This window comes from Pseudomonas sp. TE6288 (genome assembly GCF_054062095.1).
In genome coordinates, this window is the sequence record NZ_JBSSEW010000003.1 from 218,971 (window position 1) to 311,273 (window position 92,303).

The 92,303-nt window shown below is 66.9% G+C and carries 64 protein-coding genes (1 of these 64 running past the window's edge); 34 read left to right on the plus strand and 30 right to left on the minus strand.

The genetic code is table 11. The annotated features are described in order from the left end of the window. A protein-coding gene (locus tag ACVWY1_RS04450) for a LysR family transcriptional regulator (protein ID WP_277504769.1) crosses the window boundary here: on the minus strand, positions 1–718 show its 5' portion. The gene continues 203 nt to the left of window position 1, outside the view; only the first 718 of its 921 coding nucleotides appear in the window; its start codon is at positions 716–718; its stop codon lies beyond the left edge, outside the window. Positions 719–821: 103 nt separating this feature from the next. Here ACVWY1_RS04450 and nfsB point away from each other — a divergent pair, with 103 nt between their 5' ends. Beyond that, positions 822–1,475, plus strand: coding sequence for an oxygen-insensitive NAD(P)H nitroreductase (gene nfsB, locus ACVWY1_RS04455; RefSeq protein WP_102682841.1), 654 nt, complete (start codon positions 822–824; stop codon positions 1,473–1,475). Positions 1,476–1,501: 26 nt separating this feature from the next. On the opposite strand, the gene ACVWY1_RS04460 is transcribed toward nfsB, so the two are convergent. After that, positions 1,502–2,422: a LysR family transcriptional regulator gene (locus ACVWY1_RS04460; protein ID WP_457377840.1), complete on the minus strand. Its 921-nt coding sequence runs from the start codon at positions 2,420–2,422 to the stop codon at positions 1,502–1,504. Between the two features lie 111 nt (positions 2,423–2,533). On the opposite strand from ACVWY1_RS04460, the gene ACVWY1_RS04465 reads away from it, so the two are divergent. Beyond that, positions 2,534–3,721 (plus strand): MFS transporter, encoded by a 1,188-nt coding sequence (locus ACVWY1_RS04465; RefSeq protein WP_457377841.1) that lies wholly within the window; start codon positions 2,534–2,536, stop codon positions 3,719–3,721. A gap of 3 nt (positions 3,722–3,724) precedes the next feature. Here ACVWY1_RS04465 and ACVWY1_RS04470 read toward each other — a convergent pair whose 3' ends face one another. The 3 genes from ACVWY1_RS04470 to ACVWY1_RS04480 form a co-directional block, all read right to left on the minus strand. Then, a complete protein-coding gene (locus ACVWY1_RS04470) occupies positions 3,725–4,357 on the minus strand; it encodes a LysE family translocator (protein WP_102682838.1) in 633 nt (210 codons plus the stop codon). A 115-nt stretch (positions 4,358–4,472) separates the two neighbouring features. After that, on the minus strand, positions 4,473–5,480 hold the full coding sequence (locus ACVWY1_RS04475) for an aldo/keto reductase (protein WP_110701497.1): 1,008 nt from the start codon (positions 5,478–5,480) through the stop codon (positions 4,473–4,475). Positions 5,481–5,589: 109 nt separating this feature from the next. After that, complete coding sequence (locus ACVWY1_RS04480) at positions 5,590–7,125, minus strand: FAD-dependent oxidoreductase (protein WP_457377842.1); 1,536 nt, start codon at positions 7,123–7,125, stop codon at positions 5,590–5,592. Between the two features lie 180 nt (positions 7,126–7,305). Between ACVWY1_RS04480 and ACVWY1_RS04485 the strand changes: the two genes are divergently transcribed. Genes ACVWY1_RS04485 through ACVWY1_RS04495 form a run of 3 tightly spaced genes read left to right on the plus strand, consistent with a single transcriptional unit; the run spans position 7,306 to position 12,995 of the window. After that, the gene (locus tag ACVWY1_RS04485) at positions 7,306–8,448 is read left to right on the plus strand and encodes a MexC family multidrug efflux RND transporter periplasmic adaptor subunit (protein WP_457377843.1); all 1,143 of its coding nucleotides are present in this window, start codon (positions 7,306–7,308) and stop codon (positions 8,446–8,448) included. Between the two features lie 15 nt (positions 8,449–8,463). Beyond that, complete coding sequence (locus ACVWY1_RS04490; protein WP_277504762.1) at positions 8,464–11,592, plus strand: efflux RND transporter permease subunit; 3,129 nt, start codon at positions 8,464–8,466, stop codon at positions 11,590–11,592. Then, complete coding sequence (locus tag ACVWY1_RS04495) at positions 11,592–12,995, plus strand: efflux transporter outer membrane subunit (protein ID WP_277504761.1); 1,404 nt, start codon at positions 11,592–11,594, stop codon at positions 12,993–12,995. Before ACVWY1_RS04490 ends, ACVWY1_RS04495 begins: the two co-directional genes overlap by 1 nt. Positions 12,996–13,092: 97 nt before the next feature. On the opposite strand, the gene mobA is transcribed toward ACVWY1_RS04495, so the two are convergent. The 3 genes from mobA to ACVWY1_RS04510 all read right to left on the minus strand — a co-directional run bounded on the left by mobA (position 13,093) and on the right by ACVWY1_RS04510 (position 18,039). After that, the gene (gene mobA / locus ACVWY1_RS04500) at positions 13,093–13,668 is read right to left on the minus strand and encodes a molybdenum cofactor guanylyltransferase MobA (protein ID WP_457377844.1); all 576 of its coding nucleotides are present in this window, start codon (positions 13,666–13,668) and stop codon (positions 13,093–13,095) included. A gap of 61 nt (positions 13,669–13,729) precedes the next feature. After that, positions 13,730–16,852, minus strand: coding sequence for an efflux RND transporter permease subunit (locus ACVWY1_RS04505; protein WP_277504759.1), 3,123 nt, complete (start codon positions 16,850–16,852; stop codon positions 13,730–13,732). A gap of 11 nt (positions 16,853–16,863) precedes the next feature. Next, entirely contained in the window at positions 16,864–18,039 is a 1,176-nt protein-coding gene (locus ACVWY1_RS04510; RefSeq protein WP_139670353.1) for an efflux RND transporter periplasmic adaptor subunit, read from the minus strand. 158 nt (positions 18,040–18,197) lie between these two features. Between ACVWY1_RS04510 and ACVWY1_RS04515 the strand changes: the two genes are divergently transcribed. Beyond that, complete coding sequence (locus ACVWY1_RS04515) at positions 18,198–18,899, plus strand: response regulator transcription factor (RefSeq protein WP_038706350.1); 702 nt, start codon at positions 18,198–18,200, stop codon at positions 18,897–18,899. A 6-nt stretch (positions 18,900–18,905) separates the two neighbouring features. Continuing rightward, positions 18,906–20,204: an ATP-binding protein gene (locus tag ACVWY1_RS04520; RefSeq protein WP_110701519.1), complete on the plus strand. Its 1,299-nt coding sequence runs from the start codon at positions 18,906–18,908 to the stop codon at positions 20,202–20,204. 90 nt (positions 20,205–20,294) lie between these two features. Here the strand turns inward: ACVWY1_RS04520 and ACVWY1_RS04525 are convergent, their stop codons facing one another. From ACVWY1_RS04525 to wecB, 5 genes are all read right to left on the minus strand, one after another. Next, the gene (locus ACVWY1_RS04525) at positions 20,295–21,380 is read right to left on the minus strand and encodes a GGDEF domain-containing protein (protein ID WP_277504755.1); all 1,086 of its coding nucleotides are present in this window, start codon (positions 21,378–21,380) and stop codon (positions 20,295–20,297) included. Between the two features lie 71 nt (positions 21,381–21,451). Next, positions 21,452–22,291, minus strand: a complete 840-nt coding sequence (locus tag ACVWY1_RS04530; protein WP_277504753.1) for a DUF4434 family protein — start codon at positions 22,289–22,291, stop codon at positions 21,452–21,454. Beyond that, positions 22,291–25,293 carry a phage receptor gene (locus ACVWY1_RS04535; RefSeq protein WP_457377845.1) on the minus strand — a complete coding sequence of 1,001 codons (3,003 nt, stop codon included), beginning with the start codon at positions 25,291–25,293 and terminating at the stop codon, positions 22,291–22,293. Before ACVWY1_RS04535 ends, ACVWY1_RS04530 begins: the two co-directional genes overlap by 1 nt. Continuing rightward, the gene (gene nfrB / locus ACVWY1_RS04540) at positions 25,290–27,464 is read right to left on the minus strand and encodes a cyclic di-3',5'-guanylate-activated glycosyltransferase NfrB (RefSeq protein WP_457377846.1); all 2,175 of its coding nucleotides are present in this window, start codon (positions 27,462–27,464) and stop codon (positions 25,290–25,292) included. Before nfrB ends, ACVWY1_RS04535 begins: the two co-directional genes overlap by 4 nt. Then, positions 27,461–28,615 (minus strand): non-hydrolyzing UDP-N-acetylglucosamine 2-epimerase, encoded by a 1,155-nt coding sequence (wecB, locus tag ACVWY1_RS04545; protein ID WP_198755128.1) that lies wholly within the window; start codon positions 28,613–28,615, stop codon positions 27,461–27,463. The genes nfrB and wecB overlap by 4 nt, the downstream gene beginning before the upstream one ends. Positions 28,616–28,930: 315 nt before the next feature. Here wecB and ACVWY1_RS04550 point away from each other — a divergent pair, with 315 nt between their 5' ends. After that, entirely contained in the window at positions 28,931–29,356 is a 426-nt protein-coding gene (locus ACVWY1_RS04550; RefSeq protein WP_102682822.1) for a PACE efflux transporter, read from the plus strand. An 87-nt stretch (positions 29,357–29,443) separates the two neighbouring features. Continuing rightward, entirely contained in the window at positions 29,444–30,196 is a 753-nt protein-coding gene (locus tag ACVWY1_RS04555; RefSeq protein ID WP_457377847.1) for an AraC family transcriptional regulator, read from the plus strand. On the opposite strand, the gene ACVWY1_RS04560 is transcribed toward ACVWY1_RS04555, so the two are convergent. Together ACVWY1_RS04560 and ACVWY1_RS04565 are read right to left on the minus strand one after the other, a co-directional pair. Then, a complete protein-coding gene (locus tag ACVWY1_RS04560) occupies positions 30,166–31,596 on the minus strand; it encodes an efflux transporter outer membrane subunit (RefSeq protein ID WP_457377848.1) in 1,431 nt (476 codons plus the stop codon). The two genes, ACVWY1_RS04555 and ACVWY1_RS04560, sit on opposite strands and share 31 nt — an antisense overlap. 16 nt (positions 31,597–31,612) lie before the next feature. After that, positions 31,613–32,365: a helix-turn-helix transcriptional regulator gene (locus ACVWY1_RS04565; RefSeq protein ID WP_139670367.1), complete on the minus strand. Its 753-nt coding sequence runs from the start codon at positions 32,363–32,365 to the stop codon at positions 31,613–31,615. A 419-nt stretch (positions 32,366–32,784) separates the two neighbouring features. On the opposite strand from ACVWY1_RS04565, the gene ACVWY1_RS04570 reads away from it, so the two are divergent. Beyond that, a complete protein-coding gene (locus ACVWY1_RS04570; protein WP_457377849.1) occupies positions 32,785–39,126 on the plus strand; it encodes an amino acid adenylation domain-containing protein in 6,342 nt (2,113 codons plus the stop codon). A 34-nt stretch (positions 39,127–39,160) separates the two neighbouring features. On the opposite strand, the gene ACVWY1_RS04575 is transcribed toward ACVWY1_RS04570, so the two are convergent. Then, positions 39,161–39,805 (minus strand): helix-turn-helix transcriptional regulator, encoded by a 645-nt coding sequence (locus ACVWY1_RS04575; protein ID WP_277504743.1) that lies wholly within the window; start codon positions 39,803–39,805, stop codon positions 39,161–39,163. Positions 39,806–40,117: 312 nt separating this feature from the next. On the opposite strand from ACVWY1_RS04575, the gene ACVWY1_RS04580 reads away from it, so the two are divergent. The 7 genes from ACVWY1_RS04580 to ribD all read left to right on the plus strand — a co-directional run bounded on the left by ACVWY1_RS04580 (position 40,118) and on the right by ribD (position 47,060). After that, complete coding sequence (locus ACVWY1_RS04580; protein ID WP_110701543.1) at positions 40,118–41,161, plus strand: methyltransferase; 1,044 nt, start codon at positions 40,118–40,120, stop codon at positions 41,159–41,161. Beyond that, the gene (locus tag ACVWY1_RS04585) at positions 41,161–42,054 is read left to right on the plus strand and encodes a VOC family protein (protein WP_102685060.1); all 894 of its coding nucleotides are present in this window, start codon (positions 41,161–41,163) and stop codon (positions 42,052–42,054) included. The genes ACVWY1_RS04580 and ACVWY1_RS04585 overlap by 1 nt, the downstream gene beginning before the upstream one ends. Before the next feature lie 65 nt (positions 42,055–42,119). Beyond that, positions 42,120–43,130 carry a formylglycine-generating enzyme family protein gene (locus ACVWY1_RS04590; RefSeq protein ID WP_139670375.1) on the plus strand — a complete coding sequence of 337 codons (1,011 nt, stop codon included), beginning with the start codon at positions 42,120–42,122 and terminating at the stop codon, positions 43,128–43,130. Positions 43,131–43,164: 34 nt separating this feature from the next. Next, on the plus strand, positions 43,165–43,761 hold the full coding sequence (ribA, locus tag ACVWY1_RS04595) for a GTP cyclohydrolase II RibA (RefSeq protein ID WP_102685058.1): 597 nt from the start codon (positions 43,165–43,167) through the stop codon (positions 43,759–43,761). A 24-nt stretch (positions 43,762–43,785) separates the two neighbouring features. Beyond that, complete coding sequence (locus ACVWY1_RS04600) at positions 43,786–45,477, plus strand: WD40 repeat domain-containing protein (RefSeq protein WP_102685057.1); 1,692 nt, start codon at positions 43,786–43,788, stop codon at positions 45,475–45,477. A gap of 12 nt (positions 45,478–45,489) precedes the next feature. Next, positions 45,490–46,149: an SAM-dependent methyltransferase gene (locus ACVWY1_RS04605; RefSeq protein WP_102685056.1), complete on the plus strand. Its 660-nt coding sequence runs from the start codon at positions 45,490–45,492 to the stop codon at positions 46,147–46,149. Next, positions 46,146–47,060 carry a bifunctional diaminohydroxyphosphoribosylaminopyrimidine deaminase/5-amino-6-(5-phosphoribosylamino)uracil reductase RibD gene (gene ribD / locus ACVWY1_RS04610; RefSeq protein WP_457377850.1) on the plus strand — a complete coding sequence of 305 codons (915 nt, stop codon included), beginning with the start codon at positions 46,146–46,148 and terminating at the stop codon, positions 47,058–47,060. The genes ACVWY1_RS04605 and ribD overlap by 4 nt, the downstream gene beginning before the upstream one ends. Positions 47,061–47,190: 130 nt before the next feature. On the opposite strand, the gene ACVWY1_RS04615 is transcribed toward ribD, so the two are convergent. Both ACVWY1_RS04615 and ACVWY1_RS04620 read right to left on the minus strand, forming a co-directional pair. Further along, complete coding sequence (locus ACVWY1_RS04615) at positions 47,191–47,919, minus strand: class I SAM-dependent methyltransferase (RefSeq protein WP_046855205.1); 729 nt, start codon at positions 47,917–47,919, stop codon at positions 47,191–47,193. A 2-nt stretch (positions 47,920–47,921) separates the two neighbouring features. Further along, positions 47,922–49,343 (minus strand): MFS transporter, encoded by a 1,422-nt coding sequence (locus ACVWY1_RS04620; protein ID WP_457377851.1) that lies wholly within the window; start codon positions 49,341–49,343, stop codon positions 47,922–47,924. 134 nt (positions 49,344–49,477) lie between these two features. Between ACVWY1_RS04620 and ACVWY1_RS04625 the strand changes: the two genes are divergently transcribed. From ACVWY1_RS04625 to ACVWY1_RS04635, 3 genes are all read left to right on the plus strand, one after another. Then, entirely contained in the window at positions 49,478–49,798 is a 321-nt protein-coding gene (locus ACVWY1_RS04625; protein ID WP_023632483.1) for a YbjQ family protein, read from the plus strand. 140 nt (positions 49,799–49,938) lie between these two features. Next, positions 49,939–50,127: a hypothetical protein gene (locus ACVWY1_RS04630; RefSeq protein ID WP_023632482.1), complete on the plus strand. Its 189-nt coding sequence runs from the start codon at positions 49,939–49,941 to the stop codon at positions 50,125–50,127. A gap of 225 nt (positions 50,128–50,352) precedes the next feature. After that, positions 50,353–50,658, plus strand: a complete 306-nt coding sequence (locus tag ACVWY1_RS04635; protein WP_139670384.1) for a hypothetical protein — start codon at positions 50,353–50,355, stop codon at positions 50,656–50,658. 53 nt (positions 50,659–50,711) lie between these two features. On the opposite strand, the gene ACVWY1_RS04640 is transcribed toward ACVWY1_RS04635, so the two are convergent. Then, the gene (locus ACVWY1_RS04640) at positions 50,712–51,044 is read right to left on the minus strand and encodes a hypothetical protein (RefSeq protein WP_046855208.1); all 333 of its coding nucleotides are present in this window, start codon (positions 51,042–51,044) and stop codon (positions 50,712–50,714) included. Positions 51,045–51,387: 343 nt separating this feature from the next. Next, on the minus strand, positions 51,388–52,527 hold the full coding sequence (ampC, locus tag ACVWY1_RS04645; protein ID WP_457377852.1) for a class C beta-lactamase: 1,140 nt from the start codon (positions 52,525–52,527) through the stop codon (positions 51,388–51,390). Between the two features lie 133 nt (positions 52,528–52,660). On the opposite strand from ampC, the gene ACVWY1_RS04650 reads away from it, so the two are divergent. Beyond that, positions 52,661–53,653, plus strand: a complete 993-nt coding sequence (locus ACVWY1_RS04650; RefSeq protein ID WP_102685049.1) for a bile acid:sodium symporter family protein — start codon at positions 52,661–52,663, stop codon at positions 53,651–53,653. Positions 53,654–53,687: 34 nt separating this feature from the next. On the opposite strand, the gene ACVWY1_RS04655 is transcribed toward ACVWY1_RS04650, so the two are convergent. Continuing rightward, positions 53,688–55,004: a hypothetical protein gene (locus ACVWY1_RS04655; RefSeq protein ID WP_258600547.1), complete on the minus strand. Its 1,317-nt coding sequence runs from the start codon at positions 55,002–55,004 to the stop codon at positions 53,688–53,690. Between the two features lie 219 nt (positions 55,005–55,223). Between ACVWY1_RS04655 and ACVWY1_RS04660 the strand changes: the two genes are divergently transcribed. The 9 genes from ACVWY1_RS04660 to ACVWY1_RS04700 all read left to right on the plus strand — a co-directional run bounded on the left by ACVWY1_RS04660 (position 55,224) and on the right by ACVWY1_RS04700 (position 66,505). Further along, positions 55,224–56,438, plus strand: coding sequence for a sugar transporter (locus tag ACVWY1_RS04660; RefSeq protein ID WP_102685047.1), 1,215 nt, complete (start codon positions 55,224–55,226; stop codon positions 56,436–56,438). A gap of 240 nt (positions 56,439–56,678) precedes the next feature. Further along, a complete protein-coding gene (locus ACVWY1_RS04665) occupies positions 56,679–57,164 on the plus strand; it encodes a DUF2165 family protein (RefSeq protein ID WP_110701571.1) in 486 nt (161 codons plus the stop codon). Positions 57,165–57,178: 14 nt separating this feature from the next. Further along, positions 57,179–58,273: an efflux RND transporter periplasmic adaptor subunit gene (locus ACVWY1_RS04670; protein WP_457377853.1), complete on the plus strand. Its 1,095-nt coding sequence runs from the start codon at positions 57,179–57,181 to the stop codon at positions 58,271–58,273. Positions 58,274–58,291: 18 nt separating this feature from the next. Then, positions 58,292–61,375 (plus strand): MexW/MexI family multidrug efflux RND transporter permease subunit, encoded by a 3,084-nt coding sequence (locus ACVWY1_RS04675; protein WP_457377854.1) that lies wholly within the window; start codon positions 58,292–58,294, stop codon positions 61,373–61,375. Then, the gene (locus ACVWY1_RS04680; protein ID WP_457377855.1) at positions 61,372–62,766 is read left to right on the plus strand and encodes an efflux transporter outer membrane subunit; all 1,395 of its coding nucleotides are present in this window, start codon (positions 61,372–61,374) and stop codon (positions 62,764–62,766) included. The genes ACVWY1_RS04675 and ACVWY1_RS04680 overlap by 4 nt, the downstream gene beginning before the upstream one ends. A gap of 163 nt (positions 62,767–62,929) precedes the next feature. Beyond that, a complete protein-coding gene (locus ACVWY1_RS04685; protein WP_023632740.1) occupies positions 62,930–63,151 on the plus strand; it encodes an MbtH family protein in 222 nt (73 codons plus the stop codon). Between the two features lie 4 nt (positions 63,152–63,155). Then, positions 63,156–63,875 (plus strand): thioesterase II family protein, encoded by a 720-nt coding sequence (locus ACVWY1_RS04690; RefSeq protein ID WP_277504713.1) that lies wholly within the window; start codon positions 63,156–63,158, stop codon positions 63,873–63,875. A 999-nt stretch (positions 63,876–64,874) separates the two neighbouring features. Further along, entirely contained in the window at positions 64,875–65,426 is a 552-nt protein-coding gene (locus tag ACVWY1_RS04695) for a hydrolase (protein ID WP_457377856.1), read from the plus strand. Positions 65,427–65,434: 8 nt separating this feature from the next. After that, on the plus strand, positions 65,435–66,505 hold the full coding sequence (locus ACVWY1_RS04700) for a DUF1615 domain-containing protein (RefSeq protein WP_457377863.1): 1,071 nt from the start codon (positions 65,435–65,437) through the stop codon (positions 66,503–66,505). Between the two features lie 42 nt (positions 66,506–66,547). On the opposite strand, the gene ACVWY1_RS04705 is transcribed toward ACVWY1_RS04700, so the two are convergent. The 9 genes from ACVWY1_RS04705 to ACVWY1_RS04745 all read right to left on the minus strand — a co-directional run bounded on the left by ACVWY1_RS04705 (position 66,548) and on the right by ACVWY1_RS04745 (position 73,883). Continuing rightward, positions 66,548–67,417, minus strand: coding sequence for a metal ABC transporter substrate-binding protein (locus ACVWY1_RS04705; RefSeq protein ID WP_457377857.1), 870 nt, complete (start codon positions 67,415–67,417; stop codon positions 66,548–66,550). Beyond that, a complete protein-coding gene (locus ACVWY1_RS04710; protein ID WP_102685288.1) occupies positions 67,414–68,313 on the minus strand; it encodes a metal ABC transporter permease in 900 nt (299 codons plus the stop codon). Before ACVWY1_RS04710 ends, ACVWY1_RS04705 begins: the two co-directional genes overlap by 4 nt. After that, positions 68,313–69,059: a metal ABC transporter ATP-binding protein gene (locus ACVWY1_RS04715; protein ID WP_110703810.1), complete on the minus strand. Its 747-nt coding sequence runs from the start codon at positions 69,057–69,059 to the stop codon at positions 68,313–68,315. Before ACVWY1_RS04715 ends, ACVWY1_RS04710 begins: the two co-directional genes overlap by 1 nt. Beyond that, positions 69,056–69,967, minus strand: coding sequence for a metal ABC transporter substrate-binding protein (locus ACVWY1_RS04720; RefSeq protein WP_038706328.1), 912 nt, complete (start codon positions 69,965–69,967; stop codon positions 69,056–69,058). The genes ACVWY1_RS04715 and ACVWY1_RS04720 overlap by 4 nt, the downstream gene beginning before the upstream one ends. Before the next feature lie 10 nt (positions 69,968–69,977). Beyond that, entirely contained in the window at positions 69,978–70,547 is a 570-nt protein-coding gene (locus ACVWY1_RS04725) for a DUF6162 family protein (RefSeq protein WP_367858728.1), read from the minus strand. Then, on the minus strand, positions 70,544–70,861 hold the full coding sequence (locus ACVWY1_RS04730) for a hypothetical protein (RefSeq protein WP_028692195.1): 318 nt from the start codon (positions 70,859–70,861) through the stop codon (positions 70,544–70,546). Before ACVWY1_RS04730 ends, ACVWY1_RS04725 begins: the two co-directional genes overlap by 4 nt. Then, on the minus strand, positions 70,858–71,394 hold the full coding sequence (locus ACVWY1_RS04735; protein WP_277504699.1) for a thiamine pyrophosphate-binding protein: 537 nt from the start codon (positions 71,392–71,394) through the stop codon (positions 70,858–70,860). The genes ACVWY1_RS04730 and ACVWY1_RS04735 overlap by 4 nt, the downstream gene beginning before the upstream one ends. After that, positions 71,391–72,575 (minus strand): PepSY-associated TM helix domain-containing protein, encoded by a 1,185-nt coding sequence (locus ACVWY1_RS04740; protein ID WP_277504697.1) that lies wholly within the window; start codon positions 72,573–72,575, stop codon positions 71,391–71,393. The genes ACVWY1_RS04735 and ACVWY1_RS04740 overlap by 4 nt, the downstream gene beginning before the upstream one ends. A gap of 114 nt (positions 72,576–72,689) precedes the next feature. Next, the gene (locus tag ACVWY1_RS04745) at positions 72,690–73,883 is read right to left on the minus strand and encodes a PepSY-associated TM helix domain-containing protein (protein ID WP_139670404.1); all 1,194 of its coding nucleotides are present in this window, start codon (positions 73,881–73,883) and stop codon (positions 72,690–72,692) included. Positions 73,884–74,129: 246 nt separating this feature from the next. Between ACVWY1_RS04745 and ACVWY1_RS04750 the strand changes: the two genes are divergently transcribed. From ACVWY1_RS04750 to ACVWY1_RS04765, 4 genes are all read left to right on the plus strand, one after another. Beyond that, positions 74,130–75,113, plus strand: a complete 984-nt coding sequence (locus tag ACVWY1_RS04750) for a TauD/TfdA family dioxygenase (RefSeq protein WP_457377858.1) — start codon at positions 74,130–74,132, stop codon at positions 75,111–75,113. A 163-nt stretch (positions 75,114–75,276) separates the two neighbouring features. After that, positions 75,277–78,681 (plus strand): amino acid adenylation domain-containing protein, encoded by a 3,405-nt coding sequence (locus ACVWY1_RS04755; protein WP_457377859.1) that lies wholly within the window; start codon positions 75,277–75,279, stop codon positions 78,679–78,681. Then, positions 78,678–89,630 (plus strand): amino acid adenylation domain-containing protein, encoded by a 10,953-nt coding sequence (locus ACVWY1_RS04760; RefSeq protein ID WP_457377860.1) that lies wholly within the window; start codon positions 78,678–78,680, stop codon positions 89,628–89,630. The genes ACVWY1_RS04755 and ACVWY1_RS04760 overlap by 4 nt, the downstream gene beginning before the upstream one ends. Positions 89,631–89,645: 15 nt before the next feature. Continuing rightward, positions 89,646–92,303, plus strand: a 2,658-nt coding sequence (locus tag ACVWY1_RS04765) for an amino acid adenylation domain-containing protein (RefSeq protein ID WP_457377861.1), incomplete at its 3' end; no start/stop codon positions are given.

Sequence of the window (92,303 nt, forward strand, 5' to 3'; positions counted from 1 at the left end):
GCCACGACTTGTAGACGATGCCTTCGCCTTCCAGCGCCCAGCGCCGCACCACGTCGGCATCGTCACTGAACAGCGGCCCGCGCACCTGCACGGTGCGGTTGCCCAGGCGCCATTTGTCGTACACCCGGCTTTGCTGCAGGTACAGCAGGCAGTCGTGTTGCTGCAGGTCCTCGGGGGTCAGCGGGCGACCATGGCGCGCCAGGTAGTCCGCAGAGGCCGCCAGCACCCGGCGGTTCCACGGCGCCAGGGGCAGGGCGATGTAGTTGGCGTCCTCGTTCTGGCCGTAGCGGATGGCGACATCCACCGGGTCGCGGTACAGGTCGGCCAACTGGTCGGAGAGGAAGAAGCGCAGGCCCAGCCCCGGGTGCTCGCGGCGAAATGCACTGAGCCAGGGCCGCAGCAGGTTGCGGCCCATGTCCGAGGGCGCCGCCACCTGCAACACACCGCGCAGGCAGCTGTGGCTGCCATGCAGGTCCTCGCGGCCCTGGCGCAGGGCATCGATCACGCGCTGGGCGGTGGGCAGGTACAGCTCGCCTTCGGCGGTCAGGCGCAGGCTGCGGGTGGTGCGGGCGAATAGGCGCACATCGAGCTCGCGCTCCAGGCGCTTGATCGCCGCGGCCACCTGGCCGGGCAGCAGGTCGGCCTCGTGGGCTGCGGCGGTGAAGCTGCCCAGGGCGCTGGCACGGGCGAACAGTTCGAGATCATTGATGCGCAGCATTTTCACTCCAAGGATGAAAGTGTTGCTGCATTGTGCTGGTTTTTCTTTGCGGTCGGGAAGATAAGATGCCATTCATTCACGACCCCTTGAGGAATTGCCGTAGATGGACACCGTTGCCCTCGCCAAACGCCGTTACACCACCAAGGCCTACGACGCCAACCGCAAAATCCCCCAGGCCACCATCGACGCGCTGCTCGAGCAGTTGCGCCACAGCCCGTCCTCGGTCAATTCGCAGCCCTGGCACTTCGTCGTGGCCGACAGCGCCGAAGGCAAGGCGCGCCTGGCCAAGGCTACCGATGCGCGATTCGCCTACAACAGCCCGAAAATCCGTGACGCCTCGCATGTGATCGTGTTCGCCGCCCGTACCAACATGACCGAAGCCCACTTGCAGGCCGTGCTGGGGCAGGAAGCCGCCGATGGCCGCTTCCGCAACGAACAGGCCCGCGAAGTCCAGGACCAGACCCGCCGCGGTTATGTCGACCTGCACCGCCATGACTTCAAGGACCTGCAGCACTGGATGGAGAAGCAGGTCTACCTGGCCCTGGGCACCGCGCTGCTGGGCGCTGCCGCCCACGGCCTGGACGCCACGCCGATCGAAGGCTTCGACGCCAAAGCTTTGGATGCCGAACTTGGCCTGCGCGAGCAGGGCTACACCAGCGTGGTGCTGCTCAGCCTGGGCTATCGCAGCGAGGAGGACTTCAACGCCGGGCTGAGCAAGTCGCGCTTGGCGGCGGGGCAGGTATTTACCTTCCTGTGAGTATCGGCAGTGGCGCTTGACTTGGGTCAGCCCTGGATCAGCGGCCCCAGGCGCTCGGCCAGGGCCTGGACCATCGCGCTCACCTTGGGCAGGTGCCCGCGGTTGCGGCGCCAGGCCAGGTTGATCGGCAATCCTTCCATGGCGTACGCCGGCAGTACCTGCTGCAGCGTCCCGTCATCGAGCTGACGCTGCACCAGCCAGGTTGGCAACTGGGCGATGCCGTGCCCGGCGCTGACAGCCAGCGCCTGGCCTTCGGCATCGCCGATGGCCAGGCGCCCGGGCATGCCGCGCAGCTGCGTCAGGCCCGGGCGGGCGCCGGCAAAGTGCAGGGCCGGCGTGCTGCCGTCTGCGCAGGCATAAAGCACGCAGCCCTGGGCCTGCAGTTGCTGCAGGTCGCGGGGTGTGCCGTGGCGGGCCAGGTAGGCGGGGGCGGCGCAAAACACCAGGCGCTGGCTGCCCAGGTAACGGTGCTCGATGCCTGGCTGCCAGGTCTGCGGTCCGCCGATGCGCACGACGATGTCGATGGCGTCCTCGATCAGGTCGACGAACCGATCGGAGAGGGTGATGTGCGGTTGCAGCCGTGGATGCCGCGCGGCGAAGTCCAGTACGGCGGGGAGGCCGTGCAGACGGCCGAAGGTGGCTGGCAGGTCGATGCGCAGCTTGCCGCAGGGCGTCTGGTGTTCATCGTTGAGGGCCAGCTCGGCTTCCTCGATGTCCGCCAGCACGCGCGTGCAGGCGCGGTAGTAGTCGGCGCCGCTGTCGGTCAGGGCCAGGCGCCGGGTGGTGCGTTCGAACAGGCGCACCTGCAGGCGTTTCTCCAGGCGCGCGACGCCCTTGCTCACGGCGGAACTGGTGAGGCTCATGCGTTCGGCGGCGGCGATGAAGCTGCCAGCGTTGGCCACGCTGACGAAGAAGTCGATGTCCTTGAGGCGTTCCGAGGCAGACATGGCGAGGCCTTTTATTAATGAATCTGATTCACTTGATAAAGGAATAACTACCAGTAATCGGAACATACTTCCAGATTAAGCTGGCCTGCCATTCACCAAGGATCGCAGCCGATGCCCACTTCCAGCCTGACCCACGCCACCCTCACGCGCCCAGGGCCGCGTACGGGGTTGTCCATCGGCCTGTTCGCCATCGGCGGCTTTGCGGTATTGACCACCGAATTTCTGATCCTCGGCCTCCTGCCGGCGCTGGCCCGTGACCTTGGCCTGTCGGTGGCGGGCGCGGGCCAGTTGGTCACGCTGTTCGCCGTGACCGTGATGCTGTTCGGGCCGCCGCTTACCGCCTGGCTGTCGGCAATGCCGCGCAAGGGACTGTTCATCGCCATCCTGCTGGTGTTCGCTGCGTCCAACGCGCTGTCGGCGCTGGCGCCAAACATCTGGGTGCTGGCATTGGCACGCTTCATCGCCGCGTTGGCCTTGCCGGTGTATTGGGGCACCGCCAGCGAAAGCGCCGGGCAATTGGCCGGGGCGGGGCGGGAGGGCTGGGCGGTGTCACGGGTGTACCTGGGCATCACTGCGGCATTTGTCTTCGGCATTCCATTGGGCACGCTGGCCGCCGGGCTGGTCGGCTGGCGTGGCAGTTTCGCGTTGCTCGCCGGACTGTGCCTGCTGGTGGCGCTGTTGATGTGGGCGTGGCTGCCGAGCGTGCCGGCGGCACCCGCCCGTGCGCCGGGGGAGCGGCAGACGGTGATCCTCAAGGACCGCCGCTTCATCGCCCATGTGCTGCTCTCGGCGCTGGTGTTCACCGCCATGTTCACTGCCTACACCTACCTGGCCGAGACCCTCGAACAGCTGGCCGCCGTGCCGGCCGGCGAAGTGGGCTGGTGGCTGATGGGCTTCGGCGTGGTCGGCATGCTCGGCAACGGCCTGGCCGGGCGCATCGTCGATCGCAGCCCGTTGCGGGCGACCCTGCTGCTGTTGGCGATGCTGGCGTTGGGCATGGGCGCGGTCACCCCGTTGCTCGGCACTGCATGGCTGCTGGGAGGCGCGCTGGTGCTATGGGGCATCGCCTACACGGCGCTGTTCCCGGTCTGTCAGGTGCGGGTGATGCAGGCCGGCGCCAAGGCCCAGGCCCTGGCCGGGACCTTGAATGTGTCGGCGGCCAATGCCGGTATCGCCGCCGGTGCGGCGTTGGGCGGCGCGGTGATCCAGGTCCTGGGCCTGAGCGCCCTGGGCTACGTGGCGTGTGGGTTCGCCGTGCTGGCGATGATCGCGACCCTGGCCATGCTGGCGAGCGAGTGAGGCCTACACCGCCCGGGTGTTGAGCAGACGCACGCCCAGGCCGATGAACAGCGCGCCGCTGGCGCGCTTGAACCAGGCCGCCAGGGGCGAAGCCTTCAGGCGCAGGCCGAAGCGCCAGGCCGTGAAGCAGTAGAAGGAGTGCACCAGGCAGACGATCAGCGAGCCGCTCAGGTACATGGCCGCGAACTGGCCGAAGATTGGCCGCCCAGGCTCGAGGAACTGCGGCAGGAAGGCGCAGAAAAATACCAGAGTCTTGGGGTTGCTCGCCGAGACCAGGAAGGCTTCCACGGCGATCCGCCATTGCGTCTGGGGCGGCGTCGCGACCACCTGCGCCGTCGACGCGGTGGGGGCGCCTTTACCCAGCAACTGGCGCAGGCCGAGGTAGATCAGGTAAGCGGCGCCGGCCAGCTTCAGCACCAGGAACGCCGTGGGCAACGAGATCAGCAGGGCACCCACGCCCATGGCCACGGCGGTTATCGTCAGCAGTTGCGCGGTGAGGTTGCCGAACAGGGTCATGCTCATGCCGGAAGGGCCATAGCGCAAGGCATTGCGCACGGTGAGCAGGACATTCGGGCCGGGCAGCAGCGAGGTGAGCAGGTAGGCGAAGGAGAACGTCAACCAGAGGTGCAGGGCCATGGAGCGCGTCCTTTGCGCTGGTAAAGACACACAATGCCAGTAATCGGCGCGGACCGCCATTGGGCTTCGCTGAGGGAGCGGCTTGCCCGCTCCCAGAGAAGGTGCCCAGGCCGGTTCAGCGCGCCAGGCGCCCGCTGACGAAGTGGGCGACATCGTTGAAACCGGGCGTCGAGGCATGGCCGGGCGTCACCAGCGAATCGATGAAGGCCTCGTCCTCCGCCGTGACCTTGACCTCCAGCGCACCGGCATAGGTGTCCCACTGCGCCTCGGTGCGCGGCCCGACGATGGCCGAGCTGACCAGGCGGTTGTTCAGCACCCAGGCGATGGCGAACTCGACGATGCCCACGCCCTTGGCCTCGGTATAGGCATGGATCTTCTGGGCGATGGTCAGCGATTCCTGGCGCCATTCCACTTCCATGATGCGCTTGTCCTGGCGGCCGGCGCGGCTGCCTTCGTCGGGAGTGGAGCCTGGCGCGTACTTGCCGCTGAGCACGCCACGGGCCAGCGGACTGAACGGCACCACGCCCAGGCCATGGTAGGCGGCGGCGGTGAGTTGTTCGGGCTCGGCCTGGCGGTTGACGATGTTGTACAGCGGCTGGCTGACCACCGGCTTGGCCACGCCGAGCCTTTGCGCCACGTTGCAGATCTCGGCGATGCGCCAGCCGCGGAAGTTGGACACGCCCCAGTAGCGGATCTTGCCTTGCGCCAGCAGGTCGCCGATGGCGCGCACGGTTTCTTCCAGCGGTACCGAATGGTCCTCGCGGTGCAGGTAGTAGATGTCCAGGTAGTCGGTGCCCATGCGCGTGAGGGTGGCCTCGATGGCATTGAACAGGTGCTTGCGCGACAGGCCGCTGCGGTTCGGCAGGCCATCGACCGGGCCATAGCCGGCCTTGGAGGCGATGATCCACTCGTGACGGTTGCGCGCCACCGCCTCGCCGACGATTTCCTCGGAGCGGCCGCCATTGTAGACATCGGCGGTGTCGACGAAGTTGATGCCCTGGTCCCAGGCCTTGTCGATGATGCGCAGCGAGTCTTCGGTGCTGGTCTGCTCGCCGAACATCATGCTGCCGAGGGTGAGGGCCGAGACTTGCAGGCCAGAATGGCCGAGAGGGCGGTAGATCATTACAGATAATCCTTTTCTGATGCCACGAGAGGGGTTTCCCTCTTTTACACAGTTCCGCCCTGCATTGAAAGCGCAGGCCAGGCACCGTTTCAAGGCGCTGGCGCGAGGCTCATCCATCCGCCCAGGCATCGATCAGCTCACGCGCCTCGCGGCTCGACAGCGGCCGCTTCAGGCGCTGCGACAGCACCGCCATGGCCCGTGAATAGCCCTTGGCAATCACTGCCTCGACCTGGTCGTCCAGGCATTGCAGGGCAACGAAGTCGCCTTGCTCCGGCGTGCCGACGTACTCGATCCGGTTCCAACTCGCGGCATGCCCGAGCACCTCGTAGGTGCGCCCGTGCTGGTAGGTCCAGAAAAACGGCACGTCGTCGTAGCGGCGCCGTTCGCCGAGCATGTTGGCGGCGGCGATCACGCCATGCTGCTGGGCCAGGCGCCAGTGCTCGATGCGCACCGGGCGGCCAGCAAGGGGGAAGGTGGCGATATCGCCCGCCGCCCACAGGCCGTCGGCGGCCTGCAGGTGCGCGTCCACCGTGAGCGAATGGTCTTCGGCCAGGGGCAGGCCCTGGACGAAGCGGGTGGCCGGGGTGACGCCGGTACCCAGCAGCACCAGCGCGGTCTCCAGGCGCTCGCCATTGGCCAGCAGCACGGCCTCGACGCGCTCGCGGCCCTCGAAGCCGACCACCTCGGTCGGCCCGTGGAACTGCACACCCTTGCGCTCATGCAGCTCGCGCAGGGTCTGGCCGATGCGCTCGCCCAACTGCCGGGCCAGCGGGATGGCGTGGCGCGTGACCACATGCACCTGCAGGCCGTACTTGCGCAGGGCGCTGGCGGCCTCCAGGCCGATGAAACCGTCGCCGACGATCACCACCGGCTGGCCCGGCTCGGCCAGGTCGAGCAACTGCGCGGCATCGGTGCGCGAGCGCAGTACGCAGATGCCGCGCAGTTGCACGCCGGGGAGCTGGGGGCGGTTGGGCTTGCCGCCGGTGGCCAGCAGGGCGGCGTCGTACTTCAACTGCTGGCCGTCGGCCAGGCTGATCACGCGCTTGCCGGCATCCAGCGCGCGTACCTTGCCGTGCATGCGCCGCAGCTGGCCTCGGCGCAGGTCGACTGGGGCGAGCAATGAGGCTACTTCGTCCACCGGCATCTGCCCGGCGATGACGAACTTGCTCAGCGCGGTGCGATCGTAGGCGTTCGGCTGTTCCTGGTCGATCCACAGCAGGCGCCCGGCAAAGCCATGGTCGAGCAAGGTGGCGATGGCGGCCGCCCCGGCGGCGCCGGCACCCACCACGACGAAGGTGCGCGCGTCGCTGTGGCGCGGCGCTTCGGCCTCGGGCAGTGGCTGGTCGTCCACCCATAGCTGGCCGTTCCTGACCTGCACGGCATGCCGGCGCAGACCGGCCAGCGCCGGGGGCTCGCACACCGCGCCCTCATCCACGGCGAAGGCAGCCTTGTGCCAGGGGCAGATCAGCAACCCACCACAGACCGCGCCTTGCTCCAGTGGCGCGCCCTCATGCGGGCAGTTGGCCTGGTAGGCACGCACACGCTCGCCCTGGCGTACCAGGACGAGGTCTTCGGTGCCGGCCTGGACGCGCAGGGGACGGTGTTCTTCGAGCTGGTCGAGGCTGGCCACGGCATGGAAGGTCATGGGGATCTCCTCAGCAGGTAGTGTTCATTTGACGCCTGCCATGGGCCCAGGCTGCGCTCAGCCGACGATCGGAAGGGTGATTACAATATTTCACAAAAACTTCAAATGAGACTAAATTGACTCAAAATCAATGTACAAGTACCATTCGCGCCAATTTTAGCTAACGGCTCGGGTGAGTTCATGAGCAATTTGCGTGCAATAGGGATGGTCAGCTGGCTGGCAGTGGCGGTAGCGCTGGCCGGTTGCGGAGTGCCTGAAGAACAGCAGGCCGTGACTGAAACGGCATTTCCGGTGGAGACCGTGACGCTGGCCAGCGAACAGTTGGCCCTTACCTCGACCTTGCCGGGCCGGGTCGAACCGATGCGGGTGGCCGAGGTGCGTGCCCGGGTGGCCGGCATTGTCCTGCACAAACGTTTCGAGGAAGGCGCCGACGTCAAGGCCGGCGATGTGCTGTTCCAGATTGACCCGGCACCGTTCAAGGCTGCCCTGGCGCGTGTCGAGGCCGACCTTGCGCGGGCCCAGGCGGTGCAGCAGGAGGCCCGGGCACGGGTCAAGCGCTATGAGCCGCTGGTCAAGATCGAGGCGGTCAGCCAGCAGGACTTCGACACCGCCAGCGCCGAGCTGCGCAGCGCCCAGGCGGCCGTGCGCTCGGCCCAGGCCGACGTGCAGACCGCGCGCCTGAACCTGGGCTATGCCACGGTCACCGCGCCGATCTCCGGCCGCATCGGCCGCGCCCTGGCCACCGAAGGTGCCCTGGTCGGGCAGGGCGACGCCACCTTGATGGCGCGCATCCAGCAGCTCGATCCGATCTACGTCGACTTCACCCAGTCCGCCGCCGAAGCCCTGCGTCTGCGTCAGGCCCTCAAGGACGGCGCGCTCGGTGGTGGCGACGACAAGGCGCTGACCGCCCAGGTGGAAGGCACCGACTACCAGCGCCAGGGCGCGCTGATGTTCACCGACGTGGCGGTCGACCGTGGCACCGGCCAGGTCACCTTGCGCGGTCGCTTCGACAATGCCGACGGCATCCTGCTGCCGGGCATGTACGTGCGCGTGCGCACCCCGCAGGGTATCGACCAGCAGGCCATCCTGGTGCCGCAGCGCGCGGTGCAGCGCGGCAGCGATGGCGAGGCGCGGGTGCTGGTGGTCGGCAACGGCAACCTGGCCGAGGCGCGCAGCGTGCGCACCGGCGCGATGCACGGCTCGCGCTGGCAGATCACCGAGGGCCTGCGCGCTGGTGACCAGGTCATCGTCGGCGGCCCGGCCGGCCTTGCGCCTGGCATGTCGGTGCAGCCGGCCCAGGCGCAACAGGCCGCGGCACACTAAGGCGAGGGTAGCGAGATGTCCAAGTTCTTCATCAATCGGCCGAACTTCGCCTGGGTCGTGGCGCTGTTCATTTCCCTGGCCGGCCTGCTGGTGATCCCGGCGCTGCCGGTGGCCCAGTACCCCAGCGTGGCACCGCCACAGATCTCCATCACCGCCTCCTACCCGGGCGCCTCGGCCAAGGTGCTGGTGGAGTCGGTGACCAGCATCATCGAGGAGTCGTTGAACGGCGCCAAGGGCCTGCTTTACTACGAGTCCACCAACAACTCCAACGGCGTGGCCGAAGTGCTGGTGACGTTCGAGCCCGGCACCCAGCCGGACATGGCCCAGGTCGATGTGCAGAACCGCCTGAAGAAGGCCGAGGCGCGCATGCCCCAGGCGGTGCTGACCCAGGGGCTCAAGGTCGAGCAGGCCAGTTCCGGCTTCCTGCTGATCTACGCCTTGACCAGCACGGCCGGTGATCAGGGTGATACCACGGCCTTGGCCGATTATGCCGCACGCAACATCAATAACGAGCTGTTGCGCGTGCCGGGTGTGGGCAAGCTGCAGTTCTTCTCTTCGGAGGCGGCCATGCGGGTCTGGGTTGATCCGCAGAAACTGGTGGGCTATGGCCTGTCCATCGACGATATCAACAACGCCATCCGTGGCCAGAACGTCCAGGTGCCTGCCGGCAGCTTCGGCAGCACGCCGGGGGCCAGCGAGCAGGAACTGACCGCGACGCTGGCTGTGCAAGGCACCCTGGAAACACCGGAGGCGTTCGCCGCCATCGTCCTGCGCGCCAACCCGGACGGCTCCAGCGTACGCCTGGGCGATGTGGCACGCATGGCCATCGGTAGCGAGAACTACAACCTGTCCTCGCGCCTGGATGGCAAACCGGCCGTGGCCGGCGCGGTGCAGCTGGCACCTGGCGCCAATGCCATCCAGACCGCGACGCTGGTCAAGGAGCGCCTGGCCGAGCTGTCGCAGTTCTTCCCGGAAGGCGTTGAATACTCGGTGCCGTACGACACCTCGCGCTTCGTCGATGTGGCCATCGAGAAGGTCATCCACACCTTGATCGAAGCCATGGTGCTGGTGTTCCTGGTGATGTTCCTGTTCCTGCAGAACGTGCGCTACACCCTGATCCCGTCGATCGTGGTGCCGGTGTGCCTGCTGGGTACGCTGATGGTCATGAAGCTGCTCGGTTTCTCGGTGAACATGATGACCATGTTCGGCATGGTGCTGGCCATCGGTATCCTGGTGGATGACGCCATCGTGGTGGTGGAGAACGTCGAGCGGTTGATGGCCGAGGAAGGCTTGTCGCCGGTGGAGGCCACCATCAAGGCGATGGGGCAGGTATCCGGGGCGATCATCGGCATCACTTTGGTGCTGGCCGCGGTGTTCCTGCCGTTGGCGTTCATGTCCGGATCGGTCGGGGTGATCTATCAGCAGTTTTCCGTATCGCTGGCGGTGTCGATCCTGTTCTCCGGCTTCCTCGCCCTGACCTTCACCCCGGCGCTGTGCGCCACCCTGCTCAAGCCGGTGCCCCATGGCCACCATGAAAAGGGTGGTTTTTTCGGTGCCTTCAACCGCGCCTTTGCCCGCGTCACCGAGCGCTACTCGGTGATGAACAGCGCCCTGGTGGCCCGTGCCGGGCGCTGGATGCTCGCCTACGTCGGGATCCTGGTGGTGCTCGGCTACTCCTACCTGCGCCTGCCGGAGGCCTTCGTGCCAGCAGAAGACCTGGGCTACAGCATCGTCGACGTGCAACTGCCGCCCGGCGCCAGCCGGGTACGCACCGACCACACCGCTGAGGCACTGGAAAAGTACCTGATGTCGCGCGACGCGTTGGCCAGCTCGTTCATCGTCAGCGGCTTCAGTTTCTCGGGCCAGGGCGACAACGCCGCGCTGGCGTTCCCCACCTACAAGGACTGGTCCGTGCGCGGCAAGGAGCAGTCGGCGGAGGCGGAAACCGCAGCCATCAACGCCCAGTTCGCGGCCAATGGCGATGGTGCCATCACCGCGGTCATGCCTCCGCCGATCGACGGCCTGGGCAACTCCGGCGGTTTCGCCCTGCGCCTGATGGACCGTGGCGGCCTGGGGCGCGATGCGCTGCTGGCGGCCCGTGACCAGCTGTTGGCCCGCGCCAACGGCAACCCGGTGATCCTCTACGCGATGATGGAGGGCCTGGCCGAGGCGCCGCAGCTACGCGTGCAGATCGACCGCGAGAAAGCCCGCACCCTGGGCGTGAGCTTCGAGGCCATCAACAGCACCCTGGCCACCGCCTTCGGTTCGGCGGTGATCAACGACTTCAGCAACGCCGGGCGCCAGCAGCGCGTGGTGGTGCAGGCCGAGCAGGGCGAGCGCATGACCCCGGAAAGCGTGCTACGCCTGTATGCACCCAATGTCAGCGGCGAGCAGGTGCCGTTCAGCGCTTTTGTCTCCACTCGCTGGGAGGAGGGGCCGGTACAACTGGTGCGCTACAACGGTTACCCGTCGATCCGCATCGCCGGTGACGCCGCGCCCGGCTACAGCACTGGCCAGGCGATGGCCGAGATGGAGCGTCTGGTCAGCGAGTTGCCACCTGGCATTGGTTATGCCTGGACCGGCCTTTCGTACCAGGAAAAGGTGTCCAGCGGCCAGGCTGCCGGCCTGTTCGCCCTGGCCATCCTGGTGGTGTTCCTGCTGCTGGTGGCGCTGTACGAGAGCTGGGCAATCCCGTTGACGGTGATGCTGATCGTGCCGATCGGCGCCTTGGGCGCGGTCTGGGCGGTACTGCTCACCGGCATGCCCAATGACGTGTACTTCAAGGTCGGCCTGATCACCATCATTGGCCTGGCGGCGAAGAACGCCATCCTGATCGTCGAGTTCGCCAAGGAGCTGTGGGAGAAGGGTTACAGCTTGAGCGACGCCGCCATCGAGGCCGCGCGCCTGCGTTTGCGCCCGATCGTGATGACCTCCATGGCCTTCATCCTCGGCGTGGTGCCCCTGGCCATCGCCACCGGCGCCGGTGCGGCCAGCCAGCGCGCCATCGGTACCGGGGTGATTGGCGGCATGCTCAGCGCCACCTTGCTGGGCGTAGTGTTCGTGCCGATCTGTTTCGTCTGGGTGCTGAAGCTGCTCAAGCGCAAGCCGGCCCCTGTGCAACACGCTGTCGAGGTGGCGAAGTGATGGTCATGGATAAATGTGCACTCCCGTTCGTGCTGGCCTTGACCCTGGTCGGCTGTTCCCTGGCGCCGACCTACCAGCGCCCGGAGGCGCCGGTGGCGGCTGCCTGGGGCGATGTCGCCGGCCATCATGGCAAGTCGGTGGAGCAGCTGGACTGGCAGGCGTTCATCGTCGATCCGGCCTTGCGCCAACTGGTCGCCACGGCACTCGACAACAACCGCTCTCTGCGTCAGACCCTGCTCGACATCGAGCAGGCCCGAGCGCAATACCGTATCCAGCGGGCCGATCGGGTACCAGGCCTGAACGCCGGTGCCTCCGGTAACCGCCAGCACCTGCCGGCGGACCTGTCGAACAGCGGCAGGGAAGGGGTCAGCAGCAGTTACCAGGTGGGGCTGTCGCTGCCAGAGTACGAAGTGGACCTGTTCGGTCGGGTCAAGAGCCTGAGCGATGCGGCGCTGGAGCAGTACCTGTCCACCGAGGAAGTCGGCCGTGCCGCGCGCATCGCGCTGATCGCTGATGTCAGCCAGGCCTACCTGACCCTGGACGGTGCCGAACGGCGCCTGACGCTGACTCGCCAGACCCTGGCCAGCCGCGAGGACTCGCTGGCCCTGGTCGGCCAGCGACGAGGCGCTGGCACGGCCACGGCGCTGGACCACCAGGAAGCGTTGGGGCTGGTCGAGCAGTCACGGGCTGAGCTGGAAGGCATCGTGCGCGAGCAGCGCCAGGCCTACAACGCCCTGGTACTGCTGCTGGGCAGCGCCGAGGCGGCCAAGTCGATTCCCGCCGAGCGGGCGCAGGCGCCGATGGTCCTGCAGGACATCGCCCCAGGCGCGCCGTCGGCGCTGATCGAGCGCCGCCCGGACATCCTCGCCGCCGAGCACCGGCTGCGGGCGCGCAATGCCGATATCGGCGCGGCGCGGGCGGCGTTCTTCCCGCGGATCAGCCTGACCGGCAGTTTCGGCACCTCCAGCGCGCAGATGTCCGGGTTGTTCGACGGTGGCTCGCGTAGCTGGACGTTCATGCCGCAACTGTCGCTGCCGCTGTTCGACGCCGGGCGCAACAAGGCCGGCCTGAACCTGGCCGAGGCGCGCAAGGATTCGGCGGTGGCCGCTTACGAAGGCACGATCCAGAGCGCCTTCCGCGAAGTGGCCGACGCCCTGGCCGCCACCGATACCTTGCGTCGCGAGGAAGCTGCGCGGCGTGCCCTGGCCGACACCAGCCGGGCGACCGTAACGCTGGCCAAGGCGCGCTATGAGGGCGGGGTGGACAACCACTTGCGCTACCTGGACGCGCAGCGCAGCGGCTATGTCAACGAAGCGGCGTTCATCGAGGCCAGCACCCAGCGCCAGCTGGCACTGGTCGATCTGTTCCGTGCCTTGGGCGGTGGCTGGCCGGCCCAAGGTTGAAATGCCTCCTTTGGTTGGGAAATCCAACCGCTTGGCCCCAGGTGTCCCTGCCTTGGGGCCTTTTTTTGCCCAGTGATAGGGGCCGAACAGGCGAGCGTTAATCGCGCAACAGATCCGGACTGTTGAAGTTACTCAATCGCGCATCGTCCTCGGCACACGCCAACCCCTGTAAACTCGCCTGCAGCAAAGCCTTCTGCAAACTCCGTTCGCCCACCTGCCAGGCTTGCTCCAGCAATGGCAACACGCGCCGGGGCAACACACTGAACATCGGCTGCCAATACCCACCCTGGCGCACCATGGCCGCACTGTCGTGCGCCACGGCCAGGCGCAGCAGGTCCTCGACCAGCGCCCGGTCGATGCGCGGCGCATCGCAGGCCAGCACTACCACCCATTCGTGCCGGGCTGCCCTGAGCCCGCTGATCACGCCGGCCAGCGGGCCGGGAAAGTCCGCTTCGGCGTCGGTGACGAGCTGGTCGGCGTAGATCGCGTAGGCTGTCTGGTTGCGGTTGCAGGAGATCACCAGGTCATCGCTCAGTGCCCGCACGGCGCGTTGCACATGCGCCACCAACGGCTCGCCGCGCCAGGGCACCAGCCCCTTGTCGCGCCCGCCCATGCGCTGGCCACGGCCGCCGGCAAGAATAAGGATGGAGCAGGGGGGGAGAACGTCGGGCATGAAAAAGGGTTCCGGGCAGTCAATGCCGGGAACCCTCCCATTTACCGCAGGGCTTGTCCAGTCAGCCCTGGTGGGTGGCCACCTGCGCCGCCTTGGTCTTGCCGCGCCCGGCCAGGCGCATCACCACGACGAAGAACACCGGCACGAACACCACGGCGAAGGTGGCGCTGAGCATGCCGCCGATCACTCCGGTGCCGATGGCTTGCTGGCTGGCCGAGCTGGCGCCGCTGGCGATGGCCAGCGGCACCACGCCGAGGATGAACGCCAGCGAAGTCATCACGATCGGGCGCAGACGCAGACGCGCGGCCTGGATCGCCGCGTCCGCCGCATCGACGCCCTGGTCCACCAGGTCCTTGGCGAACTCGATGATCAGGATGGCGTTCTTCGCCGACAGGCCGATCAGAGTGATCAGGCCGACCTTGAAGAACACGTCGTTGGGCAGGCCGCGCAGGGTCACCGCGAGCACCGCGCCGAGCACGCCTAGTGGCACCACCAGCAGCACCGCGGTGGGGATCGACCAGCTTTCGTACAGCGCGGCCAGGCACAGGAACACTACCAGCAGCGACAGCGCCATCAGCAGTGGCGCCTGGCTGCCGGACAGGCGTTCCTGCAGCGACAGGCCGGTCCACTCCAGGCCTGCACCTGCCGGCAGCTGCGCCACCAGGCGCTCGATCTCGGCCATGGCCTCGCCCGAGCTATAGCCGGCCGCCGGCTCGCCGGAAATCGACACCGCCGGGTAGCCGTTGTAACGGGTCAGCTGCACCGGGCCGGACTGCCAGCGGGCGCTGACGAAGGCGCCCAGGGGCACCATCTTGCCGCTGCTGTTGCGCACGTGGATTTTCAACAGATCTTCGACCTGGCTGCGCCGGTCGCCTTCGGCCTGCACCACCACCCGCTGCATGCGGCCCTGGTTGGGGAAGTCGTTGACGTAGTTCGACCCCACCGCGGTGTCGAGCACCGCGCCGATATCGGCAAACGACACGCCCAGGGCGTTGGCCTGGCGGCGGTCCACTTCCAGCTCGACCTGAGGGCTCTCCGCCAGCGATGCTTCGCGCACGTTGACCAGCACCTTGCTCTTGCGCGCCGCGTCCAGCAGTTGGTCACGAGCTTCCATCAGCCCGGTGTGGCCCATGCCGCCGCGGTCCTGCAGGCGGAACTCGAAACCGGTCGACTCGCCCAGGCCGTCCACCGGCGGCGGCAGCACCGCGTAGGCGATGGCGTCCTTGAGCTGGGTGAAGGCCATGGTGGCGCGTTCGGCGATCGACTGCGCGCTGTCGTCGCCACCGCGTTCGGACCAGTCCTTGAGCGTGGTGAAGGCCAGCGCCGCGTTCTGCCCGCTGCCGGAGAAACTGAAGCCGAGGATCAGCGTGGTGTTGGCCACGCCGGGTTCTTCGGCGTTGTGCGCCTCGATCTGCTGCCCGACCTCGATGGTGCGCGCCTGGCTGGCGCCTGGCGGCAGCTGGATGTCGGTGATGGTGTAGCCCTGGTCCTCGGTGGGCAGGAAGGCGGTGGGCAGTTGGCTGAAACCGTACACCAGCACGCCGACCAGCGCGGCGTACACCAGCAGGTAGCGACCGCTGCGGGCCAGGGCGTGGGTCACCCAGCGCTGGTAGCCGTTGCTCATGCCCTCGAAGCGGCGGTTGAACCAGCCGAAGAAGCCCTTGCGCTCATGGTGCTCGCCTTTCTCCAGCGGCTTGAGCAGGGTGGCGCACAGGGCCGGGGTCAGGCTCAGGGCGAGGAACGCCGAGAACAGGATCGACACCGCCATCGACACCGAGAACTGCTGGTAGATCACCCCCACCGAGCCTTGCATGAAGGCCATCGGCAGGAACACCGCCACCAGCACCAGGGTGATGCCGACGATGGCGCCGCTGATCTGGCCCATGGCCTTGCGCGTGGCTTCCTTGGGCGGCAGGCCTTCCTCGGCCATGATCCGCTCGACGTTTTCCACCACGACGATGGCGTCGTCCACCAGGATGCCGATGGCCAGCACCATGCCGAACAGGGTCAGTACGTTGACCGAGAAACCCAGCACGTTCATCACCGCGAAGGTGCCCATCAGCGCCACCGGCACCACCAGGGTCGGAATCAGCGTGTAACGGAAGTTCTGCAGGAACAGGAACATCACCGCGAACACCAGCACCATGGCCTCGAGCAGGGTGTTGATCACCTGCTTGATCGAGACCTTGACGAAGGGCGAGGTGTCGTAGGGGATGTCGTACTTCACCCCGGCCGGGAAGTAGCGCGCCAGCTCGTCGAGCTTCTGCTTGACCAGGGTCGCGGTTTCCATGGCGTTGGCGCCGGGCGACAGCTTGACGCTGAAGGCGCTGGTGGCCTTGCCGTTGAGGCGGGTGCCGTACTGGTACTCCTGGGCCCCGATCTCGACCCGCGCCACGTCACCGACAGTGACCGTGGAGCCGTCGGTGTTGGCGCGCAGGACGATGGCGGCGAACTCCTCGGGGGTGCTCAACTGGCCCTTGACCACCACGTTGGCGGTGATCTCCTGGGTCGGTCGGCTTGGCAGGTCGCCGATGCTGCCGGGGGCGACCTGGGCGTTCTGCGCGGCGATGGCCTCGGCCACGTCGTTGGGCGTGAGGTTGAAGCCAACCAGCTTGGCCGGGTCGATCCAGATGCGCATGGCCCGTTCTGAACCATACAGCTGCGCCTTGCCGACGCCCTTGAGGCGACGGATCTCGTTCATCACGTTGCGTGCGAGGATGTCCGACAGGGCGATCTCGTCGAGGCTGCCGTCCTCGGAGGTGAGGGTGGCCAGCAACAGGAAGCCGGTAGACACCTTCTCCACCTGCAGGCCTTGCTGGGTGACCGGGCGCGGCAGGCGCGACTCGATCACCTTGAGGCGGTTCTGCACGTCGACCTGGGCCATGTCCGGGTTGGTGCCGGGCTGGAAGCTGGCGGTGATGGTGGCGCTGCCCAGGCTGCTCTGGGATTCGAAATAGAGCAGGTTGTCGGCACCGTTGAGCTCCTGCTCGATGATGCTGACCACGCTCTCGTCCATGGTCGCCGCCGAGGCGCCGGGGTAGACGGCGTAGATTTCCACCTGCGGCGGTGCCACGTCGGGATACTGGGCCACCGGCAACTGCGGGATGGCCAGGGCGCCGACCAGGAGGATGAACAGGGCCACCACCCAGGCGAACACCGGGCGGTCGATGAAGAACTGCGGCATGGATCAGGCCCTCATTGGCCGTTGTGTTGGGCGACTGCGGTGGCGCCTGGTTGTTCGTCGACTTGCACCTGGTCGCCGGCCTTGACGTGTTGCAGGCCCTCGACCACCACGCGGTCACCCGGGGCCAGGCCCTCGCTGACGATCCAGCGGTCGCCCTGGGCGCTGCCCAGGGTCACCTGGCGTTCGCTGATACGGTCCTGCGGGTCGACCAGCAGCACCTTGGGCACACCGGCGCTATCGCGCAGGATGGCGCGTTGCGGCACGCTGATGCCCTGAGGCTGCACGGCCTGGTCCAGGCGCACGCGCACATAGCTGCCGGGCAGCAGGTCGAGGTCCGGGTTGGGGAACTCGCTGCGCAGGGTGATCTGGTTGGTGCTCGGGTCGACGCTGATATCGGAGAACAGCAGCTTGCCGGCCAGCGGGTAGGCGCTGCCATCGTCCTGGATCAGCGTGGCCTTGACCTGGTCGCGGCCCACCTGCTGCAGCTCGCCGGCACGCAGCGAGCGGCGCAGGGCGTTGAGTTCGCGGGTCGACTGGGTGACGTCGGCGTGGATCGGGTTCAACTGCTGGATGGTGGCCAGCGGCGTGGTCTCGCTCTGGCCGACCAGCGCGCCCTCGGTTACCAGGGCGCGGCCGATGCGCCCGGAGATCGGCGCGGTGACGGTGGCATAGCCCAGGTTCAGGCGCGCGCGTTCCAGCGCCGCCTTGGCTTCGCCGACCGCGGCGTCGGCCTGGAGGAAGGCGGCGCGGGCGTTGTCGTACTCCTGGCGGCTGACGGCCTTGTCCTCGACCAGTTCGCGGTAGCGCTGCTCCTGCAGGCGCGCCTGGTACAGCGTCGCCTCGGCCTTGGCCAGGGTGGCGCGGGCGCTGTCGAAGTCGGCCTTGAACGGCGCCGGGTCGATCAGGAACAGCACATCGCCTTGTTTCACGTCGCTGCCTTCGCGGTACACCCGCTTGAGCACCACGCCGGCCACCCGGGCGCGCACCTCGGCGGTGCGGGGGGCAAGGATGCGGCCGCTGAGTTCGGTGCTGATGGCCAGCGGCTGCACGGCAAGGGTTTCGACCCGGACCTGGGAGGGCGGGGCCTTTTCTTCCTGCTCGGCGGCGTCGTTGCAAGCGGCCAGGGAAAGGGTCATCAGCGCCAGCAGCGCCAGAGGGCGCAGGCGCAAAGCACGGAGCGTGGACATACGGATCTTCCAGGTTTGATCCAGCGTATGCTAAAGCAGCCGTTCGGGTGGCGGCTGTTAAGCTGTGTTGGGCGTGTGTGAAAAAGTGTTAACAATCGGCGGTGGCCCGCCCGGGATTCTATATCCTGCCTTACTTCAATCTTTCGTCAAATCCCCTTATGCCGAACATTCTCCTGGTCGAAGACGACAGCGCGTTGTCCGAACTGATCGCCAGCTACCTGCAACGCAACGATTTCCATGTCCGGGTAATTGCCCGCGGCGACCATGTGCTGGACGAATTCCGCCGGCAGAAACCGGACCTGGTGATCCTCGACCTGATGCTGCCGGGCCTGGACGGCCTGCAGGTATGCCGCCTGCTGCGCCAGGAGACGCAGAGCCTGCCGATCCTCATGCTGACCGCCCGCGACGACAGCCACGACCAGGTGCTGGGGCTGGAGATGGGCGCCGACGACTACGTCACCAAGCCGTGCGAGCCCCGCGTGCTGCTGGCCAGGGTGCGCACGTTGCTGCGCCGCAGCAGCGTCAACGAGCCGCGCCTGGATTGCGACCTGATCCAGATCGGCGGCCTGTGCATCGACCTGGCCGAGCGCACGGTCAACTGGCGCGGTGAAGAAGTGGAACTGTCCAGCGGCGAGTACAACCTGCTGGTGGTGCTGGCGCGCAACGCCGGCGAGGTGATGAGCCGTGACCGCATCCTCCAGCAATTGCGCGGCATCGAGTTCAACGGCACCGACCGTTCGGTGGACGTGGCCATCTCCAAGCTGCGCCGACGTTTCGACGACAGCGCAGGTGAAGCGCGCAAGATCAAGACCGTATGGGGCAAGGGCTACCTGTTCAGTCGCGTCGAGTGGGAGTACTGATACGCCATGCTGAAGATCCTGGTGCGGTTGTACCTGGTGATCATCGTCGCCTATGCCGGGGCGATCGCGCTGATTCCCGACACCATCGTCGGTTTGTTTCACGATCGCTTCATGGCCTACAACCTCGACCAGGCCAAGGGCGTGCAGACCCTGATCGTGCGCCAGTTCCAGCAGGCCCCGCGGGAGCAGTGGCCGACGGTGGAAAAGGAACTGGCCGCGGCGTTCAAGCCGTTGGAGGTGCGCTTGCTGCGCATGGACGACGCCGAGCTGAGCAGCGAGGAAAAGGCCCGGCTCGAGCATGGCCTGTATGTGGTGCGCATGGCCGACTGGGGCTATTACGAAACGGCGCTGGCGCCGTTGGACCAGGACTGGCTGGTACGCCTGCACTCGCCGGACGACCCGCTGGACATCAACGTGCTGTCCTGGGGCGTGACCGTGCTGATCGGCGCGGCCATGCTCGGCTGCCTGTTGCTGTGGGTATGGCCGCACTGGCGCGACCTCGAGCGCCTGAAGGACACCGCCCGGCGCCTGGGGCGCGGCGAGATGTCCGAGCGCACGCATATCTCGCCGCGCTCGAACATCGGCGAGCTGGCCGGGGTGTTCGACACCATGGCCAGCGACCTGGAGCGCCACGTCAATCAGCAGCGTGAACTGCTCAACGCGGTGTCCCACGAGCTGCGCACGCCATTGACCCGCCTGGACTTCGGCCTGGTGCTGCTGTTCGACGAGGTGCCGCCGGCCAGCCGCAAACGCCTGCTGGGGCTGGTGGGCCATGTGCGCGAGCTGGACGAGCTGGTGCTTGAGCTACTGTCCTACAGCCGCCTGGAAAGCGCCGACCAGGCCCGCGAGCGGGTCGAGGTGTCGTTGCTCGAGCTGGTGGACAGCGTGCTCGGTGGTTTCGCCGAAGAACTCGACGATCGCGGCATCCAGTGGGAGGTGCAATGCGACACCGACCTGCCACGCTTCGTCCTCGATCCGCGACTGACTGCTCGCGCGGTACAGAACCTGGTGCGCAACGCCATGCGCTACTGCGACGAAAGCCTGCTGCTGCGTTTGCGCCTGGAAGAGGATGGCGCCTGCCTGGTGACGGTCGAGGACGACGGCATCGGCATTCCAGTCGAGGAGCGTGAGCGGATCTTCCAGCCGTTCTACCGGCTGGACCGCAGCCGCGATCGCAACACGGGTGGTTTCGGCTTGGGCTTGGCGATCAGCCGGCGGGCCATCGAAGGGCAGGGCGGCACGCTCACAGTGGCGCAATCGGCGTTGGGTGGGGCGCAGTTCAGGATTCGCTTGCCAGCCGGTTGATGCAGCGCCTGGGCCGGCCTCATCGCGGGGCAAGCCCGCTCCCACGCTGATGATGGACACTGGTGTGGGAGCGGGCTTGTCCCGCGATGGTCATTGTCCTGACAAGCTTGCCGACCAGGTCACGAAACGGTCCTTGCCCGTGTGCTTGGCTTCGTACAGGGCCTGGTCAGCCCGGATCAGCGCCGTGCTCAGGGTATCGCCGCTATCGATCCGGGCCAGGCCGATACTGATGGTCACCGGGTGTGCCCCGAGGTCCTCGCGCACCCGCTGGCACAACCTCGCAACTTGCTGCTCGGCGCATGTTTCATCCAGCCCCTGGAAGAAGATCGCGAATTCCTCGCCGCCCAGCCGGGCGATCTCGTGGCCGATCATCGCCGCCTTTATGTGCGCCGCCACGCGCTTGAGCACCTCGTCGCCGATGTCATGGCCGAAGCGGTCGTTGACCTGCTTGAAATTATCGATGTCGATCATCGCCAGATACTGTTCGCCGGCCTGTTGCAGCTGCTTTTCGGCCTTGGCCATGAACGAGCGACGGTTGGGGATGTCGGTCAGCGCATCGATATAGGCCTGCTCCAGCAGTACCTTGGTCAGGTAGAAGTTGTGCAGCTTGGCCTGGCGGATGCGCAGGTAGCTGTAGATCACCAGGCCGCTTAGGCATACCGCGTAGCTAATCAGCATCGCGCCTTCGAGCTCCAGGGCTTCGATACGCGTGTGGAGGAAAGGATTGAGCATGATCCAGGTGATGCCCATGGCGCAGAAGAACGACCAGCGTCGCACCGGTAGCACCGACACGGTGTACAGCACGGTAGAGACTCCGAGCACCAGCCATACCGGGCGCAGGGCGATGGGGATGCCCTCGATCACCAGGCGCATGGCCAGGGTGATCACCGCCACGAACAGCAGGTTGAGTACGTCGAAATGCTGGCTCCTGCGGGTGAAGCCCAGGACCACGGTGAGGCTGCACAGCAGGGCGATGAACATCCCGGACAGCCAGGTGAAGCCCTGGCCGCCGAGGTAGCTGACGATCAGGTCGAAGACCAGCCAGATGGCGATGCCGATGCAGAAGATCAGCAGGCAGAAACGGCGCATGGCCTCGAATTCGTGCTGGCGGAACTCGGCGCGCAGGGCGGCGGGGGCGACCTGCTGGCGGATGTGGGCTTCGAGGGTCTTGTACATGCTGGAGGATGCCCTCGGTTATTGTGCTGTTCTTGTCGGCCCCGCGATGAGATTCGTTCAGGCGGCTGGTTTCAATCCCTGGAAAGCGTCCCTCTGGCCCAGGGCCGATAGCGCAGGGCGAACACGGCTTCGGCGTGACAACCTCCGCTCAGCGCCGGCTGCGCAGGTTCGGCGTGGAACGGTTGGCCAGGCTTGCTGACCTGACGAAATGCCTCGCGCACGATGCCCACCCGGCAGGGCAGGGCCTGTTCATAGCCTTGGCGTACCAGCGGCGTCAGGCGCCCCGTGCCGGCGCCGTCCTGCCACCAGACGTTCAGGCCAAGGCTGGCCAACTGCTCCAGCCACGCGCCATTGACTCGCGGCGACAGCTGCCCGGCGCTGAACGCGCTGATATGCAGGGGCTTGTCCAGTTGCCGGTTGAAAGCCTGCAATTGCGTGTGCAGCGCATCGCGCCTGGCCGGGTCGCGAAAGTGCAGGTCGTCCAGTTCCATGGGCAGGTACCAGCCGGCCACCGGCAGCGCCCAGTTGGCCTTGAGCTGCTGATACTGGGTGAGCGAGCGTCCCAGCTGCGCCTTGAAGTAACTGTTCAGGCCTTCGCCGTCGAGCTGTTCGAGGCGCTGGTAGTAGGCCGGATCCATGTACAGGCCCAGCACCAGCTCAAGGCCTTGGGCCCGCGCTTCGCGCAGGCTCCCGGCCAGCCAGCCCTCGGAGCCTCCAAAGTCGCTGTCGCCGTAGGCACTCCACTGCACGATCAGGGTCTTGCCGCCCTGGGCCACGGTGGCTCGCCACAGGTTTTGCCACTGCGCCGGGGTGACGTTCGCGTCACGGTTGAGCGGCTGGTAGAACAGGCGCTGGTCGGCCTGGGCGGGTAGCCACAGGATCAGCAGGCAGAGAGCCAGGAAGCTACGCATCAGAAGTTCATCTCCACACCCAGCAGTACGCCGTTGCTGCGCTCGTAGAGGTTGCCGCCCAGTGCCTGCTGGTACTCGGCGCGTACTTTCAGCGAACCGCGATAGGCGTTGTAGCGGTCATCGTCGAACCACCACTGCCAGCGCACCCCGACCCCGGCGCGGGCGTCCTGGCGCCAGTCGTTGCTCGGGTCCTGGCTGGAAAATTCGAGAAAGCCGTAGGGCATGATCGTCTGCGGCGACTGGCTGGGCAGTTTCCACGCATGGCCCTGCTGGAAGCGCGACAGCCAGGCATGGTCGCCGGCACGGGTCCACCAGGCGGCGTCGAGGTAGAGGAAGCGCTCGTCCCAGTCGTCCTCGTCGATACGCCAGTCGTTGCGGTACTTGCCCTGATCCAGGAACGAAGCCGTGGCGCGCAGCAGCAGGTCGTTGCTCGATTCGGCGTTGTGACGCAGGTCGCCCCAGTTGCCACCGACCTTGGCCGGGCTGAGCAGTTCGCCCAGGCTCAGGCCGCTGTAGTGCGTGCTGTCGATCTGGCGCTGGTGGTACAGCTCGGCGTACAGGTTGAGGTTGGCCTGACCGAGCGGCTTGTAGCGCAGGCCAACACCGGTGCCCATGCTCTGCGCATAGTCGGTGCGGCTCTGGCCACCGAACAGCACGCGGCCGTAGACCGACAGGGTGCTGCCATTGCGGCTGGGCTCCTCGCCCAGGGCGTGGTCCCACATCGCCAGCTGCACGTTCTGCGAGCGGGCCCGGCGCGAGGTGCCGCTGCGTTCGCCGCTGTCGAGGAACTTGTCGTTGGTCGAAGTGCCGGCGGGCGACCAGGTGCTGGCCAGGGTGATGCTGTCGCGGCGCGACAGGGCTTCATGGGCGCGGCGCTGGCGGTACTTGCGCGCCTCAAGGCTGCCGTACTCGTCGTCGCCGTCGACCAGGTTGCGCTCCACGTCCAGTACCCGGCGCAGCTCGCGGCGGGCCGAGGCACTGTCCTCGACCTCGTCGTAGCGCAGGGCCAGGGTTTCGCCCAGGCGGTAGTCCTCGGGGAAGTCGCGGCTGGCGCGCTCCAGGTAGGGTATGGACTGGCGGCGTTGCTGCTTGTCCGCCGAGCCCGCCAGGCGCATGCCGTAGTCGGCGCGGTAACGCGGCTGGTCCGGCGCCAGGCGCACGGCCTCGGCCAGCCAGGCGCTGCTCTGGGCGCTGTCGCCGGCCTGCTGGGCGGTGCCGGCGGCAGCGTAGTAGTGATCGGCGCGCGGGGCATGACGCAGCGCTTCGCGCTGAAAAGCCAGGGCCTGCTGCGAGTCGCCCTGGCGCTGGGCAATGGCGGCGCCCAGCGCCCAGTCGTCGGCACTCTGGTGCGCTGCCGCATCCCAGTGGCGGCGGGCGGCGTTGGCGTCACCGGCGTTCAGCGCACCACGGGCGGCGGTCAGGCGCGCATTGTCGGTCCAGGCGCTGGCCGGCAGGCTGTTCCAGATCGACAGCGCTGCCTCTGAGTCGCCGGAGGCTTCCAGGGCGTAGGCCAGGGGCAGGCGACTGCCGCTATCGCCCAGGCGTTCGGCGGCCTGGTAATAGACCACAGCTTCGCCGGGCTGATCAGGCATGGCGCAGCGCCCCAGGGCGCGATACTGCCCGGCTTCGACCGGGGTGGCCGGGATGGCCTTGCGCACGGCGTCGCACTGGCCGGCTTCGGCCAGGCGGCCCAGTAGCTGGCCACGGGTGACGGCATCGACCCGTGGCACCAGGGCGAGCATGCGTGGACCGTCCAGCGGGCCGTCGTTGCGCGCATAGAGATTGCCCAGGCGTTGCAGCAGCGAGGGCGTCAGCCTGCCCTGGCGATGCGCGTAGGCGTTGTCGAGCAACTGCCTGGCGCGCTCGCTCTGGCCGCTCTCGAGCAGCATGAAGCTGGCTTGTTCCAGGGCGGCCAGATCGCCAGTCTGTCGGTAGCGTTGCTCCCACTGCGCCGCGGTGCGCGGTTGCGCAGGCTGCGCGGGGTCGCCATACAGGCGTTGCCTGAGGATGGCATAGCTGCGCGGATTGTCGCGGGCCTGGCATTGGCCGAGCTGCTCGCGGGCCAGCTTCAGGTCCTTGTGGGACAGCCAGTCGACGGTCTCCAGGCACGGGCGTTGCAGTTCATTGCTCAGCTGGCGCACCAGCGGCGCATCATCGCCTTCACGGGCCAGCTCCCACAGCTGCTGGCGCTGCTCGGGGTGCTGCAGTTGCTCGGCGGGCAGGCTCTGCAGCCAGCGCTCGGCCTGCTGGTTATGGCCCATGGCGATGGCGCGGTTGGCCATGGCCAGGCGGGCGCGGGTCGCCGCTTCCTGGGAAGGTGCGCTGGCCAGGAGTGAGTTCAGGCCCTTTTCATCGACCTGCTGGATATACGCATTGGCCAGGCGCTGCCAGTCCTGCGGGGGCAGTTGGCCCTGGTCGGCCAGCGGCTGCAACTGGTCGATGGTCTCTCCCCAGTTGCGCAACTGCTCGGCGAAGTTGGCCCGGGTCATGCGCAGCACCATGCCATCGTCGCGCACCGGCAGATGGTTGAGCCACTCCAGGGCCTTGGCCGCGCCGCCGAACTTGGCCAGGCTGACGCTGTAGGCCTGCCACAGGCGCACGCGCTGCTGGCCCTGGCTGTCGGCGAGCCAGGCCTCCACCTGGCTCGCGGCCGGCGGGTCCTGTTCGATCCAGGTCAGGCGCAGTTCCAGCAGGGCATCGGCGTGTTCAGGATTGTCGTCGAGGTCTTCGGCAATGGCCTGGGCTTCCTTGTACCGACGTTGATGGGCCAGGGCTTCGGCCAGCAGGGCGCGGGCCTCGTTGTTGTTCGGCACGCGCCCCAGCACATGGCGGGTCAGGCGCTCGACCTCGGCCCAATTGTCTTTCTGCGCCTCCCGATAGCCACGCTCCATGAAGGGGTAGCTGGTGAAGCGCTGGAAGTCGGTCATCGGCTTGGTCGGTGCGGCCAGGGCGGAAGAACACAGCAACAGGCTGGCGATGGTCAGGGAAAGACGGGGCGTCATGCCACCTCCCGGCTCAGGTCGTAGGCGGCCTGCTGTTCGCTGGCCTGCTCGGCGAGGGCTTGCTGCAGCACCTCCTCGGTGATGATGCCGCGGGCGATCAGGTGCTCGCCCAGGCTCTGCTGCTCAGGGTTGAAGTCGATCAGGGCCTGGTTGAACAGGGTCACCGGCACCATGCCGCGCACTTGCAGCAGCGAACCGAGCATCACCTGGTGGGTACCGACCCTCTCCAGCAGCGCGGCATCGTCCTGGTGGCGTTCGAGTACCTCGAGCATTTCCCGGGTCTCGGGTTTCTGCCAAGGGCTCGGGTAGTGATAGCGCAGGCCCAGGGTAACGCGCCCCTGCGGCGCCAGGCGGGCACGCACCGGGCGTTTGAGCTGGCGGCTGATGACCCCCAGCGAGACCTGGCTGACCGGGCTTTCGCTGGCCAGCACCAGGGTGTCGCCGTCTTCATCCACCGGCAGCACGCCGTAGTGCGTGGCGAGCTTGCGCGGCAGCTTGGCGATCAGCGCCGGGGCGATCTTGAACGGATTGAGCGGTGCCCAGGGCAGGTCCAGTTGCTCGGCCAGGGTCTCGACCAGCTGTTCGCTGGTGAGCCAGCCGCGCAGCAGCAGCTCGCGGCCCAGGCGCCGGCGTACCGGGCTGGTGATGGCCTGCTCCAGCTGTTCTTCGCTGATCAGGCCTTTCTCCACCAGGCGATGGCCCAGCGGGGTGCGTGCCGGCGCGGCGAGGGCAGGGAACTCGTGGGTGGTCTTGTCCCAGGCCACCCGCCGCGAATCGCCCATCTCCATCACCTGGCGCAGGGCGCGCAGGTTGGCGAAGAAGTTGACGAAGTTGCTCCACATCATTCGTGGTGCCGAGAGCAAGCCTTCGAAGACGCCGTAGTAGCGGGTGACGAACCAGAACCGCTGGAACAGGCGATTGAACAGCAGCAGGCCGTTGAGCCACAGCAAGATGCTGAGCAGCGTGCTGTCGCTGAGGATCGACATGAACCGCCACGACTCCGGCGCGATCACCGTGACCAGCCACATGGCCAGCAGCACCAGCAGCAACAGGTTGACCAGGAAGCTCAGCAGGTAGGCGAACAGCCCGCGGCGGTCGCGCCAGAGGAAGTAGTTGAGCGCGCCCTTGCGGCTCCAGCCGAGGTTGCTGGTGCCCTGGAACACGATGCCGACGATCCACCGCGATTTCTGGCGGATGGCGTGCTGCCAGTCACGGGGGAAATGCTCGCGCACGCAGATCACCTGGGCGAACTCGCGGCTCATGCCGGGGCGCCACTCCTGCTTGAGGGCCAGCGCCGGGTCGGTGATGGAATAGCGGGCGAAGATGCACTTCATGCCCTTTTGCTTGAGGCGAAAACCGATGTCGTAGTCTTCGGTGAGGCTCTGCACATCGAAGGCGATGCCGTCGCCGTCCTCCAGCAGCGCGCTGATCGCCCGGCGGCTGAAGCAGGTGCCGACCCCGGCGCTGGGCACCTGGCCGGTGAGCGCCTCGCGCACGATGACGTCCTTGCCGTGGTTCTCGGCGAACTCGTCGACATAGTGGCCGGCGGTGAAGCCCTTCCATTCCGGGGCGTAGGGGTACACCGGGATCTGGATCATGTCCTTGTTCGGCAGCAGGTAGTTGAACAGGCGCAGTTCCATGGGCGAGATGACATCCTCGGCGTCATGCAGGATGAACCCGGCGAACTCGATGCGCGCGTCCTGCTGGAAACGCAGGATGGCGTCGATGATGTTGTTCAGGCAGTCGGCCTTGCTGGTGGGGCCGGGGCGGGCGCAGACCACCTTGTGCACGTTGGGGTAGTGCAGGCACACGGCGTCGACGTCGGCCTGGGTCTGCGGGTCGTTGGGGTAGGTGCCGACGAAGATCTGGTAGTTCTCGTAGTCGATGGTCGAGGCGGCCAGGCGCGCCATCTCGCCGACCACGCCGACCTCGTTCCAGGCCGGCACCATGATCGCCAGGGGCTTCTCCGGCACTTCGAACAGGCGCTTTTCGTCGGCCTTGTCGAACTTGTCGTAGATGCGGAAACGCCGGATCAGCTTGCGGCCCCAGTAGCACAGGTCGATGAACAGATCGTCCAGGCCCAGCAGGAACATCAGTGTCGCCAGGATGATGGCAAGGATCTTCAGGCCGAACAGGACATAGGTGAGGAAATCGATGAAGGCCAGGCTCATGCGTTGTCCCGTGCGGCGGATTGCTCGGCGAACCAGCGGCTCAGGCGTTCGGCGATGCGCTCGCTGGCATGGCCGTCACCGAAGGGGGTGTAGACCTGGGCCATACGCTCGTAGGCCGACGGGTCATCGAGCAACTGGCTGGTCTCCTGGACGATGCGCTCGGTGAGCGTGCCGACCAGCTTGACCGTGCCGCCCTTGAGCACGGCGGGTCGCTCGGTGACCTTGCGCAGCACCAGCACCGGCTTGCCCAACGCGGGGGCCTCTTCCTGCACGCCGCCCGAGTCGGTGAGGATGATATGGGCGCGGTTCATCAGCCAGACAAAGTGCGGGTAGTCCTGAGGCGCGACCAGATGGATGTTGTCGCGCCCCGAGAGCACGCTGTACACCGCGTGCTGCACCTGGGGGTTGAGGTGCACGGGGTAGAGGAACTGTACGTCGGGGTAGCGCAGGGCCAGTTCGGCCAGGGCCAGGCAGATGCGTTCGAAGCCGCTGCCGAAATTTTCCCGGCGGTGGCCGGTGATCAGCACCATGCGCTGGTCGTCGCGCAGCACATTGAGCGGGGAGTCGGCGGCGGGGCGCCAGTTGTCCTTGTTCAGCTTGTCGCGCATCCACAGCAGGGCGTCGATCACCGTGTTGCCGGTGACCTCGATGTGCTCGGGCGGCACGCCTTCGCGGATCAGGTTGGCGTCGGAGTCGCGGGTGGGGGTGAAGTGCAGGTCGGCGAGCACGCCGGTCAAGCGTCGGTTGGCCTCCTCGGGCCAGGGCTGCTGCAGGTTGCCGGTGCGCAAGCCGGCCTCGACATGGCCGATGGGAATGTGACGGTGGAAGGCGGCCAGCGAGGCGATGAAGCTGGTGGTGGTGTCGCCGTGGACCAGGACGATATCGGGCCTGACCTGTTCATAGGCCTGGTCGAGCTTGTCCAGCAGGTCGCGGGCCAGGCCGTTGAGGGTCTGGTTCTGGGTCATCACCTGCAGGTCCTGGTCGACCTCGAGGCCAAAGGCGGTGAGGACCTGTTCGAGCATTTCGCGGTGCTGGCCGGTGGAGCAGATCTGCAGGTCGACCTCGGGCCAGTCGCGCAGGACGCGGGCCAGCGGGGCCATCTTGATCGCTTCGGGGCGGGTACCGAATACCATCATCACGGTGTAAGCCATCGTGTAGTTCCTCGTTCGATTCCCTGGACGAAGGTGTACGACGTGTCGACGCTTGCCAGTCATAAATACAAGCAGTCGATCATGGGGTTGTCCAATGCGCGGCATGCCCCAAGACGTGCCGGGCAGGCCTTGGCCGAGAGGCTTCGAGGCATGGGTCGTGCCGGCGGAAGGTGGTGCCGGACGCCAGGGATGGGTGTTGCGGAAACGTTTATGCTAATTTTTCTTGATTGAACGGTCAGTCAATAAAGTATTTCTGACTTTTTCTTGAGGCTTACTTCTTGTAGCTTTGCGGGTCTTTTATTCAAGGAGTTGAACATGCAAGGCAAGGCGCGCAAGGTCGTCCAGGCCATCCTTTACGAGGCCATCGCCGTGGCTTGCGTGGCACCGGCGCTGGAGCTGGCGTTCGGCGCGGGCATGGCGCAGTCGACGGTATTGTCGGTCCTCATGTCGGGCATCGCGATGAGCTGGAACATGGCCTACAACTGGGCCTTCGAGCGCTGGGAGGCGCGCCAGCACAAGCGCAGCCGCACCTTGCTGCGGCGCCTGCTGCATGCCTTGGGTTTCGAGGGCGGGCTGGTGCTGATCCTGCTGCCGCTGGTGGCGTACTGGCTGGATATCGGCCTGTGGGCGGCGCTGGTCACCAACCTGGCGTTGTTCGTGTTCTTCTTTGTCTATGCGTTCGTATTCCAGTGGGGCTTCGACAAGGTTTTCGATGTGCCAGTCTCGGCGCAGGGCTGCTGATCGGGGCTTTTCGCACAAGCCCCTGGGATTCCCCTTTGAATCGTGCATCGCCAATAATCCGTATCCACCCTTGCCAGGCTCGCATCAATGCCGCGCCCTATCATCCTGCCGCTCGCCGAGAACTACCGCCATGGCGAGCACATCGCCCCGCATTGCCATGACCGCGCCCAGCTGATCCATGCCATCAGCGGCGTGGTCACGGTCAGTGCCCGCGAGGGCAACTGGGTGGTCCCCCCTGGGCGAGGTGTGTGGGTACCGGCGGCTGTCGAACATGAGCTACGCATGGCCGGCGTGGTGCGCATGCGCACCCTGTTCGTCGACCCGGGCGCGCGCCCGGACTTGCCGCGCCAATGCCAGGTGATCGAGATCTCGCCTTTGCTGCGCGAACTGATCATCCGCGCCATGGACGTCGCCCCCGATCATCCGGCGCAAGGCCGCGAGGCGCGGATCATGCAACTTATCCTCGACGAGATCCGCGTGCTGCCAGTGTTCGCCCTGCATGTGCCGAGCCCGCATTCGGCGCACCTGCAAAGACTGTGCGAAGCGCTGCGCCAGGCCCCGTCCGAGGACTGGAGCCTGGCCCGCGCCGCGGCCTACAGCGGCTTGAATGCGCGCACCCTGACTCGCGCCTTCCAGCGCGAGACCGGGTTGAGCCTGGTGCAATGGCTGCGGCGCATGCGCCTGTTGGCCAGCCTGGATGCCCTGGCGGCCGGACAGTCGGTGCTGGAGGTGGCGCTGGACATGGGCTATGACAGCCCCAGCGCGTTCAGCGCGATGTTCCGCCGTACCCTCGGGGTGTCGCCATCGGTCTACTTCGGCAGGACCGCCGAGCGCTGGTAGGCCAGCCCCGGTGCTTCGTCCCAGCCGCCGCCCAGCGCGGTGAACAGGTTCACCTCGGCCAGCAACTGCGCCAGGCGATCACTGATCAGGCCTTGCTGGGCGCTGAACAGCGAGCGCTGCGCATCGAGGAACGTCAGGCTGCTGTCGATGCCGTTGCGGTACCGATTCTCGGCCAGGTCGTGGTAGCGCTGGCTGGCCTCGACCAGGTCGCGTTGGGCCTGCAGCTGCTGCTGGTAGGTGGTGCGCGCCGCCAAGCCGTCGGCCACCTCCTGAAAGGCGGTCTGGATCGATTTTTCGTAGCGCGCCACCTGCATGTCCTTTTGCAGCTTGGCGTAATCGAGGCTCGCGCGCAGGCTGCCGGCATTGAACAGCGGCAGGTTCACTTGCGGCTGGAACAGCCAGCTGCCGGTGCCGGCATCGAACAGATCGGCCAGCTCGCGGCTGCTGCTGCCGGCGTTGGCGGTCAGGCTGATGCTTGGGAAGAACGCCGCCCGTGCCGCGCCGATGTTGGCGTTGGCGGCCTGCAACTGGTATTCGGCCTGGCGGATATCGGGCCGGCGCTGCAGCAGGTCGGCGGGCAGGCCGGCCGGCACCCGGGCGATCTGCTCGTTGGCCAGGGGCAGGGGCGGCAGGTGCTCATCGACCTGCGCGCCGACCAGGCGCTGTAACTGGTTGAGGTCTTGTGCGGCCAGGCGGGTATAGCGCGCGACGGCGGCGCGGGTGCTGTCGACCCGGGTGGTGGCCTGGATCTGGTCGAGCGCCGACAGCGTGCCGGTGCGGCGCTGGCGCTGGGTCAGGCGCAGGCTTTTCTCGTCGGCCTGCAAGGTCTGGCGCGACAGGGCCAGCAGTTCCTGGTCGGCGCGCCAGGTCAGGTAGGCGCCGGCAACGCTGCTGATCAGGCTGAGCTCGGCGCCACGCCGTGCCTCGTCGGTAGCCAGGTAACTGAGCAGGGCCTGGTCGCTGAGGCTGCGCAGGCGGCCGAACAGGTCCAGCTCATAGGCGCTGATGCCGATGGTGGCCGATTGCTGTGTGCTGATCACGCCTTCGCCACCGGTACGCCGCCGTGGCAGATACTGGCGTGTGCCTTGGGCATTGGCGGCGATCTTCGGCAGTAACTCGGCGCGCTGGATGCGGTATTGGGCGCGGTAGGCTTCGGCGTTGAGCACGGCCACGCGCAGGTCGCGGTTGTTGGCCAGCGCGGTGTCGAGCAGTTGGCGCAGCACCGGGTCGCGGAAGACCCCCTGCCAGTCGCGGGGCAGTGCCGTGGTGGACGGCCCGCCCCGATAGGCGGGGCCGCTGGGGTATTGCTCGGCGCTGGGCGAGGGGGGGCGCTGGTAGTCGGGGGCCAGGCTGCAGCCGGTCAGCACGAGGGCAAGCAAGGGTAGTGTGATTTGCCGCATGGCAGGGTCTCTGGGTTCAGGTGCCGGCCATCCAGCGGGCCAGGCCGTGGCGTCCGCTGACGCCGAGTTTGGCGGTGGCGCGTTTGAGGTAGGTCTCGATCGAGCTGCTCTTCACGTTCAGGCGCTGGGCCATCTGCGGCACGGTGCCACCGGTGAGCAGGCCGATGCACACCTCCTGCTCGCGGCTGGACAGGCGGATTGCGTCTTGCTCCAGGCGCTCGGTGAACACCTGGCGCAGCGACCCGGCCTCATCGGGCAGCAGGCCGCCCGGGCGGCGACTGGCCGACTGCAGGAACAGCTGGGCGTGATGCTCGACCAACGGCAGCAGTGTGTCGGACAGGCGCTTGAGCAGCGACAGCTCGGCCAGCGAGAACATTCCCTCGCTGCGCAGCCGTTGGCAGCAGATGACCCAGCGCCGGTTGCCGCTGCGCGATACCAGGTTGCACTGGTGCACGGGGGCGTTTATCTGGATCAGCAGCGGGTCTTCCATGCGCATGATGCTTTGCAGCAGGGGGTGGCGCAGAGGCTCCTGAACCGGTGTTTCCTCGGGGCGGCCGGCACTGCCCAGTGCCTTGACCTGGCGGATGCTGGCCTGGTCGCTGTCGAGGGTCCATTCGCTGAGGTCGAGGCGATGGAGCGGCACCTGATCACCGATCAACTGGAACATCTGTTCGGCGAAGGTGCCATCGCCGGTGCTGGCAACCAGTGCCCCCAGTTGCAGGTACAGGTGCGGGTCGTGGCAGTGTTCGAGGCTGTCGATCAGCTTCATGTGCTTGTCTTCCTTGATCCGGTAACGCGGCGGGGGCTCGCGGTCGAGTCCTCTCTGTGCTGGGGCTTGGCGCTATTGAATAGCAGGCTCCAAGCCTGCGTCTGTAGCGGAAAGCGGGGACAGGAAATGCCAATTAATCCGACAAGAAAAGTCGGTGTTTTTCCCCTGATGTACCTTGCGGATCGCAGGATTGTCGGACAATTGGCGCCAGTAAGCGGCGAGATCGGCGGCGTTTGCCACGCTCGCTCACAGGGGTAGGCCGCTGCCGGCTGCCCGCTAGCGTCAATGTCCTACAAAAGATTCCGCAGGTTCAGGCTGAGCAAAAAGGCCCTGCCATTGTCCGGGTTTGGGGGGCCATACAGGGGCCGGGGTGGGTGCTTGAATCCGCGAACGACCCCGTTTCAAGGAAGATCCACGCCATGTCCGCCGCCGACACCTTTCCCCTGACCTGCGCTCAGCGCGACATCTGGCTCGACCAGATCAGCCATGGCGATTCGCCGCTCTACAATGTCGGCGGTTATGTCGAGCTCGATGGCCGTGTGGACTGCGGGCTGTTGAGCCAGGCGCTTGACCATCTGGTCCGCGTGCACGACGGGTTGCGCACGGTGCTGGTGCGCCATGCCGGTGGCGATGGCCTGGCGCGCCAGCGCTTCGCCCGCGACGTGCGGGTCGCGCTGGACGAGCATGACCTGCGCGACCACAGCGCACCGTTCGAGGCGGCGCAGGGGCTGATCAAGACGTTGCTGCAACAGCGCTTCGCCCTCGAGCGCGGGCCACTGGTGCGCATGGCGCTGCTCCACCTGAGCGAGTGCCGCAGCCTGTTGGTCCTGCAAGGTCACCACCTGATCTTCGATGGTTGGGGCCTGGAGCAGTTCGTCTACCAGTTGGGCCAGTACTATGGTTGGCTTGAACAGGGCCTGGCGTTGCCGGACTCAGCGCCGTCCTACCAGGCCTTCATCGAGGACGACCTGGCGTATCAGGGCTCGGCACGCCAGCAGCGTGACCTCGCCTACTGGCTGGACAAGTACCGGACGCTGCCCGATGCGTTGCTCAGGCCACGTGACCAGGGGCTGCCCGCCACCGCCACGCCGAGCAATGCGCTGGAGTGCAGCTTCGACACCAGATTGCTGACGCGCATGCACCAGCTGGCCGCCGAGTTGCAGGGGTCGGCCCTGCATGTGTTGCTGGCGGCGCTGCATGTCTGCTGCGCCCGGGCCTGGCAGCGTGACGACTGGGTAATCGGCTTGCCAGTGCGCAACCGTGGCAATGCCCGGGCCAAGGCGACGCAAGGGATGTTCGCCCAGGTCAATGCGTTGCGCATGGACTTCGGCAGGACCTTGAGTTTTGCCGATCTGGTGCGGCGCATTGGCGACACCCTGAAGCGCGACCTGCGCCACCAGCGCTTGCCGCTGAGCGAGCTCAACCGTGCGCTGGGCCTGTCCCGCGAGGCCCGTGGGCAGTTGTTCGAGATCACCGTGTCCTACGAGGAAGAGGGTCACGACTTGCGTTACGGCAGCCTCGGCGCACACAGCGTCAAAGTGTGCAACGACCACGAGCCCACCCCGTTGTCGATTTACCTGCGCAGCAATCCGCACAATGGCAAGGCCTGGTTGCACCTGGTGTACAACCAGGCCTGGCTGGCGTCCGAGGAGGTCGAAGTGTTCAGCGCGCGCTTGCTTCATGTGCTGGCCCAAGGGCTCGAGCAACCGCAGGCGGGCATCGACAGCTACGACCTGTTGCTTGCCGAGGAACACCAGCGCCTGCGTCAGTGGAACGCCACCGCCCAAGGCCCCGAGGGCCCAGCCTTGGTTCACCGCCGTATCGAGGCCCAGGCCGCAACACGCGCCGAGGCGACGGCCGCCGTGCATCAGGGGCGCAGCCTGAGTTATGGAGAGTTGAATGACCGCGCCAACCAGCTGGCCGCGCAACTGCTGGCCATGGGCGTGCTGCCAGAGCAGCGGGTGGCGGTGCTCGCCCGGCGCGGCCTGGACACCCTGGTCGGCTTGCTCGCGGTGCTCAAGGCTGGCGCGGCCTATGTGCCGGTGGACCCGGCGCACCCGAGCGAGCGCCTGCAGTACCTGATCGATGACTGCGCGCCGAAGGTGGTGCTGACCCTCTCGGGCCTGCGTGACCGCCTGCCGGCCACGAGCGTGCCGGTGATCGAGCTGGACCGCTTGCCATCGGCCAGGGCAGGGCTGGCCAACCCCCAGGTCGCCCAGCTGTCCGGCGCCAACCTGGTCTACGTGATCTACACTTCCGGCTCCACCGGCCAACCCAAGGGCGTGATGGTCGAGCACCGCATGCTGGCCAATCTGGTCGACTGGCACTGTGCTGCCTTTGACCTGCACGCGGGCAGCCATGCCTCCAGCCTGGCCGGCTTCGGCTTCGATGCGATGGCCTGGGAAGTCTGGCCAGCCCTGTGCGCCGGCGCGACGTTGCACCTGGCGCCGGTGGGCGAAGGGGGCGAGGATATCGATGCGCTGTTGCGCTGGTGGCGCGCCCAGCCGTTGCAGGTCAGCTTCCTGCCCACGCCAGTGGCCGAGCACGCCTTCGCCCAGGGCGAGCCACACCCGACCTTGCAGACCTTGCTGGTCGGCGGCGACCGCCTGCGGCGCCTGGCCCGGGAGCGGGGTTGCCGGATCATCAACAACTACGGCCCGACCGAGGCCACGGTGGTCGCCAGCGCTGGCGAGGTGCACCCCGGGCAGGTGCTGCATATCGGCGCGCCGGTGGCCAATGCGCGCCTGTACGTGCTGGATGCCCAGGGGCGAGAACTGCCGGTGGGCGCCGTGGGCGAGTTGTACATTGGTGGCGCGGGGGTCGCCCGTGGTTACCTGAACCGCCCCGAGCTCACCGCCGAACGCTTCCTTGACGACCCTTTCGCCCAGCAGCTTGGCGCGCGGATGTACCGCACAGGGGATCTGGTGCGCTGGTTGCCCGAGGGCACCCTGGAGTATCTGGGCCGCAGTGACGACCAGGTGAAGATCCGCGGTGTGCGGGTGGAGCTGGGCGAGATCGAGAGTGCGCTGGCGAGCCACGCGGCCGTGCGTGAGGCCGTGGTACTGCTGCGTGACGGGCAGTTGGTGGCCTGGTATGTCGCCGGGCAGGTACTGACCCCGCTGGACCTGCATGAGCACCTGCGCGACCGCTTGCCCGCGGCAATGCTGCCTTCGGCCTATGTGGCGATGGCGGCCTGGCCGCTGACCGCCAATGGCAAGCTCGACCGTCGCGCCTTGCCGGCACCGGACAGCGAGGCCTCGGTGCGGCGTACCCACGAGCCGCCGCAGGGCGAGCTCGAGCAGCGCCTGGCCGCGCTATGGGCCGAGCTGCTGGAGGTAGAGCAGATCGGGCGGCATGATCACTTCTTCGAACTGGGTGGACATTCGCTGCTGGCGGTACGCCTGATCGAGCGCATGCGCCAGGCAGGGCTGCACGCCGATGCCCAGGTGCTGTTCGGCCAGCCGACCCTGGCCAGCCTCGCCGCGTCGCTCGGCAGCGCCCCCGCGCAAGCGGTACCGGCCAACCGCGTGGCGCCGGGTTGCCAGCGCGTCACCCCCGAGATGCTGGCCTTGACCCACCTCGACCAGGCCAGCATCGACCAGATCGTCGGCACGGTTCCGGGCGGCGCGGCCAATGTGCAGGAGATCTACCCCCTGGCGCCGTTGCAGGAAGGGCTGCTGTACCATCACCTCACCGACGAGCGCGATCCCTACCTGCAGCAGGCGCTCTTCGCCTTCGACAGCAGGGCGGCGCTGGAGGCGTTCAACCAGGCCCTGGCCCGGGTCATCGAGCGCCACGACATCCTGCGCACCAGCCTGGCCTGGGAAGGCCTGGCACAGCCCCAGCAGGTGGTGTGGCGCCAGGCTTGGCTGCCATTGAGCGTGCTTGGGCCCGGCCCGGGCGATGCGGCCACGCGGCTACGCGAACAGGGGCTGCGGCTTGACCTGCGCCAGGCACCGATGATGGCCCTGGCCTGTGTCGAGGACAGCGTGCAGGCGCGATGGCTGGGCCTGCTGCATTTCCACCATCTGGTCAACGACGCGGTCTCGGTGCAGGTGCTGCTCGCCGAGCTGGCGACGCTGATGGCAGGCGAAGGCCATGACCTGCCTGTTCCGGTGGCTTACCGCAACTATGTTGCGCTGAGCCGCGATGAGCGCCGGCAGGCCAGCCATGAACGGTACCTGCGCGAGGCCCTGGCCGGGGTGCTGGCGCCGCCCCGGCTGGCCGGCATGGCTGAAGGGCCGCAAGGGGGGGCGCAGGTCGAGACCTGCGCCATCAACGTGCCCGAGGCCCTGGCCGCCACCCTGCGCCAGCGCGCGCGCCAGCACGATGTCGGCCTTGGCAGCCTGATGCACCTGGCCTGGGCGCAGGTACTAGGGGCGCTGGGCGGCCGTGACGAGGTGGTCTTCGGCACCGTGCTGCTGGGCCGGGTGATGGCCGGCGAGGGCGCCGACCGGGCGCTGGGCATGTTCATCAACAGCCTGCCGCTGCGCGTGTCGCTGGCCGGGCGCAGCGTGGCCCAGGCCCTGGCCGGTACCCATAGCCAACTGGCGGCGCTGCTCGGGCACGAGGACGCGCCATTGGTCCTGGCCCAGCGTTGCAGCGGCCTGCCAGCCGGCGTGGCACTGTTCGACAGCCTGCTCAACTATCGGCATGGCGCGGCGCAGACTGTGTCGTTGCCGGGCGTGTCGCTGCTCGAGGCCAGCGAGGTGCACAGCCATGCCCTGGTGCTGACCGTGGACGAGGAGGGCGACACCTTGCGCCTGAGTGTGCGTGCGCCCCGTGAACTGGGCGCCGAGCGCGTGCTCGGGCATGTGTCGTGCGCGCTGCGGGGCTTGGCCGAGGCGCTGGCCGGCCAAGCCCCGGTGGCGCTCGAATCGCTGTCGACCTTGCCGGAGGATGAACGCCGCTACCTGCTGGAGACCGTCAACGCCACCGAGGTGGCGCTGGACCCTGGATACCCGCATCTGCCGGCCATGTTCGCCGCTCAGGTGAGGCGCGCGCCGGATGCCGTGGCGCTGCAGACCGAGCAGACGCAACTGACCTACCGCGAGCTCGATGCCAAGGCCAATCGCCTGGCGCACCACTTGATAGGCCTCGGCGTGCGGCCCGACACGCGGGTCGCCGTATGCCTCGAGCGTGGCGTGGCGCTGATCGTCGGCCTGCTGGGCGTGCTCAAGGCCGGTGGTGCCTATGTGCCGCTGGATCCTGACTACCCCGACGAGCGCCTGCACTACCTGCTCGCCGACAGCGCACCGCTGGCGCTGCTGGTGCAGGGCGCCACCCGCGGCCTGTTCGATGGCCAGCAAACACCGTTGGTGGACCTGGACCAGGGCGCCTGGCAGGCGCACAGCGACCAGGCGCCCGCGCTGGCGGAGCTTGGCGGCGGGCACCTGGCCTATGTCATGTATACCTCAGGCACCACCGGCACGCCGAAGGGCGTGATGGTCGAGCACCGCGGGCTGTGCAACCTGATGCGCTGGGGCAGCGACCTGTGCCCGCCGCAGGCCGATGACGGGTTGCTGCAACGGGCGCCGTTCAGCTTCGATGGCTCGGTATGGGAGCTGTTCTGGCCATTGTGCGCGGGGCTGCGCCTGGTACTGGCGCGCCCTGACGGGCACCGTGACCCGGCCTACCTGGTGCAACTGATCCAGGCCCGCCAGGTGACCACCGTAAAGTTCGTGCCGGCCTTGTTGCATGCCTTCCTCGACACCCCGGGCGTAGAGCGCTGCACCAGCCTGCGCGATCTGTTCTGCGGGGGCGGCGAACTGACCCTGGCACTGGCGCAGCGCGTGCGCGAGCGACTGCCCCGGGTGCGCCTGCACAATGTCTATGGCCCCACCGAGGCCACCGTCGACAGCACCGCCTGGACCTTGGAACCGCAGCAGCCACTGCCCGTCGTCGCCCCACCGATCGGGCGGCCAATCGGCAACACCCGCCTGTATGTGCTCGACGCCCATGACCGCCCGGTGCCCATGGGGTGCGCCGGCGAGCTGCACATCGGCGGTATCGGCGTGGCCCGTGGTTACCTGGGCTTGCCGGCACTGCAGGCCGAGCGCTTCATCGCCAGCCCGTTCGTGGCCGGTGATCGGCTGTATCGCACCGGCGACCTGGTGCGTTACCGCGCCGATGGCGAACTGGAGTTCCTTGGGCGCAACGATTTCCAGGTCAAGCTCAATGGCCTGCGTATCGAGCCAGGCGAGATCGAGGCTCTACTGGCGAGCCACCCGGCCCTTGGCCAGGCCGTGGTGCTGGTGCGCGAGGATCGCCTGGTGGCCTATGCCAGCTGCCGCGATAACCACGACGCGCCAACACCTGAGGCGTTGCGTGGCTACCTGCTGGCGCGCCTGCCGGCCTACATGGTGCCGTCGGCCTACGTGCTGCTGGCCGAGCTGCCGCTGAGCGCCAATGGCAAGGTCGATCGCAACGCCTTGCCGGTGCCAGGCGCTGCGGCGGTGATCAGCCGGGCCTACCAGGCACCGCGTGATGAGCTGGAGCAGGCCTTGGCGCAGATCTGGACCGAAGTGCTGAAGATCGAGCAGGTCGGTCGCGACGACAACTTCTTCGAGCTGGGCGGGCATTCACTGCTGGCGGTCAGCCTGGTGGCACGCATGCGCCAGGCCGGCTTGCACGCCGATGCGCGGTTGCTGTTCAGCCAGCCGACCTTGGCGGGCCTCGCGGCCAATACCCGCCGCGAGCAGGTACAGGTGGAGATCGCCCAGACCACCATCCCGGCGCTCAAGGGCAGGCGGCGGATCTGATGGAGCGGCGTGACGAGCACTGCCTGGGGGCGGGCTACCGCGGCGAGATGCGATAGACGCAACGCCGGTCCCCCGAGATCAGGTGCTCGCAGCGCTCCACCAGCCCTTGCTCACCGATTGCCGCCTGGAACACCTGCAGCTCGCTGCGGCAGAACCCTTGGCAACGGGTGGCGGCAATGCAGATCGGGCAGTGGTTCTCGACGATCAGCCAGTTGTCGCCGTCGGCCTGGATCTCGGCCATGTAGCCTGCGCGTTCACGCAATTGCACAAGGATGCGCACCTTGTCTTCCAGGCTTTCGGCTCCTGCGCAGGCTTGCTGATACTCGCGGCTGTTGCTGTCTTCCATGCGGCTGATCAGGCGGTCGACGCCATCGCTGCCGAACACCTGCTCGACGCTCTCGATCAGTTGCAGGGTTAGCACGCTGTGGGAATCGGGGAAGCGGCGCTGGGCGGTGGCGGTCAACGCCCATTTCTGCGAGGGCCGCCCGGCGCCCTTGGCCGGCACGCTGATGCCGCTGATCAGCTCGGCCGCCTGCAGTTTCTGCACCTGCTGGCGGGCGGCTTCGAAGGTGATGGCGAGCAATTGGGCAAGATCGGCGGTCTTGAGCGGCCCGCGGGTCTTGAGCAGGAACAGGATGCGGTCGGCGGTGCAGTTCGAATCTACGGTGGTCGAGGTCATGGAGCGCTGGAAACCGGGCGTGAATGAGCGGATCGGGCACTCTCCTGGGCCATCCTTTGCGCAGGCAAGTGGGCGAAGGATAGCCCGGATTCGCGGTGATTTGTGCAAGGGGGAACGATTATCGATGAGAAAATTTATATGCGATAAAAATATAAAAGGTATTAGTTGTATTTATTAGATCCGCGTCTAGGCTGATCTGCGGAGCCTGTGCTTGCCGGTCCCAGGGAGGGGTGCGTGCAAGTGCGTCAACACCTTGCTGGCAAATGCCGGGCATGGGCCCATCAAACAACAACTCGACAGGGATGTGAGTGCATGAATGCCCAGAAACCCGTGACCATCTATGAACACGCCGATGAAGTGAGCAGCCTGCAGGGCGTGGTCGACCTGGTGAAGCTCTCCGACCAGTACCGCCAGTCCGCCATCCTGCATTCGGCGCTGGCCCAGCGCGTGTTCGACCACACCCGCCAGCCAGTCGGTGCCGAGGCATTGAGCGATGCGCTGGGTTGGGTGCCGAACAAGGGCCGTATCTTCCTCAACGCGCTGGTGGCCATGGGCCTGCTCAAGCGCACCGCACAAGGCTTCGAGAACCTGCCGCTGAGCCAGCGTTTCCTGGTCAGCGACAGCGCCGAGTTCATCGGCCCGATCATCGACCATCAGCGCCTGCAGTGGCACAACTGGCCACGCCTGGACGAAGTCCTGCGCAGCCGCGATTCGCTGGACTTCCAGCAGGAAAATCGCTTCAAGCACGACCTGGCGGCCCGCGATGCCTTCAACGACGCCATGGTCCGTTTCAGCCAGCCGATGGTGGACGTGCTGCGTGACCTGCCGCTGTTCGACAAGGCCCGTCGGGTGATCGACCTCGCCGGCGGCCACGGCACCTACCTGGCCGAGATCGCCAGCCGCCATCCGCAGGTCAAAGGGGAGGTCTGGGACCTGGAACCCACCCGCGAGGCGGCCGCGGCCACCTTCGCCAAGTACCGACTCGACGAGCGCCTGGGTTTCCATGCCCGCAACCTGTTGGACCTGGCCCAGTACCAGGGCGAGCGCGCCGATGTGGTGATGCTCAACGACTGCCTGCACTACTTCACCCGCGAGCAGGTGCGCACCCTGATCGCTGGCGCCGCTGGCATGGTCGAGGGCGACGGCGCGCTGCTGGTGCTGAGCATGGCCCTGGAAGACGATGAGATTCATCCGGCCCTGTCGGCCGACTTCTCCCTGCACATGATGCTCAACACGGTCAACGGTGAACTGCACCCCAGCCGTTACCTGATCGACAGCATGGCAGCGGCGGGGCTCACGGTGGAGCAGGAACCGATCGGCCGCTACACCCTGCTGATCGGGCGGAGGGCTGCCTGATGTTGCGTCTATTGGCATTGCACGCCGCGCCGCTCGGTGACGCCGCTGCCCAGGCCCTGGACAGCCTGGGCAGCGCCGCGGCCGCAGCGGGTTTCAGCCTGCAGGTCAGCCAGAAGCCGGTCGGCCAGGGTCCGGTGGACGCGGTCTGCCTGTTGCTCGACAGCGCCACGCCCCCCACGGCGCTGAACACCCTGCTCAGTGAGGCCGCCGGGCTGTGCCGGAATACCGCGCTGGTGCTGGTGCGGGTGCAAGGCACGCTGGCGCAGCTGCCGTCCGCCACGGGGGTGATCGCCCAGTGGCAGCAGGCCAGCCAGGGCTTCCTCTACCCGTACCCGCTGGATATCGCCAGCGGGCAGGTACCCGGGGTGGCGATCAAGGACTGGCTGGCGGGCTTCGCCAAGTTCGCCGCGGCAACCAAACTGTGGCGTTCCCTCGACGGCCTGGAGCTGGACGAGGCGGCGCGGGCCAGGCAGCGTCCGGAAATGAACCACGTGAACATCCTGACCCGCGACCTGGAGGCGTCCAAGGCCTTCTACAGCGACATACTCGGCGCCAACTACTGCTACAACCTCGGCCCGCGCAAGGCAGTCATGGAGCTTAACGGCTTCGACTTCTTCATCGAACAGAGCGAGTCGTTCAGCTACCCGGCCGGCTACCACATCGGCATACGGGCACTGCCCGAGGATGTAAGGCGCATTGCCGACCAGGTCACCGCCGCCGGCACCATCAAGCTGGTCAAGGGCAACGGCCCGGCGCCGGGTTATCACCATGGGCCGGACAACGTGCGCAGCGCCGTCTACTTCGAAGACCCCGATGGGCTGGTGATCGAGGTGTACAGCGCCGAAGTGGAGATGATCGAAAGCAACCCGCGGTTGCTCCTCGACCGTCTCTGACCCCACGTCGTCACACGCCTGCCGTGCCTTTGCGCGCGCAGGTGTGTGCCCAGGCAGGTATTCGCATGAACAGCTACAAACAGTGGCATTGGCCACGGCTGCCCAGCCCGTTGCCCAAGGATGTCAGTGACCGGGCGTTGATGGGCTATTCCGAGCAGTACCAGGAGCATCCCCTGCAGGCCAAGGTCGGCGAAGCGTTCGCCGATCTGCTCCAGGCTCCGCTGGACGTCCTGCTCGCCATCCTGGAACAGCCGCGCCAGCCTTTGGCGCGTCGCATCGGCGCCGGCGAGGTGCTGGCGTTGCGCGGTGATCCACGCATCGACACCTTCGCCCCGGACATGATCGACATTCCCGCGGCACGGGTGCACATCGGCCTGGACCCAGGCGCGGTGGCGCAGGTGATGGACCAGTTCGACGGGCTGGGCCTGGACCGCAGCTGGATCGAAAAGGAGACCCCGCGCCATGCGGTCGAGCTGGCGGCGTTCCGCATCGCCCGCTTCCCGGTGACGCACCAGGAGTATCGCCAGTTCCTGCTCGACAGCGGTCATGCCGGCATCCCCGACGGCTGGGCCTTCGGCCGTTACCCACGACACCATGCCAACCACCCGGTGTACAGCGTCTCGGCCAGCGATGCCGATGCCTATGCCCGCTGGCTCAGCGAGCGTACCGGCCGGCGCTTCGCCCTGCCCACGGAGGCGCAGTGGGAGTATGCCGCCGCCGGTGCTGAAGGGCGCCAGTTCCCCTGGGGCGACGCCTACCAGGTCGAGCACGCCAACACTGCCGAGCTGGGCTATCTGGACAGCACGCCGGTCGGTGTGTTCATCGATGCGGCCTCGCCGTTCGGCGTGCTGGACATGGCCGGCAACGTGGAGGAGTACGTTGCCGAGGACTACCAGCCTTACCCCGGTGGCCCCCGCATCGAGGACGACCTGGTGCTCGATGTTGGCACCCACCGCGTGGCCCGTGGTGGCAGCTTCACCCGTTTCCGCGACCTGGCGCGTACCGCGCGCCGCCACGGGCGTTACCCGCGACCGATCTACGTCATGGGTTTGCGCCTGGTTGAAAACCACAACTGAGTTTTTCCGTCTTCCGTGCAAGAGGTCTGATTCCATGAACAAGGATGTTTCGCTTCACACCATCGTGCCGATTTCCATCCTCGGCGGCGATGTCGATGCTCATTTCTTCGGCTTCCACGGCTTCGAGCGTGACCAGGAGCATTTCGCCGTGGGTATCGGGCGCGATCAGTGCGACGTGCCGCTGGTGCGGGTGCATTCCGAATGCATCACCGGCGATGTGTTCGGCTCGCAGCGCTGCGATTGCGGCCCGCAGCTGCAGGAGGCCCTGCGCACCCTCAAGGAGGTCGGCGGCTACCTGATCTACCTGCGCCAGGAAGGGCGCGGTATCGGCCTGTACTCGAAGTTCGAGGCCTATCTGCTGCAGGACTCGGGCCTGGACACCTACGAAGCCAACCTGCGCCTCAACCACCTGGCCGACTCACGCTCCTTCGACCCTGCCGTGCAGATCCTGCGCGCCCTGGGCGTGGACCAGTGCCGGCTGCTGACCAACAACCCGGAGAAGGTCGCCCAGTTACGCGCCGGCGGCATCGATGTGATCGAGCAGGTACCCACCGGGGTGTTCCTGACCAACCACAACCGCAACTACCTGCAGGCGAAGGCCGTCAAGTCCGCCCATTCGATCAAGCTCTGACCCCCAGCGAAAAAGGATCTTTCGATGAAACACATTGGCCCTATCAGCGGTATCGCCGCCCATGCCGCGCACTTCGTCGCCACCGCAGGCTACGACAACCAGGTGATCCTGTGGAACGCGGCCACCGGCGAGCCGATCCACCGTGTGCACCATGACCACCTGGCCAACCAGTGCGCCTTCAGCAGCGACGGCAAGCACCTGGTCAGCGCCAGCAGCGACTACACCGCGCGTATCTGGGAAGTGCCGAGCATGCGCCTGAAGGCCGTGCTGCAAGGGCACAACGACGACGTCGAGATGGCGGTGTTCTCGCCCGACAGCCTGCGCGTGGCGACCTGTTCGCGCGACCACGTGCTGCGCATCTTCGACCTCGATGGCGTGCAGCTGCAGGCATTCCATGGCCACCAGGCCGACGTGATCTCGGTGGTCTGGTCGCCGGATGGCCAGCGCCTGATCTCCAGCAGCGATGACGGCACCGTGCGCCAGTGGGACACCCGCAGCGGCCAGCAATGCGACGAGGTGGACATCGGCGGCGTGGAAACCGATACCATCGCCATCACCCGCGAAGGCGTGGTGTTCGCCGGCGATGACGAGGGGCGCATCTCGATCATCGCCGACGGCCAGGTGCAGACCGTGGCGGCCCATGCCGCAGGGATCAAGCGCATTGTCTGGAACGACGACAAACGCCTGCTGGTGAGCCTGAGCTACGATCGCTCGGCGATACTCTGGACCTTCGACGCCGGGCGCAACCTGGTCAAGCGCCGCAGCACCGCGCTGCCGAGCATCGTCTGGCCACGCAGCTGCGCCTTCGTCGGCGACGAGCAACTGGTGTTCGCCACCTTCGGCTCGCGCTACGCCACCTGGAACTACGAGCAGGACCAGTGGCAGGTGTCGGGCATCGAGCCGGCGGTGAGCATCAATGCCGTGGTGCGCAGCGAAGAGCGCCAGTACAGCATCGGCGACGCCGGTATCCTGCACCGTGACGACCAGCCGGTGACCTGTGTCGGCAGCCTGTGCAACTTCCTCCTGCCGTTCGGGCCGCTGCTGCTGACCGGTGGTCAGATGGGTCAGGTGTTCGATGGCCTGTCCGGGCGCATGCTCTACCAGCACCGTTCGCCGCTCAACTGTGGCGCCACCTTCGTCAAGCAGGGCGAGGACCTGGCGCTGATCGGCACCTACACCGGCGAAGGCCTGGTGTTCGGCCATGACGGCAAGGGCGGCCTGCGCCTGGTGGCATCGATCCCCATGCACGACAACGCGATCAAGGGCGTGGCCGCCGACGAGCGTCACCTGTTCAGCGTCTGCGCCTCGGCCGACGCCGCGTTGCACAGCATCGCCGACTTCAGCTGCGTGCGGCACATCGAGGCGGCGCACACCCGCATTTCCAACGGCTGCTGCCCGATCACCGGCGGTTTCGCCAGCATCGGCCGCGACCTCAAGTTGCGCCTGTGGCTGGAGACCGGCGACGAGGTGTTCGATTCGCCGCACCAGCACTCGATCAAATGCATCGCTGCCTCCAGCGATGGCCGGGTGATCGCCACCGCTGCCTACAACGGTACCGTGGCGCTGTTCGACCTGGCCTCGCGGCGCTGGCTGCCGGTGCAGCGACCCACCGCCAGCGGCATTTCCTGCCTGACCCATGACGCGGCCAGCGATGCGTTCCTGGCCAGTTCCTATGACGGGCGCATCTACGGCATCGACGCCCGCCTGGCATCTTGAAGGAGCAGCACGATGAGCAAGCAAGCAAGCGACTTCATGCCCCAGGGCGACTACCGCAAGGCCCTCGACACCTCGTTCGTGCACCGCTACAGCCATGGCGAGGACGAGTGGTCGTGGGATGTCGGCATGATCCAGGCGGCCCAGGCCTTCCTTGAACGGCTCGACCCGCAGGGCGACCAGCATGTGCTGGATATCGGCGTGGGTCGCGGCCGCGACGCCTCCACCTTTATCCTCGCCGGGCACCGCGTCACCGGGCTGGATATCGTCGAGAACTCCAGCTGGCCGTTGCTGCGCAAGCGTTGGGGCGATCGCCTGGACCTGGTGAACAAGGCCATGCAGGACTGGCAGCCGGCGCCGGGAACGGTGTTCGACGCGGCCCTGGACAACGGCTGCTTCCACCACCAGCACCCGGATGAATGGGGCCCTTACCTGGCCCATGTGCGCCGGCTGCTGCGCCCCGGCGCCTTGGTGGGGCTGAACGTGTTCGGGGTTGATGATGCCCACCCCGAGGCGGGGTGGCGGGAAATGGACAACCAGCGCCAGGGCTATTTCTTCACCGACGATGGCATCCGCCAGACACTGGAGGCCCACGGCTTCACCTGGCAGGGCCTGGAGGTGATCGAGCGTCAGCATGGCGAGGCCCGCTATCTGCTGGCGCTGGTCCGCACGTGAGTGCGCTCGACCGCCACTACCTGGACATGGCCCTGGCGCTTGCCAACCAGGGCCTGTACAGCACCATGCCCAACCCGCGCGTCGGCTGCGTGATCGTCAACGATGGCCAGGTGGTGGGGCGCGGCTGGCACCAGCGCGCCGGCCACGCCCATGCCGAGGTACACGCCTTGCAGGAGGCAGGCCCGGCGGCGCGGGGGGCCACCGCCTATGTGACGCTCGAACCTTGTGGTCACCATGGGCGCACCCCGCCGTGTGCCGATGCCCTGGTGGCCGCCGGGGTGCGCCGGGTGGTCACGGCCAGTGCCGATGCGTCGCAGAGCATCGGTGCGCTTCGGCTGCGCGAAGCGGGCATCGCGGTCGAGGCCATGCCCTGTCCCACGGCGCGAGCGCTCAATCGCGGGTTTTTCTCGCGCATCGAGCGCCAGCGCCCCTGGGTGCGGGTGTTGCGGCCGGCGGCGCTGGCCATCGGCGCGATGGGTGAGGGCGCGATGCTCAGCCATTGCGACGAGCAGGCGCCGCTGGAGCACTGGCGGGGCAGGGCGTCGGCGTTGTTGACCACCTGTGACTGGGTCAAGGCCTGCGACCCGTCGCTGCTGGCGCAGGTACCGGCACAGCGAGTCGAGCCGGTGACTCCGTTGCGGGTGGTGGTCGATCAGGGGCTCGATTGCCCAGCCTCGGCCAAGGTGCTGGATGGCCTTGCACCGACGCTGGTGCTGCATGCGGCGCGGGCGATGCGTGACGGGCGCTATGCCCGGGCGCGCTGCCAGGTGATCGAGGAGGTCGATGCGCGGCGGGTGTTGCAAGCGTTGTACGAGCTCGACTGCAATGAAGTCCAGGTCGAGGCGCAGCCGGCGTGGTGCGAGGCTCTGGCGCGCCAAGGGCTGGTGGATGAGTGGCTGGTGCAGGTCTGAGCGGGGACGCCTTGTGCGTCCCATCGCTGGCAAGCCGGTTCCTACGGGATGGCGCATGGCTTGAGGTTGGCCGCGATCGGTGTGGGAGCCGGCTTGCCGGCGATGCGCCGCGTTAGCGGCGCCAGTGATCTCAGCGGCTGCAGATCAACCCGACTTGCAGGCTGTTCTGTTCGAACAGGTCCCAATACCCCGGCGGATGCGCCTTCTTGCGGATGCCGCTGATCAGCGGGGCGATCCAGCGCACATTGCGCAGGCCCACGTCATGGGCGGCCTGCTCGTAGACCGCCTTGTGCCAGCGGTAGTAGGTGAAGTCCGCCGGCGGCGTGCTCATGAACTGTCCCTGGCAGCGAAAGCCGCCTTCGACCGGCTGTTCGTCCAGTACGCGGATGCCGTACTCGGTGAAGTTGCCACGGGCCAGGTCGAAGGCCGGGTTGGCGGTGTAGGCAATCAATCGACCGGACGGCTTGAGATTGAGGGCGACGCTTTCGAACATGCGCCGCAGCTCCTCGACGCTGCCGGCGTAGTTGAACAACCATGCCGCAGTGACCTTGTCGAACTGGCCGATCTGGCCCATCTGCGCCACGTCGCGCACTTCGTAGGCGATGCCGTCGTTGGCCTGGCGCGCCTGATAGATCATGCTCGGCGAGATGTCCACCCCATGCACCCGCGCCGCGCCCCAGTCCTTCAGGCGGCGGCTGAAGAAACCATGGCCGCAGGCCAGGTCGAGGATCTCCTCGCCGATCACTTCGCCGGCCATGTAGCGAAAGGTGTCGACCTCGACCCCGCGCTGGCTGGCGTGGCTGGTGAAGTCTTCGAACTGCTCGCTGATGCGCTCGTAGACTTCCTTGGATTCCTTCATGGTCACTCCTTGCGTTCAGAGGTGAGGCGCAGCGCCAATGGCAGGGCCAGCAGCGGTGCGCAGGCGAATACGGCGAACAGCCACAATGCCGCCCGGCGCGCGCCCTCGACGCCACCGGGCTCGACCAGCCCGGCGCTGTTGGCTACCAGGCCGGCCAGGGCCGCGGCCAGCGCGGTGGCATACAGCTGCACGGTGGTGATCGAGGCCGAAGCGAGGTTTTCCTCGCCGGGGCGCGCCGCTTGCAGCACGCGGGTAAGCAAGTGCGGCCAGCCCAGGCCGATGCCCAGGCCCACGCCGGCCAGGGCCAGGGCAAACACGGCCAGGCCCGGCGTGCTGGCCACCCACGTCACGGCGGGTGTCAGCAGAGCCAGGGCCAGTAGCGCCAGGACCACCAGCAGCGGGCCGCAGCGGATCTGCCAGGCGCCGCCATCGCGGTCACGCCCGGCGCTGGCCAGGGCGCCGACCGTCCAGCCGGCGGCCATCACGGCCGTCAGGTAGCCCGCGGCCAGGGGGCCGAAGCCATGGATGCGCTGGAGGAAATAGGGCACATAGATCTCGGTGGTGATGGCCGCCACCAGCAGGCACATCATGGCGAACAGCGCGCCCATCGGTTGCCTGAGACTGTAGGCGCCGGTGGGCAGCAGGTGGTGACGGGCACGGGGATCGAGGCGGGCGATCAGCGCGGCGATGGCCAGCCCGGCGACGATCCCGGCCAGATTGACCCACAATGAGTCGGCCAGGCTGGCCGCGCAGATCGCCAACACCGAGGCCACCAGGCAGGCGATCAGGCCATAGGCCGGGCGTGCGCCATTGTCGTCCAGCGCCTGGCGCGCCGGCAGACGCAGGCAGACGATCAGCGCCAGGGCGGCGGCCACCGGCAGTAGCGACCAGAATGCCCAGCGCCAGTGCCCGCCCTCGGCGAACACGCCGCCCACGGCCGGGCCGCACAGCGTGGCCACCCCCCACATTGCCGAGACCAGGGCCATGGCGCGGGGCCACAGGCGGGTCTCGAACACCAGGTGGATCAGTGCATAGCTCAAGGCGAACAGGATGCCACCGCCCAGGCCCTGCACGCTGCGCCCGACCAGCAGCAGCGGCATGCTGGTGGCCATTGCGCACACTGCCGAACCGAGGGTGAACACCAGCAGTGCGAGCAGATAGGCGACCCGTGGCCCGCCGCGAGCGAGCAAACGGGTGGAAAGGGTCGAGCCGATGATCGAGGCCACCACGAACAAGGTGGTGTTCCAGGCATAGAAGGCCAACCCGCCGATTTCGTCGATCACCGTGGGCAGCAGCGTGGTGACGATATAGACATTGACGGCGTGCAGGGCGACCCCGCCGGCCAGGGCGATCGAGCGCAGCGCGTTGCCGCCGCTGAGCAGTTCGCTCCAGCGTGCGGGGGGCTGTTCGGGGATGGCGGTCATGAAGGCTCCTTGCGTGATCCTGCGTTGGGAGTCTAGGAGCCGGAAAATCATTATTCAAGAAGTTGCTTGTGTAATTTGGCTGCAGTGGATTTGTTAGGATCGTGCTCTTTTGTCTTGTTCCAGGAGCTTCACCCATGATCATCAGCACCACCAGCCAGCTCGAAGGCCGCCCCGTTGCCGAATACCTCGGTGTGGTCAGCGCCGAATCGGTGCAGGGGATCAACTTCGTGCGCGATTTCTTCGCACGCTTTCGCGACTTCTTCGGTGGCCGTTCGCAGACCCTGGAGAGTGCGCTGAAGCTGGCCCGCGAGCAGGCCACCGAGGAGCTTGTGGCGCGGGCACGGCAGTTGCAAGCCGATGCGGTGGTAGGCGTGGACTTCGAGATCAGCATGCCGTCGGTGCAGGGCGGCATGGTCGTGGTGTTCGCCACCGGTACGGCGGTGCGGTTGAAGTAAGGCCAGTTGCCACTGGTCGGGCAAGGAGGTTTTGTCCGGCTGGTCTGTAAATGACCGACTAGTCTCACTTCAACGGGCCGCTGCTTCACTAGGCAGGTGCATTGCCTGCCGGCACGGTCGCCATTGGAGGGAGTCAGGGCATGAGCGAATCTTTTTTTGAAGACCTGAACGATGCGTTTCCGATCAACAGCCAGGTGCGCTGCGGGCAAGCGGCCTTGCGCCTGGGCTTTGCCAACATGACCCTGGACGAATCGGAGCAACTGCAGCCGGCGCACCTGCAACGGGCCAAGAAGGGGCGGTTCACGCCGCGTGTCCCGTCGAAAAAGTGAAACAGCACATTAGCGGGGCAAGCCCGCTCCCACAGACCTTGCTAGAAATCTGTGGGGGCGGGCTTGCCCCGCGATCATGTTGGTCCGAACACTGCAAAACCGCCCAACGGCACGCATTTCCCGCCATTTCTTGATCCCGCTCATGGTATCGGCGCGTCCCCCTCGCCGCCGGCTCGAGGCTGTGCTTTTCTTGCGCGGCATGTCAGACACGGAGTATCGACTTCAATGCGAATCAGGGAAGAGACCTACTGGCAATGGGCCGATGCGCAGTTGCACAGCCGCAGCCATGACGAGGAGTTGAGCGACGGCACCAGCATCGATGTGCAGGTGCGCCTGTCCAGGGTTGGCGCCACGCAGCTGTTTCTCGGGCTGTACGCCCGCGACGGCAAGGCACTGCTGGAGGAGTACTACCCCTCGCGTCCGGGCGAAACCATGACACGGGCCCTGGTGTGGGGCGTTGACCGTGCCCGCGCCCTGGCCACGGGCGCCTTGCCGCTGCCCGAAGCGATGCCGCGCAGGCGCCAGGCATGAAAAAGCCCGGCCTTTGTCGGGCCGGGCTCAAGAAACGGTGTAAAGCCGCGGGATCAGTTCAACGCGTCGATCACCTTGATTGCCTGCCGCTCGCGGGCGGTCGGCCATTCTTGTTGCAGGGTCTCGAGTACGCGACCGACGAAGGAGGTGTCGGCGGCGGCCTTCTTGCCGACGTAGCCCTGGCCACGGCGGTAGACCTTGAAACGGGCGCGCATGCTGGGCATGTGCGATTCGAACTCGTCTTCGACCGTGTTCGGCGGCAGGCGATCCAGGCGGACCTCGCCGGATTGGCTGACCCACAGCAGGTGGTCGTCGAGGCTGTCCTTGCGCGCGGCGAACAGCTGGGCCAGTTGGTCGATGGTTGGATTGTTGTTCAAGTTCATCATAAAGCCCCCATTACTCACATTCGTTGGTGAAGTTCGTCTGAAGTTCACATTGGCGCCACACCATGTAGCGCGCTAACCAAGGCTGCTACAGCAGCTTCGCAACAGGGGCTTTCTCACGCTGCCTTCTGGGCAGTTTCCCTCTCCACGGACGGCCTGCGTTACCGCGCAGACCGTCTGGAACACCCTTGCCACCGCTCCCGATCAGGGAGACGGCCTCATCATGCCCAAGGCGCGGGAAGGGCGTCAACCGTTTTGTAGTGATTATTTTTAGTCACTACATCTTGTCGGACAATCCTCTTCGTTGTGTCTGTCGAGTCCGTTCGCCGGCGTCGGGAATCGGCCGTCATGGCTCCAGGCTTGAGAGGATGCGTTGCGCGACACGTACCCGCTCCTCGTTGGGGTAGTTGCGGTTGGCCAGCAGTACGATGCCCATCTGTTTCGACGGCACGAATGCCACGTAGGCGCCAAAACCGCTGGTTGCGCCGGTTTTGTTGTACCAGGCGGCGGGTTCGGCGGGCAGTGCCGGGGTCAGCGCGTGGGTGGCGTTGGGCTCGCGGACCAGCCTGGCGCCGTTGTAGTCCAGCAGGGTGTCGAGGGCGACCGGATAGGGATAGCGCTCCCAGCCCAGGCCCTGGGTCATGGCGCCGACCTGGAAGTAGCCGGCCTGGGTGATGGCGATGGCCTGGCGCAGGGCAGGGTCGAGCGCGGCCGGTTGCAGTTGCAACTGGACATAGCGCAACAGGTCGCTGGCGCTGGTCTTGATGCCGTAGGCCTGCTCGGCGTAAGGGCCCGGGCTGACTCGCACAGGCTTGTCCTTGGCGTCGTAGCCCTGGGCATAGAGGCCCCGGAGGTTGGCCGGTACTTCCAGGTAGGTATGCTCGAGGCCCAACCGAGGCAGCAGCCCCTGGGTCATCAGCTCGGCGAATGGCCGCTGTTGCGCACGCGCCGCCAGGTCGCCGAACAGGCCCAGGCTGGGGTTCGAGTAGCAGCGCTGGGTGCCGGGTTCGGCGCGGCGTTGCCAGTGCTGCAACCAGGCCAGGGTCTGTTCAGGCGTTTGCACCTCGTCGGGAAACTGCAGCGGCAGGCAGTCGCCGCTGTAGGCGCCCAGCTCAAGCACACTGGCGCTGCCGATCGGCGCCTTGGCCAGGGCGGGCTGGTAGCGGCTGGCGGGCGCCGCGAGGTCGAGCTTGCCCTCGGCGCTGGCCAGGGCGGCGAGGGTGGCGGTGTAGGTCTTGCTCACCGAGCCGACCTCGAACAACGTATCGCGGGTCACTGCCTGGCCGCGGGCCTTGTCGGCCAGGCCGTAGTTGAAATAATGCGATTGGCCATTGGCATACACTGCCACGGCCATGCCGGCGATGCCGTGCTCGCGCATCAGCGGCTGGATGACGCCATCGACGCTGTGCTGCAGGTCGCCTGCCAACAGTGGTGGCGCGGCCAGCGTCAGGGCAGTGGCCACCAGCAGGTGCGGGGGACGTTTCATGGTGCAAGGTTCCTTTTCGTGATTCAGCCGCCGGGTTGTCCGTTGGGCGACACTGACGGGGGTTCCGGCGTTAGCGGCTTAAAGGCCGAGACCTTATCGTCCAGGCTTGCACAAAGACAAGGCGGAATCTGTGATGAGATATTTGCGCATGCTGTTCGACAACTTCACCCTGGCCCTGCTCGGGGTGGTGTTCATCGCCACCGTGCTGCCGTGTTCCGGCGAGGGCGCGGTGCTGTTCGGCTGGCTGACCAACCTGGCCATCGGCCTGCTGTTCTTCCTGCACGGCGCCAAGCTGTCGCGCGAGGCGATCATCGCCGGTGCCGGCCACTGGCGCCTGCACCTGCTGGTGTTCTCCTGCACCTTCGTGCTGTTCCCGCTGCTGGGGCTGGCGTTCAAGCCGCTGTTCGTGCCGCTGGTGGGCAATGAGCTGTACCTGGGCGTGCTCTACCTGTGCGCCTTGCCGGCCACGGTGCAGTCGGCCATCGCCTTTACCTCGCTGGCCCGTGGCAACGTGCCTGCGGCGATCTGCAGCGCGGCGGCCTCGAGCCTGCTGGGGATCTTCCTCACGCCGCTGCTGGTGATGCTGTTGCTGGGCGCTTCGGGCGACACCGGCTCCGGGCTGGATGCGGTGCTGAAGATCACCCTGCAGTTGCTGGTGCCTTTCGTCGCCGGGCAGATCGCCCGCCGCTGGATTGGTGCCTGGGTCCAGCGCAATGCGCGCTGGCTGAAGCTGGTGGACCAGGGCTCGATCCTGCTGGTGGTGTACACCGCCTTCAGCGAGGCGGTGGTGACCGGGTTGTGGCACACGGTGTCGCCGCAGCACCTGGCGGGCCTGTTCGCCGTGTGCGGGATCCTGCTGGCGGTGGTGCTGCTCGGCACGCGGCTGCTCGGGCGGCTGCTGGGCTTCAATGTCGAGGACCGCATCACCATTCTCTTCGCAGGTTCCAAGAAGAGCCTGGCAACCGGCGTGCCCATGGCCCAGGTGCTGTTCGTCGGCGGTGGCATTGGGGCAATGATCCTGCCGTTGATGCTGTTCCACCAGATCCAGCTGATGGTCTGCGCGGTGCTGGCGCAGCGTTATGCGGCGCGGGTCGAGGAGGGCGGGCAGGCGACGGCGGCTTCCTGAGACGGATTCGTTGCCGCAGGCCCGCGCCAGCGATCTACCAGGCCAGCGGCCGGTCGAACCCTTTCCAGCACAACCAGCGGCGCACCTCGCCATGCGCCCCCGTGCCGATCTGCCACTGCGGTCGGCCACGGTCCAGGGCGATCTGCGAAATGAACCCGGCATGGCTGGCCACCACCAGGGTGCGGCCGTCGGCGCTGATGTCCATCGCGCTGATGGTCGAACCAAGATAGTGCTGCCAGTGCTCGTGGCCGTCCTCGCCGAAGGCGCGCAGGTAGCCATGGGCGTCACCGACGATGTATTCGCCATCGCGGGCCACCCCGGCGTAGACCCTTGCGCCGTCCTGCAGCAGTGGCGTGCGCGGATCATTGCTGTAGAAACCGGTATCCAGCCCCGGCAGGTCGGCCAACCGCACGCCGACGGTGCCACCCTGATAGAAGTGGCAGGCATTGAGGATCAGCTGGTCGCCCCGGCGGTTGAACAGCGCGAAGTGCGGGTACTCGCTGGCCGGGCCGACCTCTGCGATGCGCCTGAACTGCTCGTCGAGCACCAGGTGACGGCCGCATTGTTCGCCCAGGGCGACCAGCCTGCCGTCCGGTGACAGCGCGGCATGTGCCATCGTCAGGCCCAGGGCGATGTCGTCCGGGTCAGTGCCCTGGCGCAGCTCCTCGAGAATATCGTCCTCGCGTGGCAGCAGGCGCGTGGCACCAGCGGCGGCAAGCACGAAGATGCCGTCGCTGCTGACCAGCAGGACTCGCTGGCCATCGGGGAAGGGCAGCAGCGCAGTGGGCGTCGGCGGCAGGTCGAAGGGGTCGAACGGGTAACCCGCCGGTAACCCTTCCAGACCATGGGGCCAGGCCAGCCGGGCCACTTGCGGGCCACCCCAGCCATCGGTCACGCGTACCCCCTCGGCGTTGCCTAGGGCGAAGTAGCGCCGCCCTGGGCAGCGCCCGAAGTGCTCGACACCGATCACCGGGGTGACGCCCTGGTCGTCGAGGCGCAGCACCTGGCCGCGCTCGAACGGCATGCCGATGCGCACCAGCAGGCTGCCGTCGTCGAGCAGCAGCAGGTTGCCGATGCCCTGGGCCTGTTCGTCGAGCAATGGCAACAGCGGCAGATGCGCCGGGGGCCAGGCTTCGCGGAACAACTGGCGTTGCTGTTCGTCGGTGCCCGGGCGGTTTATGGCCAGCAGCGCCGCCTGCCAGGCGTCGAGCAGGTGCTCGGTGGCCGGCGCCTGTGGTTCCTCCAGATCGTCCCAGCCTTGCGCGCGGCCCTGCGCGACATAGCGGTTGATGGCCTCGGCATAGGCGATGACCGCCTCGCGCCATTGCTGCTGGGGGTGCTGCTTGTCCATGGGCGGATCGAACTCCTTGTTCCGCAGGGTAGGTGATGTGCGACAAAAGGGTGCACGCAGGCGCGCATGGTACTCCGTCCGCGCCCGCGGTTGTGAGGCTCGGCCTTGATGCGTACCATGCCGGACATCCTTTCAATAAGAAAACGTGCGTCACCGGCCTGGAACCTGGGCAGGCGATGCGCGTCCTGTTGCCTTGTCCGCGGAGAAAAACATCTTCACATGAATGGTCCCGTCCCCACCTCCATGCCTCCCACCGCCGGCAGCGGCAGTTGGCTGAGCGTCATCGCCCTGGCGCTGGCGGCGTTCATCTTCAATACCACCGAGTTCGTCCCGGTGGCGCTGCTCAGCGATATCGGCCGCAGCTTCGAGATGACTACCGCACAGGTCGGCCTGATGCTGACCATCTACGCCTGGGTGGTGGCACTGGCCTCGCTGCCGATGATGCTGGTGACCCGCAACATCGAACGCCGCCGCCTGCTGCTGCTGGTGTTCCTGGTGTTCATCGTCAGCCACCTGATGTCGTGGCTGTCGCAGAGCTTCGCCATGCTGCTGGTCAGCCGCATCGGCATCGCCCTGGCCCATGCCGTGTTCTGGGCCATCACCGCGTCGCTGGCGGTGCGCGTGGCGCCGCCCGGCCAGCAGGCCAAGGCGCTGGGCCTGCTGGCCACCGGCACCACCCTGGCGATGGTCATGGGCATCCCGCTGGGGCGTGTGGTGGGTGAGGCGCTGGGCTGGCGCATTACCTTCCTGTGTATCGCCGGGGTGGCGCTGGCGACCATGCTCTGCCTGATGAAGTCGCTGCCGCTGCTGCCGAGCCAGAACTCCGGCTCGCTGCGCAGCCTGCCGGTGCTGTTCAAGCGTCCGGCGCTGGTGATCACCTACATGCTGGTAACCCTGGTGATTACCGCGCAGTTCACTGCCTACAGCTACATCGAACCCTTCGCCCTGCACGTGGCACGGATCAGTGGCGAACACACCACGTTGCTGCTGTTGCTGTACGGCGGTGCCGGCGTGTTCGGCTCGGTGTTGTTCAGCCGCTACAGCGAGCGTTTCCCCCATGGCTTCCTGGTGGGCGCCATCGGCGCGCTTGCCGCGTGCCTGCTGCTGCTGTTGCCGCTGTCGGGCAATTTCCAGGTGTTCGCCGCCCTGAGCATGGTCTGGGGCGTGGCGATCCTGAGCTTCAGCCTGGCCTTGCAGTCCAAGACCCTCAAGCTTGCCTCGGATGCCACCGACGTGGCCATGGCGTTGTTCTCCGGTATCTACAACATCGGTATCGGTGGCGGTGCGTTGCTTGGCAGCATTGTCAGCAGCCAGGTGGGCGTGGCGCATATCGGCCTGGTGGGGGGCGGCGTGGCGGTTGTCGGCCTGGTGCTGGCGCTGGCCAGTACCCAGCGCTTTCGCGAAGCCCTGACTCGGGTGCCTGGGCAGGCGTGAACCACGCCTTCTGCAGGAGCGGTCAAAGCCGCTCTTGCAGGCATTCCATTGACCAAGAATCCCGGTTCCTGGCACCTCCAGCCCTGCAAATGTCTCCCGACTGATCCGCATCAACTTCCCTGTCAACACGCGCCCCTGTAATAGGGGCGCTTGTGTATCGGCAAGGCTGCCTCTAATATCCAAGCGTTTTCTTGTGTAATTGCCTGGCGTCCCGCCCAGGCCATCAATACGGACGTTGATATGGATTTGCACACCTCCCTGTGGCTGTTCCAGGCCATCCAGGCCGTGGGCCTGGCGTTGTGGCTGAGCATCGCGGTATTGAACAACCTGCAGGCCTTCGCCAGCTCCGTCGGCGCCATTGGCGCCACCTTGGCCATGGCGCCACTGCGCCAGCCGCCGGCCATCGAATTCCCCTTGTTGCGCAGGGCCTGTCATTCGGCAGGCTTGGCCCGCGCCGCGCTGCTGGTGATCCTGCTGCTGCAGATCGTCGCCAGCCTGGCGGCCTGGGTCGGCACCTATGGGCTGATCGTCGCCCAGGATCCGCTCCTGGCCCGGGCCTGGTTGAACCTGGCACTTGGCGCCTTCCTCGCCTTCACTTTCGCCATGCTGCTCGGGGGCCTGTGGTTCGGCTACTGGATACGCCAGGAAGGCCTGCAGCTCACCCACCTGGTGCTGGTGCTGTGGGCGACCCTGGCGTTCTTCCTGTTCAACCTGGATTGGGCCTGAGGCGAGGACGCGCAATGAATAGCAAGGCAATACTTGGCAGTGCCCTGGTGCTGGCCCTGGCCACCGCCGGTGGCCTGGCCTGGCGCCACACCGGGCAGGCCCAGGCCACGGCAGCCGCGCCGCGGCACCTGGTCAAGGTGGCCCTGGCCACGGTACAGAAAGCACCGCAGAAACGCGCCTTCGCCGGCGTCGGCGAGCTGGAGGCGGTGCACCAGGTGCTGGTGTCGGCCGAGATCGGCGGGCGGGTGACGGCGATCAACTTCAGCTCCGGCCAGCAGGTGCGCAAGGGTGATGTGCTGGTCACCCTCAACGATGCCCCGGAGCAGGCCGAGCGCCTGCGCCTGAAGGCCCAGCTGGACAATGCGCGGACCAACTACCGGCGCGTCAAGGACCTGCTGCGCGAGAACGCCGCCACCCAGGAACAGCTGGACAACGCCCTGGCGGCCCGCGACATGGCCCAGGGCGAGCTGGCCCGTACCGAGGCGGTGATCGCCCAGAAGGCGGTGCGCGCACCCTTCGACGGGCGCCTGGGTATCCGCCGGGTGAACCAGGGCCAGTACCTCAATGTCGGCGACCCGGTGGTCAGCCTGATCGACACCCGCAGCCTGTACGTCAACTTCTCCCTCGAGGAGCAGCTCAGCGCCCAGCTGCGCACCGGCCAGGCGGTCGAGGTGCGGTTGGATGCGTTCCCCGATAAGGCCTTCACCGCGCACATCACCGCCATCGACCCCTTGATCGGCCGTTCGCGCACGGTGCAGGTGCAGGCCACCCTGGCCAAGCCCGATGCGCGCCTGTCGGCCGGCATGTATGCCAGCGTGCAGGTTGCCAGCCCCGATGACGGCCAGGTGCTGACCGTCCCGGAAACCGCCGTTGCCTACACCGCTTACGGCGACACGGTGTTCATCGCCCGCCACGATGCCGCCGCCGATGCCCTGGTGGTACAGCGCGTGGCAGTGCGTACCGGTGAACGCCAGGCCGGGCGGGTGGTGATCGAGCAGGGCTTGCGCGAGGACGACCAGGTAGTGGTGTCCGGGCAGTTGCGCCTGAGCGACGGCGCCGCCGTGCAAGCCACCGAAGACACCCTGCAGGCCCCGGCCAGCGGCGCCTGACCCCAGCGAGAAAACGCCATGACATTCACCGACCTGTTCGTGCGCCGGCCTGTGCTGGCGCTGGTGGTCAGCACCTTGATCCTGCTGCTGGGGCTGCTGTCGCTGCTGCAGTTGCCGATCCGCCAGTACCCCTTGCTGGAAAGCTCGACCATCACCGTGACCACCGAGTACCCCGGCGCCCCCGCCGAGCTGATGCAGGGTTTCGTCACCCAGCCGATCGCCCAGGCGGTGTCGTCGGTGGAAGGTATCGACTACCTGTCGTCCTCGTCGGTGCAGGGCCGTAGCCTGGTGACCGTGCGCATGGAGCTGAACCGCGACTCGACCCAGGCCCTCACCGAGGTGATGGCCAAGGTCAACCAGGTGCGCTTCCGCCTGCCGGAGCGGGCCTACGATCCGGTGATCGAGCGCTCGGCGGGCGAGTCCACGGCGGTGGCCTACATCGGCTTCGCCAGCGCGAGCCTGCCGATCCCGGCCATGACCGACTACCTCACCCGGGTGGTCGAGCCGCTGCTCAGCACCATCGAGGGCGTGGCCAAGGTCCAGGTGTTCGGCGGCCAGACCCTGTCCATGCGCCTGTGGATCGACCCGGCGCGCCTGGCCGCCCGGGGCCTGACCGCGGCCGACGTGGCCGAGGCGGTGCGCCGCAACAACTACCAGGCGGCGCCGGGCAAGGTGAAGGGCCAGTACGTGATCGCCAACATCCGCGTCGACACCGACCTGACCTCGGTCGGCGATTTCCGCGAGCTGGTGATCCGCAACGACGGCAACGGCCTGGTGCGCATCCGCGATATCGGCACGGTCGAGCTGGGCGCGGCTTCGGCCGAGACCAGCGCCAGCATGGACGGCGTAGCGGCGGTGCATCTGGGGCTGTTCGCCACCCCGGGCGGCAACCCGCTGGTGATCGTCGACGGCATCCGCCAATTGCTGCCGCAGATTCGCCAGACCCTGCCGCCGGACGTCAAGGCCGAGCTTGCCTTCGAGACGGCGCGCTTCATCCAGGCCTCCATCGACGAGGTCACCAAGACCTTGCTTGAGGCCCTGGCAATCGTCGTGGTGGTGATCTACCTGTGCCTGGGCTCGCTGCGCACGGTGCTGATTCCGGTGGTGACCATCCCGCTGTCGATGCTCGGGGCCGCGGCGCTGATGCTGGCCTTCGGTTTCAGCGTCAATCTGCTCACCCTGCTGGCCATGGTGCTCGCGGTGGGGCTGGTGGTGGACGACGCCATTGTCGTGGTGGAGAACGTCCACCGCCATATCGAGGAAGGGCGCACGCCGGTGGCGGCGGCATTGATCGGCGCCCGTGAGGTGGCCGGGCCGGTGATCGCCATGACCATCACCCTGGCGGCGGTGTACGCGCCGATCGGCATGATGGGCGGCCTGACCGGCGCGCTGTTCCGCGAGTTCGCCCTGACCCTGGCCGGGGCGGTGGTGGTCTCCGGCGTGGTGGCCCTGACCCTGTCGCCAGTGATGAGCTCGTTCCTGCTCGACGCCCGCCAGTCCGAGGGGCGCATGGCCCATGCGGCCAACCGTTTCTTCGACTGGCTGGCCGAGCGCTACGCCCATGTGCTGGGCTTCTCGCTGAAACACCGCTGGATCAGCGTCGGTTTCGCCTTGCTGGTGCTGGTCAGCCTGCCGCTGCTGTACGCCTTGCCGCAGCGCGAGCTGGCGCCGACCGAGGACCAGGCCGGGCTGCTCACCGCGATCAAGGCGCCGCAGCACGCCAACCTGGCCTATGTGGAGCGCTTCGCCGACAAGCTCGATGCGGTCTACCGGACCCTGCCGGAAACCGTCAGCACCTGGATCATCAACGGCAGCGACGGCATCGCCTCGGGCATCGGCGGCATCAACCTGCAGCCATGGGGCGAGCGCGAACGCAATGCCTCGCAGATCCAGCTCGACCTGCAGGCGGCGGTGAACGATGTCGAGGGCACCAGCATCTTCGCCTTCCAGCTGCCCGCGCTGCCGGGCTCCACCGGTGGCCTGCCGGTGCAGATGGTGCTGCGCAGCTCGCAGGACTACCGGGTGCTGTTCGACACCATGGAGCAGGTCAAGGCCAAGGCGCGGCAGAGCGGCCTGTTCGCCGTGGTCGACAGCGACCTGGACTACAACAACCCGGTGGTGCAGGTGCGGGTCGACCGGGCCAAGGCCAACAGCATGGGTATCCGCATGCAGGACATCGGCGAGTCGCTGGCGGTGCTGGTGGGCGAGAACTACCTCAACCGCTTCGGCCTGGATGGCCGCTCCTATGATGTGATCGCGCAGAGCCCGCGTGACCAGCGCCTGACCCCGCAGGCCCTGACCCGGCAGTACGTGCGCAGCGAGGAGGGCCGGCTGGTGCCGCTGTCCACCGTGGTGCAGGTCAGCGAGCAGGTCGAGCCCAACCGCCTGACCCAGTTCAACCAGCAGAACGCCGCGACCTTCCAGGGTATTCCGGCGGCTGGCGTCACCCTGGGCGACACCGTGGCCTTCCTCGAGCAGGCCGCCGCCGAACTGCCGGCGGGCTTCAGCATCGACTGGCAGTCCGACGCGCGCCAGTACCAGCAGGAGGGCAACGCCCTGATGCTGGCCTTCCTCGCCGCCGTGGTGGTGATCTACCTGGTGCTGGCGGCGCAGTACGAAAGCCTGGTCGATCCGCTGATCATCCTGATCACCGTGCCGCTGTCGATCAGCGGTGCCCTGCTACCGCTGGCGCTGGGGGTGGCCACGGTGAACATCTACACGCAGATCGGCCTGGTGACGCTGATCGGTCTGATCAGCAAGCACGGCATCCTCATGGTCGAATTTGCCAACACCTTGCAGGCCGAGCAGCACCTGGACCGGCGCACGGCCATCGGCAAGGCAGCGCAGATCCGCTTGCGGCCGATCCTGATGACCACGGCGGCCATGGTGGTGGGGCTGATCCCGCTGTTGTTCGCCTCCGGTGCCGGTGCTGCCAGCCGCTTCGGGCTCGGCGTGGTGATTGTCACCGGGATGCTGGTCGGCACTTTGTTCACCCTGTTCGTGCTGCCGACCATCTACAGCCTGCTGGCCCGTGACCATGCCAGCACGGCGCGTTCGGCACGGGCCCGATCGTTGGCCGATACCCTGGAGGGGCAGCCATGAAGCCGGTATTCATCGTATCCCTGCTGGCCCTGGCCTTGTCGGCCTGCAGCGTCGGCCCCGACTACCGCAAGCCCGAGGCACCTGCCAGTGGCCTGCACAGTCCGCAGCGCGCCGCCTTCGCCGCCCGTGGCGAGATGCCGGAGCAGTGGTGGCGGTTCTTCGACGATCCGCAGCTGGTGCGTCTGGTCGACCAGGCCCTGGTCAACAACCACGATATCCGCCAGGCCCATGCCAACCTGCTGGCGGCGCGGGCGCTGTTCGACGACCGCAGCCTCGACCGCTACCCCTGGGTCACCGCCCGCGCTGGCTACAACCAGAGCCTGGAGCAGCAGCAACCGGTCGATGGCAGCGACCCGCGGCGCATGCGCACCGAGCAGTACCGCGCCGGATTCGACGTGCAGTGGGAGATCGACCTGTTCGGCCGCCTGCAGCGCCTGACCGACGCCGCCGAGGCGCGTGCCGACGCGGCGGCGGCTGACCTGCGCCAGGTGCGCTTGAGCATCGCCGCCGAGGTGGCGCGCAATTACTACCTCAAGCTCGGGCTCAAACGCAGCCTGGTGGTGGCCGAGGATCAGGTCGAGGCCTGGCGCGAGACCCTGCAACTGACCAGCGCCCAGGTGCGCGCCGGCAGTGGCCAGTACGAAGACCAGCAGAACGCCCATGCCAACCTGCTGCTCAGCGAGGCGGCGGTACCGCCGTTGCAGGCGGCCATCGAGCAGGCCAGCTATCGCCTCGATGTGTTGACCGGGCAGGTGCCGGGCAGCCAGGAGCAGGGCGCCGCGCCGTTCCTGCCGCCGTTGGCGCGCCAGTTGCCGCTGGGTGACGTTGATGCGCTGATTGGCCAGCGACCTGATGTGGTCAGTGCCGAGCGTGAGCTGGCGGCCAGCACCGAGGATGTCGGCGCGGCCACCGCCGAGCTGTACCCACGGTTGGACCTGGGCGGTTTCATTGGTTTCTTCGCCTTGCGCAGCGGCGACCTGGGCAGCGCGGCCCGTGCTTATGAGCTGGCGCCGATGGTCACCTGGCCGGCCTTGCGCCTGGGCAATGCCCGTGCGCGCCTGCGGGTGCGCGAGGCGCTGGCCGAGGGCAGCCAGGCGCGCTACCAGCAGGCGGTGCTGTTGGCCCGCGAGGAAGTGGAGAACGCCGTCACGCAGTTGGTGCGCAACCAGGCACGGCTGCAAAGCCTGGTGGCCTCCGCCGGGCACGGCAGCGAGGCCATCGATATCGCCAACAAGCGCTATCGGCGCGGCGCCGGCACCTACCTGGCGGTGCTCGAGAACCAGCGTGCGCTGTTCTCGATCAAGCGCGAGGTGGCGGAGGCGGAGACGGCCTCGTATCTGGATGCGATTGCGCTGTACAAGGCCTTGGGGTGGGGGAGCGAGGCGATGTAGCCTGTGTTGCCAGGTACGCTGTGGCAGCCCGGCAAGACATGCGGGCTTCCCTCCTTTGGCAAGGCCACGAGCAATGGCCTAATTTTCCCCGCGCGCCTTTCGTTTTCATGGAAGCCGCCCTGCGCCCGGCGCGTTCGGCCCTCATCATTCAAGGAGACAGGCAATGACTTCCGTTTTCGACCGCGACGATATCCAGTTCCAGGTAGTGGTCAACCACGAAGAGCAGTATTCCATCTGGCCCGACTACAAGGCGATCCCCAATGGCTGGCGCGCGGTGGGCAAGAGCGGCCTGAAGAAGGACTGCCTGGCCTACATCGACGAAGTCTGGACCGACATGCGGCCCCTGAGCCTGCGCCAGAAAATGGCCGAAGTCGCGGCGCAGTAAGGCGGTGTCGACCCTGAACCTGTTGTGCCTGCCGTATTCCGGTGCCAGTGCGATGGTCTACAGCCGCTGGCGGCGCAAGCTGCCGGCCTGGCTGCAGGTGCGCCCGGTGGAGCTGCCCGGGCGCGGCGCGCGCATGGCTGACCCGCTGCATACCGACCTGCGGGCCCTGGCCCGGCAGTTGGCCCATGAGCAGCGCGCCGTCACCCATGCGCCTTACGCCGTGCTCGGCCACAGCCTGGGGGCGCTGGTCGCCTTCGAGCTGGCCCATGAGTTGCGTGCACTCGGCTGCCCGCCGCCTGTGGCCTTGTTCGCCTGCGGCACCGCAGCGCCGACCCGGCGCGAGGATTACGCCGGTGGCAAATGGACCGAGCCGCGTGGCGATGCCGAATTGATCGCCGAATTGCGCAAGTTGGGTGGTACCTCCGAGGAGGTGCTGGCCAACGAAGAGCTCATGAGCCTGGCCTTGCCGATCGTGCAGGCGGATTTCCTGCTTTGCGGCCGTTATGCGTATGAGCAGCGCCTGCCATTGCAATGTCCCTTGCATGTATTCGCCGGCGAGAACGATCGCGCCAATGATGAACAATTGCAGGCCTGGGGGCGGGAGACGGTTGGCGAGTATTCGCTGGCGAAGTTTCCGGGAGGGCATTTCTTTATACATGAGCATGAAGATCGTGTGCTTGATGTGCTGTGCAGGACGTTGGAGCCATTGCGGCTTTGTGCGTGATGGACAGGGCGGTTTATAGAATTCTCTTACAGTTTGATAATTCTGCAGTGGCCTCATGCCTGGTTATCGGCGAGAGGCCTGACTGCATATAAGAACTTTCAACTCCCAATCCAAAACATATTTTCTTGCTCTTGCTCTTGCTCTTGCTCTTGCTCTTGCTCTTGCTCTTGCTTCTAAGTGCGCGATAGTTCAGGCGACACAAATTGCGACTTCAGGAGGCCGAACGGAGGTCTTGCGGAGGGAGGTGACGGGCATGGATGCCCGTCAAGCGCTGCGCCCCAGGATGGGGCGTTCAGCGCGGTCCTCCCGGGAGCAAGGCCGGAGTGAGGGGACCCCGGAGCGAAGCGTAGGGGCCGGATGAATGGAGCGAGGATTTTTTGGTTCCTTTTTGATCCTTCAAAAAGGGACCCGCCGTAAGGGCGGAAAGGTGATTATGCGTCACCATCGCAACTGAATGCGCATATATCATTCAAAACACACACTGTGAAAGTCAAAGTCAAAGTCAAAGTCAAAGTCAAAGTCAAAGTCAATCGGCATTGGTTTCTATAGTTGTAAGTACATTCATTTACGATGTCGACGCGCACTCACCTTTTCGCCCTTACGGCGAGTCACTTTTTGTCAAACGCGACAAAAAGTAACCAAAAAACGCTGCGCTCCATTCATCCGGCCCTCCGCTTCGCTCCGGGTTCCCTCACTCCGGCCTTGCTCCCGGGAGGACCGCGCTGAACGCCCCATCCTGGGGCGCAGCGCTTGACGGGCATCCATGCCCGTCACCTCCCTCCGCAAGACCTCCGTTCGGCCTCCTGAAGTCGCGAAGTTACGGGCGGCGCCTGGGATGACGCAGCTGTCGCTAGTTGGGTATGGCGCTAGACTCCTGATCGGCAACGGCAACGGCAACGGCAACGGCAACGGTAACGGCAACTTGCCCAGGTGCTGCTTTGATTGACGTCATCCCGCGCCTGGGTAAGGCTAGCCTTTTTCCCAGGCATGAGGCTGACAATGCTGATCGATCCTCGCAAGGCCACGCTGTTGGTCGTCGATATCCAGGAAAAGCTCATCGGCGCGATGAGCGATCCTGAGGGCACGGCGGCCCGCGCCCGCTGGCTGCTGGCGGCAACCGCCGAACTCGAGCTGCCCACCGTGATCTCCGAGCAGTATCCCAAGGGTCTGGGCCACACCCTGGCCACCCTCAAGGCCGCGGCGCCAGCCGCTGAGATTGTCGAGAAAATGCACTTCTCCTGCGTCGCCGCCGAGTGCCTGCCGCCCAGCCTGCTGGCGCGCGAGCAGGTGATCGTCTGTGGCATGGAGACCCATGTCTGCGTGCTGCAGACCGTGCTCGGCCTGCTGGCCCTGGGCAAGCAGGTGTTCGTGGTCGAGGATGCCTGCGACAGCCGCACCCCGGCCAGCAAGGCGGCGGGCCTGGCGCGCATGCGCGATGCCGGGGCGCAGGTGGTCACCCGCGAGATGGTGCTGTTCGAATTGCTGGGCAGCTCCAGCCATCCGCTGTTCCGCCAGATCAGCAAGACCTACCTGGTGGGGGAGCAACCCTGAACGGGCGTCTGTTGGCCTTCGGGCTGCTGGCACTGGGCCTGCTGCAGGGCTGCGCGGGGCGCCGCGAAGAGGCGCCGGAGGCCGACCCGGCCAAGGTCCGCGCCCAGCTCATGCGCCTGCTGCCGGCCCAGGTCAAGGACCGCCAGGGTTGGGCCGAGGATATCCAGGTGGCCTTTCAGGCCCAGGGCATCAGCCCGAGCAAGAGCAACCTGTGCGCCGTGCTGGCGGTGACCGAGCAGGAGTCCACCTTCAATGCCGACCCTCAAGTGCCAAACCTGGGCCGCATCGCCCGGGAGGAGATCGACCGCCGGGCGGCTCGGCTGCATGTGCCCCGGCTGCTGGTCGATGGCGCCTTGAACACGCCTTCGGCCAACGGCAAGACCTACCAGCAACGCCTGCTCGCCGTGCGCAGTGAAAAGCAGTTGAGCGCCCTGTACGACGAGGTGATCGGTGGCCTGCCGCTGGGGCGTTCGCTGCTGGGCGGGCTGAACCCGGTGCGCACCGGCGGGCCGATGCAGGTCAGCGTGGATTTTGCCGAACAACACGCCAAAGGCTATCCCTACGACCACCCGGGCAGCATTCGCCAGGAAGTGTTCAGCCGCCGTGGCGGGATGTACTTCGGTATCGCCCATCTGCTGGGCTACCCCACCCATTACCCGCGCCAGCTGTACCGCTTCGCCGACTTCAACGCGGGTTGGTACGCCAGCCGCAACGCCGCGTTCCAGGCGGCGCTGAGCCGGGCCAGTGGGGTGCCGCTGGCGCTCGACGGCGACCTGATCGCCCCCGGTGCGATCATGCCCGGCACCACCGAGCAGGCGGCGCGCAAGCTGGGGGCGAAGCTGGGGCTGCGTAATCCGCAGATCAGGGCGCAGTTGGAGAAAGAGAACGACTTGGCGCTGGAGGAGACCGAGCTGTACCGCAAGGTCTTTGCCCTGGCTGAAGCAAAGGCCGGCAAGCCCTTGCCAAGGGCGGTGCTGCCGGGGATCGAGCTGAAAAGTCCGAAGATCACTCGCAAGCTGACCACGGCGTGGTTTGCCGGAAGGGTGGATGAGCGTTATCAGCGTTGCATGAAGCGTTGACGTGGTTCATGCAGGAGCGGCACCGCCGCTCCTGCAAAAGCTTCAACTGTTGCCAAGCGCCTTGACCACCTGCTCGACACTGGCCTTGAGCCCGGCGACGGTATCGTCCGCGTCGCTCTCCACCACCAGCAGCTTCGCCCCGGCGGCGGCGATCACTTCGGCTACCTTGGCATCTGGCTGGCGATGGTGCAGCACCAGCGCGACGTCCTGCGCCTTGAGGTTGTCTTCAAGCGCCTTGAGCGCCGCTTCATCCCACTTGTCGTCGGCCGGCAGCGCCTGCTCGACCACGTCCAGGTTCAGCCCGCTGGCCAGGTAGCCCAGGCGTTCGGACAGGCTGACTACGGTCAGGTTGTCGACCTCGGCCAGGCGCGTCTGGCTGTTGGCGGTCAGCTCCAGCATCTGCCGCTTGATGCCGGCCAGGTTGGCCTGGATCTTCGCTTTGTCCGCTGGCGAGAGGCGCTCCAGGTCATTGGCCACGACATCGGCCATGCGCCCCAGGTTGGTCGGGTTGAGCCACGGGTAGGCGGCGAAGGCTTCGTCGCCCTTGACCGCGATGCCGGGCAGGGCGCCGTCCACCGGGCGCGCGGCGTCGATCTCGACGATCCGGATGTTGCTGCGCCGGGCCATGGGGTAGAGCGGGTCGTCGCGCCAGATCGAGCGCACGCCGATCACCGCGTCGGCCTGTTGCGCCACCTTGTGCAGGCTGGCGCCGCCGCGGCCGCTGAAGTACGAGGGCTGGCGGCTGGCCGGAAGGTTGGCCGGTGCGGCGCGCTTGAGCTGCACCGAGGTGCCGTCGAGCAAGGCGCTGGCCAGGCTGTGGGTCACCGGCAGGGTGGTCAGTACTTCGGTGGCGCCCGCCAGCAGCGGCAGGCCGCTCAGGGCCAGGGCCAGGGTGAGTTTTTTCAGGTTCATGCCGGGTTTCCTTGCAGGCGTGGGACGAGGGCGCGGGCCAGGGCGGCGAGGGCGAAGCAGATCCCGGCGACCAGGATGATCGCCGCGCCCGAGGGCACCGGCAGGTCGAAGACGATCGGCAGCAGGATGCCGAGCAACGTACTGAGGGTGGCGATGATCACCGAGACGAAGAAGAAGCCCTTGAGCGACTGGCTGACCAGCCGTGCCGCCGCCGCCGGGATCACCAGCAGGGCGCCGACCAGGATCGCGCCGATTACCTTGACCGAGGCCACGGTGACCAGGGTCACCAGCACCACGAACAGGTAGTCCAGGGTCTTCACCGCCACCCCGCGCACCGCCGCCAGCTGCGGGTTGAAACTGGCCAGCATGATGCGGTTGTACAACGGCAGTGCCAGCGCCAGCACCAGCACCGCGACGATGCCCAGCACCAGCAGGTCGTGGGCGCTGACGGTAAGCACCGAGCCGAACAGCACGTTTTCGAGGATGTGCACGTTGATCTTGCCGGCCAGCATCAGCAACAGGCTCGCGCCCAGGGCCAGCGACACCGAGAGGAACACGCCGATCAGGGTGTCCGGCGACAGGCCGGTACGGTTGCGCAGGAAGTTGAGCAGGATGCCGAACAGCAGGCAGTAGCCGAACAGGCTGCCGTACGGGCCGGTGTAGGGCTCGCCGAGCAGGATGCCGATGGCTACTCCGGTGAGCGCCGCGTGGCCGACCGCCTCGGAGAAGAAGGCGAAGCGCTTGACCACCACCAGGGTGCCCAGGCCGCCGAGTACCGGGCCGATCATCAGGCCCGCCAGCAGGGCGTTGACCACGAAGCCGTAGGCCAGTGCCTCGGGCAGATAGCCAGCCGTGGCCCAGTCCTGGACCAGTTGGCGCAAGGTTTCGAAACTCATCAGGCAAGGCTCTCGCTGCGCGGGTGAACGGAGAACAGTCCGAGCAGGCGCTCGGGAGTCAAGGCCTGGGCCGGCGGGGCGTCGAACAGCACCTGGCGGCTCAGCCCGGTGACGCGGTCGGCCAGGCGCAGCACCGCTTCGAGGTCGTGCTCGATCCACAGCACGGTGGTGCCGGCCTGGCGCCAGCCGTGCAGCAGTTGCTCGAACACCTGGATACCGGCCTCGTCGAGGGCCGACATCGGCTCGTCCAGCACCAGCAACTGCGGTTCCGGGATCAGCCCCTGGGCCAGCAGCACGCGCTGGCGCTCGCCGCCGGAGAGCGCGCCCATGCGCCGCTTGCGCTTGTCGAGCATGCCCACCCGTTGCAGCGCCGCGTCGATTTCCGGGCGCACACGCCGCGACAGGCCGAGGAACGCCGGGCGGCGCTGGCACATGGCGGCCATGAAGTCGTCCACGGTCATCGGCAGTCCGCGGTCGAACTCCAGGGCCTGGGGCACGTAGCCGATCACCTCGCGCTCGCCGGGCCAGTGCAGTGTCAACTGGCCCTGGTGCGGCATCTGCCCGAGCAAGGTCTTGATCAGCGAGCTCTTGCCGCCGCCGTTGGGGCCGACAATGGCGTGCACGCTGCCCGGGGCGACACTGAAACGCACGTTTTCGAGGATGCGCGTGCGGCCGAGGGTGAGGTCGATGCCGTCGAACTCGATGCGCGGCCCGCAGGCGCTGGTGAAGTTGGCGGCTGCGGTCACGTGCGGTTCTCCTGGATGGCCTGGACCACGGTGTCGAGGTTGCGCTTCATCTCCACCTCGTACTTCTCCTTGGTGTAGTCGCCGTAGGAAATGTGGGTGAGCGGGTAGATGCGCACGCCGGACTCGCGGTGGATGGTGTCGACATAGGCCGAGGGGAAGTCCATCTCCGAGAAGATCACCTTCACGTCCAGCGCCTTGAGCTGGTCGATGGTCTTCTTCAACTGCGCCGGGCTCGGCTCGATGCCGTGGGCAGGCTCCACCACCGCGGTGACTTCCAGGCCGAAGTCGCGCACCAGGTAGTCGTAGGCGGCGTGAATGGTGGCCACGCGGAAGGTCGCGTCCGGGGCCTGGGTGACCTTGGCCAGGGCCTCGGCACGCAAGCCACGCAGGCGCTTGGCGTAGGCGCGGGCGTTCTGCGTATAGAACTTGGCGTTGTCGGGGTCTAGCTTGCCCAGTTCGCGGGCGATGTTGTTGACCTGGGCGATGGTGGCGCTGATCGACAGGAAGGTGTGCGGGTTGACCACCTTGCCGGCGCCGCGGGCGGCGATGCCGGTGGCCGCCAGCAGCGGCACGTTGGCGTTGGACTCGATGGTCCTGATGTCGGGCTTTTCGCTGGCGGCGATCATGCGGTCGGCGAAGTCGTCGTGGCCGACGCCGTTGAGCACGATCACGTCGAGGCTGCCGATGCGCTTGATGTCCTCGGCGCGCGGCTCGTAGGCATGCGGGTTGAAGCCGGCCGGGATCAGCGGCACCACTTCGGCCTTGTCGCCGACAATGTTGCTCACGTAGCTGTAGTAGGGGTGCAGGGTGATGCCGATGCGCAGGGGCTTGCCGTTGTCGGCGAGGGCCAGGGCGGGCAGGGCGCAGGCCAGGAGCAGCGCCAGGGTGCGGCGGGCGAAGCGGAGCATGGGCAGGTCCTTAGTGACGGTGTTGGCGGGTGACCCCGGCGTCGTAGTGGGTGACGATCTGCTGCCAGCCGGCGGCGATCAGCGCATCGCTGTCCAGCGCGTCCGGGGGCAGGGCGGTGCTGTCGCGGCGCAGCCAGACATCCGGCTGGGCATCGCTGGCGGCTGGCAGGATCACCAGGAAGCTGCCGGCCACCTGGGCCTCCTGGCTGCGTCCCAGGTAGGCACCGTTGGCCAGCAACGACCACTGGTGGCTGCCGCGGCTCTGGCTGCTGGCGTCGCTGACGAAGGGTGGCAGCCCCTCGTCGGCCAGGGCTTGGGCATCCGGGGCGACGCCATTGTCCTCGCGCAGTGCGCGGATCTCCTCGACGGCCACCCACAGGTCGGTGTGGATGCCCTGTTCGGCGGCATTGAGGTCGCGGCGGGCGTCAAGCTGGTGGGCGGCGATGGCCTGTTCATCCTCGCGTTCGCCGCGCACGGCCACCACGCTTGCGGCCAGCACCACGATCAGCACGGCGGCCAGCAGCACGTAGAGGGTCTCGTGCCCGGCACCGGCCGGGCGCACCACCTGGGCGCGGCTCATGGCGCACCGATGTCGGCGTGGTCGACTTCCACCACGTGGCCGGGGCCGGCGTCGAACAGCACGTAGAACTCGCCGTCGGGGCGCTTGAAGGTCAGGGTCGAGTCATCGCCGAGCTTGCTCGCCACCAGCACTTGTTCGTCGTAGCCGATCACGTCCAGGGTCACCCCCGGTGCGCCGCTGCCGTCGGAGAAACCGCCCTTGCAGGTGATCTGCTCGCCGTGCTCGGTGCACTCGCACATGGGGTTGTGCGCCAGCGCCGGGGTGGCGGCCAGGGCCAAGAGGGGCAGGGCCAGCCTGCGCATCAGCTGTTTCATTTGTTGCCTCCTTGTTTTTCAAGCCAGGCCGCGGTGGCGGGGGATGCCTTGGCCAGCGGCACCGAGGCCTGGTACATCTTGCCGTCCCAGCCTTCGATGGTGATCCAGATGTCGGCGTCGGGGCGGGTGCGTGGCGGGATCGGCAGCGAGGTGCCCATGCGCGCCGGTGCGCCGAAGAAGATCGTGCCGGCGGCGCGCAGGCTGCGCGGCTTGCCCACCCGCAGGTAGATGGCCTTGGCGCCGTCGTTGCAGTTGCCGCAGGCGGCGTTGAAAGCCTTGAAGTAGCCGGCCGGGCCTTCGGCACGCGGGGCTTCGTCGCGCAGCTCGGCCAGGTCCAGGGTCCAGCGCCCGATCTGGACGTCCTGGATGATGTTGGCGCCCAGGCCGCTGTCGCCGCGGAACAGGCTGGCGTCGGCGAAGTACTTGGGCATGAAGCCCAGCGGCACGAGGATCAGCAGGATGTTCAGGTGGAAGCGCCATTTCAGCCACAGCTGCTTCAGGCCGCTGGGCGGCAGGGTGTCGGTCTGGCTCAAGAGTGGGCCTCCAGGGTGATTGGGCGCGCCGGGCGTTCGCCGCGCTTGAGGGCGGCGCGGGTGGCCTGGGCGGTGCGTTTGGTCCAGATCAGCAGGCCGCTGAACACCATCAGGGTCAGCACCAGGCCGAAGAAGAACCAGATCAGCTTGATCGCCAGGCCACCGAAGTCACCGGTGTGCAGCGGGCGCATGGATTCGGTGACGAACTCCAGGGCCGAGCGGTCGCCGAGCAGGAACTGGGCGTCGACGTTGCGCGTGTAGGGGTTGACCTCGGCGGTCTGGAACATCAGCGGGTACCAGCCGCGGCCGCCCATGCTGTAGTGGCTGTAGGCGGTGGCGGGCAGCGAGATGAAGCTGACATCCAGGCCCGGGACCGCCTGGGTGGCGATGCGCGCCGCCTCGTCCAGGTCGATGCGTGGCGCCGGGCTGCCGTCGGGGGTTTGCGGGACCTGCTGGCGGGCGATCACCGGCGTGACGGGCTCGCTGGAAATCGTCACGTGGTTGTCGCCGAGGATCGCCTGGATCAGGAACCAGGTGCCGGTGATGGAGATCACCGCGATGAACCAGATCGACCACACGCCGGCCAGGCGGTGCAGGTCGCCCCAGAAGATCCGCCGGCCATGGCCGGTGCGCACGGGCTTGAAGAAACCGCGCCAGAATTTCTTGTACACCACCAGGCCGGTGACCAGCGAGGCGAGCATCGGCAGCCCGAGCAGCGACACCAGGTACCAGCCCCAGCTGTAGCCGTTGGTGAAGGGCACCAGCCACCAGCCGTGCAGGGCGCGGGTGAAGGCCTCGAAGTCGAAGTCCGGGCGCTGGCCCTGGATGGCCCCGCTGTACGGGTTGACGTAGAGCAGCGCGTGGGTGCCGTCGGCGCGGGTCACCGAGGCCTGCAGGGCGAAATGCGAACCGTCCGGCTGGCTGAAGAAACGCACCGCCAGGTCCGGTTCGGCCTTGTGCATCGCGTCGAGCACTTGCTGGTAGCTCAGGCGCTGGCTGTCGTCGTCGGGCTTGCTGGCGCGCACGTCGGCGTTGGCCAGCCAGACGATTTCCTGGCTGACCACCGCGAGCATGCCGGTGAAGCAGACGATCAGGACGAAGAACCAGATCGGCAGGGCAAGCCAGCTGTGCACCAGAAACCACAGCTTGGAATTGGATTTCTTTCTCGATTGTCGGGCCATCGGTCGGTCTTCTGCATAAAAAAATACGGTCGAGTCTGTGCTCAACCTGGAGGGCTGCATAAGTAAGGACGAATGAGAATCAGAAAGCTGCCAAAGCAAATGAAAGAAAATGTTTCAAGAACTGGACGTGACCTCCGTTGCAACCGGCTGCTTGGCCGTGCGCGCCTGCTTTTGGCTGCGCTTGAGCGCGTTGGCGGTGGCCAGGGCGGTACGTTTGCTCCAGATCAGCAGGCCGCTGAGCACCATCATGCTCAGCAGCAGGCCGAAGAAGAACCAGATCAGCTTGGTGGTCAGGCCGGCGAACTCGCCGGTGTGCAACGGGCGCATGGACTCGGTGACGATTTCAACCGCCTTGCGATCGCCCAGCAGGCGGCTGGCTTCCATTTTGCCGGTATAAGGGTTGATCTCGGCTTTCTGGTACACCAGTGGATACCAGCTCATGCCACCGATGCTCAGATGGGCATAGGCGTTGCTGGGGAAGCCGACGTAGTCGACGGTGAAGCCCGGGATTTCGCGCTGGGTGATCCTGACGGCCTCGTCCGGGCTGATCATCGGCGTCGGACTGCCGTCGGCGGTCAGTGGCACCGTCTCCCGTGCCACCACCGGCACGATGGGCTGGCTGGAGATGGCGATATGGTTGTCGGCGAGCAGGGCCTTGATCAGGAACCAGGTGCCGGTGATGGAAATCACCGCGATGAACCAGATCGACCAGATGCCGCTCAGGCGGTGGAAATCGCCCCAGAAGATCCGCGCGCCCTGGTTGAACCGCAAGGTCGGCTTGAAGAAACCTTTCCAGAAACGTTTGTAGATCACCAGGCCGGTGACCAGCGAAGCCAGCATCGGCAGCCCGAGCAGTGACACCAGGTACCAGCCCCAGCTGTAGCCATTGGTGTGCGGCACCAGCCACCAGCCGTGCAGGGCGCGGGTGAATTCCTCGAAGTTGAACTGCGGGGGAACGCCCTGGATATGTCCGGTGTAGGGGTTGACGTAGACCCTCAGCGTGCGGCCGTCAGGGTAGGTGACATCCGACAGCATGGCGAAGTGCGACTCGCTCAGGGTCATCAGGCTGGCCACGGCGATGCCGGGCTCGTCGCGCTGCATGGCCACCAGCAGCTCGTCGTAGGACAACCGCCGGGCGTCATCCGAAGGCGGATTGGCGCGGGTTTCCGGATTGGCCAGCCAGACGATCTCCTTGCTGATCACCGCCAGGGTGCCGGTGACGCAGACGATGAGCACGAAGAACCAGATGGGCAGCGCCAGCCAGCTGTGCACGAGGAACCAGATTTTCGAGCGTGACTTTTTCGACATGGGTACACAGTGTCAATGGCGAGTTAAGGGGCGGATTGCCCGGCCGTATCAGAAAGAGACGCATGAGCAGGGCAAAACCTGATGGGTCAATTGCAAGCAAGTGTTTCCAGGTTGCCCTGCCTGTTGCTGCAGGTTCCTGCGCCGGGACTAATTTGCCTGCTTCCCGAAACGTCCCCCTATCACCGGATGCGAGCGTGCCCCTGGGCCGTCGCTCCCTTTTCCTTAGGTGTGTACAGGAGGCCCGTCATGGGTGTTGCTGTGGGATTTACAGTGCGTCCGCTCTTGCCGGAGCAGGGACGTTTGCCATTGCTGGTGGAGGCCGGTGACGACGACACCAGCCTGCTGGACGTGTTCGATGAGCTCAAGGCGCTGGTGGACGAGCACCTGTTGCGCGATGGCGGCATCCTGTTCCGCGGTTTCCGCCTGGAGGGCGCCGAACAGTTCCGTCAGTTCGCCGCCAGTTTCGGTCATCCGCTGCTCAACTACGAGTTCGGCTCCACGCCGCGCACCAACGTCACCCAGGGGGTCTACACCTCCACCGAGTATCCGGCGCACCAGCATATTCCGTTGCACAACGAGCAGGCGTACTCGCGCGATTGGCCGATGAAAATCTGGTTCTACAGCATGATCGCGGCAAAGTCCGGCGGCCAGACGCCGATTGCCGACAGTCGCGAGGTCTATCGCAGGGTGCCGGCGCACATTCGCGAGCGCTTCGTCAGCAAGGGCCTGATGTACGTGCGCAATTTTGGCAACGGGCTGGATGTGTCCTGGGAGGATGTGTTCAATACCGAGGATCCGCAGGAGGTCGAGGCCTACTGCAAGGCCCATGGCATCACCTGTGAATGGAAGGATGACGGTGAGCTGCGCACGCGCCAGGTATGCCAGGCGGTGGCCGAGCACCCGGCCACCGGCGACAAGGTCTGGTTCAACCAGGCGCACCTGTTCCATATTTCCAACCTGCCGCCCGAGGTGCGGGAAAGCCTGCTGGACATCGTCGACGAGGAAGACCTGCCGCGTAACGTCTACTACGGTGACGGTTCGCCCATCGAGGATGAGGTGCTCGACGAGATCCGTGCGGTGCTCGAGGACTGCAAGATCAGCTTCCTCTGGCAGGAAGGCGACGTGATGATGCTCGACAACATGCTCGCCGCCCATGCCCGCGCGCCGTTCGAAGGCCCGCGCAAGGTGATCGTGGCGATGGCCGAGGGGCACTCGCTGGACCAGGGTTGAGGGGGCGGGAGAGTTGCAGCGCCTGTGAGATCGAGCGCCGCCCGCACGGCGCTCGATCTCGCAGGCGCCGCCTCGCTCAAGCTAAATCATCCCCCCGCCCATTCGTTCTTGTTGATGCGCCCGGACCTTCCGGTCGCGCCGCCGATCAGCAAGGACCCCACACATGAATGCCGCAGACGCCCAGAAACTTTCCCGCCGTTTCATCGAGTTGCCCCTGGACAAGCGTCGCTTGTTCCTCGAAGGGATGCGACGCGAGGGTATCGATTTCGCGCAGTTGCCCATGTCGTCCTGTGTCGGCCTGAGCGAGCGCGACGGCCTGTCCTACGCCCAGCAGCGCATGTGGTTCCTCTGGCAGCTGGAACCCCACAGTGCCGCCTACAACCTGCCGATGGCCGTGCGCCTGGAAGGCGAGCTGCAGGTCCAGGCACTGGAGCGGGCCTTCACCTTGCTGGTCGGCCGCCACGAATGCCTGCGCACCACCTTCGCCCAGGACGGCGAGCGCGCCGTGCAGCGGGTAGCCGAGCCAACGCCGGTAGGCATCCAGCTGTTCGACCTGGCCGATCTGCCCGAAGCCACGCGCTGGGAGCGCGCGCACCAGCAGATGGCGGCCCAGGCGACCCAGGCCTTCGACCTCGAGCGCGGCCCGCTGTTCGGCATCGCCCTGCTGCGCCTGGCGCCCCAGGAGCATGTGCTGCTGCTGACCCTGCATCACATCATCGCCGACGGCTGGTCGATGAACGTCCTGATCGACGAATTCATGCGCAGCTACGACGCCCTGGTGGCGGGGCGCGAGCCTGCGCTGGCGGAAATCAAGGTGCATTACCGCGACTACGCACTGTGGCAGCGCAGCTGGCTGGAGGCTGGTGAGCGCGAGCGCCAGCTGGACTACTGGCGCGAGCAGCTGGGCGACGAGCACCCGTTGCTGGAGCTGCCGACCGACCGGCCTTATCCGGCCCAGCCCAGCCACCTGGGCGAGCGCCTGGAGCTGGTGCTCGACGTTGGCCTGCGCGAAGATCTCAAGCAACTGGCCCAGCAGCACGGCGTGACGCTCTCCACGGTGCTGCTGGCGGTGTTCAAGACCCTGCTGTACCGCTACAGCGGGCAGGCCGACATCCGCGTCGGCGGCCTGATCGCCAACCGCAACCGCAGCGAAACCGAGGGGCTGGTCGGCTTCTTCGTCAATACCCAGGTGCTGCGCAGCCAGTTCAGCGCGCAGACGCCGTTCAGCGACCTGCTGCGCAGCCTGCACCAGGCCTCGGTCGGTGCCCAGGCGCACCAGGACCTGCCGTTCGACGCGCTGATCGAAGCCCTGCAGCCCCAGCGCAGCCAAAGCCACACGCCGCTGTTCCAGGTGATGTTCAACCACCAGCCGCTGGTCACCGACCTCAAGGACGTGCGCCTGGACTGCGGCCTGCGCGTGGGCTACCTGAGCGCCGAGCAACTGGCCGGCAGCCGCCGCCAGCATGCGGCCACCAGTGACCTGATGCTCGATACCCGCGAGGAGGGCGAGCAGGTGTTCGCCGCCTTCACCTATGCCACCGATATCTTCGATGAAACCACCATCAGTGCCCTGGCCGGGCACTGGCGCAACCTGCTGCGCGCGGTGTGCAACGATCCGCGCCAGCCCCTGGGCGAGCTGCCGATGCTGGCCGAGGCCGAGCGCCAGGCGTTGCTGTGCCCGGTGGCCGATGTGGCGCCGTGGGAGCCGGTGCAGCGCCTGTTCGAAACCCAGGCCGCGCGCAGCGGCGAGGCCCTGGCGCTGATCCTGGCCAATGGCGCCGAGGCGCCGTCGATGCGCTATGCCGAGCTCAACACCCGGAGCAATCGCCTGGCCCATTTCCTGCGTCGCCAGGGCGTTGGCCCCGACAGCCTGGTCGGCGTGGCCCTGGATCGCTCGCTGGACCTGGCCGTGGCCCTGCTGGCCGTGCTCAAGGCCGGTGGCGCCTATGTGCCGCTGGACCTGCAGGCCCCACCCGAGCGCCTGGACCATGTACTCGAGGACAGCGGCCTGCAGTGGCTGTTGACCACTTCCGGGCAGTTGCCCGGCTTGCCGGCGCGGGAGGCAGTGCGTTGCCTGTGCCTGGACCAGCTGGCACTGGCGGACGAGCCGCCCGCTGACCTGCCGCTGACCGTCGTGCCCGACAACCTGGCCTATGTGATCTACACCTCCGGCTCCACCGGCCGGCCCAAGGGCGTGGCGATCAGCCACGGCGCCTTGAGCGAGTTCATCGCCCGCGCCATCGACTACAGCGACCTGCGCGAAGGCGACCGGGTGCTGCAGTTCGCCACCAGCAGCTTCGATGGTTTCGTCGAGCAGTTCTTCCCGCCGCTGTGCCATGGCGCCTGCGTGGTGCTGCGCGATACCCGCCTGTGGGACAGCGCCGCCCTGCACGAAGTGCTGATCGAGCACGGCGTGACTCTCGCCGACCTGCCGGCCGCCTACTGGTACTGGCTGGTGCAGGACTTCGCCGCGCGTCCGCCGGCCAGCTACGGCGCGCTGCGCCAGATCCACGTCGGCGGCGAGGCAATGGCGGTGGACGGGTTGCGCCTGTGGCAACTGGCAGGGCTGGGCCATGTGCGCCTGCTCAACACCTATGGCCCGACCGAGGCCACGGTGGTTTCGACCATTCACGACTGCACCGGGCTTGGCCATGAGGCAGTGTCCTGGCGTGGCATCCCCATTGGCCAGGGTCTGGCGCAGCGTCGCCTGTACATCCTCGATGATGACCTCGAACTGCTGCCCCAGGGCGCGGTGGGCGAGTTGTACATCGGCGGCCCGGGCCTGGCCCGTGGCTACCACAGCCAGCCGTCACTGACTGCCCAGCGCTTCGTCGCCGATCCGTTCGCCCAGGGCGAACGCCTGTACCGCACCGGCGACCGCGCGCGCCTGGGCAGCGATGGCGCCATCGAATACATCGGCCGCGTCGATCACCAGGTCAAGGTGCGCGGTTTCCGCATTGAACTCGGCGAGATCGAGGCGCGCCTGCAACAGTGCCCGGGGGTTCGCGAAGCGGTGGTGCTGGCCCTGCCGATGACCGGCGGCCTGCAACTGGTTGCCTATGTGGTGCCTGACTCCGCAGAACAGGATGCCGCCGAACAGGCGCGCTTGCGCCAGCAGGTACGCAGCCTGCTCAAGGCCCGCCTGCCCGAGTACATGGTGCCCGGCCACCTGCTGCTGTTGCCGCGCCTGCCCCTCACGCCCAGCGGCAAGCTGGACCGCAAAGCCCTGCCGGCGCCGGACCCTAGTGCGCTGCAGGCCGAGTACCGGGCGCCGCAGAGCGCCGTCGAGCAACAACTGGCGCAGATCTGGATGCAGGTGCTGAACGTGCCGAAGGTTGGCCTGGACGATCACTTCTTCGAACTCGGCGGGCACTCGTTGCTGGCCGCCCAGGTGCTGGCGCGGATCAAGGATCAGCTGGGCCTGGTGCTGCCCTTGCGCAGTCTGTTCGAACAACCGGCGCTGGGTGACCTGGCCGCCGAGCTGGCCCGGCTGCAGGGCGGCGATACGGATGACGACTGGTCGGATATGGACGCGTTCCTGGGTTCCTTGGAAGGGGTTGAGGCATGAGTGGCAACATGGCGGTACGCATTGCGAAACGGTTCGTCAGCCTGCCCCTGGAGCAGCGCCGGCAGTTCCTCGCCAAGCTGCGTGAGGACGGCAAGGACTTCAGCCTGTTGCCGGTGGTCGAGTCACGGCACGACTTCGCCAGCATCCCCTTGTCCTTCGCCCAGCAGCGCCTGCTGTTCCTCTGGCAGCTGGAGCCGCACAGCGCGGCGTACAACATGGCTGCTGGCCTGCGCCTGAGCGGCCGGCTTGATGTGTCAGCACTGCAGCGCTCATTCGACTACCTGGCAACGCGCCACGAGGCGCTGCGCACGGTGTTCCAGGTCGAGGGCGAACAGCCGCGCCAGGTGATCCTCGATCATCTGGCCGTGCCCCTGGAACAGGTCGACCTCACCGCCATCGCCACTGACCAGCGTGAGGCCGAGCTGGCCACGCGGGTGCGCGAGGCCAGTCACCAGCCGTTCGACCTGCTGCACGGCCCGCTGCTACGTGCCACCCTGTACCGGCTGGCGGCCGAGGACTATGTGCTGCTGGTGTGCATGCACCACATCGTCTCCGACGGCTGGTCGATGGATGTGATGGTCAAGGAGTTCGTGCACAGCTACCAGGCGTTCAGCCAGGGCCAGGCGCCGCAGTTGCCGGCGCTGGCGGTGCAGTACGCCGACTACGCCATCTGGCAGCGCAGCTGGCTGGAGGCCGGGGAGGGCGAGCGCCAGCTCGACTACTGGCGCCAGCAGCTGGGCGAGGAGCAACCGCTGCTGGAGGTCGCCGCGGACTACCCGCGTCCACTGACCCAGAGCTTCGATGGCCAGACCCTGGGCTTCGACTTTGGCGTCGAGCTGTCCCGACGCCTGGGCGGCTATGCCCGCGCCCAGGGCATGACCCTGTTCATGCTGGTGCTGGCCGGTTTCTCGCTGTTCCTGTCACGCCAGGCCGGGCAGCGCGATATCCGCATCGGCGTGCCCAACGCCAACCGCGGCCGTGCCGAGGTCGAGGGGTTGATCGGCTTCTTCGTCAACACCCAGGTGCTGCGCTGCCAGGTGGACGAGCGCCTGAGCTTCGATGACCTGCTGGCCCAGGTGCGCGAAGCGGTGCTCGGCGCCCAGGCGCATCAGGAACTGCCGTTCGAGCAACTGGTGGACGCATTGGTGCCGGAGCGCAACCTCGGCCACAACCCGCTGTTCCAGGTCAAGTTCAACCAGAACGTCGGCATGCAGCGCCAACGCTCGCTGGCCTTGCCGGGCCTGAGTGTCGCCGAGTACCCGTTGGACAAGGTCGGCACCCACTTCGACCTGGCGCTGGACATCACCGACGACGGCCAGCTGATCCATGGCGAAATGACCTTCGCCAGCGACCTCTACCAGCGTTCGACCGTCGAAGCCTTCATTCCGGCCTTCATCGAACTGCTGGGCCGGCTGCTCGATGCCCCGCAGCTGCCGCTGCACCGCCTGGCCGCGCCGCTGCGCAGCGAACAGGCGACGCAGCGTGAGGTGCCGGCACTGGTGCTGGAACACTGGCAGCAGCAGGTGCACCGGCAGCCCGAGGCGCTTGCCGCTTGCAGCCTTGAGCACAGCCTGAGCTTCGCCGCCCTGGACCAGGCCGCCAACCGCCTGGCCCATCACCTGCAACAGCAGGGTGTGGTCAGCGGCCAACCGGTCGTGGTGCTGATGGAACGTTCGCTGGACTGGCTGACCTGCATGCTTGGCATCCTCAAGGCTGGCGCCGTGTACATGCCGCTGGACACCAAGGCGCCTGAAACGCGCCTGCGGCAGATGCTCGACGCCGCGCAAGCCAAGGTGCTGCTGTGCGCCGCCGGCGATGCGCGACTGGCCAGCCTGGCCGCCGCCGATCGCCTGACCTTGGCCTATGTCCCCGAACAATGGCAGGACCTGCCGGCCAACGCGCCGGCGCTCACACTGTGGGCCGAATCGCCGGCCTACGTGATCCACACCTCCGGCTCCACTGGTCAGCCGAAGGGCGTACTGGTCAGCCATGGCGCCCTGGCCAGCTACGTCGCCGGCCTGCTCGAACGCCTGGCGCCTGCGCCGGGGGCGAGCATGGCGCTGGTCTCGACCATCGCCGCCGACCTGGGCCACACCGTGCTGTTCGGTGCCCTGTGTTCCGGACGCCTGCTGCATGTACTGCCCGAGGCGCTGGGCTTCGACCCGGACGCCTTCGCCCGCTACATGGCCGAACACCAGGTCGGTGTGCTGAAGATCGTCCCCGGCCACCTGGCGGCGTTGCTGCAAGCCGGCAACCCCGCCGATGTGCTGCCCGAGCATGCACTGATCGTCGGTGGCGAGGCCTGCACGCCAGCCCTGGTGGAGCAGGTACGCCGGCTCAAGCCGGGCTGCCGCCTGATCAACCACTATGGCCCGAGCGAGACCACGGTCGGCGTGCTGACCCATGAAGTGGCCGCGCTCGCCGAGGGCGCCCGTGCCGTGCCGGTGGGCGAGCCCTTGCCGGGCACCCATGTGCTGCTGCTCGACGATGTGCTCAACCCGGTGGCCGATCAGGTCGCCGGTGAGCTGTACATCGGTGGCGCCAGCGTGGCCCAGGGTTACCTGGGCCAGCCGGGCTTGACCGCCGAACGCTTCCTGCCGGACCCGACGCGGCCTGGCCAGCGCTTGTACCGCAGTGGCGACCGGGTGCGGCGCAATCGTTCGGGCCAAGTGGAATTCATCGGCCGCGCCGACGACCAGGTCAAGGTGCGCGGTTATCGCGTCGAGCCGGCCGAGGTGGCACGGGTACTGCGAGGGCTGGACGGGGTCGCCGAGGCGGTGGTCCTGGCGCAGCCGGTGGAAGGCGACGAAAGCCGTCTGCAGCTGGTCGGCTGGTGCGTGGGCCAGGGGCTGCAGGGTGAAGCCTTGCGCCAGCAACTGCAGGATCGGCTGCCGGACTACATGGTGCCGGCGCAGGTCCTGGTCCTTGACCGCCTGCCGCTGACCGCCAACGGCAAGCTGGACAAGCGCGCCTTGCCGGCGCCGGGCGTCGCCCGGCGTCAGTACACCGCGCCGGTCGGCGAGATCGAAGAGGCCCTGGCGGCCATCTGGGCCGAGGTGCTCAAGCTCGACCAGGTCGGCAGCACCGACAACTTCTTCGAGCTGGGCGGCGACTCGATTCTCAGCCTGCAGATCATCGCTCGGGCCAAACGCCAGGGCATCAAGCTCAGCCCCAAGCAGCTGTTCGAGAAACAGACCATCGGCCAGCTGGCGGCGGTGGCCAAGCGCATCGAGAAAAAGGCCGTGGCGGTGGAGCAGGTCAGTGGTTCGATGCCATTGCTGCCGATCCAGGCACGCTTCTTCGAAACCGCTATCCCCGAGCGCCAGCACTGGAACCAGGCCCTGCTGCTCAAACCGACCCAGGCCCTTGGCGCTGACCACCTGCAAGGCGCATTGCAGGCGCTGGTCGCTCAGCACGACGCCTTGCGGCTGCGCTTCACCCAGGGCGAGGCCTGGCAGGCCGAATTCCAGCCCACCAAGGCCGACGATATCCTCTGGGTTCGTCAACTGAGTGACCTGGGCGAGCTGCCGGCCTTGGCCGAGCAGGCCCAGCGCAGCCTCGACCTGGCCCAGGGGCCGCTGCTGCGGGCGCTGCTGGTAGAACTGCCCGAGGGCCAGCAGCGCTTGCTGCTGGTGATCCACCACCTGGTGGTCGACGGTGTGTCCTGGCGGGTACTGCTGGAAGACCTGCAACTGGCCTACACGGCCCTGGCCGCCGGCAAGGCCGTGACGCTGGCAGCCAAGAGCAGCTCGCTCAAGGCCTGGGCCGAGCGCCTTGGCGCCTATGCCCGCAGCCCGGAACTGCTGGCCGAGGCCGAACACTGGCTGCGCGGCCTTGAAGCCGCTAGCGGCGAGTTGCCCCGCGATAACCCGGCGGGCGCCCAGACCAATCGTCACGTCGCCCATGCCTCGTCACGCCTGGACGCCACGCTGACCCGCAAACTACTGCAAGTGGCGCCCGCCGCCTACCGCACCCAGGTCAACGACCTGCTGCTGGCGGCCTTGTCACGGGTACTGTGCGACTGGACCCGAGAGGATTCGGTACTGATCCAGCTCGAAGGCCATGGCCGCGAAGACCTGTTCCCGGAGCTGGACCTCAGCCGCACCCTGGGCTGGTTCAGCAGCCTGTTCCCGGTACGCCTGACGCCGGCCCAAGGGCTTGGCGAGGGGCTGTGCGCAATCAAGGAACAACTGCGTTCGGTGCCGAACAAAGGCATCGGCTATGGTGTGCTGCGCTATCTCGGCGAGCCCGATCTGCGCGAGCGTCTGGCGGCATTGCCGCAGCCACGGGTGACCTTCAACTACCTGGGCCAGTTCGACGGCAGCTTCGCAGAGGTTGAAGGTGCCCTGTTCACCCCGGCCAGCGAGGGCAGTGGCGCCACACAGGGCCTGGACAGCCCACTGGGCAACTGGCTCGGCATCAACGGCCAGGTCTACCAGGGCGAGCTGGAGCTGGACTGGAGCTTCAGCCGTGAGATGTTCCACCCAGAGACCATCGAAGCCCTGGCGCGCCGCTACGAGCAGGTGCTTGCCGAATTGGTCGAGCATTGCGCCCAGGCGCCGCACCAGGGTGTCACGCCATCGGACTTCCCGCTGGCCGAGCTGACCCAGGCGCAACTGGACAGCCTGCCGCTGGCGGCCGGGGACATCGAAGACCTCTATCCGCTGTCGCCGATGCAGCAGGGCATGCTGTTCCATAGCCTCTACGAGCAGGACGCGGGCAACTACATCAACCAGCTGCGCGTGAACGTGCAGGGGCTGGACGTGTCGCGCTTCCGCGCGGCCTGGCAGGCGGTGGTGGACAATCACGAAGTGCTGCGCAGCTGCTTCCCGCAGGACCTGCCGTTGCCTGTGCAAGTGGTACGGCGCCAGGTGCAGGTGCCGTTCGTCGAGCTCGACCAGGCCCAGGATCCGGACGCCGTGGCCCAGGCTGAGCGCCAGGCTGGCTTCGACCTGGCCAGCGGCCCGCTGCTGCGCCTCACATTGATCCGCACGGCTGACGGCGGCCATCACCTGATCTACACCAGCCACCATATCCTGATGGACGGCTGGAGCAGCTCGCGCCTGCTCGGCGAGGTGCTGCAGCGTTACTGCGGCGTCGCCCCGAGCGCCAGGACCAGCCGCTACCGCGACTATATCCAGTGGCTGCAAGGCCAGGACCAGCAGGCCAGCGAAACCTTCTGGCGCGCCCAGGTGGCCGAGCTGGACGAACCAACGCGACTGGTACAGGCGTTCAAGTCCTCGGCCCAAGGGCGAGGCCATGGCAGCCTGGCGCTGTGCTTCGAGCCGCAACAGACCCAGCAGTTGGCAGACTTCGCCCGGGAGCAGCGGGTCACCCTCAATACCCTGGTCCAGGCCGCGTGGCTGTTGCTCTTGCAACGCTACACCGGCCAGGCCAGCGTGACCTTCGGCGCCACCGTGGCCGGTCGCCCGGCGGAGCTCGCGGGCGTCGAGGAGCAGCTGGGGTTGTTCATCAACACCTTGCCGGTGGTCGCCAGCCCACGCCCGGAACAGACCGTCGGCGACTGGGTGCAGCAGGTGCAGGCGCTGAACCTGGCTCTGCGCGAGCACGAACACACGCCGTTGTACGAGATCCAGCGCTGGGCCGGCTGGAGCGGCGAAGCACTGTTCGACAACATTCTGGTATTCGAGAACTACCCGGTTGCCGAGGCGCTGCAACAGGGCGCGCCGCAAGGCCTGCAGTTCGGCGAGGTGCAGAACCAGGAACAGACCAACTACCCGTTGACCCTGGTGGTACAGGTGGGTGAGCGCCTGGAGGCGAGCTTCAGTTTTGATCGCCAGTGCTTCAGCGAGCTGGCCATCGACCAGTTGGCGGGGCACTTCCAGCACCTGCTCGCGCAGTTGGCGGCTGATGGTCGGCGTGCCCTGGGTGCGCTTAGCCTGCCGGTGGAAGACCAGCAGGTGGTTGCCAGCTATCCAACTACGGCTTGCACCCAGGCGCTGATCGAAGCGCAGGCGGCGCGCACGCCTGAAGCGATCGCCGTGACCTTCGCCGGGCAGGCGCTGAGCTACGACCAGCTCAACCGCCGTGCCAACCGCTTGGCGCATAAACTGCGCGCGCAGGGCGTGGGGCCGGATGTGCTGGTAGGCATCGCCGTGGAGCGTGGTTTCGAGATGATCGTCGGCCTGCTGGCGATCCTCAAGGCCGGTGGCGCCTATGTGCCGCTGGACCCGGAATACCCGCAGGACCGCCTGAGCTACATGATGGAAGACAGCGGCATTCAGTTGCTGCTGACTCAAGGCCATTTGCTGGCCGGCCTGCCGGTACCGGCGCAGGTGCGCAGTCTGTCTCTCGAAGATGATCTGACTGGCTACAGTGACGAGAATCCGGAGCACCTGACCCGGCCAGACAACCTGGCCTATGTGATCTACACCTCGGGCTCGACCGGCAAGCCGAAAGGCACGCTGCTGCCGCACCACAACCTGCTGCGCCTGTTCAAAGCCACCGATGCCTGGTTCGGCTTCGGCCCGCAGGATGTGTGGACGCTGTTCCACTCGTACGCCTTCGATTTCTCGGTGTGGGAGATCTTCGGTGCGCTGCTGCATGGCGGCCGCCTGGTGATCGTGCCGCGTGAAGTGACCCGTTCGCCGGAGGACTTCCACCAGTTGCTGGTGGAGCAGGGCGTGACCGTGCTCAACCAGACCCCATCGGCGTTTAAACCGCTGATGCGTGTGGCCTGTGACAGCACTGCCGATCTGGCGCTGCGCTACGTGATCTTCGGCGGCGAAGCCCTGGATGTGGCTGCACTGCAACCGTGGTTCGAGCGCTTCGGCGAGGATTGCGACAACCTGATCAATATGTACGGCATTACCGAGACCACGGTGCACGTGACCTACCGGCCGATCCGTTTTGCCGACACGCAACAGGCGGGCAGCCCGATCGGTGCGGCGATTCCGGACTTGTCGATGTACGTGCTGGACGCCGATTTCAACCCGGTGGCCAAGGGCTGCACGGGTGAGTTGCATGTCGGTCACGCCGGCCTGGCACGCGGTTACCACAACCGCGCCTCGCTGACCGCCGAGCGCTTCGTGCCGGACCCGTTCTCCAATGAGGGCGGACGCCTGTACCGCACCGGCGACCTGGCGCGTTACCGCGAACAGGGCGTGATCGAGTACGTGGGCCGGATCGACCACCAGGTGAAGATCCGTGGCTTCCGTATCGAGCTGGGCGAGATCGAAGCGCGTCTGCAAGAGCACGCCGCCGTGCGCGAAGTGCTGGTGCTGGATATCGACGGGGCAGGGGGCAAGCAACTGGCCGCCTACCTGATCGCCCAGGACGCGAATGCAGACCACGCAGTCCTGCGCGACACGCTGAAACAGCACCTGAAAGCCAACCTGCCGGACTACATGGTGCCGACGCATTTCCTGGTGCTGGACCAGTGGCCATTGACCGCCAACGGCAAGCTGGACCGCAAGGCCCTGCCCAAGCCGGATGCCAGCCAGCTGCAACAAGGCTACGTGGCCCCACGCACGGCGCTGGAGCAGCAACTGGCGGCGATCTGGGCCGAGGTGCTGAAAGTCGAGCAGGTGGGCTTGCACGACAACTTCTTCGAGCTCGGCGGCCACTCGTTGCTGGCCACCCAGGTCACCTCGCGAATTCGCCAGCGCCTGAATGTGGAAGTGTCGCTGCGCAGCCTGTTCGAATCCGCCGACCTGCAGGCCTTCGCCCAGGCCGCTGGCGAAGGCGCGGCCAGCCAGGCGCCGGCGTTCAGCGTCGTGGACCGCAACCAGCCGCTGGCCTTGTCCTACGCCCAGCAACGCCAGTGGTTCCTCTGGCAGCTGGAACCGGGCAGTGCCGCCTACAACATCCCGTCGGCCCTGCGCTTGAAGGGCGAACTGGATATCGAGGCACTGCGCAGCAGCTTCGCCGCGCTGGTCGCCCGCCACGAAACCCTGCGCACCACCTTCCGCCAGCAGGGCGACAGTGCCGAGCAGGTGGTGCATGCGCGTCTGCAAACGCCGCTGGACATCACCACGGCGGCCCTGGACGAAGCCGGCGTGCAGGCCTGGGTCGAGACCCAGGTGCGCCAGCCGTTCGACCTGCAACACGGCCCGTTGCTGCGCGCCCGCCTGCTGCGCCTGGGCGCCGACGAGCATGTGCTGGTACTGGTGCTGCACCATATCGTTGCTGACGGCTGGTCGATGCCGATCCTGGTCGACGAACTTGTGCGCGGCTATGAAAGCCACCTGCAAGGCCAGGCCCCGCAACTGCCGGCGCTGGCCTTCCAGTACGCCGACTACGCGGCCTGGCAGCGCCAGTGGATGGAAGCCGGCGAACAACAGCGCCAGCTCGACTACTGGCAGGCGCGCCTGGGCAGCACCCAGCCGATCCTCGAACTGGCCACCGATCGCCCGCGCCCTGTGGTGCAGCAATATGAGGGTGCGCGCCTGCCGGTGGACCTTGAGCCAAGCCTGGTTGCCCAGCTCAAGACGCTGGCCGGGCAGCATGACGTGACCCTGTTCATGCTCCTGCTGGCCTCGTTCCAGGCCTTGCTGCATCGCCACAGCGGCCAGTCGGACATCCGTGTCGGCGTGCCGGTGGCCAACCGCACCCGGGCCGAGACCGAAGGCCTGATCGGCTTCTTCGTCAACACCCAGGTGCTGGATGCGCGCTTCCAACCGCAGCTTCGTTTCGACGAATTGCTGCAACAGGTCAAGCACACCGCCCTGGGCGCCCAGGCACATCAGGAGCTGCCCTTCGAGCAATTGGTCGAAGCCCTGCAGCCCGAGCGCAGCCTGAGCCACAGCCCGCTGTTCCAGGTGATGTTCAACCACCAGACCCAGGTGCTGGGTGAATCCCGCGTACTTGCGGGCCTCAGCCTGCAGGGGCTGGTGTCGGACAAGCAGACCGCGCAGTTCGACCTGACCCTGGACACTGCCGAACACGAAGGCGGCCTGAGCGCGACCCTGACCTACGCCACCAGCCTGTTCGAGCCGGCGACCGTGGTGCGCATGGCCGAGCACTGGCGCAACCTGTTGCAGGGCATCTGCCAGGACGCCGGGCAGCGCGTCGCCGAACTGCCGTTGCTGAGCCGCGAGGAGCGCGAGCGCACCCTGTACGCCTGGAACGACAGCGCCGCCGACTACCCGCGCGGACAGACCGTCCAGCAACTGATCGAAGCGCAGGCCGCCCGCACACCGCAGGCCGTCGCCGCAGTGCTGGGCGAGCAGTCGCTGAGCTACGCGCAACTGAACCAGCGCGCCAACGCCCTGGCCCACCACCTGCGCAGCTTGGGCGTCGGCCCCGATGTGCTGGTGGGGATCGCGATGGAGCGCAGCCTGGACATGCTTGTCGGCCTGCTGGCGGTGCTCAAGGCCGGTGGCGCCTACGTGCCGCTGGACCCGCAGTTCCCCGAGGACCGCCTGGCCTACATGATGGAGGACAGCGGCATCGCGCTGCTGCTGACCCAGAGCCCCCTGCTGCAACGCCTGCCGATCCCGCCGCAGGTGCGCAGCCTGTGCCTGGACCAGGCGCTGCCGGGCGAGTACAGCCAGGACAACCCGCGCCCGCTGGCGCACCCGGAAAACCTCGCCTATGTGATCTACACCTCCGGCTCCACCGGCAAGCCCAAGGGCGTGACCATCCGCCACGACGCGCTGGTCAACTTCCTCTGCAGCATGGCGCGCCAGCCGGGTATCGATGCTCATGACAAGGTGCTGTCGCTGACCTCGCTGTCGTTCGACATCGCCGGCCTTGAGCTGTACCTGCCGTTGCTGCGCGGAGCCTGCGTGGTGCTGCTGGGCGAGCAGGTGAACAAGGACCCGCAGGCGTTGCTGGCGGTGATCCAGGCCCGGGCGGTCAGCGTCGTCCAGGCCACCCCGTCGACCTGGCGCATGCTGCTGGACGCCGCGGCGCCCGGCGCCTTTGCCGGCAAGAAGGTGCTGTGCGGCGGCGAGGCACTGAGCGCCGAGCTGGCCCAGCGCTTGATCGCCCAGGCCGGGCATGTGTGGAACGTCTACGGCCCGACCGAGACCACCATCTGGTCGGCCTGCCATTACCTGACCGACAGCGACGACGTGTGGCTGGGGCGGCCATTGGCCAACACCCGCCTGCACGTGCTCAGCGACGAGCTCGATGTGCTGCCGCAAGGGGCGCGCGGCGAGTTGCTGATCGGCGGTGACGGCCTGGCGCGGGGCTACCACAACCGCCCGGGCCTGACCGCCGAGCGTTTCGTCCCGGACCCGTTCGCCAGCGAGCCGGGCGCGCGCCTGTATCGCACCGGCGACCTGACCCGCTACCGCGAGGACGGGGTGATCGAGTACGTCGGGCGCCTGGACCACCAGGTGAAGATCCGTGGCTTCCGTATCGAACTGGGCGAAATCGAGGAGCGCCTGTTGTTGCACCCGGCGATCCGCGAGGCCGCGGTGATCGATATCGATGGCCCGGCCGGCAAGCAGCTGGCCGCCTACCTGGTGCTGCACGATGCGCAGCAAAGCGTGGAAGCGCTGCGCGGCGAGCTACGTGCGCACCTGAAGGCCGGCCTGCCGGACTACATGGTGCCGAGCCATCTGGTCGGCCTGACGCGCATGCCGCAGACCCCCAACGGCAAGCTCGACCGCAAGGCCCTGCCGCTGCCAGATGCCAGCCAGTTGCAGGCAGCCCACGTGGCACCGGTCACGGAGCTGGAGCGCAAGCTGGCGGCGATCTGGGCCGAGGTGCTGCAGGTCGAGCGGGTGGGCCTGCAGGACAACTTCTTCGACCTCGGCGGGCACTCGCTGCTGATCGTCCAGGTGATCGGCCGGGTGCGCGAGCAACTGGGCGTCGACCTGAGCCTCAACGAGCTGTTCGAGCAGGCCACGCTGGCCGACTTCAGCCAGGTGGTGGAGCGCAAGTCGGGGCAGGTCGCCAACGCCCATGACGAGCTGACTAAATCCTTGGAGGCCTTGAAACGTCTTACTGCACAGGAAATAGATAATCTGATCGCTTAGCGGGAGACATTCAAAGTGCAAGAGCTGCTCGACTCCGTAAAGTCGCTGTCCACCAGGGAGCGCAAGGCATTGGCAGCCTTGCTCAAGCGCCAGGGTGTCAACCTCTACGGGGTCACCCCGATCTTCAGAAGGGACTCGGCGGACGGGGCAGCGCTTTCCTATGCACAGCAGCGCCAGTGGTTCCTCTGGCAGCTCGACCCGCACAGCGCCGCCTACAACATCCCGGCGGCGCTGCGGCTCAAGGGCGCGCTGGATGTCGAGGCGTTGCAGCACAGCTTCGACAGCCTGGTGGCGCGCCACGAAACCCTGCGCACCACCTTCCGCCAGGAAGGTGACGGCGCGCTGCAGATCGTCCATCCGCCAATGCCCGTGGCGCTGGCGGTGGAGCCCTTCGTGCCTGAGGACTCGACGGATTTGCAGGCAGCCATCCGCGCGCGCGTGGAGGCCGAGGTGCAGCAGCCGTTCGACCTGGAGCATGGTCCGTTGCTGCGGGTCAGGCTGCTGGTGCTGGGGCCTGAAGAGCATGTGCTGATCCTGACTGTGCACCATATCGTTTCCGATGGCTGGTCCACGCCGATCCTGGTGGACGAGCTGATCCGCCTGTACGAAGGCTTGCGCCTGGGCTCGCCGGTAACCCTGGCCGAGCTGCCGATCCAGTACGCCGACTACGCCCTGTGGCAGCGCGACTGGATGGAGGCGGGCGAGCAGGAGCGTCAGCTCGGTTACTGGCGCGAGCAGCTGGCGGGCGAGCAGCCGCTGCTGGAACTGCCTGTCGACCGCCCGCGGCCGTCGGTGCAGAACTTCCAGGGCGCACGCCTGGCCATCGATATCGATGCCTCCCTGGCGCAGGGGCTCAAGGCCCTGGCGCGCCAGCAGGGGGTAACCCTGTTCATGCTGTTGCTGGCCTCCTTCCAGACCCTGCTGCATCGCTACAGCGGGCAGGCCGACATCCGTGTCGGCGTGCCGGTGGCCAACCGTACCCGTGCCGAAACCCAAGGGCTGATCGGCTTCTTCGTCAACACCCAGGTGCTCAAGGCCGAGTTCGCGCCGCAGACCACCTTCGCCGCGTTGCTGCAGGAGGTGCGTGAAACCTCGCTGCAGGCCCAGGCGCACCAGGACCTGCCGTTCGAGCAACTGGTCGAGGCGCTGCAGCCCGAGCGCAGCATGAGCCACAACCCGTTGTTCCAGGTGCTGTTCAACCACCAGGCCGAAAGCCTGGGCATGGTCCGTGAGCTGGGCGGGTTGCAGGTCGAGGGATTGAGCTGGGAAGGGCAGACCACCCAGTTCGACCTGATCCTCAACACGGCCGAGCACGAGGGTGGGCTGATTGCGGCGTTCACCTACGCCACCTCGCTGTTCGATGCGGCCACGGTCGAGCGCATCGGCCGGCATTGGCGCAACCTGCTGCAGGGCATCTGCGCGGGTCTCGCCCAGCGCGTGGCACAGTTGCCGTTGCTCGATGCGGCTGAGCTGGGGGCATGGACGGCTGATGTGCGGCGCTACCCGAGCACCGAGTGCGCCCATGCGCTGATCGAGCAGCAGGCGGCACGCACACCCGAGGCGATCGCCGTGACCTTTGCCGGCCAGGCGCTGAGCTATGACCAGCTCAACCGTCGTGCCAACCGCCTGGCGCACAAGCTGCGCGCGCAGGGCGTGGGGCCGGATGTGCTGGTGGGCATCGCGGTGGAGCGTGGTTTCGAGATGATCGTCGGCCTGCTGGCGATCCTCAAGGCCGGTGGCGCCTATGTGCCGTTGGACCCGGAATACCCGCAGGACCGCCTGAGCTACATGATGGAAGACAGCGGCATTCAGTTGCTGCTGACTCAAGGCCATTTGCTGGCCGATCTGCCCGTGCCGGCGCACGTGCGCAGCCTGAAGCTGGAAGATGATCTCACCGGCTACAGCGACGAAAACCCCGAGCACCTGACGCAGCCGGACAATCTGGCCTATGTGATCTACACCTCGGGCTCCACCGGCAAGCCAAAAGGGACCTTGCTGCCACACCACAACCTGCTGCGCCTGTTCAAGGCCACCGATGCCTGGTTCGGCTTCGGCCCGCAGGACGTATGGACACTGTTCCACTCGTACGCCTTCGATTTCTCGGTGTGGGAGATCTTCGGTGCGCTGCTGCACGGCGGTCGTTTGGTGATCGTCCCGCGTGAAACCACGCGTTCGCCGGAAGACTTCCACCAGTTGCTGGTGGAGCAGCGCGTGACCGTGCTGAACCAGACCCCATCGGCGTTCAAACCGCTGATGCGCGTGGCCTGTGACAGTGCATCCGACCTTTCGCTGCGCTACGTGATCTTCGGCGGCGAAGCCCTGGATGTGGCCGCGTTGCAGCCGTGGTTCGAGCGCTTCGGCGAGGGCTGCGACAACCTGATCAACATGTACGGCATCACCGAGACCACGGTGCACGTGACCTACCGGCCGATCCGCTTTGCCGACACGCAACAGGCGGGCAGCCCGATCGGTGCAGCGATTCCGGACCTGTCGATGTACGTGCTGGACGCCGACTTCAACCCGGTGGCCAAGGGCTGCACCGGCGAGCTGCATGTCGGCCACGCCGGCCTGGCACGCAGTTACCACAACCGCGCCTCGCTGACTGCCGAACGTTTCGTGCCGGACCCGTTCTCCAGTGAAGGCGGGCGCCTGTACCGCACCGGCGACCTGGCG

Excerpts from the sequence above, each read along its gene's own strand:
- ACVWY1_RS04470 (WP_102682838.1), bottom strand. The coding sequence starts at position 4,357 with ATGGCCCTGCACCTCTGGTTGACGTTCTCCTTCGCCTACCTGCTCACC.
- ACVWY1_RS04570 (WP_457377849.1), top strand. The coding sequence starts at position 32,785 with ATGTCCGCCGCCGACACCTTTCCCCTGACCTGCGCTCAGCGCGACATC.
- ACVWY1_RS04510 (WP_139670353.1), bottom strand. The coding sequence starts at position 18,039 with ATGTCCACGCTCCGTGCTTTGCGCCTGCGCCCTCTGGCGCTGCTGGCG.
- ACVWY1_RS04490 (WP_277504762.1), top strand. The coding sequence starts at position 8,464 with ATGTCCAAGTTCTTCATCAATCGGCCGAACTTCGCCTGGGTCGTGGCG.
- ACVWY1_RS04575 (WP_277504743.1), bottom strand. The coding sequence starts at position 39,805 with ATGACCTCGACCACCGTAGATTCGAACTGCACCGCCGACCGCATCCTG.
- ACVWY1_RS04725 (WP_367858728.1), bottom strand. The coding sequence starts at position 70,547 with ATGAGCCGCGCCCAGGTGGTGCGCCCGGCCGGTGCCGGGCACGAGACC.
- ribA (WP_102685058.1), top strand. The coding sequence starts at position 43,165 with ATGAACAAGGATGTTTCGCTTCACACCATCGTGCCGATTTCCATCCTC.
- wecB (WP_198755128.1), bottom strand. The coding sequence starts at position 28,615 with ATGGCTTACACCGTGATGATGGTATTCGGTACCCGCCCCGAAGCGATC.
- ACVWY1_RS04590 (WP_139670375.1), top strand. The coding sequence starts at position 42,120 with ATGAACAGCTACAAACAGTGGCATTGGCCACGGCTGCCCAGCCCGTTG.
- ACVWY1_RS04760 (WP_457377860.1), top strand. The coding sequence starts at position 78,678 with ATGAGTGGCAACATGGCGGTACGCATTGCGAAACGGTTCGTCAGCCTG.
- ACVWY1_RS04705 (WP_457377857.1), bottom strand. The coding sequence starts at position 67,417 with ATGAACCTGAAAAAACTCACCCTGGCCCTGGCCCTGAGCGGCCTGCCG.
- ACVWY1_RS04720 (WP_038706328.1), bottom strand. The coding sequence starts at position 69,967 with ATGCTCCGCTTCGCCCGCCGCACCCTGGCGCTGCTCCTGGCCTGCGCC.
- ACVWY1_RS04485 (WP_457377843.1), top strand. The coding sequence starts at position 7,306 with ATGAGCAATTTGCGTGCAATAGGGATGGTCAGCTGGCTGGCAGTGGCG.
- ACVWY1_RS04650 (WP_102685049.1), top strand. The coding sequence starts at position 52,661 with ATGAGATATTTGCGCATGCTGTTCGACAACTTCACCCTGGCCCTGCTC.
- ACVWY1_RS04550 (WP_102682822.1), top strand. The coding sequence starts at position 28,931 with ATGCAAGGCAAGGCGCGCAAGGTCGTCCAGGCCATCCTTTACGAGGCC.
- ACVWY1_RS04750 (WP_457377858.1), top strand. The coding sequence starts at position 74,130 with ATGGGTGTTGCTGTGGGATTTACAGTGCGTCCGCTCTTGCCGGAGCAG.
- ACVWY1_RS04465 (WP_457377841.1), top strand. The coding sequence starts at position 2,534 with ATGCCCACTTCCAGCCTGACCCACGCCACCCTCACGCGCCCAGGGCCG.
- ACVWY1_RS04530 (WP_277504753.1), bottom strand. The coding sequence starts at position 22,291 with ATGCGTAGCTTCCTGGCTCTCTGCCTGCTGATCCTGTGGCTACCCGCC.
- ACVWY1_RS04480 (WP_457377842.1), bottom strand. The coding sequence starts at position 7,125 with ATGACCTTCCATGCCGTGGCCAGCCTCGACCAGCTCGAAGAACACCGT.
- ACVWY1_RS04745 (WP_139670404.1), bottom strand. The coding sequence starts at position 73,883 with ATGTCGAAAAAGTCACGCTCGAAAATCTGGTTCCTCGTGCACAGCTGG.
- ACVWY1_RS04655 (WP_258600547.1), bottom strand. The coding sequence starts at position 55,004 with ATGGACAAGCAGCACCCCCAGCAGCAATGGCGCGAGGCGGTCATCGCC.
- ACVWY1_RS04560 (WP_457377848.1), bottom strand. The coding sequence starts at position 31,596 with ATGCGGCAAATCACACTACCCTTGCTTGCCCTCGTGCTGACCGGCTGC.
- ACVWY1_RS04460 (WP_457377840.1), bottom strand. The coding sequence starts at position 2,422 with ATGTCTGCCTCGGAACGCCTCAAGGACATCGACTTCTTCGTCAGCGTG.
- ACVWY1_RS04605 (WP_102685056.1), top strand. The coding sequence starts at position 45,490 with ATGAGCAAGCAAGCAAGCGACTTCATGCCCCAGGGCGACTACCGCAAG.
- ACVWY1_RS04685 (WP_023632740.1), top strand. The coding sequence starts at position 62,930 with ATGACTTCCGTTTTCGACCGCGACGATATCCAGTTCCAGGTAGTGGTC.
- ACVWY1_RS04755 (WP_457377859.1), top strand. The coding sequence starts at position 75,277 with ATGAATGCCGCAGACGCCCAGAAACTTTCCCGCCGTTTCATCGAGTTG.
- ACVWY1_RS04620 (WP_457377851.1), bottom strand. The coding sequence starts at position 49,343 with ATGACCGCCATCCCCGAACAGCCCCCCGCACGCTGGAGCGAACTGCTC.
- ACVWY1_RS04660 (WP_102685047.1), top strand. The coding sequence starts at position 55,224 with ATGAATGGTCCCGTCCCCACCTCCATGCCTCCCACCGCCGGCAGCGGC.
- ampC (WP_457377852.1), bottom strand. The coding sequence starts at position 52,527 with ATGAAACGTCCCCCGCACCTGCTGGTGGCCACTGCCCTGACGCTGGCC.
- ACVWY1_RS04635 (WP_139670384.1), top strand. The coding sequence starts at position 50,353 with ATGCGAATCAGGGAAGAGACCTACTGGCAATGGGCCGATGCGCAGTTG.
- ACVWY1_RS04675 (WP_457377854.1), top strand. The coding sequence starts at position 58,292 with ATGACATTCACCGACCTGTTCGTGCGCCGGCCTGTGCTGGCGCTGGTG.
- ACVWY1_RS04535 (WP_457377845.1), bottom strand. The coding sequence starts at position 25,293 with ATGACGCCCCGTCTTTCCCTGACCATCGCCAGCCTGTTGCTGTGTTCT.
- mobA (WP_457377844.1), bottom strand. The coding sequence starts at position 13,668 with ATGCCCGACGTTCTCCCCCCCTGCTCCATCCTTATTCTTGCCGGCGGC.
- ACVWY1_RS04665 (WP_110701571.1), top strand. The coding sequence starts at position 56,679 with ATGGATTTGCACACCTCCCTGTGGCTGTTCCAGGCCATCCAGGCCGTG.
- ACVWY1_RS04475 (WP_110701497.1), bottom strand. The coding sequence starts at position 5,480 with ATGATCTACCGCCCTCTCGGCCATTCTGGCCTGCAAGTCTCGGCCCTC.
- ACVWY1_RS04615 (WP_046855205.1), bottom strand. The coding sequence starts at position 47,919 with ATGAAGGAATCCAAGGAAGTCTACGAGCGCATCAGCGAGCAGTTCGAA.
- ACVWY1_RS04580 (WP_110701543.1), top strand. The coding sequence starts at position 40,118 with ATGAATGCCCAGAAACCCGTGACCATCTATGAACACGCCGATGAAGTG.
- ACVWY1_RS04495 (WP_277504761.1), top strand. The coding sequence starts at position 11,592 with ATGGTCATGGATAAATGTGCACTCCCGTTCGTGCTGGCCTTGACCCTG.
- ACVWY1_RS04695 (WP_457377856.1), top strand. The coding sequence starts at position 64,875 with ATGCTGATCGATCCTCGCAAGGCCACGCTGTTGGTCGTCGATATCCAG.
- ACVWY1_RS04710 (WP_102685288.1), bottom strand. The coding sequence starts at position 68,313 with ATGAGTTTCGAAACCTTGCGCCAACTGGTCCAGGACTGGGCCACGGCT.
- nfrB (WP_457377846.1), bottom strand. The coding sequence starts at position 27,464 with ATGAGCCTGGCCTTCATCGATTTCCTCACCTATGTCCTGTTCGGCCTG.
- ACVWY1_RS04670 (WP_457377853.1), top strand. The coding sequence starts at position 57,179 with ATGAATAGCAAGGCAATACTTGGCAGTGCCCTGGTGCTGGCCCTGGCC.
- ACVWY1_RS04680 (WP_457377855.1), top strand. The coding sequence starts at position 61,372 with ATGAAGCCGGTATTCATCGTATCCCTGCTGGCCCTGGCCTTGTCGGCC.
- ACVWY1_RS04520 (WP_110701519.1), top strand. The coding sequence starts at position 18,906 with ATGCTGAAGATCCTGGTGCGGTTGTACCTGGTGATCATCGTCGCCTAT.
- ACVWY1_RS04740 (WP_277504697.1), bottom strand. The coding sequence starts at position 72,575 with ATGGCCCGACAATCGAGAAAGAAATCCAATTCCAAGCTGTGGTTTCTG.
- nfsB (WP_102682841.1), top strand. The coding sequence starts at position 822 with ATGGACACCGTTGCCCTCGCCAAACGCCGTTACACCACCAAGGCCTAC.
- ACVWY1_RS04525 (WP_277504755.1), bottom strand. The coding sequence starts at position 21,380 with ATGTACAAGACCCTCGAAGCCCACATCCGCCAGCAGGTCGCCCCCGCC.
- ACVWY1_RS04640 (WP_046855208.1), bottom strand. The coding sequence starts at position 51,044 with ATGATGAACTTGAACAACAATCCAACCATCGACCAACTGGCCCAGCTG.
- ACVWY1_RS04565 (WP_139670367.1), bottom strand. The coding sequence starts at position 32,365 with ATGAAGCTGATCGACAGCCTCGAACACTGCCACGACCCGCACCTGTAC.
- ACVWY1_RS04505 (WP_277504759.1), bottom strand. The coding sequence starts at position 16,852 with ATGCCGCAGTTCTTCATCGACCGCCCGGTGTTCGCCTGGGTGGTGGCC.
- ACVWY1_RS04625 (WP_023632483.1), top strand. The coding sequence starts at position 49,478 with ATGATCATCAGCACCACCAGCCAGCTCGAAGGCCGCCCCGTTGCCGAA.
- ACVWY1_RS04515 (WP_038706350.1), top strand. The coding sequence starts at position 18,198 with ATGCCGAACATTCTCCTGGTCGAAGACGACAGCGCGTTGTCCGAACTG.
- ACVWY1_RS04555 (WP_457377847.1), top strand. The coding sequence starts at position 29,444 with ATGCCGCGCCCTATCATCCTGCCGCTCGCCGAGAACTACCGCCATGGC.
- ACVWY1_RS04585 (WP_102685060.1), top strand. The coding sequence starts at position 41,161 with ATGTTGCGTCTATTGGCATTGCACGCCGCGCCGCTCGGTGACGCCGCT.
- ACVWY1_RS04600 (WP_102685057.1), top strand. The coding sequence starts at position 43,786 with ATGAAACACATTGGCCCTATCAGCGGTATCGCCGCCCATGCCGCGCAC.
- ACVWY1_RS04730 (WP_028692195.1), bottom strand. The coding sequence starts at position 70,861 with ATGAAACAGCTGATGCGCAGGCTGGCCCTGCCCCTCTTGGCCCTGGCC.
- ACVWY1_RS04630 (WP_023632482.1), top strand. The coding sequence starts at position 49,939 with ATGAGCGAATCTTTTTTTGAAGACCTGAACGATGCGTTTCCGATCAAC.